This is a genomic window from Winogradskyella sp., assembly GCF_003712105.1.
In the GTDB taxonomy this organism is placed as follows: Bacteria; Bacteroidota; Bacteroidia; order Flavobacteriales; family Flavobacteriaceae; genus Winogradskyella.
Genome location: NZ_RHLG01000002.1, coordinates 346,029 through 461,371 on the forward strand (window position 1 = coordinate 346,029; position 115,343 = coordinate 461,371).

General features: G+C 33.7%; 119 protein-coding genes, 1 other RNA gene and 1 riboswitch (2 of these 121 cut by a window edge). Of the genes, 70 read left to right on the forward strand and 50 right to left on the reverse strand.

From position 1 onward, the window contains the following. Nucleotides 1-116 carry the start of an N-acetyltransferase gene (locus tag ED556_RS06020; protein WP_296320700.1) on the reverse strand. 181 nt of this gene lie to the left of the window's left edge, so the window shows 116 of its 297 coding nt (coding positions 1-116); it begins with the start codon at nt 114-116; its stop codon lies beyond the left edge, outside the window. 171 nt (nt 117-287) lie between these two features. Between ED556_RS06020 and ED556_RS06025 the strand changes: the two genes are divergently transcribed. Both ED556_RS06025 and ED556_RS06030 read left to right on the forward strand, forming a co-directional pair. Further along, nucleotides 288-956, forward strand: coding sequence for an alpha/beta hydrolase (locus tag ED556_RS06025; RefSeq protein ID WP_296320703.1), 669 nt, complete (start codon nt 288-290; stop codon nt 954-956). 43 nt (nt 957-999) lie between these two features. Beyond that, entirely contained in the window at nt 1,000-1,929 is a 930-nt protein-coding gene (locus tag ED556_RS06030; RefSeq protein WP_296320706.1) for a lytic transglycosylase domain-containing protein, read from the forward strand. Between the two features lie 36 nt (nt 1,930-1,965). Here the strand turns inward: ED556_RS06030 and ED556_RS06035 are convergent, their stop codons facing one another. Further along, nucleotides 1,966-2,544 carry a DUF2892 domain-containing protein gene (locus ED556_RS06035; protein ID WP_296320709.1) on the reverse strand — a complete coding sequence of 193 codons (579 nt, stop codon included), beginning with the start codon at nt 2,542-2,544 and terminating at the stop codon, nt 1,966-1,968. A gap of 159 nt (nt 2,545-2,703) precedes the next feature. Here ED556_RS06035 and rpmH point away from each other — a divergent pair, with 159 nt between their 5' ends. The 4 genes from rpmH to ED556_RS06055 all read left to right on the forward strand — a co-directional run bounded on the left by rpmH (nt 2,704) and on the right by ED556_RS06055 (nt 7,233). Then, nucleotides 2,704-2,865, forward strand: a complete 162-nt coding sequence (gene rpmH / locus ED556_RS06040; protein ID WP_296320712.1) for a 50S ribosomal protein L34 — start codon at nt 2,704-2,706, stop codon at nt 2,863-2,865. 101 nt (nt 2,866-2,966) lie between these two features. Then, on the forward strand, nt 2,967-5,819 hold the full coding sequence (gene carB, locus ED556_RS06045; protein ID WP_296320715.1) for a carbamoyl-phosphate synthase large subunit: 2,853 nt from the start codon (nt 2,967-2,969) through the stop codon (nt 5,817-5,819). Between the two features lie 71 nt (nt 5,820-5,890). Beyond that, on the forward strand, nt 5,891-6,424 hold the full coding sequence (locus ED556_RS06050) for an ankyrin repeat domain-containing protein (protein WP_296320717.1): 534 nt from the start codon (nt 5,891-5,893) through the stop codon (nt 6,422-6,424). Between the two features lie 5 nt (nt 6,425-6,429). Then, a complete protein-coding gene (locus ED556_RS06055) occupies nt 6,430-7,233 on the forward strand; it encodes a T9SS type A sorting domain-containing protein (RefSeq protein ID WP_296320720.1) in 804 nt (267 codons plus the stop codon). A 70-nt stretch (nt 7,234-7,303) separates the two neighbouring features. On the opposite strand, the gene ED556_RS06060 is transcribed toward ED556_RS06055, so the two are convergent. The 9 genes from ED556_RS06060 to ED556_RS06100 form a co-directional block, all read right to left on the reverse strand. Then, nucleotides 7,304-7,855: a YceI family protein gene (locus ED556_RS06060; RefSeq protein ID WP_296320723.1), complete on the reverse strand. Its 552-nt coding sequence runs from the start codon at nt 7,853-7,855 to the stop codon at nt 7,304-7,306. 39 nt (nt 7,856-7,894) lie between these two features. Then, complete coding sequence (locus ED556_RS06065; RefSeq protein WP_296320724.1) at nt 7,895-8,266, reverse strand: hypothetical protein; 372 nt, start codon at nt 8,264-8,266, stop codon at nt 7,895-7,897. Between the two features lie 13 nt (nt 8,267-8,279). Beyond that, nucleotides 8,280-9,131 carry a DUF5777 family beta-barrel protein gene (locus tag ED556_RS06070; RefSeq protein ID WP_296320727.1) on the reverse strand — a complete coding sequence of 284 codons (852 nt, stop codon included), beginning with the start codon at nt 9,129-9,131 and terminating at the stop codon, nt 8,280-8,282. Next, nucleotides 9,132-9,515, reverse strand: a complete 384-nt coding sequence (locus ED556_RS06075) for a hypothetical protein (RefSeq protein WP_296320732.1) — start codon at nt 9,513-9,515, stop codon at nt 9,132-9,134. A gap of 103 nt (nt 9,516-9,618) precedes the next feature. After that, nucleotides 9,619-9,864, reverse strand: coding sequence for a hypothetical protein (locus ED556_RS06080; RefSeq protein ID WP_296320736.1), 246 nt, complete (start codon nt 9,862-9,864; stop codon nt 9,619-9,621). Beyond that, nucleotides 9,854-11,173: a DNA recombination protein RmuC gene (gene rmuC / locus ED556_RS06085; protein WP_296320739.1), complete on the reverse strand. Its 1,320-nt coding sequence runs from the start codon at nt 11,171-11,173 to the stop codon at nt 9,854-9,856. The genes ED556_RS06080 and rmuC overlap by 11 nt, the downstream gene beginning before the upstream one ends. A 69-nt stretch (nt 11,174-11,242) precedes the next feature. Then, on the reverse strand, nt 11,243-12,037 hold the full coding sequence (locus ED556_RS06090; RefSeq protein WP_296320742.1) for an ABC transporter ATP-binding protein: 795 nt from the start codon (nt 12,035-12,037) through the stop codon (nt 11,243-11,245). A gap of 4 nt (nt 12,038-12,041) precedes the next feature. Then, nucleotides 12,042-13,070 carry an iron ABC transporter permease gene (locus ED556_RS06095; RefSeq protein ID WP_296320745.1) on the reverse strand — a complete coding sequence of 343 codons (1,029 nt, stop codon included), beginning with the start codon at nt 13,068-13,070 and terminating at the stop codon, nt 12,042-12,044. Further along, nucleotides 13,060-14,205, reverse strand: coding sequence for an ABC transporter substrate-binding protein (locus ED556_RS06100; protein WP_296320749.1), 1,146 nt, complete (start codon nt 14,203-14,205; stop codon nt 13,060-13,062). Before ED556_RS06100 ends, ED556_RS06095 begins: the two co-directional genes overlap by 11 nt. A 70-nt stretch (nt 14,206-14,275) precedes the next feature. Continuing rightward, nucleotides 14,276-14,467: riboswitch (cobalamin riboswitch) on the forward strand. Between the two features lie 62 nt (nt 14,468-14,529). Between ED556_RS06100 and ED556_RS06105 the strand changes: the two genes are divergently transcribed. Together ED556_RS06105 and ED556_RS06110 are read left to right on the forward strand one after the other, a co-directional pair. Next, on the forward strand, nt 14,530-16,404 hold the full coding sequence (locus ED556_RS06105; protein WP_296320752.1) for a TonB-dependent receptor: 1,875 nt from the start codon (nt 14,530-14,532) through the stop codon (nt 16,402-16,404). Next, nucleotides 16,404-16,970 (forward strand): PAS domain-containing protein, encoded by a 567-nt coding sequence (locus ED556_RS06110; RefSeq protein WP_296320754.1) that lies wholly within the window; start codon nt 16,404-16,406, stop codon nt 16,968-16,970. Before ED556_RS06105 ends, ED556_RS06110 begins: the two co-directional genes overlap by 1 nt. Before the next feature lie 12 nt (nt 16,971-16,982). Here ED556_RS06110 and ED556_RS06115 read toward each other — a convergent pair whose 3' ends face one another. Together ED556_RS06115 and ED556_RS06120 are read right to left on the reverse strand one after the other, a co-directional pair. Beyond that, nucleotides 16,983-17,702: an adenine nucleotide alpha hydrolase gene (locus ED556_RS06115; RefSeq protein ID WP_296320756.1), complete on the reverse strand. Its 720-nt coding sequence runs from the start codon at nt 17,700-17,702 to the stop codon at nt 16,983-16,985. Nucleotides 17,703-17,713: 11 nt separating this feature from the next. Then, nucleotides 17,714-19,204: a S41 family peptidase gene (locus ED556_RS06120; protein ID WP_296320759.1), complete on the reverse strand. Its 1,491-nt coding sequence runs from the start codon at nt 19,202-19,204 to the stop codon at nt 17,714-17,716. Between the two features lie 267 nt (nt 19,205-19,471). On the opposite strand from ED556_RS06120, the gene ED556_RS06125 reads away from it, so the two are divergent. The 4 genes from ED556_RS06125 to ED556_RS06140 are packed head-to-tail and all read left to right on the forward strand — an operon-like array spanning nt 19,472 to nt 21,623. Continuing rightward, nucleotides 19,472-19,984 carry an RNA polymerase sigma factor gene (locus ED556_RS06125; RefSeq protein WP_296320762.1) on the forward strand — a complete coding sequence of 171 codons (513 nt, stop codon included), beginning with the start codon at nt 19,472-19,474 and terminating at the stop codon, nt 19,982-19,984. Continuing rightward, nucleotides 19,971-20,468, forward strand: coding sequence for a hypothetical protein (locus ED556_RS06130; RefSeq protein ID WP_296320765.1), 498 nt, complete (start codon nt 19,971-19,973; stop codon nt 20,466-20,468). Before ED556_RS06125 ends, ED556_RS06130 begins: the two co-directional genes overlap by 14 nt. A 21-nt stretch (nt 20,469-20,489) precedes the next feature. Then, entirely contained in the window at nt 20,490-21,062 is a 573-nt protein-coding gene (locus tag ED556_RS06135; protein ID WP_296320766.1) for a DUF4252 domain-containing protein, read from the forward strand. 42 nt (nt 21,063-21,104) lie between these two features. Then, nucleotides 21,105-21,623 (forward strand): DUF4252 domain-containing protein, encoded by a 519-nt coding sequence (locus ED556_RS06140; protein WP_296320769.1) that lies wholly within the window; start codon nt 21,105-21,107, stop codon nt 21,621-21,623. A 255-nt stretch (nt 21,624-21,878) separates the two neighbouring features. Here ED556_RS06140 and purB read toward each other — a convergent pair whose 3' ends face one another. Together purB and ED556_RS06150 are read right to left on the reverse strand one after the other, a co-directional pair. Beyond that, a complete protein-coding gene (gene purB, locus ED556_RS06145; RefSeq protein WP_296320773.1) occupies nt 21,879-23,222 on the reverse strand; it encodes an adenylosuccinate lyase in 1,344 nt (447 codons plus the stop codon). A 72-nt stretch (nt 23,223-23,294) separates the two neighbouring features. Next, nucleotides 23,295-23,858 carry an adenylosuccinate lyase gene (locus ED556_RS06150; protein ID WP_296320776.1) on the reverse strand — a complete coding sequence of 188 codons (564 nt, stop codon included), beginning with the start codon at nt 23,856-23,858 and terminating at the stop codon, nt 23,295-23,297. A 52-nt stretch (nt 23,859-23,910) separates the two neighbouring features. Here ED556_RS06150 and ED556_RS06155 point away from each other — a divergent pair, with 52 nt between their 5' ends. Further along, entirely contained in the window at nt 23,911-24,390 is a 480-nt protein-coding gene (locus ED556_RS06155) for a heme-binding domain-containing protein (protein ID WP_296320779.1), read from the forward strand. Between the two features lie 4 nt (nt 24,391-24,394). After that, on the forward strand, nt 24,395-25,690 hold the full coding sequence (locus tag ED556_RS06160; protein ID WP_296320781.1) for a glycosyltransferase family 4 protein: 1,296 nt from the start codon (nt 24,395-24,397) through the stop codon (nt 25,688-25,690). Between the two features lie 41 nt (nt 25,691-25,731). Here the strand turns inward: ED556_RS06160 and ED556_RS06165 are convergent, their stop codons facing one another. The 6 genes from ED556_RS06165 to ED556_RS06190 all read right to left on the reverse strand — a co-directional run bounded on the left by ED556_RS06165 (nt 25,732) and on the right by ED556_RS06190 (nt 29,880). Continuing rightward, nucleotides 25,732-26,085, reverse strand: a complete 354-nt coding sequence (locus ED556_RS06165; protein WP_296320784.1) for a hypothetical protein — start codon at nt 26,083-26,085, stop codon at nt 25,732-25,734. Nucleotides 26,086-26,096: 11 nt separating this feature from the next. Then, entirely contained in the window at nt 26,097-26,567 is a 471-nt protein-coding gene (locus tag ED556_RS06170) for a YHS domain-containing (seleno)protein (protein ID WP_296320787.1), read from the reverse strand. A 29-nt stretch (nt 26,568-26,596) separates the two neighbouring features. Then, a complete protein-coding gene (locus ED556_RS06175) occupies nt 26,597-26,950 on the reverse strand; it encodes a nuclear transport factor 2 family protein (RefSeq protein WP_296320789.1) in 354 nt (117 codons plus the stop codon). Nucleotides 26,951-27,021: 71 nt separating this feature from the next. Continuing rightward, complete coding sequence (locus tag ED556_RS06180) at nt 27,022-28,080, reverse strand: helix-turn-helix domain-containing protein (RefSeq protein ID WP_296320792.1); 1,059 nt, start codon at nt 28,078-28,080, stop codon at nt 27,022-27,024. 89 nt (nt 28,081-28,169) lie between these two features. Beyond that, nucleotides 28,170-29,165, reverse strand: a complete 996-nt coding sequence (locus tag ED556_RS06185; RefSeq protein ID WP_296320795.1) for a hypothetical protein — start codon at nt 29,163-29,165, stop codon at nt 28,170-28,172. 124 nt (nt 29,166-29,289) lie between these two features. Then, entirely contained in the window at nt 29,290-29,880 is a 591-nt protein-coding gene (locus ED556_RS06190; RefSeq protein WP_296320799.1) for a helix-turn-helix domain-containing protein, read from the reverse strand. A gap of 102 nt (nt 29,881-29,982) precedes the next feature. On the opposite strand from ED556_RS06190, the gene ED556_RS06195 reads away from it, so the two are divergent. After that, nucleotides 29,983-30,432, forward strand: a complete 450-nt coding sequence (locus ED556_RS06195; protein WP_296320801.1) for a hypothetical protein — start codon at nt 29,983-29,985, stop codon at nt 30,430-30,432. Further along, nucleotides 30,432-30,632 (forward strand): helix-turn-helix transcriptional regulator, encoded by a 201-nt coding sequence (locus tag ED556_RS06200; RefSeq protein WP_296320804.1) that lies wholly within the window; start codon nt 30,432-30,434, stop codon nt 30,630-30,632. The genes ED556_RS06195 and ED556_RS06200 overlap by 1 nt, the downstream gene beginning before the upstream one ends. Nucleotides 30,633-30,666: 34 nt before the next feature. Here the strand turns inward: ED556_RS06200 and ED556_RS06205 are convergent, their stop codons facing one another. Beyond that, nucleotides 30,667-31,347, reverse strand: coding sequence for an NAD-dependent deacylase (locus ED556_RS06205; RefSeq protein ID WP_296320807.1), 681 nt, complete (start codon nt 31,345-31,347; stop codon nt 30,667-30,669). A gap of 53 nt (nt 31,348-31,400) precedes the next feature. Here ED556_RS06205 and ED556_RS06210 point away from each other — a divergent pair, with 53 nt between their 5' ends. The 3 genes from ED556_RS06210 to ED556_RS06220 are packed head-to-tail and all read left to right on the forward strand — an operon-like array spanning nt 31,401 to nt 32,994. Then, nucleotides 31,401-32,051 carry an RNA methyltransferase gene (locus tag ED556_RS06210; protein WP_296320810.1) on the forward strand — a complete coding sequence of 217 codons (651 nt, stop codon included), beginning with the start codon at nt 31,401-31,403 and terminating at the stop codon, nt 32,049-32,051. Between the two features lie 43 nt (nt 32,052-32,094). Beyond that, a complete protein-coding gene (locus tag ED556_RS06215) occupies nt 32,095-32,625 on the forward strand; it encodes an SRPBCC family protein (protein WP_296320813.1) in 531 nt (176 codons plus the stop codon). Nucleotides 32,626-32,631: 6 nt separating this feature from the next. Beyond that, nucleotides 32,632-32,994 (forward strand): VOC family protein, encoded by a 363-nt coding sequence (locus ED556_RS06220; protein ID WP_296320815.1) that lies wholly within the window; start codon nt 32,632-32,634, stop codon nt 32,992-32,994. Nucleotides 32,995-32,998: 4 nt separating this feature from the next. Here ED556_RS06220 and ED556_RS06225 read toward each other — a convergent pair whose 3' ends face one another. The 5 genes from ED556_RS06225 to fahA form a co-directional block, all read right to left on the reverse strand. Continuing rightward, entirely contained in the window at nt 32,999-33,808 is an 810-nt protein-coding gene (locus ED556_RS06225; protein ID WP_296320818.1) for a carboxypeptidase-like regulatory domain-containing protein, read from the reverse strand. Between the two features lie 117 nt (nt 33,809-33,925). Then, nucleotides 33,926-35,695, reverse strand: a complete 1,770-nt coding sequence (locus tag ED556_RS06230) for a DEAD/DEAH box helicase (protein ID WP_296320821.1) — start codon at nt 35,693-35,695, stop codon at nt 33,926-33,928. 163 nt (nt 35,696-35,858) lie between these two features. Continuing rightward, nucleotides 35,859-36,434, reverse strand: a complete 576-nt coding sequence (locus ED556_RS06235; protein ID WP_296320826.1) for a non-canonical purine NTP diphosphatase — start codon at nt 36,432-36,434, stop codon at nt 35,859-35,861. Between the two features lie 96 nt (nt 36,435-36,530). After that, complete coding sequence (locus ED556_RS06240; RefSeq protein ID WP_296320829.1) at nt 36,531-37,706, reverse strand: hypothetical protein; 1,176 nt, start codon at nt 37,704-37,706, stop codon at nt 36,531-36,533. Between the two features lie 117 nt (nt 37,707-37,823). Further along, nucleotides 37,824-39,116 carry a fumarylacetoacetase gene (gene fahA / locus ED556_RS06245; RefSeq protein WP_296321763.1) on the reverse strand — a complete coding sequence of 431 codons (1,293 nt, stop codon included), beginning with the start codon at nt 39,114-39,116 and terminating at the stop codon, nt 37,824-37,826. Nucleotides 39,117-39,229: 113 nt separating this feature from the next. Between fahA and glyA the strand changes: the two genes are divergently transcribed. Further along, nucleotides 39,230-40,504, forward strand: coding sequence for a serine hydroxymethyltransferase (gene glyA, locus ED556_RS06250; RefSeq protein WP_296320830.1), 1,275 nt, complete (start codon nt 39,230-39,232; stop codon nt 40,502-40,504). On the opposite strand, the gene ED556_RS06255 is transcribed toward glyA, so the two are convergent. Next, nucleotides 40,505-41,185, reverse strand: a complete 681-nt coding sequence (locus tag ED556_RS06255; protein WP_296320833.1) for a LytTR family DNA-binding domain-containing protein — start codon at nt 41,183-41,185, stop codon at nt 40,505-40,507. Next, nucleotides 41,182-42,216, reverse strand: a complete 1,035-nt coding sequence (locus ED556_RS06260; RefSeq protein ID WP_296320836.1) for a histidine kinase — start codon at nt 42,214-42,216, stop codon at nt 41,182-41,184. The genes ED556_RS06255 and ED556_RS06260 overlap by 4 nt, the downstream gene beginning before the upstream one ends. A gap of 197 nt (nt 42,217-42,413) precedes the next feature. Here ED556_RS06260 and ED556_RS06265 point away from each other — a divergent pair, with 197 nt between their 5' ends. Both ED556_RS06265 and ED556_RS06270 read left to right on the forward strand, forming a co-directional pair. Next, nucleotides 42,414-43,295 carry a DUF5694 domain-containing protein gene (locus ED556_RS06265; RefSeq protein ID WP_296320839.1) on the forward strand — a complete coding sequence of 294 codons (882 nt, stop codon included), beginning with the start codon at nt 42,414-42,416 and terminating at the stop codon, nt 43,293-43,295. 20 nt (nt 43,296-43,315) lie between these two features. Next, nucleotides 43,316-44,245, forward strand: coding sequence for a DUF5694 domain-containing protein (locus tag ED556_RS06270; protein ID WP_296320841.1), 930 nt, complete (start codon nt 43,316-43,318; stop codon nt 44,243-44,245). 4 nt (nt 44,246-44,249) lie between these two features. Here ED556_RS06270 and ED556_RS06275 read toward each other — a convergent pair whose 3' ends face one another. From ED556_RS06275 to ED556_RS06290, 4 genes are all read right to left on the reverse strand, one after another. Beyond that, nucleotides 44,250-45,827 carry a hypothetical protein gene (locus ED556_RS06275; RefSeq protein WP_296320844.1) on the reverse strand — a complete coding sequence of 526 codons (1,578 nt, stop codon included), beginning with the start codon at nt 45,825-45,827 and terminating at the stop codon, nt 44,250-44,252. Nucleotides 45,828-45,902: 75 nt separating this feature from the next. Further along, the gene (locus tag ED556_RS06280; protein ID WP_296320847.1) at nt 45,903-46,664 is read right to left on the reverse strand and encodes a hypothetical protein; all 762 of its coding nucleotides are present in this window, start codon (nt 46,662-46,664) and stop codon (nt 45,903-45,905) included. A 163-nt stretch (nt 46,665-46,827) separates the two neighbouring features. Next, on the reverse strand, nt 46,828-47,217 hold the full coding sequence (locus ED556_RS06285) for an acyl-CoA thioesterase (protein WP_296320850.1): 390 nt from the start codon (nt 47,215-47,217) through the stop codon (nt 46,828-46,830). 3 nt (nt 47,218-47,220) lie between these two features. Further along, on the reverse strand, nt 47,221-48,246 hold the full coding sequence (locus ED556_RS06290) for a glutaminyl-peptide cyclotransferase (RefSeq protein WP_296320853.1): 1,026 nt from the start codon (nt 48,244-48,246) through the stop codon (nt 47,221-47,223). Between the two features lie 88 nt (nt 48,247-48,334). On the opposite strand from ED556_RS06290, the gene ffs reads away from it, so the two are divergent. The 5 genes from ffs (at nt 48,335) to fsa (ending at nt 50,970) form a co-directional block, all read left to right on the forward strand. After that, an RNA gene (gene ffs, locus ED556_RS06295) (signal recognition particle sRNA small type) lies at nt 48,335-48,433 on the forward strand. Nucleotides 48,434-48,489: 56 nt separating this feature from the next. Then, complete coding sequence (locus ED556_RS06300) at nt 48,490-49,290, forward strand: SDR family oxidoreductase (protein ID WP_296320855.1); 801 nt, start codon at nt 48,490-48,492, stop codon at nt 49,288-49,290. A 77-nt stretch (nt 49,291-49,367) separates the two neighbouring features. Continuing rightward, nucleotides 49,368-49,775 carry a hypothetical protein gene (locus ED556_RS06305; RefSeq protein WP_296320858.1) on the forward strand — a complete coding sequence of 136 codons (408 nt, stop codon included), beginning with the start codon at nt 49,368-49,370 and terminating at the stop codon, nt 49,773-49,775. A gap of 64 nt (nt 49,776-49,839) precedes the next feature. After that, nucleotides 49,840-50,220, forward strand: coding sequence for a hypothetical protein (locus ED556_RS06310; RefSeq protein ID WP_296320861.1), 381 nt, complete (start codon nt 49,840-49,842; stop codon nt 50,218-50,220). A 96-nt stretch (nt 50,221-50,316) separates the two neighbouring features. Continuing rightward, on the forward strand, nt 50,317-50,970 hold the full coding sequence (fsa, locus tag ED556_RS06315) for a fructose-6-phosphate aldolase (protein WP_296320864.1): 654 nt from the start codon (nt 50,317-50,319) through the stop codon (nt 50,968-50,970). A 36-nt stretch (nt 50,971-51,006) separates the two neighbouring features. Here fsa and ED556_RS06320 read toward each other — a convergent pair whose 3' ends face one another. Next, entirely contained in the window at nt 51,007-52,455 is a 1,449-nt protein-coding gene (locus ED556_RS06320) for a redoxin domain-containing protein (protein ID WP_296320868.1), read from the reverse strand. Nucleotides 52,456-52,606: 151 nt separating this feature from the next. Here ED556_RS06320 and ED556_RS06325 point away from each other — a divergent pair, with 151 nt between their 5' ends. Continuing rightward, the gene (locus ED556_RS06325; protein ID WP_296320871.1) at nt 52,607-54,232 is read left to right on the forward strand and encodes an ATP-binding cassette domain-containing protein; all 1,626 of its coding nucleotides are present in this window, start codon (nt 52,607-52,609) and stop codon (nt 54,230-54,232) included. A gap of 39 nt (nt 54,233-54,271) precedes the next feature. Here the strand turns inward: ED556_RS06325 and ED556_RS06330 are convergent, their stop codons facing one another. Next, complete coding sequence (locus ED556_RS06330) at nt 54,272-54,508, reverse strand: DUF2007 domain-containing protein (RefSeq protein WP_296320874.1); 237 nt, start codon at nt 54,506-54,508, stop codon at nt 54,272-54,274. 62 nt (nt 54,509-54,570) lie between these two features. Continuing rightward, entirely contained in the window at nt 54,571-55,290 is a 720-nt protein-coding gene (locus tag ED556_RS06335) for a hypothetical protein (RefSeq protein WP_296320877.1), read from the reverse strand. 261 nt (nt 55,291-55,551) lie between these two features. Here ED556_RS06335 and katG point away from each other — a divergent pair, with 261 nt between their 5' ends. Further along, on the forward strand, nt 55,552-57,747 hold the full coding sequence (gene katG / locus ED556_RS06340) for a catalase/peroxidase HPI (RefSeq protein WP_296320880.1): 2,196 nt from the start codon (nt 55,552-55,554) through the stop codon (nt 57,745-57,747). 64 nt (nt 57,748-57,811) lie between these two features. Next, nucleotides 57,812-58,282, forward strand: coding sequence for an ankyrin repeat domain-containing protein (locus ED556_RS06345; protein ID WP_296320883.1), 471 nt, complete (start codon nt 57,812-57,814; stop codon nt 58,280-58,282). A 2-nt stretch (nt 58,283-58,284) separates the two neighbouring features. Here the strand turns inward: ED556_RS06345 and nhaC are convergent, their stop codons facing one another. Next, nucleotides 58,285-59,757, reverse strand: a complete 1,473-nt coding sequence (nhaC, locus tag ED556_RS06350; RefSeq protein WP_296320885.1) for a Na+/H+ antiporter NhaC — start codon at nt 59,755-59,757, stop codon at nt 58,285-58,287. A 177-nt stretch (nt 59,758-59,934) separates the two neighbouring features. Between nhaC and ED556_RS06355 the strand changes: the two genes are divergently transcribed. Then, nucleotides 59,935-60,237 (forward strand): hypothetical protein, encoded by a 303-nt coding sequence (locus ED556_RS06355; protein WP_296320888.1) that lies wholly within the window; start codon nt 59,935-59,937, stop codon nt 60,235-60,237. A gap of 40 nt (nt 60,238-60,277) precedes the next feature. Continuing rightward, nucleotides 60,278-61,315, forward strand: coding sequence for a metal-dependent hydrolase (locus ED556_RS06360; protein WP_296320891.1), 1,038 nt, complete (start codon nt 60,278-60,280; stop codon nt 61,313-61,315). Here ED556_RS06360 and ED556_RS06365 read toward each other — a convergent pair. Beyond that, nucleotides 61,312-62,532, reverse strand: coding sequence for an aminotransferase class I/II-fold pyridoxal phosphate-dependent enzyme (locus ED556_RS06365; RefSeq protein ID WP_296320892.1), 1,221 nt, complete (start codon nt 62,530-62,532; stop codon nt 61,312-61,314). The genes ED556_RS06360 and ED556_RS06365 overlap by 4 nt on opposite strands. Before the next feature lie 158 nt (nt 62,533-62,690). Between ED556_RS06365 and ED556_RS06370 the strand changes: the two genes are divergently transcribed. The 5 genes from ED556_RS06370 (at nt 62,691) to ED556_RS06390 (ending at nt 67,855) form a co-directional block, all read left to right on the forward strand. Then, a complete protein-coding gene (locus ED556_RS06370; RefSeq protein WP_296320895.1) occupies nt 62,691-63,149 on the forward strand; it encodes an Lrp/AsnC family transcriptional regulator in 459 nt (152 codons plus the stop codon). Between the two features lies 1 nt (nt 63,150). Continuing rightward, nucleotides 63,151-63,777 carry a CPBP family intramembrane glutamic endopeptidase gene (locus tag ED556_RS06375; protein ID WP_296320898.1) on the forward strand — a complete coding sequence of 209 codons (627 nt, stop codon included), beginning with the start codon at nt 63,151-63,153 and terminating at the stop codon, nt 63,775-63,777. A gap of 66 nt (nt 63,778-63,843) precedes the next feature. Next, nucleotides 63,844-65,448: a S41 family peptidase gene (locus ED556_RS06380; protein WP_296320901.1), complete on the forward strand. Its 1,605-nt coding sequence runs from the start codon at nt 63,844-63,846 to the stop codon at nt 65,446-65,448. Nucleotides 65,449-65,545: 97 nt separating this feature from the next. Continuing rightward, entirely contained in the window at nt 65,546-66,946 is a 1,401-nt protein-coding gene (gene lpdA, locus ED556_RS06385; protein WP_296320904.1) for a dihydrolipoyl dehydrogenase, read from the forward strand. Nucleotides 66,947-67,021: 75 nt separating this feature from the next. Further along, nucleotides 67,022-67,855: a hypothetical protein gene (locus ED556_RS06390; protein WP_296320907.1), complete on the forward strand. Its 834-nt coding sequence runs from the start codon at nt 67,022-67,024 to the stop codon at nt 67,853-67,855. Here ED556_RS06390 and ED556_RS06395 read toward each other — a convergent pair. Both ED556_RS06395 and ED556_RS06400 read right to left on the reverse strand, forming a co-directional pair. After that, nucleotides 67,852-68,589, reverse strand: coding sequence for a LytTR family DNA-binding domain-containing protein (locus tag ED556_RS06395; protein WP_296320910.1), 738 nt, complete (start codon nt 68,587-68,589; stop codon nt 67,852-67,854). The two genes, ED556_RS06390 and ED556_RS06395, sit on opposite strands and share 4 nt — an antisense overlap. Next, nucleotides 68,582-69,640 carry a histidine kinase gene (locus ED556_RS06400; protein WP_296320913.1) on the reverse strand — a complete coding sequence of 353 codons (1,059 nt, stop codon included), beginning with the start codon at nt 69,638-69,640 and terminating at the stop codon, nt 68,582-68,584. The genes ED556_RS06395 and ED556_RS06400 overlap by 8 nt, the downstream gene beginning before the upstream one ends. A 190-nt stretch (nt 69,641-69,830) precedes the next feature. Here ED556_RS06400 and ED556_RS06405 point away from each other — a divergent pair, with 190 nt between their 5' ends. The 6 genes from ED556_RS06405 to ED556_RS06430 all read left to right on the forward strand — a co-directional run bounded on the left by ED556_RS06405 (nt 69,831) and on the right by ED556_RS06430 (nt 73,116). Next, the gene (locus tag ED556_RS06405; RefSeq protein ID WP_296320916.1) at nt 69,831-70,214 is read left to right on the forward strand and encodes a MotA/TolQ/ExbB proton channel family protein; all 384 of its coding nucleotides are present in this window, start codon (nt 69,831-69,833) and stop codon (nt 70,212-70,214) included. Between the two features lie 106 nt (nt 70,215-70,320). Beyond that, nucleotides 70,321-70,722 carry a DUF2721 domain-containing protein gene (locus ED556_RS06410; RefSeq protein ID WP_296320919.1) on the forward strand — a complete coding sequence of 134 codons (402 nt, stop codon included), beginning with the start codon at nt 70,321-70,323 and terminating at the stop codon, nt 70,720-70,722. 163 nt (nt 70,723-70,885) lie between these two features. After that, nucleotides 70,886-71,431 (forward strand): sigma-70 family RNA polymerase sigma factor, encoded by a 546-nt coding sequence (locus ED556_RS06415; protein ID WP_296320921.1) that lies wholly within the window; start codon nt 70,886-70,888, stop codon nt 71,429-71,431. A gap of 82 nt (nt 71,432-71,513) precedes the next feature. Then, on the forward strand, nt 71,514-72,104 hold the full coding sequence (locus tag ED556_RS06420) for a sigma-70 family RNA polymerase sigma factor (protein WP_296320924.1): 591 nt from the start codon (nt 71,514-71,516) through the stop codon (nt 72,102-72,104). Continuing rightward, nucleotides 72,088-72,261 carry a hypothetical protein gene (locus ED556_RS06425; protein WP_296320927.1) on the forward strand — a complete coding sequence of 58 codons (174 nt, stop codon included), beginning with the start codon at nt 72,088-72,090 and terminating at the stop codon, nt 72,259-72,261. The genes ED556_RS06420 and ED556_RS06425 overlap by 17 nt, the downstream gene beginning before the upstream one ends. Nucleotides 72,262-72,288: 27 nt before the next feature. Continuing rightward, nucleotides 72,289-73,116, forward strand: a complete 828-nt coding sequence (locus ED556_RS06430; RefSeq protein ID WP_296320930.1) for a hypothetical protein — start codon at nt 72,289-72,291, stop codon at nt 73,114-73,116. Between the two features lie 99 nt (nt 73,117-73,215). On the opposite strand, the gene ED556_RS06435 is transcribed toward ED556_RS06430, so the two are convergent. Then, nucleotides 73,216-74,571 (reverse strand): DEAD/DEAH box helicase, encoded by a 1,356-nt coding sequence (locus ED556_RS06435; protein WP_296320932.1) that lies wholly within the window; start codon nt 74,569-74,571, stop codon nt 73,216-73,218. A 90-nt stretch (nt 74,572-74,661) separates the two neighbouring features. On the opposite strand from ED556_RS06435, the gene ED556_RS06440 reads away from it, so the two are divergent. The 9 genes from ED556_RS06440 (at nt 74,662) to ED556_RS06480 (ending at nt 90,744) form a co-directional block, all read left to right on the forward strand. Beyond that, nucleotides 74,662-75,957 (forward strand): anthranilate synthase component I family protein, encoded by a 1,296-nt coding sequence (locus ED556_RS06440; protein WP_296320935.1) that lies wholly within the window; start codon nt 74,662-74,664, stop codon nt 75,955-75,957. A gap of 17 nt (nt 75,958-75,974) precedes the next feature. Beyond that, complete coding sequence (tilS, locus tag ED556_RS06445; RefSeq protein ID WP_296320938.1) at nt 75,975-77,297, forward strand: tRNA lysidine(34) synthetase TilS; 1,323 nt, start codon at nt 75,975-75,977, stop codon at nt 77,295-77,297. After that, nucleotides 77,287-78,906 carry an adenine deaminase gene (gene ade / locus ED556_RS06450; protein ID WP_296320942.1) on the forward strand — a complete coding sequence of 540 codons (1,620 nt, stop codon included), beginning with the start codon at nt 77,287-77,289 and terminating at the stop codon, nt 78,904-78,906. The genes tilS and ade overlap by 11 nt, the downstream gene beginning before the upstream one ends. 115 nt (nt 78,907-79,021) lie before the next feature. After that, nucleotides 79,022-80,902: a CocE/NonD family hydrolase gene (locus ED556_RS06455; protein ID WP_296320945.1), complete on the forward strand. Its 1,881-nt coding sequence runs from the start codon at nt 79,022-79,024 to the stop codon at nt 80,900-80,902. A gap of 79 nt (nt 80,903-80,981) precedes the next feature. Next, nucleotides 80,982-81,941 (forward strand): alpha/beta fold hydrolase, encoded by a 960-nt coding sequence (locus ED556_RS06460; RefSeq protein WP_296320947.1) that lies wholly within the window; start codon nt 80,982-80,984, stop codon nt 81,939-81,941. A 246-nt stretch (nt 81,942-82,187) separates the two neighbouring features. After that, nucleotides 82,188-85,163: a T9SS type B sorting domain-containing protein gene (locus tag ED556_RS06465; RefSeq protein WP_296320949.1), complete on the forward strand. Its 2,976-nt coding sequence runs from the start codon at nt 82,188-82,190 to the stop codon at nt 85,161-85,163. A gap of 82 nt (nt 85,164-85,245) precedes the next feature. Then, nucleotides 85,246-85,413 (forward strand): hypothetical protein, encoded by a 168-nt coding sequence (locus ED556_RS06470; RefSeq protein WP_366663742.1) that lies wholly within the window; start codon nt 85,246-85,248, stop codon nt 85,411-85,413. Nucleotides 85,414-85,447: 34 nt separating this feature from the next. Then, entirely contained in the window at nt 85,448-89,011 is a 3,564-nt protein-coding gene (locus tag ED556_RS06475; RefSeq protein ID WP_296320952.1) for a T9SS type A sorting domain-containing protein, read from the forward strand. A gap of 194 nt (nt 89,012-89,205) precedes the next feature. Next, on the forward strand, nt 89,206-90,744 hold the full coding sequence (locus tag ED556_RS06480) for a YifB family Mg chelatase-like AAA ATPase (RefSeq protein ID WP_296320956.1): 1,539 nt from the start codon (nt 89,206-89,208) through the stop codon (nt 90,742-90,744). Nucleotide 90,745: 1 nt separating this feature from the next. On the opposite strand, the gene ED556_RS06485 is transcribed toward ED556_RS06480, so the two are convergent. Beyond that, the gene (locus ED556_RS06485) at nt 90,746-92,917 is read right to left on the reverse strand and encodes a tetratricopeptide repeat protein (protein ID WP_296320961.1); all 2,172 of its coding nucleotides are present in this window, start codon (nt 92,915-92,917) and stop codon (nt 90,746-90,748) included. Nucleotides 92,918-93,037: 120 nt separating this feature from the next. Here ED556_RS06485 and ED556_RS06490 point away from each other — a divergent pair, with 120 nt between their 5' ends. The 5 genes from ED556_RS06490 to ED556_RS06510 are packed head-to-tail and all read left to right on the forward strand — an operon-like array spanning nt 93,038 to nt 97,689. After that, entirely contained in the window at nt 93,038-94,141 is a 1,104-nt protein-coding gene (locus tag ED556_RS06490; protein WP_296320964.1) for a DUF2891 domain-containing protein, read from the forward strand. A 2-nt stretch (nt 94,142-94,143) separates the two neighbouring features. Then, nucleotides 94,144-95,367 (forward strand): Nramp family divalent metal transporter, encoded by a 1,224-nt coding sequence (locus tag ED556_RS06495; protein ID WP_296320966.1) that lies wholly within the window; start codon nt 94,144-94,146, stop codon nt 95,365-95,367. Continuing rightward, nucleotides 95,368-96,108, forward strand: a complete 741-nt coding sequence (pxpA, locus tag ED556_RS06500; protein WP_296320969.1) for a 5-oxoprolinase subunit PxpA — start codon at nt 95,368-95,370, stop codon at nt 96,106-96,108. It begins immediately after the preceding gene. Nucleotides 96,109-96,116: 8 nt separating this feature from the next. Beyond that, nucleotides 96,117-96,848 carry a 5-oxoprolinase subunit PxpB gene (pxpB, locus tag ED556_RS06505; RefSeq protein WP_296320972.1) on the forward strand — a complete coding sequence of 244 codons (732 nt, stop codon included), beginning with the start codon at nt 96,117-96,119 and terminating at the stop codon, nt 96,846-96,848. Next, nucleotides 96,841-97,689 carry a biotin-dependent carboxyltransferase family protein gene (locus tag ED556_RS06510; protein WP_296320974.1) on the forward strand — a complete coding sequence of 283 codons (849 nt, stop codon included), beginning with the start codon at nt 96,841-96,843 and terminating at the stop codon, nt 97,687-97,689. The genes pxpB and ED556_RS06510 overlap by 8 nt, the downstream gene beginning before the upstream one ends. On the opposite strand, the gene ED556_RS06515 is transcribed toward ED556_RS06510, so the two are convergent. The 3 genes from ED556_RS06515 to panB are packed head-to-tail and all read right to left on the reverse strand — an operon-like array spanning nt 97,690 to nt 99,721. Then, complete coding sequence (locus ED556_RS06515) at nt 97,690-98,394, reverse strand: RluA family pseudouridine synthase (RefSeq protein WP_296320976.1); 705 nt, start codon at nt 98,392-98,394, stop codon at nt 97,690-97,692. Further along, the gene (locus ED556_RS06520) at nt 98,394-98,897 is read right to left on the reverse strand and encodes a cupin domain-containing protein (RefSeq protein ID WP_296320978.1); all 504 of its coding nucleotides are present in this window, start codon (nt 98,895-98,897) and stop codon (nt 98,394-98,396) included. Before ED556_RS06520 ends, ED556_RS06515 begins: the two co-directional genes overlap by 1 nt. 5 nt (nt 98,898-98,902) lie before the next feature. Continuing rightward, nucleotides 98,903-99,721: a 3-methyl-2-oxobutanoate hydroxymethyltransferase gene (gene panB / locus ED556_RS06525; RefSeq protein ID WP_296320980.1), complete on the reverse strand. Its 819-nt coding sequence runs from the start codon at nt 99,719-99,721 to the stop codon at nt 98,903-98,905. A 108-nt stretch (nt 99,722-99,829) separates the two neighbouring features. On the opposite strand from panB, the gene ED556_RS06530 reads away from it, so the two are divergent. After that, nucleotides 99,830-100,303: a nuclear transport factor 2 family protein gene (locus ED556_RS06530; protein ID WP_296320982.1), complete on the forward strand. Its 474-nt coding sequence runs from the start codon at nt 99,830-99,832 to the stop codon at nt 100,301-100,303. On the opposite strand, the gene ED556_RS06535 is transcribed toward ED556_RS06530, so the two are convergent. Next, the gene (locus ED556_RS06535) at nt 100,300-101,724 is read right to left on the reverse strand and encodes an L-serine ammonia-lyase (RefSeq protein ID WP_296320985.1); all 1,425 of its coding nucleotides are present in this window, start codon (nt 101,722-101,724) and stop codon (nt 100,300-100,302) included. The genes ED556_RS06530 and ED556_RS06535 overlap by 4 nt on opposite strands. 117 nt (nt 101,725-101,841) lie before the next feature. Further along, nucleotides 101,842-102,345, reverse strand: a complete 504-nt coding sequence (locus tag ED556_RS06540) for a hypothetical protein (protein ID WP_296320988.1) — start codon at nt 102,343-102,345, stop codon at nt 101,842-101,844. Between the two features lie 197 nt (nt 102,346-102,542). On the opposite strand from ED556_RS06540, the gene dnaK reads away from it, so the two are divergent. The 7 genes from dnaK to ED556_RS06575 all read left to right on the forward strand — a co-directional run bounded on the left by dnaK (nt 102,543) and on the right by ED556_RS06575 (nt 109,860). After that, nucleotides 102,543-104,450 (forward strand): molecular chaperone DnaK, encoded by a 1,908-nt coding sequence (dnaK, locus tag ED556_RS06545; RefSeq protein ID WP_296320991.1) that lies wholly within the window; start codon nt 102,543-102,545, stop codon nt 104,448-104,450. 112 nt (nt 104,451-104,562) lie between these two features. Next, a complete protein-coding gene (locus ED556_RS06550; protein WP_296320995.1) occupies nt 104,563-105,786 on the forward strand; it encodes a class I SAM-dependent rRNA methyltransferase in 1,224 nt (407 codons plus the stop codon). Nucleotides 105,787-105,841: 55 nt separating this feature from the next. Beyond that, complete coding sequence (locus ED556_RS06555; RefSeq protein ID WP_296320998.1) at nt 105,842-106,789, forward strand: nitronate monooxygenase; 948 nt, start codon at nt 105,842-105,844, stop codon at nt 106,787-106,789. Nucleotides 106,790-106,904: 115 nt separating this feature from the next. After that, nucleotides 106,905-107,252: a YciI family protein gene (locus tag ED556_RS06560; protein ID WP_296321000.1), complete on the forward strand. Its 348-nt coding sequence runs from the start codon at nt 106,905-106,907 to the stop codon at nt 107,250-107,252. Next, the gene (locus ED556_RS06565; RefSeq protein WP_296321002.1) at nt 107,252-108,496 is read left to right on the forward strand and encodes a sigma-70 family RNA polymerase sigma factor; all 1,245 of its coding nucleotides are present in this window, start codon (nt 107,252-107,254) and stop codon (nt 108,494-108,496) included. Before ED556_RS06560 ends, ED556_RS06565 begins: the two co-directional genes overlap by 1 nt. Before the next feature lie 60 nt (nt 108,497-108,556). After that, complete coding sequence (locus tag ED556_RS06570) at nt 108,557-109,450, forward strand: hypothetical protein (protein ID WP_296321003.1); 894 nt, start codon at nt 108,557-108,559, stop codon at nt 109,448-109,450. A gap of 11 nt (nt 109,451-109,461) precedes the next feature. Then, nucleotides 109,462-109,860: a VOC family protein gene (locus ED556_RS06575; RefSeq protein ID WP_296321006.1), complete on the forward strand. Its 399-nt coding sequence runs from the start codon at nt 109,462-109,464 to the stop codon at nt 109,858-109,860. Nucleotides 109,861-109,913: 53 nt separating this feature from the next. Here ED556_RS06575 and ED556_RS06580 read toward each other — a convergent pair whose 3' ends face one another. Further along, a complete protein-coding gene (locus ED556_RS06580) occupies nt 109,914-110,768 on the reverse strand; it encodes a GyrI-like domain-containing protein (RefSeq protein WP_296321008.1) in 855 nt (284 codons plus the stop codon). Nucleotides 110,769-111,045: 277 nt separating this feature from the next. Between ED556_RS06580 and ED556_RS06585 the strand changes: the two genes are divergently transcribed. The 5 genes from ED556_RS06585 to ED556_RS06605 all read left to right on the forward strand — a co-directional run bounded on the left by ED556_RS06585 (nt 111,046) and on the right by ED556_RS06605 (nt 114,214). After that, entirely contained in the window at nt 111,046-111,984 is a 939-nt protein-coding gene (locus ED556_RS06585; protein ID WP_296321010.1) for an AraC family transcriptional regulator, read from the forward strand. Nucleotides 111,985-112,057: 73 nt separating this feature from the next. Continuing rightward, nucleotides 112,058-113,020, forward strand: coding sequence for an NAD(P)-dependent oxidoreductase (locus ED556_RS06590; protein WP_296321013.1), 963 nt, complete (start codon nt 112,058-112,060; stop codon nt 113,018-113,020). A gap of 6 nt (nt 113,021-113,026) precedes the next feature. Then, nucleotides 113,027-113,443 (forward strand): DUF2147 domain-containing protein, encoded by a 417-nt coding sequence (locus ED556_RS06595; RefSeq protein ID WP_296321016.1) that lies wholly within the window; start codon nt 113,027-113,029, stop codon nt 113,441-113,443. A 56-nt stretch (nt 113,444-113,499) separates the two neighbouring features. Then, the gene (locus ED556_RS06600) at nt 113,500-113,802 is read left to right on the forward strand and encodes an antibiotic biosynthesis monooxygenase (RefSeq protein WP_296321018.1); all 303 of its coding nucleotides are present in this window, start codon (nt 113,500-113,502) and stop codon (nt 113,800-113,802) included. 91 nt (nt 113,803-113,893) lie between these two features. After that, complete coding sequence (locus tag ED556_RS06605; protein ID WP_296321021.1) at nt 113,894-114,214, forward strand: YtxH domain-containing protein; 321 nt, start codon at nt 113,894-113,896, stop codon at nt 114,212-114,214. A 52-nt stretch (nt 114,215-114,266) separates the two neighbouring features. Here ED556_RS06605 and ED556_RS06610 read toward each other — a convergent pair whose 3' ends face one another. After that, entirely contained in the window at nt 114,267-114,830 is a 564-nt protein-coding gene (locus tag ED556_RS06610; RefSeq protein WP_296321024.1) for a GNAT family protein, read from the reverse strand. Nucleotides 114,831-114,903: 73 nt separating this feature from the next. Beyond that, nucleotides 114,904-115,343, reverse strand: the 3' portion of a protein-coding gene (locus tag ED556_RS06615; protein WP_296321027.1) for an esterase. The gene runs 199 nt beyond the window's last position; the window shows 440 of its 639 coding nt (coding positions 200-639); its start codon lies off the right edge, out of view; the stop codon is at nt 114,904-114,906.

A 115,343-nucleotide genomic window follows, 5' to 3' on the forward strand; every position in this document is an offset into this window, starting at 1 on the left:
GTTAAGAATATTTTTCGTTCTTGAAGTGAATATTCAACAATGGCCATTTCATTTTCAACCTTTAATTCAAATTGACGTAAAAATTCATTGTCAATTAACTCAGCAGTCTCTGTCATAATCTATTGTGTTTTTTAAATTAGCGGCTGGCTAGGGTAGATGCTATATTTTGTATAGATTTGTGCAAAGGTACAAAAAATAACTGACTTAGAGATTATCAGCTCATAAGTCTCATAATTACAGTATATTACAGAGGGTGTCACGGATAAAAAAGTGACCTTTATCATACAATGGAGAACGAAAAAATACATGTGTATTTAATGCCAGGAATGGCTGCAAGTCCAGTGATTTTTGAGTATATTAAGTTACCAGAAGATCAATTTGAAATTCATTGGTTAGAATGGAAAATTCCCCAAAAAGAAGAATCTTTAGAATCTTACGCTAAACGAATGATTACTGATATAGTGCATGAGAACGTAGTTTTACTTGGCGTTTCTTTCGGTGGTATCTTGGTGCAAGAGATGAGTAAGTATATGAAGTTTAGAAAGTTATTTGTTGTTTCTTCAGTCAAATCACACTACGAATTACCAAAACGAATTAAACTTTTAAAGTATACAAAAGCATATAAGATTCTGCCTACACGTTTGGCAAGTAATGTAGAGTTACTTTCTCGTTACTCCCTTGGTAACTCAATTAATAAGCGCGTAGAGTTGTATAAAAAATACATGTCTGTTAATGACAAAGACTATTTAGATTGGGCAATACAGCAAATTGTTTGTTGGGATCAAGAATCGCCTAATGAAGATGCGATATATATACATGGAGATAAAGATGGTGTTTTTCCTCATTCTTGTGTGGGTGATTGTATTGTTATTAAAGGTGGTACACACATTATGATTATAAATAAATATAAGTGGTTTAACGAAAATTTACCAAAGCTAATTCTAGGTGAAGCTTGAATAATACACTATAATTTAATACATTTAAAACAAAAGAAATGTTATGAAAATACTGAAAAATATACTTTCACTTATTGGATTAATAGCCCTATCAGGTCTATTTATCTTTGCCATGCAAAAAGCACCTGAAGAACCTGTAGTTGATGGGAACGAAAAACCAGTTATAAACGATTATAATATCTACGCATTAGATGTGCCAAAAGATTTAAATTTTGCAGGAGAAGCTATGCCGTTGGAAAACCCAGATATTTATGAGCGCATGGATAGAGAGCTTTTAGTAAATACCTATTGGCAATCTAACGGATTACTAATGTTTAAGCGTGCTCAAAAGTATTTCCCAATCATAGAACCAATATTAAAGGAGAATGGTATACCTGATGACTTTAAGTACCTTTCAGTTATAGAAAGTGGATTAACAAATGCGGTATCACCAGCAGGAGCAAGAGGCTTTTGGCAAATTATGAGAACTACGGGGAGAGAGAATGGATTAGAAATTAATACTAATGTAGACGAAAGATACCATCTCGAAAAAGCAACACGTGTGGCATGCAAATACTTAAAAGAAGCTAAAACTAAGTTTGGAAGTTGGACCTTAGCCGCTGCATCCTACAACGCAGGTAAGGCAGGTATTGCCAAACGTCTTAAAAGCCAAAATGTATCTGATTATTACGATTTATTATTAGGGGAAGAAACTGGTCGTTATATGTTTAGAATTGTTGCCCTTAAAGAAATATTGAATAACCCAAGTAAGTATGGGTTTAACTTTACAGAGAACGACCTATATAATAACGTACCAACATACGAAGTAGCTGTTGATACTGCAGTAACAGACTTTACAAAATTTGCTGAGCGCTTTGGAATTAATTACAAAATTTTAAAAATTCATAATCCATGGCTACGCGAACCACACCTTAATAATAAGTCAAAGAAGTTATATCAGATTAAGATTCCAAAAGAAGGTTACTATAAATAGACAAAAAAAGCTCAATTTATTCAATTGAGCTTTTTTTTATCGTCTGCTACGTCTGTATTGTCTAGATGATGTTGGCTGACCATATTGCTGCCGTGGTATTGACGCCTTTTTCATCTGCTGTTTCATGTCTTTTATTTGTTGCGCTAGCATATCTCGTTTGTCTAATTTTTGAGCTTCTGCAAGCAACTTTTGCGCTTCTTGCTTTCTACGCTTACTAAAAGCAATTCCGGCTAAGTTCAACTTTGCCATAGCTAAATCATGGTCCATTGATAAGCCAAGGGTTATGGCATTCTTAAAATATTTTTCGGCTTCATTAATATTAGTCTGTGAAACCATAATTCCGTTTAGGAAGTTTAAATAACCTTGTTGTTTTTTCACTAATGCAGATTCTGGCTTTTTAATTTTATCTAACCATTTTTTAGCACCCACAAAATCTTGCTTTCGAAGTCTAAAAAATGCAAGAAGTATCATTTCATTTTTAAAATATAGAAAGATAAATACAGTAGATAAAAGTATATACATTATACCATTACCAATATAGCCTTCTATAAATTGATAAATAGCATAACCAATTATTAATGCAGTAATGACTAGTTTTATGTTTTTATTGAACATTTTTTAGGTTTAAATTGCGGATGGCAAAGTTAAGAAAACAATTATAAATAATTTTAATTTAAGCCTTGGTAAAGTAAAAACTTGTTGTATATTTGCACGCAGTTTTGGGAAAACACCCATTTTTTAAATTTTAATAGAAGATTTTAAAGATATAAGACAATGAGCAAAAGAACGTTTCAACCGTCAAAAAGAAAGAGAAGAAACAAGCATGGTTTCAGAGAAAGAATGGCTTCTGCTAATGGTAGAAAAGTTTTAGCTCGTCGTAGAGCAAAAGGAAGAAAGAAATTGTCTGTTTCATCTGAATTAAGACATAAAAAATAATGATTAACAATTGTTAATATTTTAAAGGCGTTACTTATAGTTAACGCCTTTTTTTGTACCCAACCGATATTTATTTTTGTCAAACTATATAAATTAAACCCATGCCAAAAAACAAAGACATCAAATCCATTTTACTTATAGGTTCAGGACCAATAATTATAGGGCAAGCTTGCGAATTCGATTATTCAGGTTCTCAAGCCCTACGTTCATTACGAGAAGATGGCATAGAGACTATTCTTATAAATTCTAATCCCGCTACAATTATGACTGACCCGTCAATGGCAGACCATGTTTATCTACTGCCCTTGACCACTAAGTCTATCATTAAAATTTTAAAGGAGCATCCGCAAATAGATACAGTTTTGCCTACTATGGGTGGACAAACGGCTTTGAACTTATGTATTGAAGCAGATGAGAAAGGAATTTGGGAGGATTTTGGTGTAAATATTATTGGTGTAGATATTGATGCTATTAATATTACTGAAGATCGTGAGAAGTTTAGGGAATTAATGACTCAAATAGGTGTAGGTATGGCACCTCAAGCAACTGCTACGTCTTTCTTAAAAGGTAAAGAAATAGCACAAGAGTTTGGTTTTCCTTTATGTATTAGAGCTTCTTTTACTCTAGGAGGTGCTGGAGCATCAATAGTTTATGACGAAAATGAGTTTGATGAGGCATTAACAAGAGGTTTAGAAATTTCTCCAATCCACGAAGTAATGATCGATAAAGCGATGATGGGTTGGAAAGAGTACGAGTTAGAGCTCTTGAGAGATAAAAATGATAATGTAGTTATTATATGTACCATTGAGAATATGGATCCAATGGGGATTCATACTGGTGATTCTATAACGGTAGCACCAGCAATGACTTTATCTGATAAAACCTTCCAGAAAATGCGTGATATGGCCATTCATATGATGCGTAGTATAGGTGATTTTGCCGGTGGTTGTAATGTGCAATTTGCTGTAAGTCCAGATGAAGAAGAAGAGATAATTGCTATCGAAATTAACCCTCGTGTATCTCGTTCATCAGCATTAGCGAGTAAGGCAACTGGTTATCCAATTGCTAAAATTGCCGCAAAGTTAGCCTTAGGTTACACATTGGATGAGCTTAGTAATCAAATTACGAAATCTACTTCAGCATTATTCGAACCAACATTAGATTACGTAATTGTAAAGATTCCTCGTTGGAATTTTGATAAGTTCGAAGGCTCAGACCGTACTTTAGGTTTACAAATGAAAGCAGTAGGTGAGGTAATGGGTATTGGACGTTCGTTCCAAGAAGCGCTTCATAAAGCTACGCAATCCTTAGAAATTAAGCGAAATGGGTTAGGTGCTGACGGAAAAGGGTACAAAGATTATGACACCATTATCGAAAAATTAAAGCATGCAAGTTGGGACCGTGTTTTTGTAATTTATGATGCCATTGCAATGGGTATTCCTTTAAGTCGTATCTACGAAATTACGAAGATTGACATGTGGTATTTAAAGCAGTACGAAGAGTTATTTCAGCTTTCTAAAGAAATTTCAAAATACAATATCGATAGCATTGATAGAGACTTGTTACTCGAAGCAAAACAAAAAGGGTATGGTGATCGCCAAATAGCACATATGCTCGATTGTCTTGAAAGTCAAGTGTATAACAAGCGTCGTGAATTTAATATTAATAGAGTTTATAAATTAGTTGACACCTGCGCTGCAGAATTTAAAGCACAAACACCATATTATTACTCAACTTTCGAAAGTGAAGTAGAACGTCCAGATGGTACGGTTTTGGTCGATAATGAAAGTATTGTAACAGATAAGAAGAAAATAATTGTACTTGGTTCTGGTCCTAATAGAATTGGTCAGGGAATAGAGTTCGATTACTGTTGTGTTCATGGTGTTTTAGCGGCATCAGAATGTGGGTACGAAACCATAATGATTAACTGTAATCCAGAAACGGTTTCTACAGATTTTGATATTGCGGATAAACTCTATTTTGAACCTGTATTTTGGGAGCATATTTACGATATCATTCAACATGAAAAACCAGAAGGCGTTATTGTGCAACTTGGAGGACAAACCGCTTTAAAACTTGCAGAAAAACTTGAGCGCTATGGTGTAAAGATCATGGGCACTACATTCAATGCGCTTGATGTTGCTGAAGATAGAGGTAGTTTTTCAACATTATTAAAAGAAAACAACATTCCATATCCAGAATTTGATACTGCAGAAACCGCTGATGAAGCTCTTGCAGTTGCTGATAAACTTAATTTCCCGATTCTTGTGAGACCTTCCTATGTTTTAGGTGGTCAAGGCATGAAAATTGTAATTAATAAACAAGAATTAGAGGAACATGTTGTAGACTTATTACACAAAATACCAAATAACAAATTACTTCTAGATCATTATTTAGATGGAGCCATAGAAGCGGAAGCTGACGCAATTTGTGACGGTGAAAATGTGTACATTATTGGTATTATGGAGCATATAGAGCCATGTGGTATCCACTCTGGTGATAGTAATGCAACTTTACCAGCATTTAATTTAGGAGAATTTGTACTACAACAAATTAAAGATCATACGCATAAAATTGCTTTAGCTCTAAATACGGTTGGTTTAATTAACATTCAGTTTGCCATTAAGGACGATATGGTATACATCATTGAAGCAAACCCAAGAGCATCTCGTACGGTTCCTTTTATAGCAAAAGCTTATAAAGAACCTTATGTGAACTATGCTACAAAGGTCATGTTAGGCGAAAAGAAATTATCTGATTTTGACTTTAAGCCTCAATTAGACGGATATGCTATAAAACAGCCGGTATTCTCGTTTAATAAGTTTCCTAATGTAAATAAAAAGCTGGGTCCAGAAATGAAGAGTACTGGAGAAAGTATCTTATTTATTGATAGCTTAAAGGATGATGAGTTTTATGATTTGTACTCGCGCCGTAAAATGTATTTAAGTAAATAGGCTAATTTTTTGATAATCAAGTACTAGTGTATTGATATTTTTTATAACTTGGTGGTCGTAAACCCCAAGCTATGAAGAAATTATTACTATTTTTTCTACTTAGTTTCTTTGTTACCTCAGGCCTAAGTGCACAAGAGAATATCTTTGATGCATGTCGTTCTGGTAATTTAGAAATAGTAAAGAAACTTTACACTATTGATTCTAAAGTAATTAATCAAGAAGAATTATCGGGTTACTCTCCTATTGTATTAGCATGTTATTATGGGCATGAAGATATTGTGTCTTTTTTGGTAACAAAAGTATCTAATATTAATGCCAAAACATCATACGGATCTCCCTTAATGGCTGCAACAGTTAAAGGTTACGATACTATTGTTGACATCTTATTAGCTCATGATGCAAATCCAGATATTACTGATGAAAAAGGGGTAACTGCTGCGCATTATGCTGTACTGTTTAAAAACTATAGTATCGTGGAAAAATTAGCAAACGCTAATGCAGACTTTACCATAAAAAATAACGTCAATAAGTCCGCAATGGACTATGCTATTAGTCTTAATGACGAAAAAATAAATAAAATCCTTAACCTCCTCCATAAATCTTAAATACTATGAAAAAAATTACTTTGTTATGTTTTTTAATTACTTCCTGTTTTGGGTTTTCGCAAAATTGGACAACTGGAGATGTTACTCTAACTACAGGGTACACCGTTAAGTTTGATGTAACGTCCTCAACTGTTACAATGACTATGGTTGGGCCATCCAATGAATGGTTAGGTGTTGGTATATCAAATGTTGTGTATTCTATAGGCAGCCAAATGGGACAATTTAATGATACAGATGGTAGTGGAGATGTTGTTATCTACACTAATAACAGCATTCAAGACCGAAGAATGCCTGGTTCTAATGGAACTCCACCAGCGGATTCTTCATCAGATTGGTCATTGAGTTCTAATGATATAAGTGGTTCAACGAGAACTGTAGTAGCTACAAGAGATAGAGATACTGGAGACGCAAATGATTATGATTTCCCTACTTCTCCACCAGCATCATTTACCTTGGTTTGGGCTAAAGGCGGTGCTGGAACTAATAATTCATTTGGATTTCATTCTGGAGGTAGAGGTGCTGTTTTAGCAAATAATAATGTATTAAGTAATGATGACTTTCAGTTAAACCCTGTACGTTTCACGATATCACCGAATCCAAGTAGTAGAAATCTAAATATAGGTATTAGCTATAATGCAAGTAGAGAGTATAATATTGAGGCTTACGATGTACTTGGTAAGCAAATTTATCGTGGTCAATTATTTAACAATGATACTACAATTGATGTGTCGAACTGGAGAAGTGGTGTTTACTTGGTAAAATTAACTAGTGATGAAGCTACGCAAACCAAGCGGTTTGTAAAACAATAAATTTATATTTTAAAGCATAGAAAAAGACCAACTGAAACGTTGGTCTTTTTTATTACTATTACGTTTTCTTTTATTTTTTATTCAATTGAAATTCATAAATCACACTAACTTCTCTAGAGAGTTTATTACTTACAATTTTTGGAATTTCAATATCAAAATCGGCTACATTCAATTTTAATTCTCCAGATATAATAAGATTGTTATCACTTCCTTTAGAGACATTTAGTGTTTCTCCGTTAAGTGCTTTTGTCTTACCATGAAAGGTTAATGAACCATTGTATGTCATCTTAGTATTTGAATTTGAAACTTTATCTAACGAAAACCCAGAAATATCACCTTTAAAAGTTGCTTTAGGGTATTGGTCAGATTCTGCATAATTCTCGTTAAAGTGCTCTTCCATTAGAGCATTTTTAAACCTAAAACCTTTAACTAATACTAAGGCTGCAAATTCACCATTTTTAGTATTAATAATAGCTGTAGTGTTATTATTAGTGGCTTTTACTTCTTCAAATGAAGGTACAGATGCCTCAAACGTCACGGTTCCGGTTTTGGTAAGATACTTTCCTTGTGCACCAATACTAACTGTAAAAAACAGGAGTATTATGGGTATTAATCTGTTCATTTTAAAGTGTTTTAAAATTAAGTTTCAACAATTATACCATTATGGACTTTCTAAAAAACCTTCTTCTTCCCAAAGGATGATTAAATCAATAAGGTTTTGTGGAAGTCTAACTCCAGTTAAAGGCATTGCACCAGGTTCTCCTGGCTGTAATGAAATTCGACCAATTACGTTATTGTTTTCTATTCCAAAAACAACTTCGTCATAGAAGACTAGAGACGTTTGAGCGCCAAATTGCGGTGTAGTTCCGTGGCATTGCCAACAGTTGTTTTCGAATATGACTCTAATGTCTTCTTCAAAATTCACAAAATCTGGCGGTGGTGTATTATCAATTAAATCTTCTTCGCTAACGCTAGTACAATTGTAACTTAATGTCACTAAAGCTATTCCTATGATATATTTAAATGTTTTCATCTTTCACTAATTTTTAAAATACACGACTTAAATTAAATCCAAAAAAGATATCTCCATCACCCCAATCTCCTGTGCCTTGCCCGAGGAATGTGTTTGTATTCATACCTTGGGCATTTGTAAAATGCATTTGGAATACGTGTCCACCAGTTTCTAAATCAAACCCTATGGATAGAGGGTTTTTAAAAGGTGAAGCGCTAGATCTGTTAAGGTGCCATCCGTAATCTATATTCACAGACCAACGTTTAGTCAGCTTGTGCCTTCCACCAATTCCTATAGCATATTGCGTATTATCCTGCGTATTGTCAGCAACATAATTATCATGAAATAGTGTAGGTGCTAATTGCAAGGACAGATTTTTATTAAACTTTCGCGCAATAAGTATCTGAGTAGCATACCCTAACCGGTTTTCGAATTCTAATCTAGGTAAATTATTTTCATCTAAGGCCGTATTTATAAGTATAGAATTATAGCCTACAATTGTAAATGGAGAACCACCTTTTTTCTGCTTTACTAATCGGTATTTAAGTGCACCTTCATATATTTTTTGAAAAGAACTTCTAGATACACTTACATTAAGCCAATCATTAACACCGTAGATAAAGTTTAAACGTGTTACAGCATCATCGAGTCCAAAAAAACTGTCGAAGCCATTTTTAACGGTGCCAAATCTATGCGCTACAACGAAGGTGAATTCCTTTTTTGCAGTAAGTTTAGTAGATTCAAAATTTACAATTTTTAAGCCTTTGAATGTAGCGGTGGCATAATTGTCTTCGGGTGATTCTTGGTCAATTTCGTCAAGTAAATCGTCCTGACAAAAGACCGGCATTGCTAGTAATAGCAATGCGAGCATGATTATTTTTTTCATTTAGTTTGGGATTATGGAACATTGATCGAGTTTAATTTCTTCAAGTAAATCGTCGTAGCCAATGCAACGACCTTTTACTTTAATATTCTGACTTTCACTAACTGGGTTAGTTTCAAGTAAACTACAGAAAATGGAATTATTTAGCGTAATACTATTGTTTGTTTGTGTTGTAATTTCTCCTTCTATTACAATAGTCTTATTTAAGTATTTTGTTTGTGCTGTTTCAGAATCTGAAGTGAATTCTGTAATAAAATCTGATGCTTTAACTGAATAGTCTGCTACTTCTGCTTGTATGTCTCTGTGATCTTGATAGAGATAGTTATAACCAAAATATGCACCAATAAGTAAAAGTGCAAAAACAAGTAAGATTATTTTCTTTTTCATAAAGAAACTATTCAATAGCTCTTTAAAGATATAAAAAAAATGTAACTACTTAGAATTAAATACTATACATACTTATAAGATGTTTTTATAGAAAAAAGACCTATTATAAGTCACTCCGGTTTATCTTATCTTCAAATTCTTTTCGAATATTGATACCAACATATGTTATAGCTGCCCCAACAATAATTGCAATAACAGAAGCAAAATATTTAAATTCCACTTTTTCAAAATTTGAATTACCAAAAAGTATATATACTCCACTTGATAATGTAAATATTCCAATAATGATTATTGCTATATAATTAATTCTACCAATATATCTCAAGAAATTACTTCTTTCAATCTTCATCGGATGCTCGTTTTATAATATTTTCTGGTAGAGATTTTTTGGCTTTTGCACCCATCTTTTTAATGTTTTCAACTCGAGAAATCAAATTACCTTTTCCTTCAACCAACTTATTCATGGCGGCAGAATAATCGTTTTTAGCAGCATCAATCTTTTTACCAACACCAGTTAAATCTGTAACCAAACCTTCAAACTTATCATAAAGTGCGCCCGCTTGTCTTGCAATTTCTATAGCATTTTGTTGCTGTTTTTCATTGTTCCACATCGTATCAATGGTGCGCAATGTTGCCAATAGAGTAGATGGCGTTACGATTACTATGTTTTGCTCAAAAGCTTTATTGTAAAGCGTATTATCTTCATTAATAGCAACAGCAAATGCAGGTTCTATTGGTATAAACATGAGCACAAAATCAGGCGATTCTATATCGTATAAATCTTGATAATTTTTAGCCGATAATTGGTCAACATGCTTTTTAATAGAATTGACATGAGATTTAAGATAGATGCTTCGTTCGTCATCATCAGCATTGACCAAACGTTCGTAATCTGTTAAAGATACCTTGGAGTCAATAATCATCTTCTTCGAATCTGGAAGATGTAAAACCACATCGGGCATAACTCTTGAGCCATCTTCAAGTTGAAAACTTTGCTGGACAAAATACTCACGATCTTTTTCTAAGCCGGACTTTTCAAGAACACGCTCTAAAACCAATTCGCCCCAATTACCTTGAGTTTTACTATCGCCTTTAAGTGCTTTGGTCAAGTTTGTTGCTTCTTTAGCCATTTGTTGGTTAAGGTCTTTAAGACCAAGCAATTGTTCTTTTAAGGCTGAGTGCATACTGATGCTTTCCTTTTGAGAGTCTTCAACCTTTTTCTCAAAGGTTTTTATTTTTTCTTCAAGTGGATTAAGGATGTTCTTTATGTTTTCTTTATTCTGAAGTGTAAATTTCTCTGATTTTTCATCTAATATTTTTTGAGCCATTAACTCAAAATCCTTACGTAATTGCTCTTGTTGTTTAGCAAGTTCTTCGTCACGTTTTAGATTTAATTGCTGAAGGTTTTCAAATTCGGTATTACGTCTTGATAACTCCGTATTCAAAAACTCTTTTTCACGACGTATCTCTTCTCTTTCAGACTCAATCTTGTCAATATTTTGCTTTAACTCCGAAATGGAATTATTAAGCTGCAATTGGCGTTCTTCCAGAGTACTACGGTCACTTTTGCTTTTTAACTGAGCAAATTTTAACCCTATAAATGCGCCAACAGCACCAGAGACAATAATTGTTAGTAATAGAATGAGAGTATCGTTCATAGAAATGATAAGTGTCAAATACCAAAGATAAATTTTTTGCTTTTTAGAGCGAAGCTTAGACGAGTTTAATTATTTCGAAATTTTAAAACTTCCAGATTTCTCATCAAAAGCAATCATGTCTTTAGGAAAAAGTGAGTTAAAAACACCATTTTTAATAAGTTGTGAAGGTTGGTCACAGATAATATTGTTACCTGTCATCACAAGCATTGTGTCACATAACTGAATGGCTAAATCAATCTCATGAGACGAAAAAAGGATAGTCTTATGAGTCTCTTTTGCTAATCTTTGCAAGAGCTTAAGAATATAGGCCTTATGATACATGTCAAGGTGTGTCGTTGGCTCATCTAACACAATTATATCTGTATCCTGAGACAATGCACGTGCAATCATAACTTTTTGTAATTGCCCATCGCTGAGTTCAAAACATCTTTGATCTTTAAGCTCGGTTATATTTACCAACTCTAATGCCTCATTTACTTTTATAATATCATCTTCAGTTAGATTTCCAACCCAATTGGTATATGGGTTACGACCTAGCGATACCAATTCAAAAACAGATAAATTTTTAGATGTTAATTGCTCCGTAAGTACAATGCTTAGTTGCGTGGCAAGAGATGTATTAGAAGTCTGCTGTAAGTTGTTGTTATTAATGAATATATCACCAGACAAGCTTGGTTGTACTTTAATAAGTGTTCTAAGTAATGTAGATTTACCAATTCCATTGGCACCAACCAATCCAATAAGCTGACCTTGTAATAATTTGAAGTTTATGTCTGAGGCCACAACAATATCTTTCTTCTTGGTTTTGTAACCAATTGAGAGCTGTTTCGCTTCGAGGATGATATTGTTATTGTTTGTTTTCAAAAATCTAGAATATTAGTTTTCGTTGTCTAATTAAAAGCCAAATTACAACTGGTGCTCCTACAAGCGCTGTTATAGCATTAATAGGTAAGATATAATCACTGCCAGGAATTTGAGCTATACTGTCGCAAACAAGCATAACTATTGCGCCAAATATCGCCACTGCAGGTATCAGGACTTTATGATTTGAACTCGTAAAAATCTGCCGCGTTAAATGCGGAATAGCCAAGCCAATAAACGCAATTGGACCTGCAAAGGCAGTAACAGTGCCTGCTATTAAACTTGTAGCTAAGATTATTAGTAATCTATTTTTTTTAAGATTAAGTCCAAGACTTTGCGCATAATTATCACCTAATAGCAAGCTGTTTAAGGCTTTAATTGAGAAAATACTAATTACCATTCCAACACTATAAATTATAGTAAATATGAGCAACTCAGTCCACGTTAAATTGCTTAAGCTTCCAAAACCCCAAAAAATGTACTGTTGTAATTGCTCTGCTGAGCTAAAATAGGAGAGCACACTAACAACCGCAGCAGTTATACTGCCAAACATTAGTCCTATAATGAGTATGGCCATAGTATCCCTTACACGACTAGACACAGACAAAACAGCCAATAACACTAAAAAGCTTCCAATACTTGCAGCAATAACGATGCTCCATTTAGTAGTTAATAATCCTGCAAAAACGCCTCCGAACAATCCAGAGCCCAAAATAACTAACGCAACTCCCAAACTGGCACCAGAGCTTATACCTAATACAAATGGTCCAGCAAGGGGATTGCGAAATAAGGTTTGCATTAATAGACCAGAGATACCCAATCCGGACCCAACTAATATGGCTGTTATGGCTTTTGGTAGTCTAAAGTCTCTTATTATAATATTCCATGTTTCATTATCAATAGAACCAAACAGGCTGCTAAATATACTTTTGGTAGGTATGCTAACAGATCCAAGGCTAATGTTAACAAAGAATAATATTGCTAAAATAATTAGCAGTAACACAAATTGATATCTGTATGTTTTGCTAGTCTTCAAGAGGTTTAAAAAAATAAGGTGTATACTCCTCAAGTAGTTCTGGATGACAAATTTTAATAATGTCCTTAAGTACTAAATCTGGCCTTGCAATTCCTAGTTCGTAATAGAGTACACCGCCAGTTTTGCCAGTAGTATTAGAAAACGTATAAACAGATTTGTTTTTAAAAGCACTAAAATTTGTGTAAAGCGCATTGACTTTTTCTAATTGACTAAAACTAGTGTAATAAGAAGGACTTAGCCATATATCAGCATTTTTTGCTTTATTAAAAACGGCTTCAAAACTTAACGATAGACTTCCATTTCCACTACTGTCTTTCCAAAGGTAATCAACATTGGCATCTACCATAAATTGAGCTTCTGGACTATTGCCATTGGGCAAATGCCAGATATCTTTAGTCATAGCGCCACTTAATATTTTAGGTTTAGATATGGCATTTTTTGCAATGGCTTTAGCCTCGAAATAATTTTTTTCAATAGTGTTGAAAATAGAATCTGCTTCTTTTTCTTTATTAAAAAGCACACCAAAAAACTTTATCCATTCGGCTTTTCCAAGTGCGGAGTCTTCAACCCAACCACCATGATAAATGACAGGTATATTCGCTTTTTTTATGGTTTCAAAGGTTTTGTTAACACCATCAACACCAAATCCAATGACCACGTCTGGGTTAACTTCTAATAAAACTTCAGTATTTATACCTTCATTTTTACCCAATTCTCGTATTTCTCCATTGTCTATTCGAGTTCTTGTTTTTTCTGAAGAAATGTAATCAGTACCAGGAAAACCAACTAAAGATTGTTCAACACCTAAAAGTTCTATAGCAGGAATATGTGTAGTTGAAGTGACAACAATATTTTTTATGTTATCAGAAATAACTCCATCATAGAAGTCACTAGGAAAGGTCATTTTAGATAAAGTTTCGTTAGAAGCAATTATATATTTGTAGGTTTTATTGCTTTTAGGCCATGGTTTTGATATTGTCAGCACTTTATAACCGCCGTTGTCAATCACACTAAAACCTGTTGCATATTTTAAGCGTAATGCATTGCTTTGATTAGTCTGTGGTATCTCTAATTTCGATTCATTTTTACATGAAACCAAAACCACCAGAAAAAGAAGTATAACCGAAAGTCTCATTTAAGTTTTCGTTAGGTGCTCAAAGCTAAGAATTATTTAAGTTATAGGTTCTACATCAGAGTAATTGTTTATTTTCGCGGAGAAATTAGGTTCAATATTCGTTAGAACTATTGATTAAAAGGGAATCTGGTGCAAATCCAGAGCTGTTCCCGCAACTGTAAGCTATAAAGCTTGTTATTACCTTCAATGTCACTGGGTTTTACCTGGGAAGACCAATAACAAGACGCAAGTCAGGAGACCTGCCAATTTCAACATAGAAGTCAAACTTTCGGGATAAAAGTTTACGTATAGTTCGCTGTATGTTCTCGAGCAATTAAAATTAAAATGCAAAAAACAAAATGGTTGAGCATGCTTTGTATTGGTATGCTTAGTGTTGGGTTTGGACAAACACAACAAGATTCTGTAAAAGTTGAAATACTTGATGAGGTCGTTATTTCAGATTCGCGATTTGAATTAAAACGTGAAAACTCTGGTAAAACGGTAATTAAAATTTCTAGAAAAGAGATTGAAAACAACCAAGGTAGAACTTTAGCACAGCTTATTAATACCAAAAGTGGTGTTGAAATTAATGGTACTAGAAGTGTGGCCGGGCAAAATTTAGGTTATTTTATTCGAGGTGGAAATAACCGCCAAGTACTAGTCCTTATTGACGGTGTTCAGGTAAATGATCCATCGTTAGTTAGTAATGAATTTGATTTACGTCTTCTAGATGTAAACACTATCGAATCTATCGAAGTTGTAAAAGGCGCAGCAAGTACACTTTACGGTAATGCTGCTGCCACTGCGGTGATTAATATCACAACTAAAAAAGCGTCTAAAAAATCGATCTCTGCTAACTTTTTAAGTGTTGTCGGTACCAATCAATCGCAAGATGAAGACGACTATCGGATTGAATCATTCACCAATAATGTTAGTATTAATGGTACGCTAGACAAGTTTAATTATGTTGCTAGTTTTGGTAATCAGTTTGCTGAAGGATTATCTGCAGCTGCTTCTGCTAATCCTGAAGCTGACCCATTTTCTAGATATAATGTTAATCTTAAAGTAGGTTATGAAATAAATGATAACTTCACTATTACTGCATACGGCAGTATTGACCGTTTTAAAACTGATATCGATGGTTTTCCGCCACCAAACTTCACATTTGCTGATACTAATGATGAGTTTTTATCTAAACAGAAACGTGTTGGTATTTCGCCAAAATACACCTATAAAAATGGTAGTGTACAAATAAATGCTGCATACACAGATATTGAACGTGAAACTGTTTCTGCGTTTGGCTCAGTAAATGAAGCTGAAAGCTATGTCTTTGATGCTTTTAATAAATATACATTCAATGAGAATATTTATACCATAGTAGGTCTTAATTATGGAGATTACAGAACATTGTTTGTTGCAGATGAAAGTTTCACAACCACTGACCCATATGCTAATGTAGTGTATGTTACAGATATTGGAGTAACAGTCAATGCTGGTGGCCGATTAAACAATCATAGCGAGTATGGTTCTCAGTTTGTATATAGTTTAAACCCATCATACAAAATAGACGTAAAACAAGGTTATGCAAAAGTTTTTGGCTCGTATGCAACATCTTTTATAGCACCTAATTTGTCACAGTTATTTGGTTTTTTTGGACCTAATCCAGATTTAGAACCTGAAGAGAATCTTACTATTGAAGGAGGAATTGAGTATAATACTAAAAAAGGGTTTAGAGTTAGTGGTGTTTACTTTAATAGAGATGAAGAGAATACAATAATATTTGGCGCTAATGGTTATGAAAACGCTACTGGAGAGGCAACAATTCAGGGTGTTGAATTAGAAACTGAAGTTGATATTATTAAAGATTTGTCGATAAGCGCAAACTATACTTTTACAGAACTTAAAGACGGTACACGTATACGATTACCAAAACACCGTGCAAATGCTAATTTAGGATATGATGTTTCTAGTAAGACTTTTGCGTCGTTAGATGTTCAATATGTAGGAGAAAGAGAAGATACCGATTTTGGTACGTTCTCTAATGTAGATTTAGATGCTTATACTTTAATTAACCTTTATTTTAGTCATAAGTTATTGGCAAATAATAAGTTAAAGGTGTTTGCAAGTATTAATAACCTTTTTAATGAAGATTACTTAGAGATTTTGGGCTATACGACCCAGGGAAGAAATGTTAATCTTGGTTTCAATTTAAAGTTATAATGAAAAATAATTTGTCTAAAATGATGTCTTTAGATATCTACTTGTCTTCATTAAGTAATGAGGAATATGATAGTGTATCTTCTAAATTAGATTACAATTTTAAGTCTTTACCACTTTTAAGTTGGGATATATATAGTCAAAATAGGCAAGTTAATTTGTTAGAATCTCAACAAGAACAGGATATCTTGAAAGTTAAAGCGCTAGCTTCAACATTTAATTGGAATAATGATATTGATTCAATATTTAGTGACTCTGATTATGAAGCACTTATCGTTACAGATGTCACCCAGAACATACTTTGGGTAAACAATGGTTTTCCTAAGATGACAGGTTATTCAAAAGGTGATGCTTTAAATAAAACGCCACGTTTTCTTCAAGGTGAAAAGACAACCGAAAAGAAACGAGACATTATTAGAAAAAAGCTATCAAGCAATTTACCATTTCAAGAAGTTATTATTAACCATAAAAAAGATGGGACACCTTATACGTGTGAAGTAAAAATTATTCCATTGTTTACAAATAATATTAAGACACATTACATTGCACTCGAAAAGCAAGTAGTATAATGGATGTATTTTTTAAGACCGAATTAAATCACAGTACCAAAATCCAGTTTTGCCCTCAGCATTGCTGGATTTTTCACTTTTAGGAGTCTTATATTCACGATAGACTTTCTCACCAATTTTAAATGGAATAGGATCTCTAAAAATTGGACCATCATAACAAAATGTGTGAAACTCACCATTTTCACCACAAGGATCAACATCTTTAGGTAAATGTTTAATGAAGTATTCATCTATATCTGTGCCTACAAAATCTTCATTAAAATATTTTGAATTGGCACAAACAACGATTGCTTTAAAGCCAATTTCAAGAAAACGATGAATCAAACTAGTAGTGTCTTCTTTCCATAAAGGATAAATGGATTTAAGCTTTTGATTTTGAAGCTGTTTATCTCGATAGGCACGCAAATCTTCCAAAAAGATATCTCCAAATGCTGCATGAGTTAATCCTTTTGACTTAAGCCTATTTGTGGCGTCACGCATTTTGTCTTCATAAATAGCCATTGTAGGTTGTTCAGGTAGTTCTATGATACTGGCAGGTAAACCAATAGCATCTGTTTGCGCTATTAATAGTTCTTTTCTTAAGCCATGCATGCTTACGCGATTGTAGCCCGTATTAATTGTAGTTACCAATTCTTTAATGGAATAGTCACTATCATTCAATAGTTTATATAAGGCAAATGCAGAATCCTTACCAGAACTCCAGTTAAAATAGGTTTTATATGGCTTAGTCAAATTAAGAAAGATTATCTCTCGTACATATAACCATCAAGAGGGTTTTCAGATTTTGAACTTTCAAGCTCACTCATATCTGAAAACGCTGTATTTGGTAATGCCATACGAGTACTCCCAGTAATATCGGCTATTGCAGCTGCTAGAAGTGGTTCTTCAGGGTCACCTAATGTTCCTAGGTTAACACTTGATTCTGCCAATTGAATATCTGGAACTAATCCAGTTGAAGGTACTAATGTATTGTCTCTGTTTGAAGAATCACCTATTAGTGGAAATAGTGCATAAGTATGCTCTGTTGTCACCTGCTGTGGACCAAAATCTGGAGAGTCAAATAATAACCTATTTATGGTTGTTTTGCCCGTAGTTGTTGTGCCTATTTGAACGACTTCAATGTAAGGTTTTAAGCTATTAATAATTAGTTCACTCGCTGATGCAGAGGCATTCGTAGTTAAAACATATACTTTATCAAGACCTAAACTATTTATAGCACCACCACCAGAAATAGTATTTGTGAAATTAAATGTTGTATTATCTTCTTGACGGTTAGGTCCAAAAACGGCATTAGAAAACACCTCACCATTAAATTGCCCTGTGATCATACTAGCCAGTCTTGCAGAGGTAACAATTGCGCCACCACCATTGTATCTTAAATCTAAAACTAAGTGCTCTACATTTGCTGCTGCTAATTGCCCAAATGCCTGATTTAATTCCGATTCAAAATTATCTCTAAAGCTATTGTACATAATATACCCAATAGTTTCGTTCGAGTCTGTAATAACTTCAGTTCTATGTACAGGATTATCGGTAAATTCTTGCCTACTCACAGTTGCACTTTCTCCATTAGGAGTTACAGTATCATCACTTATATCTTCAGTGCCATTGTCATCATAATCTGCAAAATTTAGAGTAATTGTATTACCTGCTAATAAGTTATTTGCATTTTCTTCGGTAAGCGTTATGCCATCTATGCCAGAAATTACCATATTACGACGAACACCTGCTAAATCAGCACTACTACCATTAAGCACTAAACCAATTCTAATATAAAATGAGCCATTTCGTTCAAATCCAAAAAGACGTCTTAAACCATTAGTTTGGGATGTACCATTAAAAAGGTCAATTGCTGCAAACAAATCAGGGAATATGGTACTGAATCTATCTGTATTGCCTGGGTCAAATACCAAAGCATCGAAAATAGCTTCAGGTGAAGCAAACCCATTTAAGAATTCTAAATATTCAGGTGTAGTTTCAAATCTATTATCAAGTCCATTGAGGCCAAATCTTTCATTTCTTAAGTCAGGAACATCATCACCATATACATAAAATTCGTTCATACCTTTCCATACAAAATCTTTGACGTCCGATGTCAACACTAAATTGTCATCTCTGTCTTCAAAACAGCTTGAAACAGAAATCGTAAGTAATAATAAAACTAATAGAAACGATAACCTTCGTCTTGAAATCGCTGAATTGATTGTTTTTAGTATGTAAAATTTAGATTTCATTTTTCTTTTCTTATTTGGGATAGCAATAGTATTTAAGTTGTAAAACTCTAAATTTACTTACAATATTGTAGAATTAAAAAGAAAATTGCTTTTGGCTCTTTCATTTATACATTACATCACATTAAAAGATACTGATATTCAGTGATTTAAAAATAATTTTGTAATTGTTGTAACAAAAAACAGGGTGCTTCGTCGTAAGTATGAAAGCAAATTAAAATTGTTTTTTTACCCTGAGCAAGTCGAAGGGTCAACCAATCAAACCAAGTAATGACACAGGCAGATTTTGTAAGCTTAGTGATGCCATTTAAGGATAAAGTGTTTCGTTTAGCAAAACGCTTACTTGTTTCTCGCGAAGAGGCTGAGGATGCAACGCAAGAAATACTTTTGAAATTGTGGAAGAATAAAGAGAAAATTAGTGACTACAAAAATGTAGAGGCGTTTTCTATGACCATGACTAAGAACTTTTGTTTAGATCGGTTAAAATCTAAGCAAGCACAAAACCTTAAGATAGTTCACAGTAATTATCAAGATAATGGCCACTCATCGTTACAAAAACAAGTGGAAGCTAGAGATAGTGTTGACTGGGTCTCGAGCATCATAGAAAAATTACCAGAACAACAAAAAATTATAATTCAGCTTAGAGATATTGAGCAGTACGAATTTGCAGAGATTTCTAAAATGTTAGATATGAACGAAACAGCAATTCGTGTAGCATTATCAAGAGCTAGAAAAACGATAAGAGAACAATTAACTAATACACATAGTTATGGTATTAAATAGTATCGAAAAATTATTAGAAAAGTACGACAATGCAGAAACGTCGCTTAAGGAAGAAGCTAAATTAAGAGCTTATTTTAACGGTGATGATGTGGCCCCACATTTGGAGCACTACAAACCATTGTTTGTTTATTTTTCTAATACACAACAAGAAGCCTTTACTAAAGACGTTCCATTAACCACTAAAAAGAAAAGAAATTTCTATCAATGGATTTCAGTCGCAGCAGTAGCGGTATTGATGCTAGGTATTTCGGTACCACAATTATGGAAAACAGGTCCAAAGACCTTGGCAGATTACTCGCCAGAAGAACAAGAATTATATAACAAAACCAAAAATGCTTTAGCGTTTATGTCGTCAAACTTTAATGAAGGAATATCTAGTATGAATGTTCTAGAAATGGCTTCTGATAATTTTAATGCTGGCATATACAAAGCAAGCTTTGTTACAGAATTCGGAAACTCAACAAATAAACTTTTAAAACAATAACAAAAACACAAATTAAAAATCATGAAAAAATTAGTATTAATATTAGCGTTAGTCTTTACTTCTGCAATTTCTTTCGGACAAGGAGTATTCGATAAGTTCGAAGACCTTGAAGGTGTAACATCGGTTGTAGTAAACCAAAAAATGTTTAAAATGTTGGCTACAATGGGTATTGACCTTGAAGATAAAGAAGCTCAGGAGTATGTAAATATGGCTAAGAAGATTACAGGTTTTAAAGTATTTACTACTGGAGATGAAAAAATATCTGCAGATATGAATTCTACTGTGAAGTCTTACTTAAAGAAATCTAGTCTTGAAGAATTAATGAGAATAAAAGATGGTGACCAGACAGTATTCTTTTATGTTAAAGAGGGTAAAGACGAAAACCATGTGAAAGAATTATTAATGTTTGTAAATGGTCTTAAAGAAATGACTAATGGTCAAGAGATTACCATCAATGGTAAAAAGAGAGAAATAGAGACCGTGGTTTTATCACTAACTGGTGATATCGATTTAAGACAAATTTCGAAGCTTACCAATCAGATGAATATGCCTGGTGGTGATCAGCTTAAAAAAGCGAATAAGGAGAAAAATTAATATTCAGTAAAAATGAAAATTCAATCAATCAAAAAACTAGTAATGTTAGCCCTTATTGTTACAACTTTAGTAAGTTGTAACAATGGGCCAACGTTACAAACGTATTATGTCGACAATGAGTTAAAACCAGGTTTTACAACTTTTGATGTCCCAACAAGTTTTATAGATGTTGATAAAGTTGAGCTCACTGATAAGCAGAAAAAAGCTTATGAATCTGTAGATAAACTTAATGTTTTAGCCTTTAAAGTTGATGCTAACAATATCGATACTTATAACACCGAATTAATAAAAATTAAAGATATTCTTAAAGATGTTAAGTACGAAGAATTAATGCGAGGTGGTAATACTACCGATGGTAAATTCGTAGTTAAATTTATTGGAGAGGTAGATAGTATTGATGAATTAATTGTGTTGGGTAATGCCAACGATAAAGGCTTTTTAGTCGCAAGAATTCTTGGAGATAACATGAATGCAAATGATTTAATATCTCTCAGAACAGTATTGGATAAAGCAAATTTTGAAAATGCTGACCTAAATGGTTTAACAGATTTTTTTAAATAGACTGACCTCTATTTAAAAGATTAAGATGTTAATTATAATCGTCTTGAGATTTATTCTCGAGACGATTTTTTTTAAGGCTTTTTTTGAACAGAATAACTGATACAATTAACGCTAATGTACCAGTTAATCCAATAAGTAAAACTTTAAAAATAATATAATCCAGAACGTCGAAAAGTCCAGCAATAAAAAATATTAATGTAATTATTGCAACAAAACACAAAGAAATTGTGTTGTTATTTAGGGGGAAAGGTAACTTCATATACCTGTATAGTTGCTAGGCGTTATTAATTTTAGTTCTGTTTTTATGGTATCAGATACATCAAGTGTATCGATAAAATTAGAAATCGAATCTTTAGTTATAGCTTCATTAGTTCGCGTTAATCCTTTAAGTGCTTCATAAGGATTAGGGTAGTTTTCACGTCGTAATATAGTTTGTATAGCTTCTGCAACAACAGCCCAATTATGTTCTAAATCTTGATTAAATTTATCTGTATTCAGTAACAATTTACCTAATCCTTTAAGCGTAGATTTAAATGCAATTAAAGTATGCGAAAAAGGCACACCTACATTGCGTAGCACTGTACTATCTGTCAAGTCTCGCTGTAGTCTTGATACAGGAAGCTTAGAGGATAAGTACTCAAAAATAGCATTAGCAATACCTAGATTTCCTTCACTATTTTCAAAATCAATTGGATTTACTTTATGTGGCATTGCAGAGCTACCCACTTCCCCTTTTTTAATCTTCTGTTTAAAATAATCCATTGACACATAACTCCAAATATCTCTGTCTAAATCTATGATGATGGTATTAATACGTTTCAAAGCATCAAAAAGCGCAGCCATATGGTCGTAATGTTCTATTTGTGTCGTTGGGAACGAATGCTGAAGACCTAACTTTTCTTGAACAAATTGGGTTCCAAATGCTTTCCAATCAATGTTTGGGTAGGCAACTTTATGTGCATTAAAATTACCAGTTGCACCACCAAACTTCGCAGCACTCGGGATGTCATTAAGCAAGTTAAACTGCTCTTTCAATCTTACAGCAAATACTTGTATTTCTTTACCTAATCGGGTAGGCGATGCTGGTTGTCCGTGAGTTCTTGCAAGCATTGGTATGGATTTCCATTCTTCGGCAAGCTCTTCAATTTTGTTAAGAACATTGAAGTATTCTGGTACATAAACATCATTCATCGCATCTTTAATACTTAATGGAATTGCAGTATTATTTATGTCTTGTGATGTTAACCCAAAATGTATAAACTCTTTATATTCTGATAAACCTAAAGCATCAAACTGCTGTTTTATAAAATATTCAACAGCCTTTACGTCGTGGTTTGTAACACTTTCAATATCTTTTATCGCTGTGGCGTCCTCAGACGAAAATTCTAGGTAAATAGCTCTGAGTTTTTCAAATACCGAAGCCGGTACATGTTCAAGTTGAGGTAAAGGAATTTCGCATAAAGCAATAAAATATTCTACCTCTACTAAAACCCGGTATTTTATAAGTGCTTCTTCAGAAAAATAGTTACCAAGAGCATCTACTTTTGAACGATATCTTCCGTCAACAGGTGAGATTGCATTTAATGATGAAAGTGCCATTAAGCTTTAAATTTTTGAAAGCCCTAAAGATAACAAAGTAGAATCGAACATTGAAGCTTTTTCAACTTAAAACTATTTGTCGATTTTCTTTAAAATATGTCGAGCTCTAGCTTTAAAACCAGAGCTTTGCATTTGGTAGTCGCGTTTAAGGATTATTGCTAATTCCGGATGAATCCAATCAAAATCTTGACCAAGTAGATAAAGCGAATTCATGGCATATGCTTTGGGTGCAATTTTTTCATCATTTATCATCCAATCAAAGCAAGCCTCCACTATTTTTTCTTTATGAGCAGTAGATAAGTGTTTTTTTAAGGCATTATTATCTTTGGCATAATACGCTTTAACTAGATATTCGCATACTTTTGCCACAGGTCTAACCGCCGGGTCTAAGTGTACTTTAGACATATTTTCTGTGAACATGTCAAGATGTGGAATAATAGCTTCTAATTTTTCGCCACACATAAACTCAAAAACCCAAGCTGCTCTGCATGAAATTTTATCATCAACTGTGAACAATATTTCTAACAATGGCGGAATTAAATCTGGATTATCTATAACCAAGTTAGCATAATAGAGACGTTTTTCTCGTGAATGATTAACATAATTTAATTCCTTATAAAGTTGGTCTTTTGTCAAAACGTTTTTTATTTTTATCGTTTCTAAATAATAAATAATTTTTTACTTTGAAATGAAAAATATATTGAAAAAAATCGGGATAGTACTCGTAATAATATTTGTAATTGCACAATTTTTTGGTCCAGATAAAAATAATGGAGATTTGGCTACTGTTGAAGCCTTTTTAACCGAGACACAACCTTCAGAAGAAGTTACAATAATTTTAAAGAACGCTTGTTTTGATTGTCATAGCGATCATACGCGTTATCCATGGTATAACTCCATTACACCAGTAAATTATTGGCTTAATGATCATGTCAATCATGGAAAAGAACATTTTAATGTTTCTAAATGGAACGACTATTCTTTGAAGAAAAAAGACCATAAGTTCGATGAGCTTATAGAAGAAGTCGAAGAAAAAGAAATGCCATTGAATAGTTATACTTGGACACATGGTGATGCAAGGCTAACAGATACTCAGATAGAAGCAATTATTAATTGGGCTAAGCAAGTACGAACGCAATATGCATTTCAGATAAAACAACCCGAATAATAGTTTGTCTTCAAAGCTTCTTATAATAGGATTCGTTTGGCCTGAACCAAAGAGTTCAGCCGCCGGAATCCGAATACTTCAGCTTATTGAGCAATTTAAGAAGCAGAATTACACTATTACTTTTGTCACTACTGCAAATCACAGTGTAAATGCTTTTGATTTAGCTAGTATTGGTGTGTCTTCAATAAATATTGAGTTAAACAATTCCTCTTTTGATGTTTTTGTTAAAGATTTAAATCCCGATGTGGTGTTGTTCGATCGATTTATGACCGAAGAACAATTTGGTTGGCGTGTTGCCGAGCAATGCCCAAATGCATTACGAGTATTAGATACTGAAGATTTTCATGGTTTACGAAAAGGTAGAGCTTTAGCTATTAAACAAGATGAAATGTTCTCAATAAAGCATCTTCAGAATGATGTGACTAAGCGAGAAGTCGCCAGCATTTACAGATGCGATGTAAGTCTAATGATTTCTGAAGTTGAAATTGATATTCTTACAATATACCTTGGAGTAGATAAGAAGCTATTGTATTATTTACCGTTTTTGCTCCAGCCTATTTCAAATGAAGCAATAGATAAATTTCCAAGTTTTGATGACAGGGTACATTTTGTAACTATTGGTAATTTTTTACATCCACCAAATTACGATGCTGTTTTATATTTAAAACAAGAGATTTGGCCATTGATCCGTAAAGAATTACCAAAAGCTGAATTGCATATTTATGGCGCTTACGAATCTCCAAAAATAACGCAATTGCATAATGAAGCTGAGGGCTTTTTAGTTAAGGGCTTTACTGAAGATGTTAATACAGTAATGCAAAATGCTAAAGTGTGTTTAGCGCCATTACGTTTTGGGGCTGGACTTAAAGGAAAACTCATTGACGCTATGCAAAATGGTACGCCTTCAGTAATGAGTACTATTGCTGCTGAAGGTATATTTGGCACTTCGACTCCGCTCAGTGACCAAAATTCAGATAAACAATCGCTGAATGAGATTGAAGCGAGTGGATATATCACTAATATTCCGGAGGAGTTTGCAGAACAAGCCATAGCACTTTACACTAATGCAGAACAATGGAAAGTGAAACAACAGAATGGTTTTAAGGTTTTAAAGGAACGATTTAATGCAGCAAATTTTGAAGATGATTTTGCAAAAAAGATTGAAAACTTAAGACAGAATTTGCAACAGCACCGTCAAGATAATTTTACTGGTCAACTATTAATGCACCATACTTTACAGAGTACAAAGTATATGAGCAAGTGGATTGAGGAAAAAAACAATAGCGATTTAAAATCTTAATCAAACCGCTATTACTTTAGCACGTTATAAGTAAACGTTGTTTAGACAGCCATTTCTGGTTTATGTAAACTCACCACAATTAAAACTGCAATTCCGTTAGCCCAATAATAATAGGCATCTATACCTTCGAAATTGAGCGCAAATGGCGCAATAATAAATACTATTGCAACTATAAAATCTACAATTAAATGCATTCGGTACGAGATCACTTTAAATACACCTAATTGGTGGTCGGTTAGCAACGTTAAGATAAAAGCTGCCACACCTGTAGCTACTGAAAGTTGAAGCGCTAAGGAATTAGAGCTACCTAATCCAAGCAAAAAAGGAAGCGTTATTAATGCAAGAGCTACTGGATAATCCAAGAAAGCGTGTATTTTTTTAGTTACAAACTTCATGATTCAAATTTTTAGTTGTGAGTTTTACTAAGCGTTGCCCAATTCTTGTCTGCTACACTTTTTAGTTTAGCGTGATTATTTTCTGCTAACCAGAGTTGTTTTGCATCAAGTTCGACATTGTTTAGGTATAGATAGTATTTTCCATCTTCTACAATAAACTTATTTGGGTCAACTCTAAACTTCGCTCCTGCATAACAACCAAAGGCGCAAAAACCACCGTATTGTGGAAGGTATTTCTTAGGGTTTTTGTCGAAGGTTGCTTTTTGTTCTGCGGATGTAAAGTAGTATACTACTTTTTTATATTCGGACTTAAAGCTTTTATTTCCTTTTTGAGCTAAGCCTAAGTCTAAATAAGATACTGGGCTATAGCCTTGAAGGGCTATATTACTGTTGTCAATGTTATTTGCTTTGTTATCTTGAGCAGATAATAATATAGTAAACATGAATGCTACTAATGTGATTGTTGTTTTTATTGTTTTCATTTTTTTAAAGTTTTAGGTTATTAAATTTTTTATTCAGCGTTAAAGTATTCTTCTTGAATTACCTTTCCTTGATCATTCCATATTCTACGAATGATTTCATGCCAGTATATTTTACTGCCATCCTTCATATTAAAATCGAATGTAAATTCTGATGCGGAAACATTACCATCGACTATTGAATGATGGTGAGTTATACCATTTACTGTTGCTATAGCTCCAGCAAAACCTTCCATTTTTTCAATCATTTCAGACTTTCCGTTTGTACTACCATTTCCATAATCTGAGGTAGTTGCATTATCTGCAAAGAATTCTTTTACAGCGTCTACAATAGCTCCTTGAGAAACTATTGCGTCCATTTTTTGTACTTGCTCTTTAATATTCATCTTTATTGTGTTTTAAAAATTACACTGCAAAGATGCGATGGTATTAAAGCTGTGTTGCTACAAAAAAAAGACTAAGAATTGTACTTTTTTGATTTAAATTCAGTTGGAGTAACTTTAGAGTAGTGCTTAAAGAATCTCGAAAAATGGTTAGGTTCTTCAAATCCTAATTGACGAGATATTGTAGTAATGGATATATCATCGAGCAGCATCAATTTAGCAGTATTGATTAGCTCTAAACGTATAAGTTGCCCTAAGGAGATATTCATTTTTGTTCTAACTTTATGAGATAGAGCCTTTATAGAAAGATTCATTTTATCAGCGTAAAACTCTAATGATCTTTCTTGCGTATGGTATTTTTGAAGAAGCTCTAAAATGTCTTGTGCAAATAAATCTCGTTTTTCAAAATCAAAATTTTCTCTAAACTGTTTGGGAGTTTGGCCAGTTGAGTTTTTAAATACTCTATTGAAATATGCGTCATCTTTATAGCCTAATTCATAGGAGATTTCTTGAATATTTTTATTAGTAAAGGCTACTTCTTTAAGACTTTCTTGAAGTTTTTTGGATGCCATTAAATTTTTCACAGACAAGCCTATTTTATTTTTAATTAAGGCTTGCGCATTATAACCTCTATCATTAATTAGGCTTACTAAATCATTACTGGTTAAATTGTTAGAATATTCTACATCAATAATATCTTTTGCATCAAAAATTACCTGGTATTCTTCTTTGCTAGCATTAAATGGATTTTGCCAATACCATTGTTTAGAAGACACATCAATAATATCAGCAGAATTATCAGTCAAAGCTGTTTCAGATAAAAACGCACCACATTCTTCACACTCTAACAAATCAATATAACCTAGCGAAATAAGGTGTTTAAACAAAACTCTGACGTCATTATCGTAAAACTTACTTTCGTTTGAAAATTCTATTCTTCTAATAGTGAAATCATCAGACAAGAACTTAATATATTGCCCTTTTTCTAGGAATATTGCTTTTTCTTGCCAATCAAAATAATTTTTAAAATCTACCTGAATACTACCTTTTCCTGATAGAATATGAATAAGGGTATGACACTCTATAAAGTATACTTTATTAATCTCGGGTGAGAATTTTTCGACTTTATGCATTCAGTTAGCTTAAGACTTAACGAAATTAGCTTAAAATTTTAATTAAGTCAACTTTCAAAATGCCTGCTTAGTGATTTAAAAAAGATATATTATTCAGACTCTACTACTATAAACTCTTCCTTTTGTGTGTCGAGAATTAAGGTACTTTCATTAAAGGGTTGGTTACCAAGCCAACCACCAATTCGGGTAAAAGGGGTTGCAATTGGCTGCATCGCTGTATACATATCTATATAGCTTACGCGTTTTAGGCTTAATTCAGTATTACCAAGTGTTATAGGTTCACTACTAGCTGCGCTGGTTATTGGTATACTGCTATTCCAGCTTTTGGCGTTATAAGTTATCACAGCTGCATTTTCATCTACATAATCATCAAACCTACTTTTTATGGTTATTATACCAAACGCACTGCAGCCTGAATCGTAAAACAGCTCGTATTCTTTGTCTTTTATTTTTGTTGGTAACATAATTCGCCTACCAGTAAAGTCGAATGGCTTAAACTCTGGTAGTGTTTGCATCCAATTAGGTCGTTGGTTATATAACTCTAATGTTTGATTTTTAAAGTCTATGGACGAGATTTTATTTGTAATAAAGTCACTGCCGATAGTGCCAATTCCTATTTTTGATATGGTATCGTTTTTATCAAAGGAGTGTCCATAATTTGGTAATATTTTTACCATTGAGGCTTTTATATTATTGCTGTCTAATTGAAATTCTATTTGCTCTACGAAACGATCACCATTCTTTTCAACTTCTTTGATATCAATACCTAGTGCCCGTAAAGATTTTAAATCATTCTCGTAGATGTATGAGTGTGGTGCACCTGTATCGAACTGCAAATGGAACCGATGTGAAAGTCCATTAATTTTTACAGGAAATATAATTGCGGCTTGAGGTTCAATATATCCACCAGAACCTTTTGAATTAATAACCCAATCAAAATGAATTGGTTTAGACTCGTAACTATAAGTTAAGTAGTTAGTTTTCTCTGCAAAAAATGCATTATTAAACTTTCTGATATAATAATAACCAACAGAAATGATTACGACTAAAATAATAAGTAAGGCATAGCCAATTTTTTTCTTCATGATGATTTTGATTTGATGAAATGTTGGTAGATAGTGAAATCTACAAGAACAAAATAATATCAAAATCACTTATAAACTGACGGTTTTTTACCGCCAATTTTACGTCAATTTCAGTTTTTAATATTTAAATGAGGCGAAGTTTAAAGTTTAAGAAATTAAAATCCTTGTGTTGTAATTTTCTAGCAATTACAAAAACCAGAACAATATTGAATAGGTATGAAAAGAATAGAACATATAAAATAACCGATGTGTTAGAAAACAATTTTCGGCTAATAAATGGTGAAAGGCTTAAAAGTATTGAAAGTACTACAGTAAATAGGATTTGAAAATTAATGATTCGCCTACCTATTTCATCTACATGTTTAGACTTACGATTTCTCCACCACAGTATAAATGGTACTAAAATGTTGCCAAATGGGATACCAATAAAAGAAAGCACCGATAGATTAATAAATCGAATCTTAGTAATATCATCATTGTTGCTAAGTTTAGCAGCTTTAAACTCATCCTGAATCGCTTCTGGAGCTATATTAAATACCTTTGCTAATGCTTGAAGCGTATAACCTTTAGGCATATTATTACTAGACTCTAATCGTTGTATTGTGCGCAATGATAATGAAGATTGCTTAGCAAGTTCTGATTGTGTAAGACCAGAAGTTTTTCTTAAATTTTTAATGATACTCATACTGTTTACAAGTTCGCCTAAAAATTTCATTTTGTCAAAAATTTGTTAAGGGTTTTGAAAATTTTAAAATGTAAAGTATATTTGTCATATGGTAAAAATAATTTTACTAATTATAAAATATATTTGTCAATTATGAAAACAGAATGTTATATGCAGAAAGAGCAACGTGCGCTACAAAAATTAATCAATTTTAGACTTCCACGTCAGTTTATGACAGTTGGTATAGTATTAGCTTTAATTGCCATCGTGTTTATGTTTTTACGTAAACCGTTATTTGGCGAAGACTCCGAAACTATTCGATTTGCTCTGCAAAAAGTACTTTTGGTTGGAATGCTAATTATGTCCATAACCAGAGATAAAGAAGAAGATGAAATGATTGTTCAGTTGCGCATGCAATCTTATGCTTGGGCATTTGTTACTGGCGTTATCTATGCCTTAATTATGCCGTATGTTGAGTTTGGTGTTTCTAGTGTTGTTAATGAAGGCAATGAAACCTTTAAAAACTTAGGGGATTTTCAGGTATTATTATTTATGCTTTTGGTGCAACTTATGTGTTACCATGTTTTAAAGCGCTACAGATAATGGAGAATACTATAAAAGTAGAACGTGCCATTTTAAACCTTACGCAAGGCGATTTGGCAGCAAAAATAGGAGTGTCACGTCAGACTATAAATTCTATTGAGGCTAATAGATATGTGCCATCAACAGTATTAGCACTTAAACTATCACGGATATTTAATAAACCAGTAAACGAATTTTTTAAACTTACTGATGATGATTAAACTAGTAATGTTAATTGTAGTCGTGGTAATAACATTACTCTTTAAGTAATCCTATAGCATCAAGTAAACCAGTTGTTGCTGGTTTGGCAATTGTGGTCACTCGCAAGTTGTGTATTGTAGCAGGATTAGGGTCAATATAATATATAGGTACATCAGAATTAACAAAATTAACTAGACTAGCAGCAGGATAAACTTGCATACTTGTACCAATAATGAATAGAATATCAGCCGTTTCACAAATTGAAATGGCATTTTCAATCATTGGTACATCTTCACCAAACCATACAATATGCGGACGCAATTGATATCCGTTTTTGCATAAGTCACCAAGATTAATATCGTCTTCCCAATGGGTAATATCTTTTGGGTTACCAGAGCTTCTTATTTTTCGTAATTCGCCATGAAGATGTAGTACATTAGTACTCCCAGCACGTTCGTGCAAATCATCAACATTTTGAGTTACTATTGAGACCTTATATTTGCTTTCTAGTTCGGCGAGTTTATAATGGGCAGCATTAGGCTTTACGGCTTTTAATTGACGTCTTCTCTGATTATAAAAATCTAAGACTAAAGCAGGATTTGCTTTAAAACCTTGAGGTGAAGCGACTTCCATAACATCATGACCTTCCCAAAGTCCATCAGCATCTCTAAAGGTCTTGATTCCGCTTTCGGCGCTCATACCTGCGCCAGTTAATACAACAATGTGTTTCTTCATATTATAAAAGTAATCATTATATAGTGATGCGCATTATTTTATATTTTTGGTTTATGCCAGACATTGAACTTCTAAAATATCTTGAATCTTATCTCACTGAAAACAGACGACAGCGGTTTGCTAAAGTCTTATCTCAAAGAACCAAGCACTTTACCGTAGCTACAGAAGATGTATATCAGTTGCACAATACTAGTGCTGTGATTCGCTCTTGCGATGTTTTTGGCATACAAGAGGTTAATGTAATAGAAGAAGTCAACTCAAAACGTGTTGACCGAGAAATTGCTATGGGCGCACAAAAGTGGGTAGACCTTAATCGATACAATAGTGCCAAAACTTGTATTGAGGATTTAAAATCGAAAGGTTACCAAATTGTGGCTACTACACCACATAAAGATGATTGCGAACTTATAGATTTTAATATAACTAAAAAATCGTGCTTTGTTTTCGGAAGAGAAACAGAAGGCTTATCGGATTATGTTTTGGAAAATGCAGATTGTTTTTTAAAAATCCCGATGGTAGGCTTTACAGAGAGTTTAAATATCTCCGTATCTGCAGCTATAATTTTACAACACGTTACTTCAAAATTAAGAACGTCAGCTATTGATTGGAAACTCACTGATGAAGAATTAATAACAAAACGATTCGATTGGATTAAAAAGACGATTAAAAATTATGACGCAATCGTGGAACGGTATAATGCATAATTGTATTTTTTGTACTTTTAAATACTAACTAAATCAAACTATAATGATGATTATCCTATACATAATTCTGGCCTTAATTGCTATAGTAATACTCTTAGCAATGATAGCGCCAAAATCTTATCATGTGAGTAGAAGTATTACGGTAAATAAACCTGTAAATGAGGTGTTTGATTACATGCGGTATATTAAAAATCAGAATGATTGGTCACCATGGAAAAAGAAAGATCCAAACATGAAACAAGAGTTTACTGGCACAGATGGAGAAATAGGTTTTATATCAAAATGGGAAGGTAATAAAGACGTAGGCACAGGAGAACAGGAGATTGTCTCGATAACTGAAAACAAGTCTATTAATAGCCAATTGCGTTTTTTTAAACCATGGAAATCACAATCCGATGCGTATTTAACAACCCGGAGTGTTGATGATAATTCAACTGAAGTTATTTGGGGATTTTCGGGCGTGAATAAACCACCTTCAAATATTTTCTTTTTGTTTTTTAATATGGATAAATCGGTAGGAAAAGATTTTGAAGAAGGCTTGAGTGAATTGAAAAGAATACTAGAATCTAAATAATATTTTATGGTAGGTTGGTTTGAAATTCCTGTTAATAATATGGCAAGAGCCAAAGCCTTCTACGAATCGGTTTTTGACATTGAAATACAAGAAGTTGATTTTGGAGGTTTAAAAATGGGTTGGTTTCCAAATAATAATGGCGCCTATGGCGCTACAGGGACACTTATAAAACAAGATACTTATGTACCTAGTAAAGAAGGTACATTAGTATATTTTATGAGTAACAACGTTACAAATGAATTGAGCAGAGTATCAGCAGCTGGAGGAGAGATCTATCAAGAGAAAACCAAAATATCGGATGAGCATGGTTTTATGGGTGTATTTATAGATTCTGAAGGTAATAGAGTAGCCTTGCACTCAAAAGAGTAATTGTTTATGGAGATACTTTCTTTTTACCACGCTTACGATCACTATTACGATTTAAAACTTTGTATTCTTCGTAACATTCACTAATTGCATCTAGAACCTGAAGGTCGTTTGCTGTTCTGATAAAATCTCTAGAGTAATTGCATTGGTTTACAATTTCATCCAAATCATATTTGTCAACCTGAAGCAACACAGTAAGCATCTCACGGTCATAACGCTTTGCAAGTTGGTTTCGAATCTCATCATCCTTTTTCATTTCCTTTAGCTTACGCATCTGAGTTTGTTTTTTACCAAACATCTTATACATAAAATCTGCAGGATTGAAAATAGCACCTAATACCTTATTAACTACATTGGTAGTTCCACCTTCATAACCCTGATTAGGTATTCCAGAAATTCTAAAGCGGTTATTTGAGCGTATAGGAATTTGCTTAATATCAACTTCAAGATAACCTGTAAGTTTTAACTGATTGACCACAACTTCTTCAAGAGCAAGTGCTAAGTCTGTCATTTCAATTTCAGTATTACCATATTTAATCCAGTCGTTGGTAACACGAACTTTTATAGACTTATAACCAATATAAGATAAGTGTAATGTGTCATTGACTTTAGCTCTGATGTCGAATACACCATCTTCATTAGTCGTTGTTCCTATAACTTGATTTAAATTAACAATATTGGCATCTGCAAGCGGTTCTCTGGTAGTACTGCTAATAATTGTAGCTTGTACTCTTGTAGGTTCGCCATTGTCATTAGAATCTTGGGAAAAGGATAAAAATCCAAAACAACATAATATGGTACAAAGGTATATTCTCATCTGCATCGTTACTCGGTAAAGGTACTAAACAAAACGCATTTTGTTGGTTGCCTTCAGTAGATTTGACTAAATATTAACAACATGCTTACAAAAAGTATGCAGAAATTAATTCAAACCTTATTTTCTTCTAGACCGTCTTGGTCTGTTCGAAACTGAAGAACGCCTACGTTTATTAGTTGTTCTTTCACCAGTATCTTTAGAACGACGTGAACGTCTTTCACCCTTTGGCTTATCGTGATTACGACGTCTTCCACGATCTCTATCACGGCGTTTTCCTCCACTACGACCTTTATTTTCGCTAATTTCTACATTAACAAAACGCCCGTTATATTTAAAATCTGTAAAGAAATCAAGCACTTTTTGCTCGTTTTCCTTTTCAGTATTGAAGAATGAAAAACTATCCTTTACATCAACTTTAAAGACATCATCACGACCTAATTCAAGGACTTCTTTCAAGAAATCCTTTAAGCTCATCCAATCATAACCATCTTTCCGACCTACATTAATAAAATAGCGCGTATCGTTAGACGACTTACTGTAATCTCTGCCATCACCGCCAGAATCAGATACATTTAAGTCTTTGGATTTCTGATAGTAGTTAAAGAATCTAGTGAACTCAACTGAGAAGAATTTTTTAATGAGTTCATCTTTATCAGTATTGTTAAACAATTCGTTAATACTAGGTAAGTAACTGTCTATTTCATGATTTGCTTCAGTATTATGCACCTTATTGGCTAAACTCATTAACTGTACTTTGCAGATTTCCATTCCGGATGGAATATTCTTTTTCTCAAACTGCTTTTTTATAATGCGCTCAATACTTTTAATTTTTCGTACTTCACTCTTAGATACTATAACCATCGACACACCTGTTTTACCGGCGCGACCTGTACGCCCAGAACGGTGCGTATAAGTTTCAATCTCGTCTGGTAGTTGATAATTGATAACATGTGTTATATCATCTACATCAATACCACGAGCAGCTACATCTGTAGCCACAAGCATTTGTATCTGTTTATTACGGAATGCCTTCATGACCAGATCACGTTGATTTTGACTTAAATCACCATGAAGTGCGCCAGCACTATAACCATCTTCAACTAATTTTTCAGCTACTTTTTGAGTATCTCGTTTTGTTCTACAAAAAATCACTGAGAATATATCTGGATTAGCATCCGCTAAACGTTTTAATGCCAAATAACGATCACGTGCATTAACCAAATAGTACTCATGCGATACATTTTTAGTGCTTTCATTTTTATTGCCAACCGTAATTTCTATTGGGTCGTACATAAACTTTTTTGCAATAGAAGCTACTTCACGAGGCATGGTCGCTGAAAACAACCACGTACTTTTATCATCTGGAGTATGTGATAAAATACTTGTAATATCCTCGTAAAAGCCCATGTTTAACATCTCATCGGCCTCATCAAGCACACTGTATTGTATTTTAGAAATATCAACGAGTTTTCTACTAATCATATCTTTCATACGTCCAGGTGTCGCTACAATAATTTGTGCGCCTTTTTTGACCTGCTTAGCTTGTTCTGTAATACTTGCACCACCGTAAATAGCAGCCACATTAAGTCCTTTGCAGTATTTGCCATAAAGCTTTAATTCAGCTGTTATCTGAAGGCAAAGCTCACGAGTAGGAGATAAGATAAGACCTTGAGTTGTGCGGCTGTTGATATCAATTTTTTCTAACATCGGAAACCCAAACGCTGCAGTTTTTCCTGTACCGGTTTGAGCTAATGCTACTAAATCGCGTTCTTCAGCTAGTAAAGTCGGTATGGCTTTTTGTTGTACATCACTTGGTTTTGTAAACCCTAAATCTGTGATTGCTTGTAATAGGTCGTCATTAAGACCTAAATCTTGGAATGTGCTCATTCGTAATTTTGTATTCAATTATGTTATGTGTGTTACTTTTTGAAGCGTATCGACATAACATTAACCTAAATACTTCATGTAACACATTCTCACCCTGAGAATTAAAGAAAGTCATTCCTATTGACTTTCAGCGTGCAAATATACGCTTTTATTTGAGTTTGAATTATATAGAGTCTAAATGGGAAATTAAACCCCTTACAGCTTTCCCACGATGTCCAATCTTATTTTTCTGTTCTAATGAAATTTCTGCAAAGGTTTCGTTGTAGCCTTCGGCTTTAAAAATAGGATCGTATCCAAAGCCTTTATCACCATGTTTTTCGTGTGTGATTTCACCTCGGCAAATACCGGTAAATGTTTTTAATTCGCCATTGAGATGTAATGCAATAACAGTTTTAAATTGTGCACCGCGATTGGTTTTGTCTTCAAGATTGTCTAATAACTTATTCATATTATCATTAGCATTTCGTTGTAACCCTGCATATCTAGCAGAATATACGCCAGGTTCACCATGTAATGCATCGACTTCCAACCCGGTATCATCTGCAAAGCAATCGTAACCATAATTAGTTTTAAGGTATTCTGCTTTTTGGATGGCATTACCTTCAATTGTAGGTTGTGTTTCGGGGATATCTTCTTTACAACCAATATCTTCTAGACTTAATAGTTCTATGTGTTTAGGTACTAATGTTTGTACTTCTTTAAGCTTATTACGGTTGTTAGTTGCAAATACGAGTTTCATTATTGGGTGCGCAGTTATCTGTTGTCATTTCGAGCGCAGTCGAGAAATTTTAAAAAGACATTTCGACTGTGCTCAATATGACACTAATTTAAATCATTAAAATTTATAATCGGCAATAATATCCTTAAGCCTTACTTTTAAATCTTCACCTGAGTCAAATACCATTTGCTCATTACTAGGGAATGGTACAGGACGATTTCTTAGCAAATCTCTATCATCTGGGGTCAAAGCTCTTCTATCACCTCTAAATGTGGCATAAAAGTTCTCAAATACAAAACCACTATCAATATTAAATTGTTCGATGGTTTCGTTAGATTTTAAATCTGTAAATACCACATTAGCCAATATTTCTGATTGCTTAAATTGTTCAAACTGAAATAATCTAGCACGAGCTGTGATAAACTTATCTTCTTTAATATCATTACCAAGGCTATCTTTTGCAACATTACCATTAGCATCATAGACATATTGCCAACCGTCTCTAACACGTTGTTGACGTAGAACTTCTCGTTCTCTAACTTGTTCAGGAGATATGTTTATCCTAGCCAATTGTAACTGCATAGCATAATCGTAATCCAAACTGTCATTTGCAAAAGCATGGTATTGTGTCCAGAACTGATCTAAACCATAAGTGTTAAAATCAAGTAAAGCATCTTCGAGACGTCTTGGAATAACCTGATTTGTCTGATTTTCTATTGCAACAATCACATGTGCTGTACCACGAACATGAGCTTCTTCCATAAATGCACGTGTACTTTGGTAATTTGGGTTTATATCTTCAATATATGATAATGTATTGTATGCATCACGAATTTGAAACTTATCATTGGTGTCTAAGAGTTGAATTCCTTTTTGATAATAATGTCCAGATACATTATCTCTAGCTTCAACGATATCACTTGTGTAATCATTATAGCCAAAATAAACTTCTCTTCCTTTAATACTTAATGGCAATAAAGGCCTTACAGCATTCTGGCGTTTTTCTAAAGCATTATATGTCTCGTAAATACGCTTGTAATATTCAGGATTATTACTAGCCTTAAGTCTCGCTATAGAATTTTCATCTCGCTCATTGGCCTTATCATAAGCATCCTTAAGCAATAAAATGTAATCTTGCTTGCGCTTAGCATCTTTGTTTGTTCTCAATTTTTTAATGGCCTTGTAAATGGCCTCATTGTAGTTGCCAGAGGTTAAAGCGCGTTCCACCTTTTTTTTAGATCCACAGGATACTAAAAACGCAACTATTACGAACATTAGAGTAGTTCTTTTCATAATCGTAAGTTTTAAGGTTTCACTCGATAGTCGAGATTAATTGGTATAATTCAATTGGTGTGCCAAAACTAAAAAAGTCCAGTAAAAAACTGGACTTTTAAATTATACGTATTATAACTACTTGGATTTCTTTGAGTTAAATACTGGTAATAATTGCGTTTTTACAGAGCCAAACCCAATGCGTACATCATCATTTTTACAATAACCACGCATAATTACGGTATCGTAATCATTTATAAATTTACGCTCAGAACCATCTTTCATTTTTATAGGTTTTGTACCACGCCATGTAAGTTCTAGCATAGAGCCATAGGAGTCTTCAGTAGCTCCAGAAATAGTTCCACTACCCATCATATCACCAGAATTTACCGGACAACCATTAACTGTATGATGTGCTAATTGCTGTGCCATATTCCAATACATGTACTTAAAATTAGACTTGCACACCGTAGTTTCCTTCGCACCTTTAGGCATAATTGCAGCTTCAAGATTAATATCAAAACTCTTTTTTCCTGAAGTTTGAAGATATTCGAGTGGTTTTGGGTCTTGCTTAGGACTTTCAACTCTAAAAGGCTCTAGAGCATCAAGCGTCACAATCCAAGGTGACATTGAAGATGCAAAATTCTTTCCCAAGAATGGCCCTAGCGGTACATATTCCCATTTTTGGATATCACGAGCAGACCAATCATTAAATAATACTAATCCAAAGATGTACTCTTCGGCTTCTTCAATAGGAATAGGTTCTCCCAAATCGTTTGCATCAGTAGTAATAAATGCCATTTCTAATTCAAAATCAACAAGTTTTGATGGTCCAAATATTGGCTGGTCACTATCTGCAGGTATGGTTTGACCCTGAGGTCTATGTATAGGAATACCTGAAGGAATAATCGAAGAGCTTCTTCCGTGATAACCAACTGGCAAGTGTAACCAATTTGGCATTAAGGCATTTTCTGGACCTCTAAACATCGTACCAACATTTGTAGCATGTTCTTTACTAGCATAAAAATCTGTATAATCACCAATATATATTGGTAACTGCATTTCAATCTCATCTAAGCGGAATAAAATAGTCTCTTTATGCGCCTTATTATGTTTTAGTGTTGTGTTTTCAGCATCAAAAATCTCAGCAATTCGATTTCTTACCAAGCGCCATGTTTTGCGGCCATCAGCAATAAAATCATTGAGTGTATCTTGTAAAAAGATATCGTCCGTAAGCGGAATACCATCAAAATAACCCAATTGATGTAAGGCACCAAGGTCAATGGCAGTATCACCAATACGAGTACCAATAGTAATAATATCTTCTTTTGTTAAGAATACACCAAAAGGAATATTTTGTATCGGAAAATCAGAATCTTTATTAACGTGTAACCACGAAATTCGGTCTGGATTATTTGCTGATAGAGGCATAAGATATTTGTTGATTAGATGTTGATTATTTCTATCCAAATCTACATGATTTTTCATATTAAAACTAATGTAATTTGTATTTTTGGTCTTCATTTAACATCCTAACATAGACTATGCAACGCGACGAACAAATTTTTGAATTAATACAAGCTGAAAAAGACCGACAAACTGAAGGAATTGAGTTAATCGCTTCTGAGAATTTTACTAGCCCGCAAGTAATGGAAGCATCTGGTTCTGTATTGACTAATAAGTATGCTGAAGGTTATCCAGGTAAGCGTTACTATGGTGGGTGCGAAGTTGTAGATGAAGTTGAAACTATTGCAATAGAACGTGCAAAAACATTATTTGGTGCTGCATATGCTAATGTGCAACCGCATTCTGGAAGTCAGGCAAATACAGCAGTTTACCACGCTTGCTTAAAACCAGGTGATACTATTTTAGGGTTTGATTTGTCTCACGGAGGTCACTTAACACATGGCTCGCCGGTAAATTTTTCTGGTAAATTATATAGACCAACCTTTTATGGTGTAAAAAAAGACACTGGCCGTATTGATTATGATATGTTATCTGATGTCGCTGAGAAAGAACGACCAAAATTAATCATCGCCGGTGCTTCCGCATATTCAAGGGATATTGATTTTGCCAAGTTCAGAGAAGTTGCAGATAACGTTGGAGCAATTTTATTAGCAGATATATCACACCCAGCTGGATTAATAGCTAAAGGCATTTTAAATGATCCTATGCCGCATTGCCATATTGTTACGACTACTACTCACAAGACATTACGTGGACCGCGTGGTGGTATGATACTAATGGGAGAGAATTTTGAAAACCCATTTGGATTGCGACTTAAGAACGGCAACTTACGTAAGATGTCAGGTCTTTTAGATTCAGGAGTATTTCCAGGGAATCAAGGTGGTCCATTAGAGCATATTATAGCTGCTAAGGCTATAGCATTTGGTGAAGCTTTAGAAGACGATTTCTTGCACTACATGCTTCAGGTAAAGAAAAATGCAGATGCAATGGCTCAAGCTTTTGTTGCAAAAGATTATCATTTAATTTCTGGAGGTACAGACAACCACATGATGTTAATTGATTTAAGAAATAAAAACATCACAGGAAAAGCTGCTGAGCAGGCATTAGTTAAGGCCGATATTACTGTAAATAAGAATATGGTACCTTTTGATACCGAATCACCTTTTGTAACGTCAGGAATTAGAGTTGGTACACCAGCAATTACAACACGAGGTCTTAAAGAAGATGATATGGCTTATGTGGTTGATTTAATTGACGAGGTGTTAATGAATTACGAAGATGAAACGGTTCTTGAAGCTGTGGCTGAAAAGGTTAATGCGTTAATGTCTCAAAGACCCTTATTTAATGTTTAACTATCCGTTTATTTTATCCCAAAATGCATCTTTGTATGTTGCGCCAATGGGTAAATGTTCGCCGTTAATAATTATCCGATTACGTTCTATATATTCTATATGTTCTAAGCTTACGATGTAGGATTTATGAACACGAATAAACTTATTATTAGGTAAAATTTGTTCAAAATCTTTCATGTTTTGTAAAGTCAGTACTTTGCCATCATTGGTCTGAATGGCTACATAATCGCTAAGCCCTTTAAGATATAAGATATCTGAGAATAATAGTTTTTGATGGCGATATTCAGTTTTTACAAATATATAGTCGTTACTCTCATTAGTAATTGCATTTGCACTTTTGCTTTGAACTTTTTCTACTGCTTTTAAAAAACGTTGAAATGTGATAGGTTTTAGTAAATAATCAACGGCATTTAGGTCATAACTTTCAAGAGCATATTCTGAGTATGCCGTTGTAAAAATGACTTTAATATCGGGGTTAATAATCTTCTTGAATTCTACTCCAGTAATCTCTGGCATTTGAATATCAAGGAATACTAAATCTATAGCAGTTTCTCTTAATAGTTTTAGAGCATCAATAGGATTATTAAAACTACCAATGACTTCTAAGTCTTCAATCTTAGAAGCATAGGATGTTAATAAGTCAACTGCTAAAGGTTCATCATCTATTATAATACAAGTCATTCGATTGGTATTTCTAGTTGTGCAGTATATAATTTATGTTCTGCTTTACAAGAAAATTTATGTTTGTTCAAGTATAAAAGCTCAAGTCGTTTTTTTAAGTTGTCTAATCCTAAACCACCGACTTTATCTTTTTTCTTGTCTTCGATTTCGTTAATAACAGAATAACGTAATATCGAGTTAGAGATATTTAAGCTGATGGCTATTGGATTTTCATTACTATGCAATTTACCATGTTTAAATGCATTTTCAACAAATGGTAGTAGAATAAATTGTGGTATTCGTACAGACTTGGTTAACCCTTCAATATTTAGCTTAACATTTGGTTGGTTTTTATGTCTTATACTTTCTAAATCTATAAAATTTCTAATTTGAGCTATTTCATCCTCTAATGATACATCCGTTTTGGTCTTGTATAATGAATATCTTAAAAGTGATGATAACTTTTCGATTGCACCTAATGCCTTGTCAGAATTTGTATGTACCAAAGCATAGATGTTATTTAGCGTATTAAATAAAAAATGAGGATTTGTTTGAGATCGTAATAAATCTAATTCCATTTGCTGCTTTTCTAAAAGCAATTGATTTGTTCGTTCATCCTTAAATTTTGAATACTGCCAGAAGTAATAGATGATTCCTAGAGAACAATACTGAAACGCATAGTAAAAATTATCAACGAGATAGTAGGTTAAAGATACACCTTGCTTATAATTGCCAAAACCAAATAAGTATCTGAAGGCAACTTCTTCTATAATATATCTTAAACAAATAATAATAGCTGCTGCTAAAAGCGTAGTTAATATATTATTCAAAAAAGGGTTTTTATTATGTCTCTTATAAAAAATTAAATAAGCAGAAAGCGTAAATAAGAAGAATATAAGCCCTACAGAAATGGTTAATAAAATAATTCTAGGCTGAAGCTGATATGCAATGACTTTACTTATAGAGCCAGAATTAATAATCTCTCTAACAACATCTGTTATAATGTAATAGAGAAAAAACCAAACCGCTAATTTTTTAAAATTGATTTTCATAAGTGCGAAACTAATTAAATATAAACTTAATTGAATTAGTTATCGGTGAACTAAAAAATTCTATCTGTAAACTTAATCTTGAGGAAATGATATAAAGTTAGCTAAAAATTGACCGAGGTGTTTACTTGGTTTACAGATTGTCTTTCTTTTTATCAGCTAAGTATCAGAATTTTGTTTCAACATTAAAACCGTCATTTATGTTAAATCGAATTCAAAACGTAATCGTATTAGTAATACTTTCAGTCTTAAGTTGTGAAAGCAATTTGGAATCTAAATCAGAAATCAAGCAAACTTCAAAAACCAATCCAGTTAAAGTATATCTATTAGGAACTTTTCATTTTGCTCAGACAGACTCAACTTATAATGTACTTGATGCTAAGCATCAGACTAGTATTGAAGAGCTCTGTAAAATAATTAGTAATCAGAAACCTGATAAGGTGTTTTTAGAGCGCCAACCTGAATATGAGTTTCAAAATAAAATAAACACATTGTACGATAAGTATAAGCAAATGAATAAGCCACTTAAAGTGAAGAATGAAATTTTTCAAGTTGGTTTTAGAGTTGCAAAACAGCTTAAGCACGATAGTGTTTACTTGTGTGATCATCCTGGTAGATATGGGTCTTTAAATAAAGTAGCTTATGAATATGCACAGGAAAATAACCAGAACGATGTCTTAGAACGAAAACGTTTTGGGACCATAAGACGTCAAGAAGATTTTATTGATGAAGACTCTTTAATGCAAAGCCAAAGCTTACTAGATTATATACGTTGGTTGAATAGTGATAAGGTTATGGATACCTCTCATGCAAGTTACATTACCAATTGGCCTTTATTAGGTAGTACGGATTATTATAATTACGACGATGAAAATACATTACTTGGCGCAGAAGTCATTGCAGATTGGTATAGACGTAACATACTTATTTATACTAAGATGATAAACCAAGTTGATTATGCAAATGACGACGCTATAGTTTTAATAATGGGTGGCGATCATATACCAATTATTAAAAACCTCTTTGACACTAACCCTTATTTTGAAGTAATACCAACAGATGAATGGTTGGCTAAACACTAATTTAAATGCATCAAAAACTTATGAAAACAATACATATACTTAAATCAATACTTGTTTTATTAATCGTCTCTAATGTTTCATTTTCACAGGAACAGCAAGAAATTTTAATTGTAGGTGATATGCATCAATTACCTGGAATTGTAAAGCGTGCTTATAAACCTATGGTAAAAAAAATAATGAAGTATAACCCAGAGCTAATAATGGCAGAATATTCTAAGACTGGTGATACAGCAGCCATGGGTGAGTGGAATTCAAAATTTAAGGACGCGTATATTAAAAAGAGTCAAAATTACACATATGATGAAAATGAAATCTCAAGCTTATTAAACACATCCAATACTAAGCTTGATAGTCTTCAATATAGAAAATTGCAGGCTTACTATTTGAGTATTGGTGATCAAGGTAATCATAGAATGTACGGTTATTTTGCTCGTCATGGTGCCACTAAAAAGTTTAAACCATATGGGAACCAAAATCCAGACTTAACGTTTCAGCTAATGCGCCAACTAAATTTAAAATCTGTTTATGGTGTAGATAGTCATGAAGGATATAATGGTTATTGGCCAGCTTGGCAACGTGCATTGAAACAAGGAACTGAAGAAGGAAAAAAAACCTTTAAAAAGACCATGCGTAAAGATACATGGGGAACAGCATTTGCAGGCGCGTCTTGGTCTTTGGGTAGATATACCAATAAGCCTTCTACACTTGATGCGTATTACCGAGTTAACTCATTAAGATTTAAAGGCTTCAGTGGAGAAGATTATGACTTACAACAAAAAAAGTGGGATGACAGAAATGTAAATATGGCTAAAAATATACTAGAAGTACTAAGCAAAAATGATGTACAACGTAGTGTGCTTATAGTTGGTGCTGGCCATGCAAAAGCAGTAAGCCAAGAGTTAAAAAAACTAGACGCTAATTTAAAAGTGGTAATGTATAATGATTTGTAGAAAATTAATCCTCCAAAATAGTACTTTGATATGCACCTGCATCCGGAGATGCTGTTCTAGATTCGTTTAATAAATCGAATGGTACTTGTGTTGCAAATAGCAAACTGCCAATACCATTTGCACCAGAGTCCTCACCAATACGCATTAAGTTTTCAAAAGGTGCTTCAAAATCCGGATCTTCATTAAAGATGTTGTTTTCGTAGAAGGTAACATCTGTGAAATCATAGTTTGGAGTGCCTTCTAGGTTATTATTGTCAAAACGAAGCAGGCAGTTAGAGAATTTAAAATTAAAATCATCACCCAGTTGATCCAGTATAAATTCTGGATTATCATTTCCATAGATGATGCAATTATTAAAGTTGGCTTCAGCTAAAGGATTTGTACCAATCGTATTTTCATCAATTTGAGCAAAATCATTTAATAATACTGCGGGGAATTGTCTAAAGCTATTGTTCCAGTAGTTAGCAATTGTACAATGTGTAAAATTGTATTTTCCTCCAACAGTTCCTCCAAAAGAAGATTGTCCAGAGTTATTAATGACTACATTTTCAGCAGTAATTGAAGTCGCTCTTCCTAAAATTCCAAATGAACTTGTATTATAGATTTGCGAGTTGGTAATTGTTAATTTATCTGTCGGTAAATCGTCATCCCCTTCTGCTAATATCCCTATAGTAGCATTTTTTATAGTTGCGTGATTAATGGTGTTATTGACACTACCGTTAAATAAATAAATTGTGCCCCATTGTCCAGGAACATCCGAGAAAATGGGTTCTAATCTATCACCTTCAAAAATGACTTCATTTTCTAAAAGTTCTGGGTCACTACTCGTGCTACCATTAACATTAAGCGTAGCATTATTAGTTATCAAAATCCCAGAATCTGCATGAAAATGAACTCGCGCACCTGCCTCAACAGTTAAAGTTTCACCTTCATCTACAGCAGCATAACCGTATATGACATAGGGTCTTTCATTGGTAAAGGTAAGTTCTGAAGTTGTTAAAAATCGTCCGGGTAAGGCCGTTTCATCAACAATGCCATCACCATCGACATCAAAATTTAAATTTTCGAACATGGTACTATTACCTTGAAAATCCGGGTATATAAACACCGCATCTCGGACTAAGGTCACTAAATCCACATCTTGCTGATTGCTTCCGCCATCAAATAAAATACGATCAGTATATAAAAATTCAGTATCAGATGTTGGCAGTGTGCTAATATCAATTGTAGTTTCTATAAAGATGAATAAACTATCGTTAGCCAATAATTCAACATTTTCGAAAATTTTTCCTTCTTCAGGTGTACCTTCGTTTCCTGTGCTACCATCAACATTTAATCTATAAAATGAGCCTATTCCACGCTCTAACTGAATTGTTGGGATTACAATATCATCATCACTTCTGTTATACACTTTTAGGTTGTAGGTACTAGAGCCAATGTTATTAAAAACAGTATCCAAGTAAACCGTGTCTCTTGCAAATTCTAGATTTCCTGTACTTGGAGAAAATTCAAAATCGTTACGACAAGAACTCCAAAACATTAAAACTCCAAAACAAATAAAGAAGTATAGTAATCGCTTCATATAGTCGAAAAATTATTTCAGGCTAAAAATATAACTTTTCAATTGATGTTTTAGTATAGAGTAGAAAAAGAATAGCTAATTCTTTTTTGTGTCCTTGGCCTGTTCTTCGGCCATTTCTACAATCACCATAAACTCGCTGGCGTATAATGTAAAATCATCAAGCAATATTAGTCTTGTGTTGTAGTTGAGTTTGCTTTCAAGAATATTTTTTGTTTCGCAAAACTCATAGTAAAGTGAATGGTATTGTTCAGGTACCTTCAGTTCATTGGTTAAAAGTGCTTGGGTAAAAAACGGATTTGTTTCAAATAAGCGCTTTAACTGATCGTACTTTAAAGTATTTGGGATGTCTTGAGTCTTCTTTTTAAATAGCTTCCCAATCATTTTAGCTATTCTAATAAAATCCACACCGTATTTTGATGCACCATTAGCAGTAACACCACGTAGTTCTTTATCTTTTGTGATAATGTCGTTAAGACTTTGATTGTATTTATCTTTTGCAAAAACTACAGGTTTTGGTTTGCTAGCTATATTAACTTCTTCTAATTCATTAATTATTTTCTGAAGTTCAAAGACATAAGTGCCTTCAAAATAATCTTCTTTTACAATAACAAATATAGGTTTATAAAAAACAGATTGAAATGATAATGTATCTCTAGGATTTGCTTTAATTGTAAATTCACCTTGCTCATTAGTTACTGTTAGCACTTTTTGAGTAATATTTAGAACTTTTACACCTTTTACACGCTCTTCAGAATCGTAAACAATTGCATTTATCGCTTGGGCATTAGTAATTGAATATGAAACTGTAAATAAAACAAAAAGTAGTTTTCGTAGCATTTAGATGGCGTGTTTAAAATTAGAAATCTCTTACAATAACGAGGATATTTGTAAGTCTAAAAACTATTTTTAAAAATTTTAACTCGATTATCGAGACTTGTACATTTCTGTTGGCTTTTTAGAATTTCAGGGCTTATTTGAACTAACAGATTTTTGAAGTATACTAGTCAAAAAGGGTTGCAATGCCTTCGGTAATTCGAGTTGGACGATGCGTCTTTGCATCTATAAGACACCATTTTGTTTCTGAACTAATTATGAGTTTATTGGTTTTTTGATGATACATCTCAACTTTTCTAACAGATGAAACACCTTCGGAAGACACTACAAAAGTTTTAATTAATATGGTATCACCCAGAAAAGCTTGACCTTTATAGTCTATAGTATGCTTTATCAATACCCAATAGAAATTATTTAGAATAGACGTTGAAGCACTTTTAAGCCAGTGTTCTTCAGCAATATCTTGAACCCATTGTACGTAGCGTACATTATTAACATGATTGAGTTGATCAAGGTCAGAATCTGATACGACTATTTCTTTTTGAAAGATTTGCAAGACTTACTTCTTAGCTATTGTAATCTCAAAAAGTTTATCCCAACGTTTCCCAGTCACAAAAATAGTTTCGGTTTCAGGATTATAAGCAATACCATTGAGTACATTATCATCTTTGGTAAAGCTAGGAATTTGCTTGGTAAGCTCAGTTAGGTCAATAATACCTTCAATAGAACCATTTTTAGGGTTTACAATAATGATAAAGTTTGTCGTATAAAGATTAGCATAAATCTTACCATTAATCCACTCAAGCTCGTTCAAACGACCAACTTTGGCTTTTTGAGTATACGCTTCTATTTTATCATCTTCTGTATAAGTAGATGTGTTTAGTGTCCAAATTCGCTCCGTGCCATCAGATTTATATAAAGATGTACCATCATTACACAAGCCCCAACCTTCAGCACTTTGGTTGTATCTAAAGATGCCTAGCTTTTCAAATGTGTTTAGGTCGTATATAATACCTGTATCTGCTTTCCATGTTAATTGATAAATTTTGCCATCTAAAATGGTTAATCCTTCAGCAAAATAACCACCGTTAAGGTCAAGGTTTTTTAGAACTTCACCAGTTTTGTAATCTACTTTTCGAAGTTTAGACTCGCCAAATTGCCCAGTACTCTCGTATAACACACCATCATGAAACTCTAAACCTTGTGTATAAGATGTATTGTCATGCGGATAGGTGTTTATAATTTCGAATGTGTATAAGTCAGGTTGTTTATTATCTAATACTTTAAGATTACTTTCGGCTATAATGGTATCATTACCTGAAATAACTCTTGCCACTAAATCTTGTTTGCCAAGTTTTACTCCATCAAGGCTTAAATTTTCGGTTACCTTTTTTCCTTCTAATACATATTCAATAGCATTAATTGAGACACCGTCAGGATTTTTTAATGAAAGCTTCACAGTTTGTCCAAGCTTAGCGGTATTATTTTTTGCTGAAGTCTTAACGGTTAAAACTGGTTTTTCACTACTACAAGCTAACACCAAACCTCCTAAAATTATGACAATGAAATATTTAAATCTTAACATATAACGCATTGAATTTTTGGCAAGATATCTATAAAAAATAGGATTAAAAAAATATTGTGAAAGTATTAAAAGGTTGTATCTTTGCAGCCGGCAAGTCCTACACAACCAGCTCCTGCTCAATCCTCCAGGTCGGGAACGAAGCAAAGGTACGCGGTCGTAGCGGTGTGATGTAGGTAGCTTGCCTTTTTTTGTACCATAAAATGAATGTTTGTACTTTTAACTTTCAACTTCTAACTCAAAAGTATGTCTAAAGTTGTTTTAATTACTGGCGGTTCTTCTGGAATAGGTAAGTCGATAGGCGAATATTTACAGACCAAAAATTTTGTGGTTTATGGTACGAGTAGAAACCCTGATAGATATCCTGGCACTTCATTTCCATTAATAGCTTTAGATGTTACTAAAAATGATACTATTAATGCTTGTATCGATGAGGTTTTAAAGCTCGAAGGTAAAATAGATGTTTTGGTTAATAATGCGGGCGCTGGTATTACTGGCCCAATGGAAGAAATTCCTGAAACTGAAATGAAACGAAATTTCGAAACCAACTTTTTTGGACCTATTAATGTTATAAAAGCGGTTTTGCCTAGTATGAGAACTCAGAACAGTGGTCTTATCATTAATATTACCTCAATAGCTGGTTATATGGGTTTACCGTTTAGAGGCATTTATAGTACAAGTAAAGGTGCGCTTGAATTAGCTACAGAAGCTTTTCGTATGGAGCTTAAAGCGTTTAATGTAAATATGTGTAATCTGGCACCTGGTGATTTTGCAACAAATATTGCAGCTGGTCGCTATCATGCACCAGCTACAGAAGATTCTCCTTATAAAGATTATGCTAGAGTTTTAAAAGATATTGACGATGATGTCGATAGTAGTAGTTCTCCAATATTGGTTGCACAAAAGGTGTATAAAATAATTGAAACCAAAAACCCAAAAATACACTATAAGGTTGGAGCTTTTATGCAGAAATTTTCTATTGTACTTAAACGTGTTCTACCAGATAAAGTTTATGAGAAACTTTTAATGAATCACTATAAACTATAATTAGTTTTTTTGGTACGTTTTTTGTGATTGATAATTAAAAAAATATTAATCTCGATTATCGAGTAAAATCATCGATCATGAAGTCAAAAACTACGCTCTTTTTCTTACTTACTTTTTTTACGCTTTCGTCTTGTGATGAAGCATTAGAATGTGTATTTGGTGTTAATCCAGAAATTAATGAATCTGTAATTTCTAGCGGGTTTTTAGATGAACCTTATCAACAGCGTATCACAGCAGAAGTAGATAATGATGCCAATGATAATTCTTATGATTATTTCTTTGAAGTATTTGGGGATTTACCAGCAGGTATTGAAGTTTTATTCTTCCCAAGAGAAATTAGACTTATTGGTCGTCCTGAGGAAGCAGGTTCTTTCGATTTTACAGTATATTTATCTGTTGAAAGCTTTCAGGATGGCTTTTTCGATGCAAGTCCTACGTGCGATGATGTAGTCAGCAAAGACTTTACATTATTTGTAAACGAATAAATCCAGATTTATAGTACTGTAATTTTATCTTTAATATAGCGTTTTTGGAATATAATTCCTCCTAATGCAGAAAAGGTCATGTATTTTATTAATAGTCGTAAGTGTAATGCTTTATGCCTGTCCTTTGATGACACCAGCACCTCATTATCATACTTACAGTCCAATTAATAATTCAGAAATAAATGAGGTTGAGGTATTCTGTACACCAAGAGTTAAGGTCTATCATATGTTTTATCATAAAGATTCGAAAATAGAAGTATGCTCAAAAGTTTTTGAAGACCAAAGTTGTACTACGATAGAGAAAGACACTTTTTTTGATAAAGTAAAATACACCAAGACTATCAGAATTAACGATGGTCGTTTTCATAGACTATTTGTTAATGATACACTATCAATCAGGATAAACGATTCAAGTAAAATACATCTGTTTATTCCTGTTGACTAAAAGTTAATTTCTTTTTATTTTTTTTAATAATCAAAGTATGCAATTGTTGTAAATTCGTGGCATCTTTAACATAACAATTCAAAACTAAAACCGTACATGAAATTTTTTATTGATACTGCCAATTTAGAACAGATAAAAGAGGCTCAAGACATGGGTATTTTAGATGGTGTAACAACAAATCCATCTTTAATGGCTAAAGAAGGTATTACTGGGCATGATAATATTATGAAACATTATGTAGACATCTGCAATATTGTTGATGGAGATGTTTCTGCCGAGGTTATTTCAACAGATTTTGATGGTATGGTCAGAGAAGGTGAGGCTTTGGCCGAATTACATGAGCAGATTGTAATTAAACTACCTATGATTAAAGATGGTGTTAAAGCTTGTAAATATTTTTCAGATAGAGGTATTAAAACTAATGTGACATTAGTATTTTCTCCTGGACAAGCACTTTTAGCTGCTAAGGCTGGTGCCACATATGTATCTCCTTTTATTGGGCGATTAGATGACATTTCTACTGATGGTTTAAACCTCATATCAGAGATTCGTCATATCTATGATAACTACGGATTTGATACTCAAATATTAGCAGCTTCTGTAAGACATACGATGCATGTAATAGATTGTGCAAAAATAGGAGCTGATGTGATGACCGGACCTTTAAAATCTATTGTTGGGTTGTTAAATCATCCTTTAACAGATATAGGTTTAGAAAAGTTCTTGGCTGATTATAAAAAAGGAAATTAAAACGAAGAAGATAAATTATTCAATTTTAAGGAGCTTCTAATTTAACACGAGCTCCTTTTTTTGTATCATATCTTTTAGCAAAGCTTCAAAGTCTTCATTAAAAATATTTACATTAGGATGTATAATATGCGCATCCTTATCTACAATCATTACTTTATACAAATAATTAACTGCAAGTGTTTTTAGAGCATCTTTTGGGTCTTTAAAACGATACTCGTTGGTAATGTCAAATTTGTACTGATATATTGTTTCTTTCCAAAATTTATCTGGGTTGTCATTAATGTTTATAGACATAAAGCCCATTTTTGGAAATTCAGTTTTAAGCTCTTTCACTCTATAGTGACTGTTCTTATAATGCTTTTTCTTGTTGGTAGACCAGAAGTAGATAAGTGTAGGCTTCTTTACAACTTGCGCAATGGTCATCTCTTGGTTATTTGTATTGATGACTTTTAAGTCAGGAAGACCTTTACCCGGTTTTAAATTATCTAAAGAAGCAATTAATCCGTTAAGGTATTTTATATCTTCTTCGCTTGTAGTCTTGGATAAATAAGATGCCATTAAATCATTAATTTCCTCTTTACTATCACAATTATTTATAAACTCTCTGGTCTTGTATTTAAGTATACTATTTTTTATAATCTCGTCATCAACATAGAGATCAACAAGATTAAGTTTGGATTTGTTGTAGTCAAGTTCATGTCGGTCAAATTTACTATGAAACTCATGATTTTCATAAAACGATCCTACAGCCAAGTTATCGAAATGGAAAAACAAATACCTATTATATGCAAAAAGCTCACTAAAGTCTTTTGCATTGTAATCAGTAGCATTTCTAAAGTCGTAAAAATTTTCAGGTAGATCCTTAATGTGTACCATTTTATTTTCGCCAAAATACACAAAAGGGTATATTTCCTTGGCGGCATAATAGTGGTAATCAATATTAGCTTTAATAATTGAACTCGCTAAAGGAGAAATGGTTTTATTAGACTTAAACTTTTCAAAACTTGCAATTTCCTTTTCATGTAAGTCATCAATGAAAACTCTATAATCTTCTGGTTCTTTCTTTTGACCATATTTTACAAGCTTTCTAGACTCTTTTTCATTATGCAGAAAGGACTTTATAAGAAAGTTATTTTTCTTAGACCCTTTACCTGTAAATACTAACGATTCGTCAAAGTCATAGGTATTAAGTCTAATCATTACACTATCATTTGGCTCTATAATTACAAATTGAATTTCACCACCATGCCAAAATGAATACAAACCAGACTTTAGATTAGAGATATTGTGTTTAAATCTGTTGTTTGCATCGAGGTATAGCGTATCACTTACATTTTCCCTTCTATTGTAGAAAATAACACTTTCTCCTTTTGGGTTAATTATCTCACCGCCAAAGAATGCTGTGTCAGTATCAGATACAGACGTATTTTTGCAGCCCAAGACGCAAAAAAGTAATAGGTTAGAGAGAAGTGCTAGTCGTTTCATCAAATGCAGCTTTACGCTTACGTTAGAAGCAAAAATATGGGTTGCTATGGTTAGGTCTTGTTAATGCGGCGTTAAATATTGCTATAATCGTCATAAATTTCCTCTAATCACTTAATTTTTCTACTTTTGCCGCCAATTAAAACAAGCAAAAATGTTATCAGTTTCTAACCTTTCGGTTCAGTTTGGAAAACGTATTCTTTTTGATGAGGTAAATACCACATTTAATAATGGTAATTGCTATGGAATTATAGGTGCTAATGGTGCCGGAAAATCTACGTTTTTAAAGATTTTAGCAGGTAATATGGAACCAACTTCAGGGCATGTTCATCTTGAAGCCGGAAAACGTATGTCTGTTTTAGAACAAAATCACAACAAGCATGATGAGGATACAGTTTTAGATACCGTCTTAAAGGGTAATAAGCCACTTTATAAATTAAAGTCTGAAATTGATGCACTTTATGCAGATTATACAGATGAAAATGCCGAAAAGATAGGAGAGCTTCAAGTACAGTTCGAAGAAATGAATGGTTGGAATGCCGATAGTGATGCTGCAGCAATGCTTTCTAACCTTGGTATAAAAGAAGATTTGCATTATACCTTAATGCAAGACCTTGATGGTAAACAAAAGGTAAGAGTCTTATTAGCACAGGCTTTATTTGGTAATCCAGATGTGTTAATTATGGATGAGCCTACAAATGACTTGGATTATGAAACGATTTCTTGGTTAGAAAACTTTATTGCAAACTATGATAACTGTGTCATAGTAGTTTCTCACGACCGTCACTTTTTGGATGCCGTTTGTACACATATTTCGGATATAGACTTCGGGAAAATAAATCACTACTCAGGTAATTATACCTTCTGGTATGAGTCTTCGCAATTAGCAGCAAGACAACGCGCACAGCAAAATAAAAAGGCTGAAGAAAAGAAAAAGGAACTAGAAGAGTTTATCCGTCGTTTTTCTGCAAATGTTGCTAAATCTAAACAAGCAACCAGCCGTAAGAAGATGATAGATAAATTAAATATATCAGATATCAAACCATCCAGTCGTCGTTACCCAGCTATTATTTTTGAGCGTGACCGTGAAGCAGGAGATCAAATTTTGAATATTGAAGGTCTATCTGCAAGTATTGATGGAGAATTGTTATTTAAAGGTGTAGATATCAATCTGGCAAAAGGAGATAAGGTTGTTATTTATTCTAAAGATTCTAGAGCTTCAACAGCCTTTTATCAGATTATAAACGGAAAGGAAAAAGCAGATTCAGGCAAATATGCTTGGGGTGTTACTACCAATCAATCGTACTTACCATTAGATAATAGTGAGTATTTTGATAATAAACTAACATTGGTAGACTGGTTACGTCAATGGGCTACAACCGAAGAAGAACGTGAAGAAGTTTACATTAGAGGATTCTTAGGTAAAATGATCTTTAGTGGAGAAGAAGCATTAAAGACCTCTGACGTATTGTCTGGTGGAGAAAAGGTAAGATGTATGCTAAGCCGAATGATGATGATGCGTGCTAATGTAGTTATGGTCGATGAGCCAACCAACCACTTAGACTTAGAAAGTATCACGGCTTTTAATAACGCTTTAAAGAATTTTAAAGGTACAGTATTGTTAACCACTCATGATCATGAGTTTGCACAGACTGTTGGTAACAGAATTATTGAGCTTACTCCAAATGGTGTTATTGACCGTTACATGACGTTTGATGAGTATATGAGCGATAAAAAGATAAAAGAACAGCGCGAAAAGATGTATGCTGTTAATGCTTAGTAAATAACTTAAAAAGCAATCTTAAAAGATTGCTTTTTTTTATGAAGATATCTCGTCATTAATTCTATTAATAATTTCCATAGTCTTTTCTAGTTCTTCATTATTGACATATACATCCTGATAGCCTTGATTCATGGATGCATAGCCAGCTAAGCGTTGCGACTCGCCTTCGTCTTTAATTACAGGTACAATGCCAATAGCTTCTAACTCTGCTTTTATTCTAGTGACCAAAAAGATGTTGCCACTAAACACTTTTGTATATTCAGAAACACTCATAACTTAAAGGTTTTGGTTATACCTATAAGTTACAAAAAATAGTGGGATGTTACAACTTTCAGCTAAGCGTTATAGTACTTACTATCCCAAATAGCATGATTAAAATTCTTGCCAGCAGCAAAACCATAATAGATTACCATTGCGGCTATAGACTTAAACATGAAGAAGAAAATCATACCAGCTTGAGAGGAATTCGGTTTATTTGAGAATACGCCTTCAGGGAATAGAGCTGTTGCGAAAATACTGACCAAGAAAGTCGTAAAAATCAGATTGCCAAAGTTTTTATAAGGCCACATCAGTAACTTACGAAATGGATTCAAATCATTTCCCCATTTGTGAATGAGGTAAAAATAACCGTTACCTATGGGAGCAAATAATAATGGGTCGTCAGCATTTTCTAGTTTAAACATTTTTGAAGGAGCAATGATTTTAAAGCCTTTTAATTCTGTATTATGCTGTTTTTCAATATGTTTTATTTTAGTTATAGCTTCATATGGTAGTTTGCCCTTAAAGTATTTTGAATCTAAAAAACGCAATCTGTAGTCTATACAGATTTTTTTAATTTGGTCTATGTGGTAGATATTTTTAGATTCTAGTAAATCGAATTCAAAATTGTTACCACCATATGATTTTCCATTATCGAGGGTTTTTAAAATTCTATCTTCGATTTTGGCGTCATCTTCCAAAATAGATTTTACTTCATTTAAGATATCATCTTCTCTAGTTTCTTTTTTCTTAAGTCGCTTTAGTTTTTCCTCGATATTGGTCTTTTTCAGTAACATAGCGTTTTTGTTTTAAAAATAATAATCAAATCACTCTTCTACAAGTCTTTAACAAGACTGTTTAATGATTACTCCTAATTAAATCAAGATTGATTGGTTTTGTTAGACAATAATTTTAAAATGTCATTATTTGAAACTATTCTAAATAAATTTCTCATAGACAAAAACTATTGAAAAATAAAAATATAATATCTTTTAGCTATAAGCTGCCAAACTTTATTCTTTAATTTTATAGCTAGATAAACAATTAAAAAATAAATAATGAATCATAACAACAATGGTGACGCAAGTCAATGTCCTTATTTAAGTGGCGCACAGAAACTTACAGCTGGTAGAGGAACGAGTAATAGAGATTGGTGGCCTAATGAACTTAAATTGAATATTTTAAGACAGCATGCTGAAAAATCTAACCCAATGGGAGAGGATTTTGATTATGCCAAGGCCTTTAATAGTATTAATTATGATGAATTAAAGAAAGACTTAATTGATTTAATGACCGATTCTCAAGATTGGTGGCCGGCTGATTATGGACACTATGGTGGGTTTATGATCCGTATGGCGTGGCATAGCGCAGGTACGTATCGTGTTGGTGATGGTCGTGGTGGCGCGGGTACTGGAACTCATCGTTTTGCACCGTTAAATAGTTGGCCAGATAATGGAAATTTAGATAAAGCACGCTTATTGTTATGGCCAGTAAAAAAGAAATACGGTAAGAAGATCTCTTGGGCAGATTTGATGATTTTAGCAGGTAACTGTGCTCTAGAATCAATGGGCTTTAAAACTTTTGGATTTGCAGGAGGAAGAGAAGATGTATGGGAACCAGAACAAGATATTTACTGGGGAAATGAAACAGGCTGGTTAGATAATGACGATAGATACGACACTAAAGATGGCTTATTAGAAGGTGATTTAGGTGCGGTACACATGGGATTAATCTATGTTAATCCTGAAGGGCCAAATGGAAATCCAGATCCATTAAAATCAGCTCATGACATCCGCATTACCTTTGGCCGTATGGCAATGAATGATGAAGAAACTGTAGCGTTAGTTGCTGGTGGACACACATTTGGAAAAGCCCACGGTGCTGCTAATCCTGACGAGTTTGTTGGAGTAGAGCCTCACGGTGCTTCTATTGAAGAGATGAGTACTGGATGGAAAAACACCTATAAGTCAGGTGTTTTGGATGATGCCATTACTAGCGGTCTGGAAGGTGCTTGGACACCAAATCCAACACAATGGGATGCTGATTACTTCGATGTATTATTAAATTACGATTGGGAATTAACAAAAAGTCCTGCCGGTGCACATCAATGGACACCAACAGCGGCTTCAAATGCAAAAATGGCACCAGCTGCAGGTGGAAATGGTACACAAGCACTTATGATGTCTACTGCTGATATGGCTTTAAAAATGGATCCTGGATTTAGAGAAATTTCAGAACGTTTCCATAAAGATCATGCTGCTTTTGAAGATGCTTTTGCTCGTGCTTGGTTTAAACTAACACATAGAGATATGGGACCAGTTGATCGTTATTTAGGTCCAGAAGTACCGAGCGAAGAATTAATTTGGCAAGACCCGATTCCAAAAGTAGATTATACATTAAACGATGAAGACATTGCTTCATTAAAGAAAATGGTTTTTGCATCAGGATTATCAATTTCTGAATTGATAAAAACAGCTTGGGCTTCGGCTTCAACGTTTAGAGGCTCGGACATGCGTGGTGGTGCAAATGGTTCTCGAATTCGTTTGGAGCCACAACGTAGTTGGGAAGTGAATAATCCAGATGAATTACATAAAGTATTGAATGTTTTAGAAGGCATCCAAAATGAATTTAGTGGTACTATCTCAATGGCAGACTTAATTGTTTTAGCAGGTAACGCTGCGGTAGAAGAAGCTGCTAGCAATGCTGGACATTCAGTAAATGTACCATTTAGTCAAGGTAGAGGTGATGCTTCGCAAGAGCTAACAGATGAAATTTCTTTTGGACATCTTGAGCCTGTTGCAGATGGTTTTAGAAACTATATGAAAACTAAATTAGATGTTCCGGCCGAAGATTTATTAATCGATAAAGCCAATTTATTAACGCTTTCAATCCCAGAGATGACGGCTTTAGTTGGTGGATTACGTGTCTTGGGGGCAAATCATGATGGTTCTAATCATGGTGTTTTTACAGACAATGTTGGCCATTTAACTAACGATTTCTTTACTAACATTCTTGATTTTACGTATACTTGGAGTGCGACTTCGGAAGACGAAACACTTTTTGAAGGTCGTGACCGAAGAACTGGTGCTGTTAAGTTCACAGGAACAAGAGCAGATTTAATTTTTGGTTCTAATACTGAGCTAAGAGCAGTTTGTGAAGTTTATGGAGCTGATGACGGCGAATCTCGTTTTGTAAATGATTTTGTTGCTGCTTGGGCTAAAGTGATGGATTTAGACAGATACGATTTAAAATAGATTATAATTGTTACTAGAAAAAGGAATGTGCAATTATGTACATTCCTTTTTTTATCTTTAAAATATGGATGCAACAGAATTGTTTTTTGATACCATACGAAAAGGCCTAAATGATCGCTTAGAACTTCAAATCGCAAATAATGCCTCTGTAGTAAATGCAAAAGATATGCGCGGTTTTACACCGTTAATTTTTGCAACTTATTTTAATAATTCAGAAGCCACTGAAATACTTCTGAAGCATAATGCAGAGGTAAATATAAAAGATGCTTCTGGTAATACAGCATTATTAGGAGTAAGCTTTAAAGGGAATGTACCTTTGGCTAAATTATTAATCGATAATAACGCCGATGTTAATGCTCAAAACAATAGTGGTATTACACCTTTGATCTATGCCGTACAATACAATCAAATTGAAGTGGTAAAATTACTTTTAAAGCATAGTGCAGATATGTCTGTAAAAGACAATACTGGTAAAACGGCATTAGATTATGCCAAAGAAAAAGGACTTTCTGAAATTAAAGCACTTCTAAATTAGTTTTATTTATCCTTTAGCATTTTAATCTTTATTCTTAGTGCAGCGAATAGTAGTGTTGTAAAAGGGCTCAACCAGTTGAACATTGCATATACAAAATATTCGCCTACGCCTACATTGAGCACACCACTTTGATAAGCACCACAGGTGTTCCAAGGTATTAATACTGAAGTCACAGTACCAGAATCTTCAAGTGTACGACTTAAGTTTTGGGGCGCTAAGCCTTTATCTTCATATGCTTTTTTAAACATTTTACCAGGGATAACTATTGCTAGATATTGGTCTGATGCTATTGCATTTAAACCTAAACAGCTTATAACTGTGCTGGCAAATAATCCAAAAACACTTGATGCTACAGAAAGCAGAGCTTTTGTGATACGAGATAAAGCTCCAATTCCATCCATTATTCCACCAAAAACCATAGCACACATAATAAGATAGATTGTCCATAACATTCCATTCATTCCACCAGAAGAGAATAATTCATTAAGTGCATCATTATCAGTTGCAATATTTGTATCTGTTAAAATTGAAGTAGTAATAGCAGAAAAATTTGAACTTGACAAGCTTGATAATACATCAGTTTGAAAAATAAGTGCAAAAATTATAGCCAGAATTACTCCAGAAGCTAAAGCAATTAGCGGTTTAGTTTTTACTAGGATAAGACCAATTACTGCAGCGGGTACTAAAAATAACCAAGGTGAAATATTAAAAGTATTATCAATAGATGTTAAAAGGTTACTTATATCGGCATTACCAGTTGGTTCTATAGAAAAACTTATTATTCCAAAAAATATTAAGGTTATAATAATTGTAGGCACGGTAGTAAATGTCATATACTTTATATGTGTAAACAAATCTGTACCAGCCATTGCAGGCGCAAGATTAGTAGTGTCACTAAGTGGTGACATTTTATCACCAAAATACGCACCAGAAATCACAGCACCAGCAATCATCCCTGGTGAAATGCCTAATGCAGACCCAATTCCAACTAATGCAATTCCGACAGTGGCTGATGTTGTCCAACTACTTCCAGTAGCGATAGAGATAACGGCAGCAATAATAACAGAAGCTGGTAGAAAAATTTCTGGACTCAAAACCTGTAAACCATAATATACCATAGCAGGAATTACACCACTTATAAGCCAAGTTCCAGCTAATGCACCTACTAAAAATAGTATCATGATAGGAACAAAAACACTTTTAAGATTCTCCCAGATTTCAGCGAGCATGGTTTGTACGTTCACCTTATTCAAGAACCCAACAATTGCAGCAACTCCACCACCAATTAATAGTATAATTTGATTAGTATATCCTCCAAACCATTCTTGGTCTTCTACAAAAAAAATGTTATAAGCTAAAAGCCCCATAAGAATTACAACAGGTACCATAGCTTCGAGAAAACTTAATTCTTTGTTGTCTTTTATGCTTTGCTTATCTATATCAATATCCGAGAGATTGTTATTGTCTTCTTGCATTATTTTAAATTTAGTTCTGTAATGTTACAATAATCTCAACCGTATCGCAAATTATCGGATTTTAAATTCAGTTTGTCCTATAAATATATCATTTATCGAAAAAGTGTGACTATTGTAACTGTTTGTGCGTCATATAATTAGTTAAAATGCAGATGCTTTATGAATGTAGCTAATATTATGAAAACTAAAATTTGTTCCAGATTACACGGACAAAGAAAAAATGCACTTGAGAGATATTCTAATCAATTATCTTCACTAGAGGTTAGGAATGAATTAGAGAAAAGTAACAGAGAGCTTTGTCGAAATTTACAAACACTTGATTATTTAGCTAAATTAGAATTTCATCCAGAAGCATTTAGCAAGGCATCTCAACGAAGCGAAATGCTAAGTCTAAAGCAAGAACTAAAGTCAAAAGTTGTTAAAAATATCAGTAAAATTAAATATTACAACACTTTAGTTTTAAATACTTCACAGGAATAACTAATTTCCCATTCTGAATTTTTATAGTTAAAAACCTAGAATGGATTCTCTTACTCAATTAGTTCTTGGTGCTGCCTGTGGTGAGGCTGTGCTTGGTAAAAAAATAGGAAATAAAGCACTTTTATTTGGAGCCATTGGTGGTACAATTCCAGATTTGGATGTATTTGTCGGTTCTAAACTTTACAGCAATGAAATACAAGCAATGATGTTTCATCGCGGTTTTATGCACTCAATATTTTTTGCTGTCTTGGGCGCATTTGCCTTTGGTTGGCTTGTTTTTAAACTCTATAATACTGGTAAACGAACAGATACTACTACACTAAGAGATTGGATATTATTGTTCTTTTGGGCACTATTTACACATCCAATTCTCGATGCTTTTACACCCTATGGTACACAATTATTTGCACCATTCAGTAATTATAGAGTAGCGTTTAATAATATATCTGTTGCAGACCCAGCTTATACATTACCTTTTCTGATTTGTTTAATTGTTTTAATGTTTTTTAGACGAACAAATAAAAAGCGTAAACTTTGGTTAAAATTAGGAATAGGAATAAGTTCAGCTTACATGATTTTTACATTATTGAACAAATCATCAGTTGATACTATTTTTGAAAACTCACTAAAGGATAATCGTGTTTTGTATCAGCGTTTTCAGACGCAGCCAAGTATTTTAAATAACATACTATGGTATGGTGTTGCCGAAACGCGATCGTTTTACTACTTAGGGTATTATTCGCTCTTGGATAAAGAAAAAACATTTAAAAATTGGGTGCGTATTGAAAAACGACATGACCTTTTACCGATGGATGATGAGGATTTGTCACAGCTCGCTTGGTTCAGCAAAAATTACTATAACGTCCAACAATCTAAAGATAGTATTAACGAATTTATTTACAGTGATTTAAGATACCCGTTAATGAACCCTAGTAACTCAAATTCGTCGGTATTTAAGTTTACGGTTTATAAAAAAGGTAAACGTTGGGATATCAAAACTGCGCGACCAGATTTTGATGAGAGTGCAACGTTAAGTTCTATTTTCGCACCTATGATTGAACGTTTAAAAGGTATTTAAGCCAAAGTCATTTCTGGTTCTAAAACGCCTATTTCAGTCATACACTGATACATCATTGTAAATGTACGTTCAATATCAGCATCTAAACCAATCGAAAAACGGATTAAACCATCACTAAGACCCATTTGTTGTTGTTCTTCATCTGGTATTTCTGAGGAAGTAGAACTACCAGGTGCTGAAAATAGTGTTTTATAGAACCCCAAGCTTACTGCTAGATAACCAAGATTTCGCTCCTGCATTAGCTCCATAAGTGCATTGGCTTTATCTAAACTTCCAACATCTATTGTCAACATACCCCCAAAGCCATATTCAGCATTCATCATAGACTTAAATAATTCATGTGAGGAATGAGATGCTAAACCTGGATAAACAGTTTTTAGCCCTAAGTTTTCAAACTTTTTAGCTAAATAACAAGCATTTTTGCTGTGCTGTTGCATTCTAATATGTAGCGTTCTAAGATTTTTCAATACTGATGCTGATCGTAAGCTATCCATAGTTGAGCCTAATAACATGGCAGCACCATCATTAACATTGCGCAATTGGTCAATAAACTCTTGAGTGCCACAAACAACACCACCAACTGTATCAGATGACCCATTGATAAACTTTGTTAAACTATGAATAACAACATCAGCACCTAATTTTTTTGGAGAGATAGATAAGGGTGAAAATGTATTATCTACGACGAGTTTTAAATTGTACTTTTTTGCTAGTTGCGCTAAGCTTTGGACATCTGCAACTTCTAAAAGTGGATTGCTTACAGATTCGCAATAAATTACTCTGGTTTTGTCTGTAATTGCGGCTTCGACACGCTCTAAATTTGTAATATCTACAAAAGAAGTATCGATACCTAATCTTGGGGCAAAATTCTTTAAAAATGCATATGTACCACCATAAATAGTTCTACTACTTATAATTTGTTCTCCAGCTTCGCATAATTGCAATAATACCGGAGTAATTGCACCCATACCAGAAGCAGTTACGGTCGCAGTTTCTGTGCCTTCCATAGCAGCAAGGGCTTCACCTAAGTAAAGGTTTGAAGGTGAAGAATGTCTTGAGTATAAATAACAACCATCAGCATTACCTTCAAAGGTGTCGAACATCGTTTTTGCTGATAAAAATGTATATGTAGATGAATCTGAAATTGACGGATTTACACCGCCAAATTCTCCAAAATATTGTAAATCTTGAATATTGTTTGCAGGTTTAAAGGACATAATTTGTGGTTAAAAATTTGATTCAAAATTCAGTATTAAATGAATAAAAATCAATTAAAAATTATAATATTAGAAAATAAAACTATTATTAATTAAAAATTTAGATTATTATTTTATACTTTTAATTCAAGTAATTAAAATTTAGAAAAAACAACGCTATGCAATTTGATGAGATAGATAAGAAGCTATTACACTTACTTCAAAACGATAGTAAACAAACAAATAAAGCACTATCAAATATCTTAGGATTATCTGTTACGGCAGTTTACGAACGTATACGAAAATTAGAAAACCAAGGTGTAATTATTAGCTATGTAGCACTAATTGATAAATCTAAAGTAGAAAAAGACTTCATAGCATTTTGCCATATAAAATTAACACAACATTCACAGGATTACGTTATGAAGTTTGAGCGTGAAGTTGCTAAATTGCAAGAAGTTTTAGAATGCTACCATATAAGTGGTGATTACGATTATATCTTAAAAGTGTTAGTAAAAGATATGAAAGCCTTTAGAGAGTTTATGGTTAATAAACTCACTAGCATAGATCACATTGGCAGCACTCACAGTATGTTTATGATTAATGAAGTAAAACATACCACTGAAATCGTATTGTAGCATGCAGACAACCCAATATAAACTAGTAGAGTTTTTCCTGATTTTTGTAATTACACCTGTAAGTTTTGCTTTGTCTTTTCCTATTTGGATAAAGATGGCAATTGGGATTATAGGTTTTGCCTACATCGTTTTTGTACTTTTAAAAATTGAAGGTAATAAGTTCAAGGTAAATGAAAACTTAAATTGGAGAGCATTCTGGAAACGTACCTTATTACAGTTGGCCATAATAATTGTTATCACAAGTATTTATGTGCAATTATTCGATGCTAAAAATCTGTTTTTTATGCCGCTTAAAAAACCAAATGTTTGGACGGTTATCCTTTTTATCTACTCCTTTTTTTCAGTATACCCTCAAGAGCTTATATACCGTACATTTTTCTTTCAACGTTATGAAATTTTGTTTAAAAGCGGTACACTCTTCTTGATTGTAAATGCGGCATTATTTTCATTGGCACATATCTTCTTTAGGAATACTTTGGTGATGTTTTTAACCTTTATAGGTGGTATTCTATTTGCATTGACGTTTAAGCGTACCAAATCTACCTTATTAGTTTCGATAGAACATGCTATTTACGGCTGCTGGTTATTTACTGTTGGAATGGGAGAGATGCTCGGATTTCCTACCTAGGACAATCACAGGCAACCATTAATTGAAAATTAGCGTCATTAAAAATAAAAACTTATCTAAAACTAAATGAAAAGACTACTCTTACTTGCTAGCATTATACTATTAACATCTTGTGGAAGTATCGCCACTTATAATGAAGCTGTTACTAAAATGCATCCAGTTGAAGATTTACACGAAGACGTAGATAAAGTATATCGACAATTACAAAAACTTCATCCAAGATTATATCAATACACACCAAGGGAAACATTAGATTTTAAGTTCGATAGTTTAAAAACAGCGCTCAATAAACCAATGACGAGTCGTGATTTCCATAAGGAATTATCGAAAGTTACGAAGTATGTAGGTCAAGGGCATATGTCACTTTCTTCACCAAATACTCGCTTTACAAGAAAGGAACGCAAGGCAAGACTTAAAACAAAATTCGATATTAGCAATTTAAGTTTTGAGTATGTTGATGAGCGGTTAATTATAAGAGAAGCTCGCGGAAAAGATTCGCTTTTATTGCATGCTGAAGTTTTAAAGGTTAACGACGATGATGCCATAAAGTTATTTAACACGTATAAAGAGATAGTTGCTTCTGATGGTTACAATACAACGTTTCATGATCGAGTAGTAGGTTATCGGTTTTTAGGCTATTATGCAATTCATAATGGGCGTTTTGATAGTATAAGTTTAACACTTCGAAACTCTGATTCAACATTTGTGAAGTCTTATAAACGAGAACTGAAAAACAAAAAGAAAACTGAAACAGACTCTTCAAAACAAGATTCTCTAAAACTTAAGAAACCTAAGAAGCTTTCAAAAGCACAAAGAAAGCTAAAACGTAAAGAGGACAAGATTAAATCAAAACTAAGAAGGAAAAAGAATAAGAAATATGGCTACAATTATTCAACTAAAAAATATAACAGAAATCTGAGCTTTATTGGTAAAGACAGTACAGTAGCACTATTAAAAATACGAAGTTTTACAAGAGGCAAGTACAAGGATTTTTATGAGGAAACCTTTACTCGAATCGATTCTGCACAATCTAAACATCTTATTATCGATTTAAGAAACAATTTTGGTGGTCGATTAAATGAAATCCAAAATCTATACTCTTATTTAACAGATAAAAATTTCACTTTGATTAATAGAAGTGAAACCAACACAAGATTGCCATTACTTAAGACTGCCATGAGCAATTCTAGTTCAACTGGAACCAAACTCTTTTACGGTATTTTATCTCCTGTAATAATTGCTCACAATTTAATTGCGACAAGTAAAAAAGATGGTCAGTTGTATTACAAGTTTAAAGCGTCCAAAGCGCATGAACCAAATCCGCTAAATTTTAAAGGTAAAATCTTTGTCTTAATCAATGGTAATTCTTTCTCTGCATCTTCAGTTTTATCCACACAATTAGATGGTGATAACAGAGCAACATTTGTAGGTGAAGAAACAGGCGGTGCGTACAATGGCACAGTTGCTGGGTATTACAAAAACTACACATTGCCAAACACTAAAGTTAGAGCTAGGATTGGTTTAATGCATATAGATTCAAAACACAAGACTGATCCTGATGGATACGGAATTAAGCCAGATGTAGAAATTTTGCCAACCTATCAAGATCGATTAGATAACATTGACCCGGAAATTGATTGGGTTTTAACCAAAATTGGTCAGAAAAATTAATACCATTTTACTACTATCTTATAAGGTTGTTAAAATTCGTAATTAATTAATCTAAATCGTACTTTTGTATCCGTTTTTAATCAGATAAAGTCATTTTATGAAATCATACGATGTAGCAGTAATAGGTTCAGGACCTGGTGGATATGTAGCAGCAATTCGTTGTGCACAACTAGGCATGAAAACTGCAATTATTGAAAAATATGCTACACTTGGTGGTACCTGTCTTAATGTAGGTTGTATTCCTAGTAAAGCATTGTTAAGTTCTTCACATCATTATGAAGAAGCCACAAAACATTTTGAAGAACACGGCATCGAAATTCCGGGAGAAATCAAAGTGAATTTAGAAAAAATGATTGCTCGTAAGCAGGCAGTTGTTGATCAAACTACAGGTGGAATCGATTTCTTAATGAAGAAAAATAATATCGATGTATATGAAGGTTTAGGGGCTTTTAAAGATGCTACCCATATTACAATCGAGGGCAAAGATGCTGGAGAAATTGAGGCAAAACACACCATAATTGCAACAGGTAGTAAACCAAGTAATTTACCTTTTATTAACCTAGATAAAGAACGTGTTATTACATCGACTGAAGCTTTAAAGCTTAAAGAGATTCCAAAACACCTAATAATAATTGGTGGCGGAGTTATCGGTTTAGAGTTAGGTCAGGTATATAGAAGATTGGGCGCAGAGGTTACAGTTATTGAATACATGGATCGCATTTTACCAACAATGGATGCTGGTTTATCAAAGGAACTTAACAAAGTCTTCAAGAAGGCAAAATGCAAGATGATGATGTCTCACAAAGTACAATCTGTGGAGCGTAAAGGTGATGAGGTTATCGTTAAGGCCGAAAATAAAAAAGGCGAAGTCGTTGAGTTTAAAGGAGACTATTGTCTTGTTTCAGTAGGAAGAAGACCTTATACAGATGGACTAAATGCTGAAGCAGCTGGTGTAAAGATTAACGATAGAGGACAAGTCGAGGTTAATGAGCATTTACAAACAACGACATCTAATATTTATGCTATTGGCGATGTTATTAAAGGTGCAATGTTAGCTCATAAAGCCGAAGAAGAAGGTGTTTTTGTTGCTGAAACCTTAGCAGGACAAAAACCGCATATAGATTATAATTTAATTCCGGGTGTTGTATATACATGGCCAGAAGTAGCGGCTGTTGGCAAAACTGAAGAAGAATTAAAAGAAGCTGGAACAGCTTATAAAGTAGGGCAGTTTCCGTTTAGAGCTTTAGGAAGAGCAAGAGCAAGTGGTGATATTGATGGTTTTGTAAAAATCTTAGCAGATAAATCTACTGATGAAGTTTTAGGTGTACATATGATTGGTGCACGTTGTGCAGATCTAATCGCTGAAGCAGTGACTGCAATGGAGTTTAGAGCATCTGCTGAAGATATTTCGAGATACTCTCATGCGCATCCTACATTTGCCGAAGCAGTAAAAGAAGCAGCTTTGGCGGCTACAGATGATAGACCATTACATATTTAATTCTGATTATTACGTATTAAAGAAAACTTATAGTACTTAGCGAGCTTTTTAGCTCGCTTTTTTTATTTTAGACTTATGAAAAAAATAGTTTGCCACATATCTCTTTTAAGTCTATTAGCTTGTGGTCCTAAACTTAAAACTACAGTTAAAACAACATATGAAGCTTTACCAAATGATGCTTTAGTGGTTGTTTTGGCTTTAAAAGATAACCCAGACATAAACGGAATACAAATTGGTGAACTAAAAGCCACAGATGGTGGATTAACATCAGAGTGTTCCTACTATGAAAATATTCAAAATTTTAAAGCCATAGCTCGAAAGTCTGGCGCAAATCTTATTAAAATTACACAACATAAAACACCTGATAAATGGAGTACTTGCCATCGTATTTGGGCTACAATGTATAAAGTTGATTTAGCCAATAATTATGAAACTAGTATACGATGGAGCGAAAATAGAAAACTCACTTGGGATGATTTTAAAGGAACACCAGATACAGAAAAGCACCCTAATACTTTAGCACTTACCAATTCAGGTTTTGGTTTTGAACCTAGTGCCTTCAATATTTTTAAAGATGGTCAATTATTTATAGAGGCTACAATGAATACCTACAAAAGTTGGGTATTACCAAGTGCTAAAAATAATTATGTATTACGCCATGAGCAAATACATTTTGATATTACTGAAATCTTCTCACGAAAACTGCGTAAAACATTTCAAGAAAACAATCTAAAATCAAGTGATTATTTAAGGGCAAAAGAAGTCTTCGAGGCCATTTTTGAAGAATGTCGGCAATTTCAAGAGCGTTATGACGAGGATACTAAAAAAGGAGAGAGAAGAGAAACCCAAGAAAAATGGGAAGCTATTGTTGAGATTGAATTAGCTAAATATGATGCTTATAAAAATTAAGCTTTAGAGACATCTTCTAGGCGTTTCAGAACATTACTTTTATAACTTCTACTGATAGTCAAAGATTTTTCATTTATAGTTATAAACTCATTAGTAAATGCAGAAATTTCAGAAATGGCAATAATATACGAGCGGTGAATACGTAAAAAATGAGTCTTAGGTAATTTAGCTTCAATACTACTTATAGTCTCACGGGTTACTATAGTTTTGCCTGAGCTAGATGAGGAATCCCTAGTATGAATTTTTATATAATCGCTATAACTTTCAATATAGATAATGCTTTTAAAATCTACCTTTTGCATCTGGCGGTCAGCACGGACAAAAATAAAATCTTGATTTTCTGATCGTAGTTTGGTATCTGTACTTTGAGAATCAGAGACTTCAAAGTATCTGTTTACGGCTTTTAATAAACGCTCAAAAGAAATAGGCTTTAAAATATAATCTACTGCTTGCAAATCAAATCCTTCAACTGCATAATCACGATAAGCCGTAGTAAAAATTACCTTGATATTTTTATTTATAGATTTTGCAAAAGCTATCCCAGTAATCTCTGGCATATTAATATCTAAAAACACCAAATCGATATCATATTTACTTATAGCATTAAAAGCCTCTATTGCATTACTACATTGTGCAACAATATTGATGCGTTCAATTTTAGAAAGGTGCATGGCTATAATATCTCTAGCTATTGCTTCGTCATCTACTATAAGGCAAGAAATAGATTTACTCATGCTTCAGTTTTAGTTTAAGTTGCACTTCAAAATTTGTTTCAGTTTCAAAAATTTGTAAATCGTATTGGTCTTTATAAAGTAGCTCTAAACGTTTTTTAATGTTTTCTAATCCAATACCTGTTTTATTAGTGTCAGTGTTCTCATGAGTATTTGTAATACCAAAATTGACACTGTTTTCTGTACATTCAAAATTAATAGTTATATCTAAAATACCATCTCTAATTTTTCCATGTTTAAAACTGTTTTCTACAAAAGGCAAGAATAGCATTGGTGCTAGAGTAATGGTTTTAGTACATGAATCGGCATTAAACGCTACATTCAACGTCTTATTAAATCGCATTTTCTCTAAAGCAATATAGTCTTTAATATGATGGATTTCATCGGTAAGTAATACTGAAGGTTTATCGACTTGGTAGAGTAAGTAATCTAATAAATTACTAAGCTTAAGAATCATTTCTGGAGTAGATTCGGATTTTTTTAGAGCAAAACCATAAAGTGTATTTAATGTATTAAACAAAAAATGCGGATGAATCTGCATCTTTAAATAGCTCAACTCTTGCTCTTTGAGTTTTAATTGTGCCTCTAGTATTTTGGCTTCAAGTTGAGCATTGGTTTTGGATTGTTTTAAATTCAATTTTAAAAGCTTAAAAGCACTTACAATAATAACTACTAGATATATACAAATCATTATATACAAAGCACTTCGGCTGATACTTTGTAATTTACCAAAGGTGAAATTAGTAAGGTAAGCCATCGCAAAAAAACCAGACAAGAACACAGCAAAAACAGATATAATAAGTGTGTAAACACTGTATACTGTGAATTGAATATAGCGTTTAGGGATCAAATAATCGGGTATAAGTTTGTAGATAGATACGTAGGTTGTTGCTACAGTTACGGGCATCATAAATAGTGAGAAGAGTAGAACATTACTGTCTAGAGTATTGTCAGCTCCGAACATAAACCAAAAGAACAGCAAAACTAAAACCCAAAAAAAGCTATGTAGTAGCACTTGTCTAACTCTTTGGTATGTGGATTTGTAATTAGCCATTTGTACTTTAATCTACAATAATAAACTATTTACTAATGTATTTTTTTATTTATAGACGAATAACAGATTTAAATGGGGATTTGACACTTGTGTTAAAACAGAGCTAGAATTGGTAGTTTGTCGCAAATAAAATTTTAGATCGAATATGGGGTTTATGTTTGTGGTATCACTAATCTAAAAATTTCGAATAATGAAAAATTTAACTCTTGTATCAAATCCATTTGCAGACCGATTGGCAGAAGGAGGACCAATGATGTATGTTATCCTTATTGCTTTTATATTGTCATTAGTATTTATTGTTATGGCATTTGTTAAACGAAAATCAAATACTGAACAATCTCTAAAAATGATGAATCTCTCCGCAGAGGCAAGTATATTATCACTTGTTTTAGGATGTTTAGGTTCGGTTGCCGGGATTATTCAGTTATTTGATATGGTTGAAGCACTAGGTAACGTAAGTCCAGAATTGTTCTCAGGTGGTTTAAAGGTATCACTACTGACCATTATATTTGGTTTGTTTTCATTTACAGTTGCACGGATTGCAATTTTAGCATACAAGTGGAGTTCTAAATAACTCAGGAATAGTGTTGTAAGGTTATTTTGTTTGAAGAAGCGAACTTTTTAGTTCGCTTTTTTTGTGCTTTGAGTATTATGCCTAATTTTGATAAAAATCTTTACAATTGCAACAACTTACTCTTACAACACCGGCACTTTTATTTTCTGCGATATCTTTAATAATGTTAGCCTATACCAATCGTTTTTTGGCTTATGCAGCTGTTATAAGAAACCTGAAGGATAAGTATTTGCAACAACCTGAAGCGTCAATAATTCGCCAAATAAATAACCTAAAGCTTAGACTTAGTCTTACACGGTATATGCAGATTTTAGGGATTTCAAGTTTATTGCTTTGTGTATTGACGATGTTTTTAATCTATGTAGATTACAATATTGCTGCTGCTTGGATCTTTGGTATTGCTTTAATTCTATTAATCTTATCACTCACGTTTTTAATCTGGGAAATACAAATTTCCTCAAAAGCATTAAAGCATCATTTAAGTGACATAGAAGATAGTTTATCGTAAATTTTCACTTTTTCTACTTTTTTAGTATTCACTTTGTTTTTTCGACACTACAACGTTAAAAAACGCACTTAGTCGTCTTTTGTTCATCGGCGTGTATTTTCCTTGATGCTAAAAATCTTGTGCGCGTATAGTTTTGAGTATCAATAATCCCTTACAGATAATCATGCTAACAGACAAATCCCTCATTAATGATATTATTACCAACAAAAGCTCTTTAGGGTTTGAAAGACTCTATGATCGTTATGCTTCAAAGACATATTCAACCTGTTTTTATTATGTAAAGAATGAAGCCGAAGCCCAAGATTTAACCCAAGAGATATTTATTAAGCTATATATTCAATTAGAAAGATTTAATGGTGATTCAAAATTTTCCACATGGTTTTATTCGTTTTGTAGAAACTTCTGCTTAAACTACCTAAGATCTAAAAGAGTTATGGCCAATCTTGATGATTCTATTTTCTTTTTAGAGGATGAGTCAGATACTATTGATTTATACATTGATGGTTATTCAACCAATAGAAGTGAAATGGTATATGAGGCTATGAAATCACTTTCAGAAAAAGACATTAGCATCCTAAACCTTAAATACAAACAAAACTATTCTGTAAAAGAAATTGCATCGATAGTCAATATTGGAGAAAGTGCTGTAAAAATGCGCTTGAAACGTGCAAAATCAAGATTAGCTTCTCAATTACCAATTGCGGTTTAAGTGCTTTTTCTAATTTTTTTTAGAAAAGAGTGACTTCCTGTTCTGTTCTGTGTCTTAATAGATATAATACCTAACCTGCGGAATGACCCAAGAAGTGTCTGTCCATAAATTATCTGATGAAGAATTAGTAGCCGAAATCGTTAAGACTAACGATACGCTACTGTTCGAGATTTTATATGATAGGTTTTCTTCTATGGTTTATAACAAGTGTTATGGATTTGCAAATGGTAAAGAAGAAGCAAAAGACTTAACACAAGATATTTTTTTGAGAGTATTTGTTAAGCTGGCAAGTTTCAAAGGAAAATCTAAATTTTCGACATGGTTATATACGTTTACATATAACCACTGTGTCAATTATGTAACTCGTAACACTGCAAAGAAGATTGAAAAACAATCTGTAAGTTCTGATAGTATTGAAAATATTGGTGAAAATATTGATTCTACCGAAGATTTCAAGAGTATGAAAGTGAAACAGCTCAAAAAAGTAATGGAGCTGATTTCACCTGAAGAGAAGATGATATTATTACTAAAATATCAAGATAATTTGTCTATCAAAGAATTGTCTGATGCTTTAGATATTGGAGAGAGTGCAGTTAAAATGCGCCTAAAAAGAGCAAAACATAAACTCGTACAGAAGTACGATAATTATATGAAGAATGGAGAATCCATTTGAAAGTTTAAATAAACCTCTAAAGGAGGTGCCAAAAGAGCTTAAAAGTAAAGTTATGCATGACATTGCTGTGGCAAAGCTTCTTATGGAAATCGCTGAGCTTTTTTCATATAATGTTGGTCATATTATTGACACCGTAACTAGTAAAAGAAAAAATTAATACTTAATTAACCCTAACAAAATAAGTATGGATAAGGTAACTGAATTTAAAGATGTTTTAACGCAATCATTAACCTCAATGTGGTTTGAGATAACTAAGATATTCCCAAACATCATTGGGGCTTTAATTGTCCTAATTATAGGATGGTTATTTACTAAGCTTATTGTAGGTCTTATAAAGCGCGTGCTTCGATTGGCTAAAGCGAATAAGTTAGATGATAAGCTGAATGATATAGAAATTATAGAAGGAAAAAAACTCAATTTTGATACTATTAAAATTGTATCAAAATTTGTTAAATGGGTAATGTATGTCATGCTTTTAATAATGGCTTCAGATATACTTGGCCTCGAAATTATATCTACTCAGATTAGTAATTTATTAGGCTATTTACCACAACTATTTTCGGCATTGGTAATTTTTATCCTTGGGTTATTGTTTGCTAATTTCATCAAAAAAGGATTAAAATCATTTTTTGAATCTATGGATTTGTCTGGCGGAAAATTAATAAGCCAAGCAGTATTCTTTCTACTACTCATATTTATTTCGATTACGACACTAAACCAAGCCGGTGTTAATACAGATATTATTACCAGTAATGTAACCATGATACTTGCAACTTTTCTTGTTGCATTTGCATTAGCTTTTGGATTAGGCGCTAGAGAAGTTGTAGGTAAATTATTGAATACTTTTTATGCTAGAAAGACCTATGAGGTTGGACAAAAAATAATATTTAATGGTGAGGAATATTCAATAGATGCGTTAGAAAATATATCTGTAATACTTAGAAACAAAGATGGAAAAATTATAATCCCTATCAATAACTTAACCGAAAATCAAGTACAAATGCAGGATTAACTATGAGGTTAGGGTTATAGATTTTATTTTCATAATAAAATGCGATCCTGCAGTACTTGATTGTTTTAAGGGTCTCTTTCCCCCAAAGAGGCTTTTTTATTATTTACGCTTCTTATTTCTTTTATTAAAGTTTTTATCTCCTCGAGTTTTTGGTTTCTTATATTTTTTTGCCATTTCTCGTCTATAAGAACCACCAAGATTTACCTTTTGGTTTTTAGCTTTCTTTTCATGAAATGCAGGTCCAGGTTCATCTTCTTTATTGCGTTTAGTTGGGTTGTAACGTTCTCTTATTTGTGGGCGTTCTTCTTCGATGAGTTCAGTTGAAATTTCTACATCTTCAGGTAAATCGAGAACTTCAATTTTCATTTTCATTAAAGACTCAATCCGTTCTTTAGCTTCCATTTCTTTTGGTGTAGAGAATAATAAGGCATTACCTTCTTTTTCAGCTCGACCAGTTCTTCCAATTCTATGCATATAGTTTTCTGGATAGTCTGGAGTATCAAAATTGATCACATGCGTTATATTGTCAATATCCAGTCCTCTTGCCATTACATCTGTGGCAACGAGAATTCGATGTTCACCGTTACGAAATGCTTCGATGCTTCTTAGCCGATAGTTTTGTGTTTTATTAGAGTGAATAACACAACTTTGACCGTAAAATAACGCTTCAAGTTTATCAAAAAGACGGTCAGCCATTCGTTTATAAGCTACAAATATTAAAACTCGAGAATAGCTTTCAGTATCCTGAAGTAGATGTTCTAGTAAATTGACTTTGGTGTAAAAGTTGGGTACGCTGTAAAAAGATTGTTTTATATTTTCTAATGGAGTTCCAGAAACGGCAATCTGAATTTTTTTAGGATTGATAAAAAAATCGGTAATTAAATCATCTACATCTTTGGTCATAGTGGCAGAAAACATAATATTTTGCCTACGTTCAGGTAAGATGTCAAAAATATTCATAAGCTGATGTCTAAAACCTAAATCGAGCATCACATCGACTTCATCAATCACTAATTTCTGTATGGATTTTAACTGTAAAACACGACTTACAGCTAAGTCGTAAAGCCTTCCTGGTGTCGCTACAATGATATCTAATCCCTGAGCTACAGCTTGTTTTTGGGTATTAATATTCGTGCCACCATATACACCTAGTACTCGATTGTTAATGTACTTAGAAAGCTTTTCAATTTCATCAACCACTTGAACAACTAACTCTCGTGTAGGAACCAAGACCAATACTCTTGGGTTATCTTGTCGTGAATACTTGAGATGTTTTAATATTGGTAGCATATAGGCAAAAGTCTTACCAGTACCAGTTTGTGCAATACCAACTACATCTTTACCAGAGGCTACCACATTAAATGCTTCAGCCTGAATAGGTGTAGGATTTACAAACCCTAAATCATCTAAGGCATTATATAAAGGCGTATTTAAATTTAAATCTTGAAAAGTCACACCGAAATTTTATGTGGCAAATATAATGCATATGCAATCCAGTTTATCTAAAAACTAAAATTTCGGTAAATTGCGGTAATTATTTTTCTATTGAGAACAAGTATATTTTACCCCTTAAAAAATCCCAATACATTCAAACAACAATTATTAAGTTGGGCTCAACAATTTGATGATATTGTTTGGTTAGATTCAAATAATCATAAGGATAGATACTACAATTATGATGCGGTTTTGGCAGTAGACGCTTTTACATCTATAAAAACGGATTACTTTGAAGCATTTGACAAATTAACCGAATATCAAGAGACTACTAGAGATTGGATATTTGGCTATCTCACTTATGATTTAAAAAACGCGATAGAAGAGCTGTCTTCTGACAATCCTGACCAATTATTTTTTCCAGATTTGTATTTTTTTCAACCAAAAAAACTGTTTTTAATTAAGGACAATACACTTGAGATTCAGTATTTAAAGATGGTAGATGACGAAATTGAAAATGACTTTAAGGCTATAACTCAAGTAGAAATTCCAAATCCGGATGATAAATTTCAGAAACCTATAAAAATAAAACTTAGAATTCATAAAGACGAGTATTTTGAAAAGGTAGAGCACATGTTAGCTCATATTCAACGTGGCGATATATATGAAGCTAATTTTTGCCAGGAATTCTATTCAGAAAATCACAAAATACATCCGCTTCAGACTTTCAATAAATTAAATAAAATCTCAAAGCCACCATTTGCTACATTTCTAAAAACAGATAGTAAATACTTACTGTCAGCTTCACCAGAACGCTATATTAAAAAGGAAAAAGATGTAGTGATTTCACAACCTATAAAAGGTACTGCCAAACGTTCAGAAATAGAAGAAGAAGATCGGCAATTAGCTATAGATTTGGCAAATGATGAAAAGGAGCGAAGTGAAAATATTATGATTGTAGACCTAGTGCGAAATGATTTATCACATACTGCTAAAAAAGGAAGTGTGCAGGTCGAAGAATTATGTAAAGTCTATTCATTTCTACAAGTACATCAGATGATTTCTACGATTTCGGCTAGCTTAGAGGACAATATTAAACCAGTAGACGTTTTAAAAACAACCTTTCCGATGGGTAGCATGACAGGTGCTCCTAAGATATCAGCGATGAAAATTATAGAGAATTTAGAAGAAACTAAACGTGGTTTGTATTCTGGTTCTGTAGGTTATTTTACGCCAAATGGAGATTTTGACTTTAATGTAATTATCAGGACCATTTTATACAATGAAAAGACTAAATATGTGTCTTACTCTGTTGGTAGTGCAATTACCGCCAAAAGTAGTCCTTTGAGAGAATACGAAGAGTGTTTGGTAAAAGCGAAAGCAATGCGTGAGGTGTTGGAGAATTAATTCTATACATTTGAACTGTGCAAAACCAATTTGACAACTATATCGAATCAAAACTTCCATTTCTAAAAAAAGGCAAGTCTGTTATTGCCATTTCTGGAGGAATTGATAGTGTAGTTTTAGCGCATTTATGTCATAAATTGGATTTAGATTTTGCGTTAGCGCACTGCAATTTCAATTTGCGTGATGAAGAAAGTAATGAAGATGAAGACTTTGTTTTAGAGTTAGGTGAGCAATTAGATGTAGAGACATTTGTCCAAAATTTTGATACTCAAGCTTACGCTCAAGAACATAAACTCTCAATACAAATGGCAGCGCGTGAGTTGCGCTATAATTGGTTTGAAGAATTAGCAGAGCAATTACAGTTCAATTATGTTTTAACGGCCCATCATGCCGATGATAATTTGGAAACCTTTTTAATCAATTTTACTCGTGGAACAGGTTTAAATGGCTTAACAGGAATTCCTGAAGTTAACGGTACTGTTATACGGCCATTGCTCCAATTTTCAAGATTAGAGATTGAAGATTATGCAAGAGCAAACAACATTATTTGGCGAGAAGATAGTAGTAATTCGTCCAGAAAATATTTACGAAATAAATTGCGTCATGAGGTTATTCCTATTTTAAAGGAAATAAATCCTCGATTACTCGAAAGTTTTCAAAATACCTTATCTCATCTTAATGATACAACAGATATTGTAACCGAAAGTCTAAAAGCGGTATCTAAAAGAGCTATTATTTCTAAAAACGAAAAAGAAGTCACTTATAACGTTTCAGAGTTTAAAAAAGTAAATAATTCTAAGGCATATTTGTTTGAGATGTTTAAGGATTATGGCTTTACAGAATGGAATGATGTTGAAAATTTATTAGATGCAGAAACAGGCAAATATGTAATCTCTAATACACATAAGCTGACCAAACACAGAGAGTTCTTAATCTTAACTGCATTACATCAAGAGAAACAAAATAACGATGCTATTGTCATTTCTGATCTTGAAACCAATATTCAATTACCTATTGGAGAAGTTAACTTTTCCAAAGTCACGCTGGGAAATACTAACAGCGTACAAGAAATTTATGTAGATGCTAATCAGCTCGAATTTCCTCTGCAAATACGTCAATGGAAAACAGGTGATGAATTTTATCCTTTTGGAATGAAAGGCAAAAAGAAGATTAGTAAATATTTAAAAGACGAAAAGTTAACACCATTAGAAAAAGATAATGTTTGGCTTTTAATGAGTGGTGAAAAAGTAGTTTGGGTCATGGGAAAAAGAGCAGATGAACGATTTAAAATTAATAACTCTACAACTAGCATTCTTAAAATTAAATTAATTGAAGCTTAAAGGTCATATAGTAGATATACTTAATCGCAGAGTATTTAAGGGTGAAATCACCTTCCAAGATGGTAAAATTTCTAGCATTATTGAAAAAAATTGTGCCGAAAATCATTATATCTTACCAGGATTTATAGATGCGCACATTCATATCGAAAGCTCAATGTTGGTGCCTTCAGAATTTGCAAAGGTAGCAGTAAAGCACGGCACTGTAGCAACTGTATCTGACCCACACGAAATAGCAAATGTTCTTGGTGTAAAAGGTGTTGAGTTTATGATAGAAAATGGGAAACAGACTCCTTTTAAGTTCAATTTTGGCGCACCATCTTGCGTGCCAGCAACACCTTTCGAATCTGCAGGTGCAATTATCGATTCAGAAAATATTAAAGCTTTAATGGCTAACCCAGATATAAAGTATATGGCGGAGATGATGAATTATCCAGGTGTAATTTACGATGATGCCGAAGTCCATAAAAAAATCGATTGGGCAAAGCATTATAATAAGCCTATTGATGGGCATGCACCAGGATTGCGAGGTGAAGACTTGAACAAATACATTTCGGCTGGAATATCTACCGATCATGAGTGCTTTACCTATGAAGAAGGTCTTGAGAAGTTACAAAAAGGAATGAAAGTCATTATCCGAGAAGGCAGTGCTGCAAAAAACTTTGATGCGCTGATTGATTTGCTAGATGCACACTACAAGAATATGATGTTTTGTAGCGATGACAAACATCCTGATGATTTATTGCTAGGTCATATTAATCAACTGTGTGCTAGAGCAGTTAAAAAAGGTATTGATGTGTTTAAAGTATTACAAGTGGCTTGTATTAATCCTGTACGACATTACAATCTAGATGTTGGATTGCTTAAAGTTGGTGATACTGCAGATTGCACAATTGTTGAAGATCTAGAAAATTTTAAAACCATTCAGACTTATATAGATGGTGAATTGGTTTTTGATAATGGCAACTCAAAGATTAAAACTATTGACTTTAAAAACCTGAATAACTTCAATACAAATAAAAAAGAAGTATCTGACTTTAGATTCGAATCTAATTCACCAAATATTAGAGTAATTGAATGCTTAGATGGAGAATTGATTACAAATGAAGGTATTGATTCCTCAACAATTAGCAATGGTAACCTTGTTTCAAATACTAAAACTGATGTGCTAAAAATGGCAGTTGTTAATCGCTATAAAAACGAAAAACCTGCTATTGCATTCATCAAGAATTTTGGACTTCAAGAGGGTGCAATTGCATCGTCTGTAGGTCACGATTCACATAATATTATTGCTGTAGGCGTTTCAGATGAAGCTATTTGTGAGGCCGTAAATCTTATAATTGAAAATCGAGGCGGAATATGTGCAGTTTCAGATTCTAAGGAAAAAGTAGTACCGCTTCCTGTTGCGGGTATAATGAGTGATAAAAATGCCGAAACTATTGGTGCAGCGTATTCACATTTAGATAAAATGGCAAAAGATTTAGGCAGTAAGTTACATGCACCATACATGAGCTTATCTTTTATGGCATTATTGGTAATTCCTTCTTTAAAATTGAGCGACAAAGGACTGTTTAATGGAAATTCATTTCAATTTACCAGTGTAGAAGTCTAAAATTAAAATTGGTCACTGTGCTTGCTTGTGCTGAGCGAAGTCGAAGCATTAACATTTCTTTCTCAAATCATTCTCTAGAATGAACTATCTTTAGGCGTCAAAAAAACTAACCCATATGTCAAAAAGAATTTTACTCCTAGCACTTTTTTCAATTCTACTTATAAATTGTAAAGAAACAGAGCATCAAGCCATTGATATTAACGAAACTTCTGAAGCCGATACGTATGTAAAGGATAACTACACCAAAAAGGAAGTTACTATTGCAATGCGAGACGGAATTAAACTCCATACTACAATATACACACCGAAAGACACGTCTAAAACCTATCCTATTTTATTAAAACGTACACCATATAGTTGTCGTCCTTATGGCGAAAATGAATTTCCTTCTAAAGTTGGACCAAACAAATATTTAATGGAAGAAGGTAACATTATGGTCTATCAAGATGTTCGTGGAAGATGGAATAGTGAAGGTGTTTACGATAACATGCGCGCTTACATTCCAAATAAAACCGGTGATCAAACAGATGAAGCTAGTGATACTTACGATACGATAGAATGGTTAGTAAACAATGTAGCACACAATAATGGTAAAGTTGGCACTTACGGTATTTCGTACCCAGGGTTTTATACAACTTATTCGTTATTAGATTCGCATCCAGCATTAAAAGCCGCATCACCGCAAGCATGTATTGGTGATTTCTTCTTTGATGATTTTATCCATAACGGTGCTTATTTATTGAGCTATTGGAGAGCAACTTCGGTTTTTGGGTATATGAAAGACACACCAACAACAGAATCATGGTACGAGTTCCCAGATTTAGGAACTGAAGATCAACATCAATTTTTCCTTGATAACATGCCTTTGAGTAAGCTAGATAAATTCTACGGTGAAGACAATGTGTTTATGGAACAGTTAAAGACGCACGTTACTTACGATGAATTTTGGAAGAGCAGAGGTATTATTCAGCATTTAAAAGATATTAAGCCGGCAACCATGATTGTTGGTGGACAATTTGATGCTGAAGACTTATATGGGCCATATAATACTTATGAAAGCATTGAGCAAAATAGTGATAACTACAATACGGTTGTATTTGGACCTTGGAGTCATGGCGATTGGGCAAGAAACAAAGAGCGTCAAGTCATTGGGAATATTCATTTTGGTGATGGGATATCGGACTATTTCCAGAAAGAAATTGAAACTAAATTCTTTAATCATTTCCTAAAAGGAGAAGCAGATGGTAATACAGGTTTACCAGAGGCGCATATGTTTGATACTGGTAAAAAAGTATGGCAGTCTTTTGAAACGTGGCCACCACAAAATGTATCGACTGAAAGTTACTTTTTACAGCCAGACGAACGTTTAACACAACAGGCAACACGTAATATTGCAACTTCGGATTTTGTGAGTGATCCAAAAAAACCAGTACCATATACTGAAGACATTAAGGTTGGCTTTACACCTCGAAAATTTATGACTGACGACCAGCGTTTTGCATCTCGCCGTCCAGATGTGTTGACCTTTGAAACACAAGTATTAGAAAATGATGTTACACTCGCTGGCGATATTATGGCTAAATTAAATGTATCTACTACTGGTACAGCAGCCGACTGGATTGTAAAAGTGGTAGATGTATTTCCTGGAGAAACTGAAAACACAGATGATATTCAAGACCATTTAAAACTAAGCAATTATCATATGATGGTGCGCAGTGAAGTATTGCGTGGACGTTTTAGAAATAGTATGAGTGACCCAGAACCATTTGTACCAAACCAAAAAACTGCGGTTAATTTAAAGCTACAAGATGTGTTTCATACATTTAAGAAAGGGCATAAAATTCAAGTACAAGTTCAGAGTACATTTTTCCCTTATATAGATGCAAATCCACAGACATACGTCGATAATATTTTTCTAGCCAAGGAAGAAGATTTTAAAGCGCAAACGCATAAAGTTTATAATGATTCTTCTATTGAGTTTACAGTTCTAAAATAAAAGTTTATCTGTTGTCACCTTGAGCGTGGTCACTGAGCGAAGTCGAAGTGCAGTCGAAAGGTCTTACTTTTGAGAGTAAATGCCAATAATCCAACCAACATATAAGGCGCCCATTTGGGCGAGAACTAGTTTTGTGTCAACTGTTTATTCAGGTCTAGTGCGCCGTGTTAATGGCGTAGTTCAAACAAGAGAACGTATGACCCTACCAGACGGTGATTTTCTGGATTTAGACTGGAGTTATACACAACAAAAAACGGATAAGGTTATTATTCTTTTACATGGATTAGAAGGTAATGGCCAACGCCCTTATATGACAGCACCTGCTAAGCTATTCAATGCAAATGGTATTGATGCATGTGCCGTAAACTTTAGGAGTTGTAGTGGTGAACCTAACACCTTGTATCGTAGTTATCATTCTGGTGCAACTGAAGATTTAGAGGCTGTTGTAAATCATGTTCTGTCAAAAAATCAGTATAGTGAAGTTTATATAAAAGGTATAAGCTTAGGTGCAAATATGGCATTGAAGTATGTCGGTGAGCGAGATAATGTACCTAGTGAAGTTAAGGCTGTTATTGCTGTATCGGTACCTTGTTATCTTAAAGGATCTTGTGATGAGTTATTAAGCTGGAAGAACAAACATTATGCTATTCGATTCTTGAAGCATTTAAAAGCAAAATTAAAACCTAAGCTAGAGCACTACCCAGATAAGATTACTAAAGCAGATTATGATGCTATTACGAACCTTATTGAGTTCGATCATATCTACACCTCAAAAGCGCATGGTTTTAAAGATGCATACGACTATTATGATAAGTGTAGCTCACTTCAGTTCTTACCCAATATTAAAGTACCGTCGTTAATTATTAATGCAAAAAATGATTCGTTTTTATCAGATAGTTGTTACCCAATAAAAGAAGCAGAAGAAAATCCAAATGTATACTTAGAAATGCCAAATCATGGCGGGCATGTGGGGTTTATCGATAAGAAGAATTTATACTATAATGAGTGGAGAGCCATAGAATTTATTGATAAGCATTGATATAGAGGTATAGTAAATCTAAGTTCATCATCAAAAAATCTATACATAGTAATTTTAGAGTTGATGTTTAAACTAAAACTTTTTGGGTTGGTTTAAATGAAGAGTTAACAGCATGTATGTGAAATTGGTAATTTCATTTATAATTTAGAGGTTAGTAAAAGAAAATGAACCATTTTTGCATAATATCAAGTTATTTAATTTGTTGAGTCTAAAGCAAAACTTAAAATCACCTAACATTATAAAAAAATGTTGAAGAACTTATTACTATTAATATTAATTATTTTTTTAAATACCTCTGTTTTTTCTCAAGGTGAACATAATGTTTGGTATTTTGGTGAAAATGCTGGTATAGATTTTAATACAAATGTTCCAGTTGCTTTATTAAATGGTCAGATAGATACAGTAGAAGGTTCTTCAATAATTTCTGACGCTAATGGTAGCCTATTATTCTATACTGATGGTGTAACTGTTTGGAATAAAAATCATCAAGTTATGCTAAATGGCAATGACTTGAACGGTAATGAGAGCAGCACACATTCAGCACTTATAGTTAGTAAACCAAATGACCCTGATATTTATTATATTTTTACAGTTGATGATTTAGTTGGACCTGACGGTTTACAATATTCTGAAGTAGATATGTCATTAGATTTTGGTTTAGGAGGTGTTACTGCAAATAAGAATATTATGCTTCATACACCTACAACTGAAAAACTTGTTGCGGTCAAAAATGCGAATAATGATGGGTTATGGGTTATAAGTCATAAATCAAATAGTAATGAGTTTATTGCTTATAGTGTTTCCAGTTCAGGTATAAATACAACACCCGTAATAAGTGCAGTTGGTACTTTAGTTTTTAGCTCAAATTGGGATAATTATCCAATCGGACAAATAAAGATATCTCCAGATGGTACTAAGTTGGCGGTCGCAAGAGCTACTGGATTATCCGAAGTTCAATTATTCGATTTTAACACTTCAACAGGAATTGTTTCTAACCCTGTTACATTATTTGATACTCCAGATGCTAATGAAACATTTTCGACATCAGTTTATGGAGTAGAATTTTCACCTAATAGTCAAGTATTATATGTAAGTATTCGAGGGATTTCAGTTTTTCAATACAATTTGCTGGCAGGTTCATCAACGGATATAATTGATTCTCAACTCCCTGTTAGTATTGGAACAACACAAAATGCAGCTCTACAATTAGGTCCTGATGGCAAAATTTATGTAGCAAAATTCCAAAGCCTTTATCTTGATGCGATAAATAATCCAAACATAGTTGGAACGGGATGCGATTATCAAAGTAATGACTTGTATTTGGAGGGACGCAGATGTTTGTTGGGTTTACCGTCTTTTTCCCCTGTTCTATTTGAAATAAGTTTTCAAACACAAAGTAATTGCTTAGGAGAACCAACACAATTTAATGCTGCTATTTCCCAAAACTATGATAGTTTAACTTGGGATTTTGGTGATGGTACTACTTCTGAAGATGAAAACCCTACTCATACCTATACATCTGCAGGTATATACACTATAGAGCTAACTGTTATTTCTAATGGGCAATCTTTTAATTACTCTGAAGATATATTAATATCTAATATAGATGCTTCAATTTCATTTACTGATACTAGTTTTTGTGGGCTATCTGATGGTAGTATTGTTATATCCGAATTATTGTCAAATACAAACTATGTAATAACATATGATTATCAGGGTACACCTTCGAGTTTAAATTTACAATCAGATGCTAGTGGTAATGTAGAGATTACAGGTTTACCATTTGGTAGTTATGATAATATTGTTGTTACAGAAGATGCGACAGGTTGTGAAGATACTTTGGGACAGATCATTATTGATGAACCAGATTTCATTTTATCTTTCACTGCATCCGATCCTTCATCATGTAGTTCTGAAGATGGAGAAATAGTAATCTCAGATTTAGTTCCAAATCAATCTTATGTTGTGGATTATTTTTATAATTCTGTACTGGTTCAAGATATTTATACCGCTGATTCAAATGGAGAGATTCTAATAATAGGATTGAGTTCAGGCCAGTATGAAAATATTATGGTTGTAGATACTGTCTTGTCATGTACGGATGGGATAGGTTTATTGGAATTAGAATCAACACAGCTAGATGCATCAATTTCATTTACTGATGCTAGTTTTTGTGGGCTATCTGATGGTAGTATTGTTATATCCGAATTATTGTCAAATACAAACTATGTAATAACATATGATTATCAGGGTACACCTGTGAGTTTAAATTTACAATCAGATGCTAGTGGTAATGTAGAGATTACAGGTTTACCATTTGGTAGTTATGATAATATTGTTGTTACAGAAGATGCGACAGGTTGTGAAGATACTTTGGGACAGATCATTATTGATGAACCAGATTTCATTTTATCTTTCACTGCTTCCGATCCTTCATCATGTAGTTCTGAAGATGGAGAAATAGTAATCTCAGATTTAGTTCCAAATCAATCTTATGTTGTGGATTATTTTTATAATTCTGTACTGGTTCAAGATATTTATACCGCTGATTCAAATGGAGAGATTCTAATAATAGGATTGAGTTCAGGCCAGTATGAAAATATTATGGTTGTAGATACTGTCTTGTCATGTACGGATGGGATAGGTTTATTGGAATTAGAATCAACACAGCTAGATGCATCAATTTCATTTACTGATGCTAGTTTTTGTGGGCTATCTGATGGTAGTATTGTTATATCCGAATTATTGTCAAATACAAACTATGTAATAACATATGATTATCAGGGTACACCTGTGAGTTTAAATTTACAATCAGATGCTAGTGGTAATGCAGAGATTACAGGTTTACCATTTGGTAGTTATGATAATATTGTTGTTACAGAAGATGCGACAGGTTGTGAAGATACTTTGGGACAGGTTATTATTGATTGCCTTCAGAATGTTGAGGAGGATTGTTTTAGAATTAAAAAGTTTTTTACACCTAATAACGATGGATATAATGATTTTTGGTACTTAGACACTCTAAGTGATTGTAGTTATATCGTTTTTATTTATGATAGATATGGCAAATTATTAACATCTTTGAATCCTTCTAAACCATATTGGAATGGTACTTATAATGGGGTTAATATGCCAACAAACGATTATTGGTTTCTAGTTAATTATAAAACAATAGATGGCCTTCTTAAATCATATAGTTCTCATTTTACTTTAAAAAGATAATTAATGCTTTAAAAAAGTATTTGCCATGCTATTTTTTATGTTGAAGTAACAATCATAACTTTTGAATTTAATTTAGATAAAGGTGTGGTTACCATTTAAGGGTTTGACAGATAGTTGTTACCCAATAAAAGAAGCAGAAGAAAATCCAAATGTATACTTAGAAATGCCTAATCATGGCGGGCATGTGGGGTTTATAAACAAGAGAGAATTTTATTACAACGAAAAACGAGCTTTGGAGTTTGTATTGTAGAATATAATTATTTAATTAGTCGAAAATAAATTAAATGAAGAAGTTTTACTTACAACTTGCGTTACTATTTTTCTTTCAATTTGGTTTTAGTCAGATTAGTTTTGAAGATAGACTAATTTTTCACGAAGATAGTCATGCATTATCAGCTTCATGTATTAGGGTAGTAGATATTAACGGTGATGGTAATCAGGATATATTATCTTCAAGTATAGGGCAAATAGTTTGGTTTGATAATAAAGATGGAGATGGAATTTTTCATTCTACGGAAGTCGAATCAACTTTTCAAATATATTCTGTATACGGCGCAGATATAGATGGTGATAGTGATATTGATATTGTTGCAGCTATCGATTCAAATACTGCAAATGAACGAAGAATAGTCTGGTATGAAAATTTAGATGGGTTGGGTAATTTTGGTCCGCAAAATTTAATTACCTCTAGTGTTAACAGGCCAAGAGATGTCTACATTGCAGATATTGACAGTGATGGATATCCTGATGTTGTTTCGGTATCTCTTAACGATGGTAAAATAGCGTGGTATAAAAATACTAATGGATTAGGTAGTTTTGGTAGTCAAAATATAATTGGGATCCAAGGAGGTGCTACATCAGTTGTTGTTGCAGATATGGATAATGATAACGATAATGATATTGTTTTTGCGACCGATGGTAATGGAGGTGGTGTATATTGGATTGAGAATTTAAATAGTCAAACCGCTGATTTTGGAACAATCCAATTAATAGCTAGTTATCCTTTTGATGGTTATGATCAAGTAGTTGTTGCAGATATAGATAATGATTCTGATTTAGATATATTAGCTGTTTATAGTAGTAATGTCTCTTGGTATGAGAATTTAGATGGTAATGGAAATTTTAGTGGAGCTATTATAACTACTGAAGCTACTTTATCTGCATCTGTATATGCTGAAGACTTAGATGGTGATAATGATATTGATGTAATGTCAGCCTCTTTTGGTTCGGGTATAAATAAAATTTCTTGGTATGAGAATTTAGATGGTATGGGTAGCTTTGGTTCACAACAAAATTTAACTACCAGTGCTAGTTCTGCCAATTATGTTTCTGCTGGAGATTTTGATGGCGATGGTGATTTTGACATTGTTTCATCAGAATTAGTTTGGTATGAAAATTTAGATGGATTGGGTGACTTTTCAATGTTAGAAAAATCTGTTTCAAATTACTTTAGCAACCCTAAATCTATTGATTTATGCGATTTGGATAATGATGGCGATTTGGATATCCTTGCAAATACTAGGAATGTAATTAATTGGTATCCAAATGATGATGGAGAGTATAGAACCCGTTACTTACTTGACTTTCCTTCTGCTGGAATAGGTGATAAAGTTTATCCTGTCGATATTGATGGTGATTTAGATATTGATGTTCTTGGTTATGAAACGTCTTCCAGAGATATTTTTTGGTATGAAAATTTAGATGGAAACGGTAATTTTGACGAACCAACGATTGTTGAAAATCAAACTTTTAATTTTGCTAATTTCACTCATGCTGATATTGATGGTGACAATGATCAGGATATTATAATATGTACTGGAGGTCTTGCTGGCGGTGAAATATTTGTACATGAAAATATTAATGGTCGTTTTGAAGATGAGGTACTAGTTTTTGATCAAAATGGAGTCGAGGATGTTATTTCTATAATAGCCTCTGATATCGATTCAGATGGAGATGTTGATTTAATTCTTGGTGTAGATTGGGGCTCATCATATGGGGTATTTTGGACTGAGAATTTGGACGGGAATGGAACTTTTGGTCCTCGAAATCAAATATCTTCTTCTTCAGATTTTGACGAGTTAAAACATATGTCATTGGCAGATGTAGACGGTGATTCTGATTTAGATATTTTAATTGCTCATGAAGAATTTTTCAGTTCGGAAGTTTCTTTGTACAGAAACAGTGATGGGCTTGGTGATTTTAGTTCTAGTGAGTTAATTATTAGTCAAAATTCTAACAGTATTTCAACTGCCCAAGGATTTGATGTAGACTTAGATGGTAATATAGATATTATAACCGGAGGCTCAAAAATTACCTGGTACAGAAATATGGATGGCGATGGTGATTTTGGTTTACCCTTAACTATCACTGATAATTTTGGATCTAAAGATTTCTCTGTTGCTGATGTTGATGGTGATAATGATTTTGATATAGTATCTGCGACAGGATTGCTTCAAACAGGTACTCTATACTGGTGTGAGAATTTTCTTTATGATATAGGTAATGAAATTTCTGGTACGATTACATATTCTGCTAATGGCCAAGATTGTCAATCATCAGAATTTATTAACCAAGTTATGGTTGTTGCCGATAATGGAGATGATAGTTTTTCAACATTTTCAAGTGAAAATGGTAGTTATTCATTAGGAGTAAATGAAGGGGATTTTGAAACTACTATGATTAACAATCTTCCATCATATTATACTGTAGATCCAGTTTCAGAAATATCTAGCTTTACTGGAGTGAATAATACAGACATAATCGATTTCTGTATAACACCAATATCTACGGTTAATGATGTTAATATTGTTACATATCCTAATATAGATGACCCACGCCCAGGTTTTGATACAAGCTATCAGTTGGTCTTTAACAATAATGGTACAACACAATTGAGTGGAGATATTACATTTGAGTTTGATGATAGTAAGCTCCAATTTTTGTCAGCAAGCGAAACTGTAACATCTCAAACATCGAATAGTCTTACCTTTAATTATGCAGATTTAAATCCATTTGAGACAAGAACTATAGATTTGGAGTTTAATGTATTTGCACCACCTATAACCAATATTAATGACATCTTAGTCTCAACAGCCTCCATAACACCAATTTCAGGTGATGCAACAGAAAATGACAATACATTTGAGCTAAACCAAACTGTTATTGGCTCTTATGACCCTAATGATATTAGGGTTTTAGAAGGTGATGAGGTGTTAATTGATGATGCGGATAAGTACTTACATTATATTATCCGTTTTCAAAATACTGGAACCGCTAGTGCTATTAATGTAAGAGTAGACCATATATTAGATGATCAATTAGATTGGACTACTATGCAATTACAGAGCTTGAGTCATAATGGTCGCGTAGAAATTACAGATGGTAATAGCATAGAATTTATTTTCAATAATATCAATCTACCTGATAGTTCTACAGATGAGGCCAATTCACACGGCTATATTACTTTTAAAATTAAACCTAAGAATGATGTCGTAGTCGGTGATATCGTAAATGGCGTTGCAGATATTTATTTCGATTTTAATCCTGCAATTGTAACTAATACAGTTTCGACAGAATTTGTTAATGCTGCATTATCAATAGATGATTTTGAGACTAATAAAATTAGTATTTATCCAAACCCAACTAATAACACGCTTTATATCACATCCAAATTGTCTGTTAATCAAATTTCTGTTTATGATATGAATGGTAGGTTACTAAGAATGGTATCTCTAAATTCAAATACCTTCGAATATGCCTTAGATGTTAAAAATTTAATTGAGGGTATATATTTCTTAAAACTAGAATCAGATAATGCTTTACAGACTCTTAAGTTTGTTAAAAACTAGATTATCACCAGTTATTTTTTCTTGTAATCAAAATTTAACACCGAATTTTACCGAAAATCGCCGATAACATCCGCTTAACAAATAGTAACCACCGATAAAACGATTGCACAATTTATTAGCTACATATTGACTTAGTTTTGCAAGTTTAATAAGGAAACTCTTAAAGCTTAATAACTTAGATTCCTATTTAACACATGCTCAAAAAAGTTTTTGCAAGTGCCGTATTTGGTGTTGAGGCTTCTACCATAACAGTTGAGGTCAATATTGATAAAGGTGTTGGTTACCATTTAGTGGGGTTGCCAGATAACGCCATAAAAGAAAGTAATTACCGTATAGCAGCTGCTTTGAATAATAATGGGTTTAGAATTCCTGGTAAAAAAATCACCATTAACATGGCGCCTGCAGACTTGCGTAAAGAAGGCTCAGCGTACGATGTAACACTTGCTATTGGGATTTTAGCAGCCTCTAATCAAATAAAAGCAGATAATTTAGAAGATTACCTTATAATGGGTGAGTTGTCATTAGATGGTTCTCTTCAGCCCATAAAAGGAGCTTTACCAATTGCGGTAAAAGCAAGAGAAGAAGGATTTAAACATTTTATTTTACCAAACCAAAATGCCAAAGAAGCAGCCATAGTTAGCGACTTAAACGTTTATGGCGTTAACAATATCACCCAAGTGATTAATCATTTTAATAAAGGTGAAGTATTAGAACACACACATATAGATACACGTGAGGAATTTTATAAAAATCTTGATGTTCCTGAGTTTGATTTTGCTGATGTTAAAGGGCAAGAAAGTATAAAACGTTGTATGGAAATTGCTGCTGCAGGTGGACATAATATTATTCTTATTGGTCCGCCAGGTTCTGGTAAAACCATGTTGGCAAAGCGACTACCGAGTATATTACCACCAATGACTTTACATGAAGCATTAGAGACTACTAAGATTCATTCTGTGGTTGGAAGAGTTAAGGCACATACTGGATTAATGTCGCAACGTCCATTTCGAAGTCCACACCATACTATATCTAATGTAGCATTAGTTGGTGGTGGCAGTTATCCGCAACCCGGCGAAATTTCGTTATCGCATAACGGTGTTTTGTTTTTAGATGAATTACCAGAGTTTAAACGGGAAGTTCTTGAGGTCATGCGGCAACCATTAGAAGATAGAGAAGTCACTATTTCAAGGGCTAAGTTTACAGTAACATACCCTTCATCGTTTATGTTGGTGGCTAGTATGAATCCGAGTCCTAGTGGATATTTTAATGACCCTGATGCACCTGTAACCTCAAGTCCTGCAGAAATGCAACGGTATATGGGGAAAATTTCAGGACCACTTTTAGACCGAATAGATATACATATTGAAGTTACTCCAGTACCTTTTGAAAAACTTTCAGATCACACAAAGGCAGAATCTTCAGTAGATATCCGCAACCGAGTTACGAAAGCACGAGAAGTTCAGTCAGCTAGATTTAAAGCTTTAGATGCTGTGCATTACAATGCACAGATGAATACCAAGCACATACGAGAATACTGTAAGCTTGAGAACGGTTCTTTACAATTATTAAAATCTGCTATGGAACGTTTAAATCTCTCAGCAAGAGCTTACGATAGAATATTAAAAGTATCACGAACTATTGCTGATTTGGAGGATTCAGAGCAGGTTTTAGGACATCATATCAGTGAGGCTATTCAATACAGAAGCTTAGATAGAGAAGGTTGGTTGGGTTAGTTTACTCATCCTTCAAAAAGTAATTACTCGTAGTTTGGTTGCCAATATCGTGCTTCCACTCAAAGGCTAGTTCTTTTCCAATGATATAACTATAACTTTTTGAAGCCATTTTACCAGAATCATCTTCTTCAAATGCCATAATAGTGCCTAGTCTGGTTAAATCCATATATCTGTTTTTAGAAATTGGTAGTAATTCAACCTTAGCCAATTCCGAATTATCGTCTTTACGTTTGTAGAAAAATTTACCGTCCTCAATCCAAAATTTTCTTGGGCCATAATCACCAGCAAATGACTTATTCTGTTCTAGTATCAGTGCTTCATCATTTTCCTTGATGTAGTTTAAATACGCTATCATATTTTGTAAATAGGCGTGTTTTGGGTTTGCTTCACTGGCAATCTCATATAATGTAACGGCGTCCTCATAATTGCCATTATCATAAGCATCATGGGCTTTTATAATAGCTTCGTCTTCTTTCCAGAACCAAAATGAATTAGTACTTCTGTAATTCACCTCATTAAAGTTCATGCCAATTGGTTTGCCTGCCTCATTAAGGATTAAATCATATTTGTAAGTCTCATTATTCATAAAACCAGACACCATCGAATTTTTTCCACCTGGCAATAGGGCATGCATGGTCTGATTCTTCACATATTGAATTAGTCTGTTATGTTGTATCCAATAGGTATGGATTTGCTCATTAAATCCAGAACGAAATTGACCTTCAAAATTTTTAAATTTCGAAATGTCATATCCATTTTCTTTTATATATGCTACCGCAGAATCGTAAACACTTGCTCTTCTTTTATTGTTTGGATACATAACTTCCATTTCCTTTAAAATGGCTTCAGCCTTTTCAACTTCCCCTTTAAATAAAAGCGGTTGAATTCTAAACAACTTTAAGTTTGGACTTATTAGTTCATATTTTTTAATCTCATCAATCAGCATATCGTCATCACCATTTACCATGGCTGCAATAGCTAAGTTTGTACCAGTGTCTGGGCTTTGTGTAATATCAAAAAGTTTACCCGAAGATTCAAGATACTTATCCGTTTGGCGAGTTTCACCATAAATACTGAATAATACCTCATTGTAGAAATCATTTAAAGGATCTACTTCTAATTGCAATTTTACTTGTTCTGCGGCTTCGTCAAAATTCTCATAAGCTAAATTTCGTTGTATGTGTACCTCTAGTTGTTTTTGAAGTGGTAATCGTCCTCTATTTTCAAAAGCCTTGTCTGCTAAATCCTGAACTTCTAGCTTTCCTCGACTAATTCGCATAGATTTTTTGGCGTATGCTAAATAGGCTAAGGCAAATCTGTTATCTATTGCTACTGCTTTATTGTAGTTGCCATTAATATATTCTTTAATGGCATCTATAGAATTGCTCATAAACTCATTAATAGGATAATCTAGATATCGAAGTTTTTTTGTTTCTAAGAATCCAGAGTTTTCAGTAACAAAAACTGTTATCTCATCAATAAGCGGTAACAAATCTTCGCCGGAAAAAGTGTTTTGAGCTAAAATTTTCCCATTGGTAGATTTCCTTTTGTAGGCATTAATGGTATAAACACCATCTTCGTTTTTATAATCACCATCTATGTAGAAATCATTAAAAAGCGATGATTCTTCAATCTTTGTGGATGTATCGGTAAAAAAAGAAAAATCAGGACTAAGACTCTTATTCTGGAAGAGGTCTTCTTCTAATAATTGTCCTATACCGTAACGTAACCAATCTTCGGACTTGTTTTCATTTAAATTCTTAAATCCGTAAATAGGTACACCGATTCTAAATTCTTCCTTAGTGATAAGTTGTGTTGCTAAAACACCATCATCATTAGTATAACTTATCTCTTTGGTTGTTGCACCTAAATCAGAATTACCAAAACCAAAATAAGTGACCACAGCCAAGAGAATAAAATTAAGAGGGAAAATAATTTTTTCTCTTAATTTGAGTATACCACTATTAATGCGGTCTTGATTGTAGAAATAAATAAGTACAGAAGGTATAACACCAATAAAAACCCATAATAATAAGTCTACCCAATTAGGCGAAATATCATACCGGTTCAAAATCCAATCAATAAATTGTAAAAAAGTCCACGCGGCAACAAGATACGCGGCTAAGAACTGCAAAGTTCTAATCCATTTTTTTTTACGCTTAGGGTCTTTCATTCAGAAATATAACGTCTTCTAATTAATGATAGTGCTAATATAATGAGAAAGATAAACTAATATAAATTAAAAGTGATGAATTGTAAATCGTATTTTTGAAGGTGTTATCTAATAAAAATCATGAAACATCTTAGCATTCTTATACTAGCATTAATTGTCTTTGGTTGTAATACCAATAAAGAAAAAGAAGAGACCAAAAGTACTAATGAAGCGCAAGTCAGTATTCCTAAATTAGATTTAGAACAAGCAAATCGTTTGGCAGAACTGCCACTAGCTTGTGTAAGTACTGAATATCCTAACCGTTTAGGCCAAACACTTGGAGGAGATGAAGATTTACAATCACCTCAAGAATTACATCCTACATTCTATGGTTGTTTCGATTGGCATTCTGCTGTACATGGGCATTGGAGTATGGTGAGCTTAATGCGTCAATTTAAAGGGTTAGAAAAGGATGCTGAAATCAATCATTGGTTATTAGAGAGTATTTCTAAGGACAACATACTTAAGGAAATAGAATATTTTGAAGGAAAACATAATAAATCCTATGAGCGTACTTATGGTTGGGCTTGGTTATTAAAATTAGCCGAAGAATTACATAAATGGGATCATTTAGTAGCAAGGAAAGCAGAAATAAATTTGCAGCCTTTAACAGATTTGATTGTAGAACGTTACTTAGAGTTTCTGCCTAAACTAAATTACCCTATTAGAGTAGGAGAACACCCTAACACTGCATTTGGGTTGAGTTTTGCTTACGATTATGCCATTACTGTTGGCCGTGAAGACTTAAAAACACTCATAGAACAACGTGCAAAAGACTTTTACTCCAATGATAATGGTTGTCCAATAACTTGGGAACCAAGTGGTTTTGACTTTTTGTCTCCTTGCTTAGAGGAAGCGGCATTAATGAAACGTGTATTGTCTAAAGAAGAATTTACAATATGGATTAGTAAATTTCTTCCACAACTTAAAGACAAAACATTTAAACTCGAAACCGGAAAAGTATCAGATAGAAAAGATGGTAAACTCGTTCATCTTGATGGTGTTAACTTTTCTCGAGCTTGGAGTCTTAACTATATCGCTAAAGACTTACCAGAGTTTCAACATCTTAAAACCATTGCAAATCAGCATATTAATTATTCACTGCCAAGTATTGTTGGTGATAGCTACGAAGGTGGTCATTGGCTTGGTAGTTTTGCAATTTATGCACTGAATTCAATAGAGTAGTCATGAAGAGTTTCTTCAAGAATATTGGTCCTGGACCATTGGTAGCTGCCGCATTTATTGGTCCCGGAACTGTAACCATATGTACATTAGCTGGTGTTAAGTTTGGTTATGTTTTGCTTTGGGCTATGCTGCTATCTATTGTGGCAACTATCGTATTACAAGAAATGGCGGCACGTCTTGGAGTTGTAACGCAAAAAGGATTATCAGAAATTATAAGGCAAGAGCTGAAAAGTCCATTTGTTAAAGGTTTTGCTTTATTCTTAATTCTTAGTGCTATTGTGGTTGGCAATGCAGCTTACGAAGCAGGAAATATTAGTGGCGGAGCATTAGGGATAGAAACAGTTTTTGGTAATTTGGAATTTGCAATAGGTGATCTAAGTATCAAATTGACGCCAATAATTATTGGTCTTGTAGCATTTGTTTTACTTTATATCGGTAATTATAAAATTCTAGAACGCTTTTTAGTTGGGTTGGTCATTCTGATGAGTTTAGCCTTTTTAACCACAGCTATTATTACAAAGCCGAATTTCTCAGAAATATTAAGTGGACTTTTTATTCCTAAATTCCCAAAAGATAGTATCCTCATTATTATTGGTTTAATAGGCACTACAGTTGTTCCTTACAATCTCTTTTTGCACGCCTCATTGGCAAAAACAAAATGGAAAAATAAATCTGATTTAAGCTTTGCAAAAAAGGATACAGTTATTGCAGTGATACTTGGTGGTATAGTCTCAATGTGTATTATTGTGTCTGCTTCAGTCATTCAATCGCAAGATATTTCTAATGCGTCAGACTTAGCAAAAGGTCTTGAACCTTTGTTTGGTATCAATGCCAAGTACTTCCTATCATTGGGCTTGTTTGCTGCCGGTATTACTAGTGCTATAACAGCGCCTTTAGCAGCTGCTTTTGTGGCTAATGGCTGTCTAGGTTGGAATGCTAACTTAAAATCCTTTAGGTTCAGAACTGTATGGATATTTATTTTAGTTTTAGGTGTATTGTTCTCAAGTATTGGTTTTAAATCTATTGAAATTATAAAATTTGCTCAAGTTGCAAATGGATTGTTACTGCCTGTAATTGCTGGATTTCTGCTTTGGGTTGTAAACAAATCGTCAGTTTTAGGAAGTTATAAAAATTCTAAACTTCAAAATATACTTGGAGTTATTATTGTCTTAGTTACAATAGGTTTGGGGGTAAAAGGATTATTAAGTGTTTTTAATATTATTTAGATGCCAAACTATCAAATAGATATTAACGCAGATGTTGGTGAAGGTATAGGCAATGAAGAGTTACTGATGCCTTATCTATCATCATGTAATATTGCTTGTGGTGGCCATGCAGGTACTATTAGCACTATGGTGCATGTTGTTAAGCTTGCTAAAAGCCATAATGTGAAAATAGGTGCGCATCCTTCATTTCCTGATAAGGAGAGCTTTGGCAGAGTAGAAATGGTGATTGCTCAAGATGTGTTATTTGAAAGTTTAAAATCCCAAATAAGGAGTTTACAATCAGTTTTAGAAGCTGAAAGTTTAAAAATGCATCATGTAAAACCTCATGGCGCGCTTTATAATTTGGCAACTAAAGATGAAAAGTTAGCTAAACTAGTTTTGGATGTCATTATTGATGTTGATAAAAGATTGAAACTTTACGCACCTTACAATTCGGTGATAGCGAACTTAGCTGGAGAACAACAAGTCGATGTTGTTTATGAAGCTTTTGCCGATAGAAATTATAATGAAAATTTAAGTCTGGTTTCTAGGCAGAATTCTAATGCATTAATCACTGAAAAAGAAGCTGTTTTTGAACATGTTTTTAATATTATTTCTAAACGAAAAGTTGGTACAATTAGTGGAGTGGAAGTAGACCTTTTTGCAGATACAATTTGTGTACATGGAGACACCAATAATTCAGATGCAATTTTGAAATATCTACACCAAAAACTTCAAGAAAATAATGTGAAAATTTTATAGCGTTTTTTATGAAGTATCAGCTAAAATATAGACGCTTTGGACCTCACTCAATTTTAATAGAATGGCCATCAATTATTGATAGGAATGTCTTGAATGACGTCCTAAACTATAAAAATTCCATCATTGATTTATATATTAAAGAAAAAGTTGAAATAATCAATACATATAATTCAATATTAGTTGATTATGACAATACTATTGATAAAATCAATGATGAAATTTTTAAGCTAAAACAGATATATTCGTCTTTAAATTCAGAAGATAAACAACAAAAAACACTTTGGGAGATTCCTACATGTTATGACGATGAATTCGGAATAGATTTAGAAGATATTTCTATAGCCAAAAAAATGTCAAAATCTGAAATTATTGAGCTACATTCTAACACAATTTATGATGTTTATTTCATCGGATTTTTACCTGGCTTTTTGTATTTAGGAGGCTTAGATGAACGATTGTATTTTAATCGAAAATCAATACCAAATCTTAACGTGAAAAGAGGATCTGTTGCCATCGGTGGACAACAGACCGGAATCTATCCTCAAAATAGTCCAGGTGGATGGCATATTTTAGGGAATTCTCCAGTCAATTTTTTTAATTCTGAAGACCCAAAACCTTGTTTTGTTAAAGCTGGAGATATGATAAAATTTGTACCTATATCCAAACACGATTATATGGATATTTTAAAATTGAGTAGAGAGAATTTATATCAACCTAAATCAACTTTGGTGTATGATTAAGGTTATTAAATCAGGATTTTATTCCACAATTCAGGATGAAGGCCGTCTTGGCTATCGTAACACGGGCGTACCCTTATGTGGTGCAATGGATAAATCTTCTTATCATATGAGCAATCACCTTTTAGGTAATAGTATTGATGACGCCACTCTAGAGATCACAATGTTGGGACCAGAACTTTTATTTGATGTTGATACTTTTATTGTAATAGCTGGCGCTGATATCTCTCCAGTTTTGAACGATATGCCAATTGTAAACAATAGAATTATTGCCGTAAATAAAGGGGATACATTAAAATTTAGAAATTTAAAATCTGGTTTTAGAGCCTATTTGGCAGTGAAAGGTGGTTTTAAAACTGAAACTAAACTAGGAAGCAGAAGTTCTTACCAGACTATTACCAATCAAAATGTTATCGCCAAAGGTGATGAGTTATTAATAGAGGAATATAAAGAACATGCCACTGAGCCATCATATTCAAAATTGAAAACATTGGATTTTAAATCTAAAGTATTAGAGGTTTACGAAGGTCCAGAATTTCAATTTCTTTCAGAATTACAAAGAGAACAACTATTTTCAGAAGATTTTATTATTGGTCAGCTTTATAGTCGTATGGCATACCAAGTTAAGCCGTTAATTAAAAACGATTTACCATCTATTCTTACTGGACCTGTATTACCTGGAACAGTGCAACTAACGTCTTCAGGACAATTAATTATACTCATGCGCGATTGCCAAACCACTGGCGGTTATCCAAGAGTATTACAACTTTCAGAAAACGCTATCAATCTACTAAGTCAAAAAAAGGAAAGAGATTCAGTTAGGTTTCAATTAATCCACTATTAATCAAAGACATACGCTCCAAAGCTTGTCGTTTGGTAAAGGTGCTTCAATCTTAATAAGTTCTTTTTTTACAGGATGAATAAATTCAAGATATCTTGCATGTAAACTAATACTTCCGTCTTTGTTACTGCGTTCGTAACCATACTTTAAGTCGCCTTTAATTGGGCAACCAATAGCAGATAATTGTGATCTAATCTGGTGATGTCTTCCGGTTTCAAGATTAATCTCGAGTAAAAAGAAATTATCTAGACGCTTTTTAATTTCATAATGAAGTATAGCTTTTTTGCTGTTTTCTACTTCTTTAATGTATGCTCTAGACTTGTTGTTTTTTGGATTCTTTTTTAGCCAATTTATTAGCGTATCTTTTTGTTTTGATGGCTCATTTTTTACTAATGCCCAATATGTTTTTTTAGCTTGTTTTTCAGCAAATAGCTTGTTTAATCGTGGTAGTGCTTTACTAGTTTTAGAAAAAAGAACAATTCCTGTTGTTGGCCTATCTAATCGGTGTACAACACCTAGGTATACATTTCCAGGCTTGTTGTATTTTTCCTTGATATACGCTTTAACCACATCACTTAATGGTTTATCACCTGTCTTATCTCCTTGTACAATGTCGCCAGAACGTTTATTTATTACAATAATGTGATTATCCTCGTAAATCACCTGAAGATTATCTTTATTCGATAATAGTTTATTACCCCTTTGCATTAGTGTCTGGTAAATGCTTTTATTAAAGCTTTATGCTCAGGATATTTTTCAACAAGCATGTCATGCGATGCTAATTCAAAATCTCTAAAATCAAACCCTGGAGATACTGTACAACCCACCAAAGCAAAAGTGTCAGGATTTTTAACTTTTGCAGCAAACCAATCGTGTTTTTGTACTGTAAATTGAGGAATTTCTCCATTACTTATATCATTACCAATTTTAATGGTACTGAGGCTTCCATTTTCAGAGATAACATGTAGTTCTATAGCATCTCCTATGTAAAAATGCCAAGTCTCGTCTTGATTAATCTTATGAAACGCAGAAAAGTCACCTGACTCCAATAAATAGTATATGCTTGTTGCATAATTTCTATCGCCTTGAAAATTATCTGTTAGGTTTGAATTTGGAATTACACCTTCGCTTCTATAAACTTCTCTGAAGTAACCACCTTCTGGATGTGGCTGCAAATCAAGGGTTTTAATAATCTCTTTTACCGAAATCATTTAGTTTAATACTGTTCTTTATCGTTAGGAAAATCTTGAGATTTTACATCTTCAACATACTGACCAATAGCTTTGGTCATGTCTTCGTAAAGATTCATGTAACGTCTTAAAAAACGCGGATTAAACTCATGTGTCATTCCAATCATGTCGTGTAGTACAAGAACTTGACCATCTACACCATCGCCAGCACCAATACCAATTATAGGAATCGAAACACTTTCAGCAACTTCTTTTGCTAGTGCAGCTGGTATTTTTTCTAAAACAATAGCAAAGCAACCTATTCTTTCTAGCATTTTTGCATCTTCTTTAAGCTGCAAAGCTTCTTGTTCTTCTTTGGCTCTAACTGTGTAAGTCCCAAATTTGTATATCGATTGCGGTGTTAATCCTAAATGTCCCATAACAGGTATACCAGCGTTCAGGATTCGTTTTATTGAATCTTTTATTTCTTTGCCACCTTCAAGTTTTACGGCATGTCCGCCAGACTCTTTCATGATTCGTATAGCAGAACGCAAAGCTTCTTTTGGATCGCTTTGGTAAGTTCCAAAAGGTAAATCCACCACAACTAATGCTCTGTCAATTGCTCTAATCACAGATGATGCATGATAAATCATTTGGTCTAATGTGATTGGTAATGTTGTTTCGTGACCCGCCATAACATTACTAGCAGAGTCACCAACTAGTATAACATCAACTCCAGCACCATCAACAATTTTTGCCATGGTATAATCGTATGCCGTAAGCATAGATATTTTTTCATCATTAGACTTCATGTCTACTAATGATTTCACGGTAACGCGTTTGTATTCCTTTTTTGCTACAGACATAGATTAGGTGAATTAGTGAACGGTAAAAATAATGAGTTTTGTTAAACTTTTGTTTAACTTTAATATGAAATGCATTTTTGACGGTATTTTGAAAGAAATTAACTCATCATGAAAAAATATACGCTATTCGCCATTACACTATTATTCGTAAGTTTTGGTTTTTCTCAAAATTCTGAAGAAGAAAACGTGAAAGAAACTATTATTGAATTCTTTGATGCATTCCATAAGCAAGATACTGTTAAGCTTAAGAGCATGGCAAAAGGAAATGTTCAATTACAGTCTATCTCTAAGAATAAAGAAGGCAAAACCAGATTAAGCGAAAATGATTACAATCAGTTTGTAAGAAGTATTGCCGGTATTCCTAAAGACAAAACTTTTGAGGAAAAATTACTTGGATTTGATATTAAAATTGATGGTAACATGGCCAATGCTTGGACACCATACGAGTTTTGGTTTGATGGAAACTTTAGCCATTGTGGTGTAAACTCTTTTCAACTTGTAAAGGTAGAGGAAGACTGGAAAATTATCTATTTGGTGGATACCAGAAGACGACAAGGCTGTAAAGCTATGACTAAGAACTAACAGTCGCTTAAGTTTACTTGTACTGCTAAGCCACCTTCACTTGTTTCTTTATATTTGGAAGCCATATCCTTGGCTGTTTCCCACATTGTTGCAATTACCTTATCCAGAGGTATTTTGGTATCTTTTGGATTTCTATCTAAAGCCATTTCGCAGGCGTTAATAGCTTTAATAGCGCCCATAGCATTGCGCTCAATACAAGGAATTTGAACCAATCCACCAATTGGGTCACAGGTTAACCCTAAGTGATGCTCCATAGCTATTTCGGCAGCGATAAGAACTTGTTCAGGAGAGCCACCCATAAGTTCTGTTAATGCACCAGCAGCCATTGCAGAAGATACACCAATCTCAGCCTGACAGCCACCCATAGCCGCAGATATGGTTGCTCCTTTTTTAAATAAACTTCCGATTTCTCCTGCTACTAAAAGAAACTTTTTAATATCATCAAAATTCCCATCATGATTTTCGATAACCAAGTAATACATCAAAACGGAAGGAATAACACCAGCACTACCATTTGTTGGTGCCGTGACTACACGTCCCAAAGAGGCGTTTACTTCATTTACAGCCAAAGCAAAGCAGGATACCCATTTTAAAATCTGCCTAAACTTTACTTCGGTATTTCTAATAGCGTATATCCATTCGACAGCATTATTGTATGGTGTATCTCCTTTAAGTTTTTTGTGCGTCTCGTATGCTCTACGAATTACATTAAGTCCACCAGGTAAAATACCTTCAGTATGGCAGCCGACATACATACTATCGAGCATTACATCCCAAATAGCTTTTAATTTATCGTCTATTCTATCAGGGTCACGTAATGACAATTCATTTTTTAAAACCAGTTCGCTAATAGATACACCTTGTGTATTGCAATAGGCTAAGAGTTCTGTAGCTTTCTCAATAGGGAAAGGAAGTGTGTTGAATTTCTCAATTTGTCGCTTAGCACGTTTACGTTCTTCTTGTACCACAAATCCACCACCAATAGAATAATAGGTGTCTGTAACTTCTTTACCGTTGCGTAAAATGGCTTTAAAAGTCAACCCATTAGGATGAAAATCTAAGAATGCTCTATTAAAAACAATACTTTCATTAAAATTAAAGGGAATCAGTTTTTCTGAATTTAATTTTAAGGTATTACTGTCTTTTAAATCGTCAATTGCATTGGTAATATTTTCTATGGGATAAGTTACTGGGTCAGTACCTAATAATCCCATAACTACAGCAATATCCGTGGCATGACCTTTACCAGTTAAAGCAAGAGAACCATACAATTCCACCGAAACACTTGCAACCATGGTAAACTCTTCTTCTCGCTGCAATTTTTCAATCCAAGATTTTGCAGCTCTCCAAGGTCCAAGCGTATGCGAACTTGAAGGTCCAACACCAATACTCAGCATGTCAAAAACAGAAATACTTTCCATTTATAAGATTGATTTTGTTAGTGCAAATATAGATGTTGTTTAAGTAAGGTTTTGAATAATGCCAAATAAAAAAGCCTGAAAATAGTTTCAGGCTTTGTAATATATTTTATTTGATAATTATCGTCTTGGAAAGCTATCTATATTATATAGTTCCATTACATTATTAATATCTGAATAGTCTACTCGTCCAACATTATCTGCTGGTACTACTACCACTCTAAATACTTGGTCTTGCGTCCATACATCATCAAGGTTATCAAGATCAGAACCTTCAAGGAAGAAGCGTACATCTAACTGTGTGAAATCAAAATTATATACAAGATCATTTCCATCTTGGAAGATTATAGTTTGTGGCATTAATCGCCATACATCTTGTCCATTGATGGTATCCCAAAGAATATAAACTAAGGTAACGTCAGTAGGAAATACATCAAATCCGTAAGGTTCTATAAATTCAAAATTGTTCGCAGCATTAAAGTCAACTACAATTTCAAACGCTGAAGAAGCTATAATAGCGCCATCTTGTCCATCAAAGCCATCAAATCCCGGAGGTCCTTGTGGGCCTTCACAAGCAGTAAATAGTAATCCAAAAACAGTAATTAGGGTAAGTATGCGTTTCATAATAAAGAGAGTTTTTCTTTTATCGTATCAAATGTCATACCATAAATCTCATAGGATTTTTTTGTTTTAAATTTTTTATGTGACATGATGTCATATTTTTTCTACTGGCATAATCATTGACATAAACAAATCGAATTAAAATTGAATCATATTATAATTTCTGCGTAAGCGGAAACTTTTAAAACTATAAACAAACTATGAGTAAGATTATTGGAATCGATTTAGGTACAACAAACTCTTGTGTTTCAGTAATGGAAGGTAATGAGCCTGTTGTAATCCCTAATGCAGAAGGTAAAAGAACAACACCTTCAGTTATTGCTTTTGTTGAAGGTGGCGAAATTAAAGTTGGTGACCCAGCTAAGCGTCAGGCAGTAACAAACCCTACAAAAACAGTTTATTCTATTAAACGTTTTATGGGTAATAAATATTCAGAATCTAAAAACGAAGCAGAACGTGTACCATATAAAGTGGTAAAAGGTGATAACGATACGCCTCGTGTGGATATCGATGGTCGTCTATACACACCACAAGAATTATCAGCGATGATTCTTCAAAAAATGAAGAAAACTGCTGAAGATTATTTAGGAGCAGATGTTAGTAGAGCTGTAATTACTGTACCGGCTTACTTTAACGATGCGCAACGTCAAGCGACAAAAGAAGCTGGTGAAATAGCAGGACTTAAAGTAGAGCGTATTATTAATGAGCCTACAGCTGCGGCATTAGCTTACGGTATGGATAAAAAAGGTACTGACCAAAAAATCGTAGTATTCGATTTTGGTGGTGGTACGCATGATGTATCTATCCTTGAACTAGGTGACGGTGTATTCGAAGTATTATCAACTGATGGTGATACACATTTAGGTGGTGATGATGTTGATGAAAGAATTATAGACTGGTTAGCTGAAGAATTCATTGCTGACGAAGATATGGACTTACGTAAAGACCCAATGGCTTTACAACGTCTTAAAGAAGCTGCTGAAAAAGCTAAGATAGAATTATCATCGTCTTCACAAACAGAGATTAATTTACCATATGTAACGGCTACAGCTAGTGGTCCTAAGCACTTAGTACGTACATTATCTCGTGCTAAATTTGAGCAATTAATTGACGATTTAATCAAAAGAACAATAGAGCCATGTGAAACTGCATTAAAATCTGCAGGATTATCAAAATCTGATATTGATGAGGTCATTCTAGTAGGTGGTTCTACACGTATTCCTGCGGTACAAAAAGCAGTTGAAGATTTCTTCGGTAAGGCACCAAGCAAAGGTGTTAATCCAGACGAAGTTGTATCTCTTGGTGCTGGTATTCAAGGTGGTGTATTAACAGGTGATGTTAAAGACGTATTACTATTAGACGTAACACCATTATCTCTTGGTATCGAAACTATGGGTAACGTAATGACTAAGCTTATTGATGCTAACACTACGATTCCTACTAAGAAGTCGCAAGTGTTCTCAACAGCAGCGGACAATCAGCCATCGGTAGAGATTCACGTATTACAGGGTGAGCGTCCAATGGCAGCAGATAACAAAACTATTGGTCGTTTCCACTTAGATGGAATTCCACCAGCAAAACGTGGTGTACCACAGATCGAGGTAACTTTCGATATTGATGCTAATGGTATTATTAAAGTATCTGCAGAAGACAAAGCTACTGGTAAAAAACAAGATATCCGTATCGAAGCCTCTTCTGGATTAACAGAAGAAGAAATCGAAAAGATGAAAGCGGAGGCTGAGGCAAATGCAGAAGCAGATGCTAAAGCAAAAGAAACTGCTGAAAAGTTAAATCAAGCTGATGCTATGATTTTCCAAACTGAAAATCAATTATCTGAGTTTGGTGATAAATTATCTGACGATAAGAAAAAGCCAATCGAAGATGCTCTTGAAGAACTTAAGAAAGCATACGAGACTAAAGATTTAGCAGTTATAGAACCGGCTTTAGAAAAAATCAACGAAGCTTGGAAAGTAGCTAGCGAGGAAATGTATAAAGCACAAGCAGAGGCTCAAGGAGGTGCTGCTGGTCCTGATGCAGGAGCTGCACAAGGTCAAGCAGAAGCCGAAGGCGATAACGTTGAAGACGTAGACTTCGAAGAAGTGAAATAAGTTTGTCATACTGAACTTGATTCAGCATCTCAAAATACACAAAGCGCAATCCTAAACTGGGTTGCGCTTTTTATTATAATAAACTGTTATTTTGCAATTAGATAATTAATGCATGTCATTTTTAGAAAAAATTAGCACCACGTACCAACCTAAACGACTCGCGGTAAAACTTAATGCTAAAGGAGAACAGTCTGTTGTAAAAGGCCATCCGTGGGTGTTTTCGAATAGCATCGTTAAGATTAATGATGCCGCTAAAACAGGTGATTTAGCAATTGTTTTCAGTAAAAACAAAAATAAAGTCATTGGATTAGGACTATACGATGCTGCTTCACCAATACGGATTAAAATGCTCATTAATAGTCCTGCAAACATCAATTCAGAATTCTTTCAAGAGCAAATCAAAAACGCATATCAAAAACGAGAAGAACTTTTAAAAACCAATACCAACAGTTACCGTTTGTTATTCGGTGAGAATGATGGTTTTCCTGGGTTAATAGCTGATGTGTATGCAGAGGTTTTAGTTGTTAAATTGTATTCTGAAATATGGTTACCGTATTTAGAAACAATATTACACAGCCTGCAGCAAGTCTCTAATTCAAAAACTGTTGTTGTCCGTTTAAGTCGTGGGTTACAAAATAGCTCAAATCATAATTTAAATGATGGTGATGTTGTTTATGGAACACTAGAAAACGAAACTATACAGTTCGTTGAGCATGGTGTCAACTTTTCTGCTAATGTTATTAAAGGGCATAAAACGGGCTATTTCCTAGACCATCGTGAAAATAGGAGACGTGTTGGTGAGCTAAGCAAAGGAAAAACAGTATTGGATGTTTTCTCGTATGCAGGCGGATTTTCGGTACATGCTTTGGCAAATGGAGCGGATGAGGTGACAAGTTTGGATATAAGTAAGCAAGCTTTAGATATTGCTCGAGAAAATGGAAAATTAAATTCGTATTCGGGCATTCATAAGACCATTTCAGGAGATGCATTTCAAGAACTAAAAAGTTTAATCAATAAAGGCAAACGCTACGATGTTGTGGTTATAGACCCACCAAGTTTTGCCAAGCAGCAATCAGAAGTAGAACTGGCAAAGAAGAAATATGCACAACTTGCTGAATTAGGAGCAAAGCTTACTGCTAAAAAAGGACTTTTGGTTTTAGCATCATGTTCATCAAGAGTATTAGCGCAATCTTTTTTTGATATTAATATCCAAACATTAAGACATTACGGGCGCATGTTTAATACGGTCTTAAAAACCCATCATGATAGTGATCATCCAGTGACGTATCCAGAAGGTGCTTATCTTAAATGTGGCTATTATCAGTTTTTAGATTAAAGTGTTATGCACGCATAATATATTTCTGTATATTTGAAAAAACAATTTACTGGCAATGCAAACCAAATTAACAGAACTACTCGGAATTAAATATCCAATTATACAAGCACCAATGTTTTTGGTATCTAATGTAGCAATGGTTACTGAAGCAATGAAAGCTGGAATTGCTGGTTGTATACCTGCACTTAATTACAGAACATTAGATGAACTCAGAGCTGCAATTAGAGAATTAAAAGCCAATAAAGTTGAAGGTGGTTCTTTTGGTTTTAATCTCATCGTTAATAAATCTAACATTAAATACAAAGGGCAATTAGAAGTGATTTGTGAAGAAGGTTGTGATTTTATTATTACATCACTTGGAAGTCCAGAAGAAACAATAAAGCAAGCTCATAAAGTCGGTATTAAGGTGTTTTGTGATGTGGTTGATTTGAAGTTTGCTAAAAAAGTAGAAGGTTTAGGTGCAGATGCTGCTATTGCTGTTAATAATGAAGCTGGTGGACACCGTGGTAATTTATCACCAGAAGAACTCACCGGGTTATTAAACAAGGAATTATCAATTCCGGTGATATCTGCTGGAGGTGTTGGTAAACGAGATGATATTGATAAGATGTTGAGTTACGGTGCAGCAGGTGTTTCTGTTGGAAGTCCGTTTATTGCTTCAACTGAAGCCAATGTTACAGATGAATATAAGCAGGCTTGTGTAGATTACGGCGCTGAAGATATTGTAATGACCGAGCGTATTTCTGGCACACCATGTACAGTGATTAATACGCCTTATGTTCAAAAGATAGGTACGAAACAAACAGCTATAGAACGAATTTTAAACAAAAACCGTAAGCTCAAAAAATGGGTGAAGATGATACGTTTTTCTATTGGTATGAAAGCCACAGAGAAAGCAGCTAAAAAAGCAACATACAAAACGGTTTGGGTTGCTGGTCCTAGCATAGAACATACTACAGCTATACTTCCAGTGAAGGATATTGTGGCTAAACTTATCGGATAATTTCTCTTTTTATTTACTCACAAAAGTTTATATCTTCATAAAGTTTTTTAAAAAGTTGTCCCCTTTATTTTTCTCTTAAACGTCATAAGGGTATAAACACTAAATTTTAGAACATATGAAAAATTTTATGATGATTTTTATCGGTGCAGATTATGCTGATTTAGGTCTTTCACCAGAGGAATTACAAAACAGAATGGGAAAATGGTTTGCTTGGGGACACAAAATGGAACAAGCAGGAATCCTTAGAGGCGGAGAAGCTTTAACGCCACAAATACGAAGAATAGTTGGCGAAAACAGAACAGTCACAGATTTAACCTCTGCTGAGGTTAAGGAAATCGTTGGTGGTTACTACACCGTTGAAGCCAAAGATTTTGATGCTGTACAAGACATAGCACGAGACTTTCCAGATTATGATTTAGGCGGAACAGTAGAGATTCGTGAAATTATGGTCTTTGATAAATAATGGAACATAAAGACATAGACCATCTATTTCGCCATCATAGTGGAAAGATGGTCTCTGTTTTAACTCGAATTTTCGGTTTAGCACATCTTGATATTATTGAAGATGCTGTACAAGATACCTTTCTTAAAGCTAGCGTAAGTTGGCGTAAACAACAACCAGACTATCCCGAAGCTTGGCTGACTAAAGCGGCTAAAAATAGGGTTCTAGATATCTTCAGAACTTTAAAAACACAACAGAAACATATTGGTCAATTATCTACTGGTACAGATGCTATTGCCATTAATGAGCTTTTTCTAGATAAAGAAATTGAAGATGCACAATTGCGGATGATTTTTACGGCATGTCATCCAAAACTCGATCCCCGAGATCGAATTTCTTTTTCACTAAAAACGGTTTCAGGATTTAGTACTAAAGAAATTGCCTCTGCATTGCTCACCAAAGACGAAACGATTAAGAAGCGTCTGATGCGTGCGAGAAAATCAATTCAAAAAGCAGATTTAAAATTTTCTATTCCTCAGGGAAAAGCACTCAAAGAACGTTTAGAAACTGTTATGGAAGTGCTCTACTTGATCTTTAATGAAGGTTTTCATTCAAACAAAAAAGAACAATTAATCAGAGAAGATTTGTGTGGTGAAGCCATGCGTTTATGTCAATTATTACTGAAGCATGAAACCACACGACAGCCTAAAGTTTATGCGCTATTTGCGCTGATGTGCTTTCATTCAGCACGATTAGCTTCAAAAACCAATATCAATAATGAAGTTTTAGATTTAAAACATCAAGACAGAACGCAGTGGCATTTTCCTTTGGTACAATTAGGTAATACTATGATGAATAAAGCTGTAGACACTGAAGAGTTTTCATCATATCACTACGAAGCCGCGATTGCTGCTGAGCATTTAAAAGCACATTCTTTTGAAGACACTGATTGGGATAAGATTTTACAATGGTATCTATCGCTTTACGAGCTGCAACCCATGCCATCGCATGTATTGACTATGGCAGTAATATGCCTTCAGAATAACGATTATAAAAGTGCCGAATCGTACTTCAAAAAATTAGATCCAGACACTTTAGAGCAACGAAAATATTTATACTACGGCGCAAAAGCAGATTATTACAAGGCTACAAACAATCTTAAATCTGCACTCGAACATATCGGTAAAGCCATCAACTATGTTAATAACGACTTGGAAAAGCAGTATCTCTTAAAAAAACAAGCGGCTTGGTTAAAAGAAACTTAATGCGCTCATCCATAATCGTATTTTGGTGTATATTAAAGTGATTAATTTACCAAACACATCATGATTCGGAATATTACACTCGTTTTTATAGCCTTAGCTGTATTAAGTTGCTCAGAACAAAAAGAACCCTTAGCCAAAATAGGGTATGTCTCATACGCTTCAGGTAGTGCAGACATTTATCTTATGGATATGGATGGCAGTAATGTTGAGCAAATCACAAATTCTAGTGAGAATAATAGTTTTCCGTTTCAGATAGATGCTAAAACAATTGGGTTTACTAAGATGGATAAAGACCGAAATCAAACGGCTTACCAAGTAAATATTTACACCAAAGAAGAAAAACCTTATCAAGAACAGCTCATAGTCGAAGACGGCAAATGGCAAGAAAAAAGTAATAATGGCCGATATGTAGCCTTTGTAAAATCTAACGATTATAGAGATAGAGAGTTGTATGTCTACGATTCAGAAATGAGTACTGAAAAGCAAATCACCTCGCATAAAGATTCCATAACTATGGCATATTCTATTAACCATAGTTGGTCATCGGACGATAAAAAATTGCTCTTTATGAGCGGACCAGACTGGTACAACCAATACATTCGCTATTATGATATGGACAAGGATACCATTATTACGGTTACAGATAGAGGCTATATGAATTCTGGATTGCTGTGGGCAAATGATGATATGTTGGTGGCCAATCTTAAGATAAGAGACAAAACATTGTACGAGTTATATAGTGTAGAGCTCGAAACTGGTAAAGTAAAGCAATTAACCGATAGTATTAATTTGCACCCTAATATTTCGCCTAATAAGAAGACCATTGTTTTTGAATCGCAACGTAATGACGACGGCGATATTTATACCATGAATCCTGATGGGTCTAATCTTAAACGAGTGACTACAACCAAAGGTTACGAAGGAAGAGCATTTTGGTTTCAAACAGAAGAGTAAAATAGAACGATATGAAAAGAATTGCACCACAATGGATCGTTGAAAACGTAGCAGCTTCTGTAGAGTTCTATTCGCAGAAGTTAGGGTTTACTATCGATTTTTTAGGTAAAAAACCTTTGTTTGCTATCATTTCTCGAGGCGATGTATCGTTGATGTTGCGTCAATTGAAACAACCTAATTTTTCTCGTCCAAACCGAAAACCATTTGTAGAAGCTGGTTGGCATACGGATGGCGCAGAAGCTTGGGATGCCTATGTTTGGGTTGATGAGGTTGATGCTTTATATAATGAGTTCAAGTCGAAAAATGTTTCCATCGTAAAGGAGATTCAGAATACAGAATATGGTAACCGAGATTTTGAGATTGAAGATTTAGACGGTTACATCTTGTGTTTTGGTGAATCTATAGACTAACTCTTCAATAAAAACATCAGAGCCTAAACTTAATTAAGCTCTGATACTTCATTTTATTTAATAGGAATATAAAACTCTGTTTTCAGTTTTTCTTCGGCAACACGATCTGGATTGCTTATGTAGCGTTCACGTACTGGTGCATCCCGTAACTCGTAATCGGTGTCTAGCAACCAATCGTTAAACATATAGTCGTATACCTCTGCAAAGTATTTGTAGCTGCCTTGATATAAGAATACGGCAAATTTTCCGCCTTTAAGTGTTTTTACACCAACGTCGCCATTTGGTTTGGCATCTTTATGTATTATTAGGCAGGCATCATAGCGTGTTTTATCTATCTCAGTCACATTTGGATCATCATGAGGTAAGCCTAGCATTTGTATGCCCTTGGTAAATAGTTTTTGGGCTTTGATTTCGCCCCAAAGTTTTTGCCATGCCATTGGATAATCTAGCGTTCTATAATCGCCTTGCATACTGTAGTACAAACATGTGTTGTCTTCTAAATCTTGGATTTTTGGTTTCTTAATGTTGAGTTTTGTTTTCATACTGTTCGTTGTTTTGATGACTAATTGTTTTTTCAAGCGATGTTCACTTGGTGAAATACCAAAGTGATTTTTAAAAGCTTTAGACAACGACGACGGTGTTTCAAAACCCACATTATAAGCAATGGCTTCAATAGAAGTTGTAGAATAGCGCAACATTTTAGCTGCAGTTTCTAAGCGCGTCTTGGTAATATAGGCACCAATAGGTTCACCAAGTAACGCTCTTGTAATTCTATGAAAATGAAATGGAGAAAAATGCGAAAGCTCAGCCAAATGCTTAATATCTATTTTAGAATCTAAGTGATTATGGATGTAATCCACAACGGTGTTTAGCTGCTCTTGATAGATGTGTTTGGATGCTTTTTTCATCGTTTTCTAATACTTTGAAAACAAAACTATAAGCAAATGTACATAACTACTTTTCCAATCTTGCTAAACTGAAAAATTTCTATTTTTTATGTAGGTGATTTGTTGATAACGGTTTATAAGTCAGTGTTTTTGCTGTTGAAATTTTAAATGTAAAAATATAACTTCGTTTTTCAAACGATATAAACCATTACTAACAATTCATATCTTAATGATAAGCGCACTTTCAATTCTCCACCAATTCCTTACCTTAGCTTAAGTTGCGATTACTTGCGTAATAATGAACTTCAAAATAGACATCAGGCATAATATTATACATCAATTTTCAGATCAAATGGGTGCTAAGGTTATTGATTATACATTGACCTTACCAGCAAATTTTGGTACTGGCCAAATGGAATTGTCTGTGTTTCCAAATCAAATAGAATTATACCATTTAAAGTGCAATGTTCATGAGGTTGTAGAAATGCAATCAACCAATCCAAAGCATAGTGAGTGGTTACTATTTAATATTAACCTTTCTAATTCTGCGGTAAAGAAAACTGTAAACAATCAGGAAATTAATTTTCAGAAGTTTCTGCCGTCTGGTATATTGTTTTATACGCCAGATACTAATGTATTTAGCTCTAATCCCAAAAATCTTGATTTTGAGATAGTTCTTATAAGAATCCACAAAGACTTTTTTAAACAATTTGATAGTGATACTATTTTCAATCTGAGACATTCTGAAAACGCAATTATTTATGAGGATCTAGATTATAATCTGGAAAGTGTTTTATCTAGTGTACTGCAGCATAAGGCTAATAAAATCAGAGCTAATGCCTTTTTAATGCAATTTTTAGCAGATATCATTGATAAACTAAAGAGTAGAGAATTACCTTCAAATTACGAGCATTTGCATCCTCTAGATTTAAAAGGATTGTTTATGGCGTCTGCGCATTTAAGAAATCCATTGGCACCTAACATTCCTTCCGTGAAACAACTAGCTGAAATTGCTGGTATGGGCACAACAAAGTTTAAAACTACCTTTAAACAAGTATTCGGGAAAGCACCAATACAATACCACAAAAAAATTAAGTTCGATTATGCCAAAAGAGAATTAGAGAGTAAGCGTAAATCTGCAAGCGAACTTAGCTATGAATTAGGGTATTCTCATCCTTCAAAATTTACAAGTGCTTTCAAAAAAATCTTTGGCAACGTTCCTTCTGCGTATAACTAAAAACGTCTTATTGGTATAACAGAACGACTTTTTAAGCTAACCTCCTGGATTTTATTCTCTATAGTTTTATGCTATGAAAATATTTATAACAGGAGGCTCTGGTTTTGTAGGGCAAAGTATTATACCGATACTTATTAAAAATGGGTTTGAAATTTTTGCTCTAGCAAGAAGTGTAGAATCTGCTGAGAAAGTAAAATCGCTGGGAGCAACACCAGTACGAGACGATTTAACATCGCTGTCTAAATCCACAGAAAATGCCCTAAAGGAATGTGATTATGTGATCCATTCGGCAGCTCATATGGATCTAACTTACGATAAAGCATTGTTTTACAAAATCAATGTAGAGGCTACCAAAGACTTACTCATCAAATCAAAAACGAACGGAATTAAAAAGTTTATTTACATCAGCGCAGCACCTGTAGTACCGGGCTCGCCGATAATAAACTTAGCTGAAAAAGATGCAGGTAAAGGGCTACCAAAGGCATTGTATCCAAAAACTAAAGCCATTGCAGAACAACTCGTTTTAAAGGCAAACGATGCTACGTTTATGACACTATCGCTTCGTCCACCGGCTATTTGGGGTCCAGATAATCATCATTACGATGATTTGTTAGACAACGTAAAGAATGGTAAATGGCGATGGATTGGTGGAGGTCACCAGATTTTATCTACTATCCATGTGAAAAATTTAGCGAGTGCCATAATCGCTGCTTTTAAATCTGAGAAAGGCGGACAAGCTTACTTTATAACAGACGGCGATAGGAGATCTGTAAGAGAGACGTTTACGGCGATTTTAAATGCTGAAGGACTTGATGCAGGCGACAAGGAACTTCCACGAAGCGTGGCATTATTTTTTGCGCATGTATTTGGAGGCCTATGGAAAATTTTAGGACTAAAATCAAGACCACCAGTTATGCCATTGATGATTAGGTTAATGGGAACGGAATTTTCAGTATCTGACCAAAAAGCAAGAACCGAGTTAGGATATGAAAATGTCATTGATTTTCAACAAGGTATTAAAGAATTAAAATCATAGCATAACATGAAAAAAATAGCAGTCTACTTAGTATTAAGCGCTTTTGTTTCAGTTTTATTTCCTCAAACAAAGGCTGATAAAATAATTGGAGAATATTGGACAGAAACCAAAGAAGGAAAAATTGAAATCTTTAAAAAAGACAATAAATATTTTGGTAAAATTATGTGGCGGAAAGATGCGCGTTTAGATACCGAGAATCCTGATGAAAATCTTAGAGACAGAAGTGTTATAGGAGTTGTATTTATGAAAGACTTTGTGTTTAAAAAAGACAAATGGGTAGGTGGTGAAGTGTATTCCATAGAAAATGGCGGTACGTATTCCGGTAAAATGTGGCTTGAAAATAACGACGACACACTTAAAATGAGAGGTTATTTGGGTCTGTCTCTATTTGGAAAAACCGCAACCTTTACAAGAGTAGAATAATAATTTCCGCCAATTGCGTAACTTAGCTTTAGCTGTAATTAATTTAAATAGAGATTATGATTGCTAGAGTATGGCAAGGAAAAACGAGGTTAGAACATTCGGACATCTACACGAAGATTATTGAGGAACGCGATATGCCTAATTACCGAAAAACTCATGGATTTGTAAAACTTTCGTTTTTGAAACGCTCAGACGATGAATTCACCTATTTTAAGCTATTAACCTATTGGAGTGATTTGGATGCCATAACAAATTTTACTGGACCAAATTATGATGAGCCTAAATTTTATGATGACGATGCACAGTATTTGGTAGACTTTCCCGGAAGCGTATCTCATTACGAGGTTTTTGCATCATAAGCCTATTAAAACCTGATTACGAATTAGTTTGTAACAATTTGTTACTTGGCGCTACATATAAGTTAGTTACATTAATCAAAAACAAAAAATCATGGTACAATTTAAAGGTGCACTGATATTAGGTGCTTTAATAGGAACAGGAATAGGTGTGTTGATTGCACCAGAAAAAGGAAGCAAAACAAGATCTAAGCTTAAGACAGAAGGCATTGCAGTAAAAGACCAAATCGTAGCCGATTTTAAAGAAGTTAAAGAAGACGTGTCTAAAGCAGCTACTTCTGGCAAAGAAAAGTTTAAAGAAGAGGCAAAAGACTTTAAGATAAGAGCAAGCAAGCAAGCTGAAAAAGCCATTACCTTTTTAGAAAAGCAATTGGCAGCACTTAAAGAAAAGAACAAAACATTACAGACTAATTAAAAAATGGATGTCTGAACGAGCGAATTTCATTTTATGAAATTTATATCGAGAACTAAAAAATGGTCGACCTTATGGTTGGCCATTCTTCTTTTAGGATACCATAGCAACAGGTGCTTCTCCTGTAACCATCTTTCATTACCGTGTCTTTGCGTAAAATACCTTCAAGCGTAGCACCCAATTTTTCAACAGCGCGTCTCGATTTTACATTACGATCATCTATTCTGAATTCTACTTTTTCAAACTCAAGAGTTTCAAACGCATATTGAAGCATTAAAAACTTCATATTTCCATTTAAGCCAGTGCCTTGAAACTCATGTCCAATCCAGGTCCAACCTATATGTAGCAACTTATTTTTCCAATTAATAAGTCCAAATCGGGTAGAACCGGCATATTTCTGGTATTGCTTATCATACACAATAAAAGGAATTATGGTTTTGTCGTGATAACCATCAACGGCTAATTGCACATAGCTTTTCAAATTTTCAGGTGTAGAAATATTTGATGGCGAATAGTATATAAGATCTTTCTCCTGCGCAATATCAAGGAGATTCTGATAATTATCCATTGTCAATACGGACAATTTTACGCGGTTATTTTCTAAGATTGGTACTTCCATATGTTGTCATTCCTGCGAAAGCAGGTATCTGTTTTTTATTGTTGTGGATTCCTGTCTACACAGGAATGAAATATTATACCAGTTTATTAACGTAATCTACATTTACGATATGTTTGCCTTCAAACGGAAGAATTTCAAGTCTTTCGCCAAAAAGTGCTTTAGCTCTTTCCTCTTCATACGCTACACGCTCGGCATTTAAAAATTCGTCTTGAGTTCCGTAAATCAACTTAACGTTACAGTCTGTGTTTAGATATTCAAAATCTTCGGCATTTAATTCCTTTGGTATTCCACCAGAATGTAATACCAATTGGTTGCATTGTAATTGTCGTTTTACCGCAAATCTCGTAGCGATGCTAACACCTTGTGAATACCCAAAAACAATAAGGTTTTTATCTTCTGGTATAGATTCAGCATCAAAAAGTACATCTAAGTAACTTAGGATAGATGCCATACCCATTGCCGTATTATCACGTGTTAGCCAATTAGCACCCACATGCATTTTAGGTTGTATGT

Bases quoted from the DNA above. Each gene is read 5' to 3' on its own strand.
- ED556_RS06320 (WP_296320868.1), bottom strand. From the start codon at position 52,455: ATGAAACGACTAGCACTTCTCTCTAACCTATTACTTTTTTGCGTCTTG.
- pxpA (WP_296320969.1), top strand. From the start codon at position 95,368: ATGCCAAACTATCAAATAGATATTAACGCAGATGTTGGTGAAGGTATA.
- ED556_RS06275 (WP_296320844.1), bottom strand. From the start codon at position 45,827: ATGAAGCGATTACTATACTTCTTTATTTGTTTTGGAGTTTTAATGTTT.
- fsa (WP_296320864.1), top strand. From the start codon at position 50,317: ATGAAATTTTTTATTGATACTGCCAATTTAGAACAGATAAAAGAGGCT.
- ED556_RS06465 (WP_296320949.1), top strand. From the start codon at position 82,188: ATGTTGAAGAACTTATTACTATTAATATTAATTATTTTTTTAAATACC.
- ED556_RS06355 (WP_296320888.1), top strand. From the start codon at position 59,935: ATGAAAACTAAAATTTGTTCCAGATTACACGGACAAAGAAAAAATGCA.
- ED556_RS06225 (WP_296320818.1), bottom strand. From the start codon at position 33,808: ATGAGAATATACCTTTGTACCATATTATGTTGTTTTGGATTTTTATCC.
- ED556_RS06520 (WP_296320978.1), bottom strand. From the start codon at position 98,897: ATGATTTCGGTAAAAGAGATTATTAAAACCCTTGATTTGCAGCCACAT.
- ED556_RS06575 (WP_296321006.1), top strand. From the start codon at position 109,462: ATGAAAAGAATTGCACCACAATGGATCGTTGAAAACGTAGCAGCTTCT.
- ED556_RS06135 (WP_296320766.1), top strand. From the start codon at position 20,490: ATGAAAAAATTAGTATTAATATTAGCGTTAGTCTTTACTTCTGCAATT.
- ED556_RS06310 (WP_296320861.1), top strand. From the start codon at position 49,840: ATGCAGAAAAGGTCATGTATTTTATTAATAGTCGTAAGTGTAATGCTT.
- ED556_RS06495 (WP_296320966.1), top strand. From the start codon at position 94,144: ATGAAGAGTTTCTTCAAGAATATTGGTCCTGGACCATTGGTAGCTGCC.
- ED556_RS06280 (WP_296320847.1), bottom strand. From the start codon at position 46,664: ATGCTACGAAAACTACTTTTTGTTTTATTTACAGTTTCATATTCAATT.
- ED556_RS06430 (WP_296320930.1), top strand. From the start codon at position 72,289: ATGGATAAGGTAACTGAATTTAAAGATGTTTTAACGCAATCATTAACC.
- ED556_RS06060 (WP_296320723.1), bottom strand. From the start codon at position 7,855: ATGAACAGATTAATACCCATAATACTCCTGTTTTTTACAGTTAGTATT.
- ED556_RS06360 (WP_296320891.1), top strand. From the start codon at position 60,278: ATGGATTCTCTTACTCAATTAGTTCTTGGTGCTGCCTGTGGTGAGGCT.
- ED556_RS06110 (WP_296320754.1), top strand. From the start codon at position 16,404: ATGAAAAATAATTTGTCTAAAATGATGTCTTTAGATATCTACTTGTCT.
- ED556_RS06075 (WP_296320732.1), bottom strand. From the start codon at position 9,515: ATGAAAAAGAAAATAATCTTACTTGTTTTTGCACTTTTACTTATTGGT.
- ED556_RS06290 (WP_296320853.1), bottom strand. From the start codon at position 48,246: ATGTTAAGATTTAAATATTTCATTGTCATAATTTTAGGAGGTTTGGTG.
- ED556_RS06610 (WP_296321024.1), bottom strand. From the start codon at position 114,830: ATGGAAGTACCAATCTTAGAAAATAACCGCGTAAAATTGTCCGTATTG.
- ED556_RS06230 (WP_296320821.1), bottom strand. From the start codon at position 35,695: ATGAGCACATTCCAAGATTTAGGTCTTAATGACGACCTATTACAAGCA.
- ED556_RS06535 (WP_296320985.1), bottom strand. From the start codon at position 101,724: ATGGAAAGTATTTCTGTTTTTGACATGCTGAGTATTGGTGTTGGACCT.
- ED556_RS06200 (WP_296320804.1), top strand. From the start codon at position 30,432: ATGGAGAATACTATAAAAGTAGAACGTGCCATTTTAAACCTTACGCAA.
- ED556_RS06305 (WP_296320858.1), top strand. From the start codon at position 49,368: ATGAAGTCAAAAACTACGCTCTTTTTCTTACTTACTTTTTTTACGCTT.
- lpdA (WP_296320904.1), top strand. From the start codon at position 65,546: ATGAAATCATACGATGTAGCAGTAATAGGTTCAGGACCTGGTGGATAT.
- ED556_RS06425 (WP_296320927.1), top strand. From the start codon at position 72,088: ATGGAGAATCCATTTGAAAGTTTAAATAAACCTCTAAAGGAGGTGCCA.
- purB (WP_296320773.1), bottom strand. From the start codon at position 23,222: ATGGCACTTTCATCATTAAATGCAATCTCACCTGTTGACGGAAGATAT.
- ED556_RS06485 (WP_296320961.1), bottom strand. From the start codon at position 92,917: ATGAAAGACCCTAAGCGTAAAAAAAAATGGATTAGAACTTTGCAGTTC.
- ED556_RS06480 (WP_296320956.1), top strand. From the start codon at position 89,206: ATGCTCAAAAAAGTTTTTGCAAGTGCCGTATTTGGTGTTGAGGCTTCT.
- panB (WP_296320980.1), bottom strand. From the start codon at position 99,721: ATGTCTGTAGCAAAAAAGGAATACAAACGCGTTACCGTGAAATCATTA.
- ED556_RS06070 (WP_296320727.1), bottom strand. From the start codon at position 9,131: ATGAAAAAAATAATCATGCTCGCATTGCTATTACTAGCAATGCCGGTC.
- ED556_RS06515 (WP_296320976.1), bottom strand. From the start codon at position 98,394: ATGCAAAGGGGTAATAAACTATTATCGAATAAAGATAATCTTCAGGTG.
- ED556_RS06030 (WP_296320706.1), top strand. From the start codon at position 1,000: ATGAAAATACTGAAAAATATACTTTCACTTATTGGATTAATAGCCCTA.
- ED556_RS06100 (WP_296320749.1), bottom strand. From the start codon at position 14,205: ATGAGACTTTCGGTTATACTTCTTTTTCTGGTGGTTTTGGTTTCATGT.
- ED556_RS06035 (WP_296320709.1), bottom strand. From the start codon at position 2,544: ATGTTCAATAAAAACATAAAACTAGTCATTACTGCATTAATAATTGGT.
- ED556_RS06055 (WP_296320720.1), top strand. From the start codon at position 6,430: ATGAAAAAAATTACTTTGTTATGTTTTTTAATTACTTCCTGTTTTGGG.
- glyA (WP_296320830.1), top strand. From the start codon at position 39,230: ATGCAACGCGACGAACAAATTTTTGAATTAATACAAGCTGAAAAAGAC.
- ED556_RS06365 (WP_296320892.1), bottom strand. From the start codon at position 62,532: ATGTCCTTTAAACCTGCAAACAATATTCAAGATTTACAATATTTTGGA.
- ED556_RS06585 (WP_296321010.1), top strand. From the start codon at position 111,046: ATGAACTTCAAAATAGACATCAGGCATAATATTATACATCAATTTTCA.
- ED556_RS06560 (WP_296321000.1), top strand. From the start codon at position 106,905: ATGAAAAATTTTATGATGATTTTTATCGGTGCAGATTATGCTGATTTA.
- ED556_RS06380 (WP_296320901.1), top strand. From the start codon at position 63,844: ATGAAAAGACTACTCTTACTTGCTAGCATTATACTATTAACATCTTGT.
- fahA (WP_296321763.1), bottom strand. From the start codon at position 39,116: ATGCCTCTATCAGCAAATAATCCAGACCGAATTTCGTGGTTACACGTT.
- ED556_RS06300 (WP_296320855.1), top strand. From the start codon at position 48,490: ATGTCTAAAGTTGTTTTAATTACTGGCGGTTCTTCTGGAATAGGTAAG.
- ED556_RS06335 (WP_296320877.1), bottom strand. From the start codon at position 55,290: ATGTTACTGAAAAAGACCAATATCGAGGAAAAACTAAAGCGACTTAAG.
- ED556_RS06120 (WP_296320759.1), bottom strand. From the start codon at position 19,204: ATGAAATCTAAATTTTACATACTAAAAACAATCAATTCAGCGATTTCA.
- ED556_RS06190 (WP_296320799.1), bottom strand. From the start codon at position 29,880: ATGAAATTTTTAGGCGAACTTGTAAACAGTATGAGTATCATTAAAAAT.
- ED556_RS06395 (WP_296320910.1), bottom strand. From the start codon at position 68,589: ATGAGTAAATCTATTTCTTGCCTTATAGTAGATGACGAAGCAATAGCT.
- ED556_RS06235 (WP_296320826.1), bottom strand. From the start codon at position 36,434: ATGAAACTCGTATTTGCAACTAACAACCGTAATAAGCTTAAAGAAGTA.
- ED556_RS06265 (WP_296320839.1), top strand. From the start codon at position 42,414: ATGTTAAATCGAATTCAAAACGTAATCGTATTAGTAATACTTTCAGTC.
- ED556_RS06405 (WP_296320916.1), top strand. From the start codon at position 69,831: ATGAAAAATTTAACTCTTGTATCAAATCCATTTGCAGACCGATTGGCA.
- rpmH (WP_296320712.1), top strand. From the start codon at position 2,704: ATGAGCAAAAGAACGTTTCAACCGTCAAAAAGAAAGAGAAGAAACAAG.
- ED556_RS06270 (WP_296320841.1), top strand. From the start codon at position 43,316: ATGAAAACAATACATATACTTAAATCAATACTTGTTTTATTAATCGTC.
- ED556_RS06595 (WP_296321016.1), top strand. From the start codon at position 113,027: ATGAAAAAAATAGCAGTCTACTTAGTATTAAGCGCTTTTGTTTCAGTT.
- ED556_RS06565 (WP_296321002.1), top strand. From the start codon at position 107,252: ATGGAACATAAAGACATAGACCATCTATTTCGCCATCATAGTGGAAAG.
- pxpB (WP_296320972.1), top strand. From the start codon at position 96,117: ATGAAGTATCAGCTAAAATATAGACGCTTTGGACCTCACTCAATTTTA.
- ED556_RS06165 (WP_296320784.1), bottom strand. From the start codon at position 26,085: ATGAAGTTTGTAACTAAAAAAATACACGCTTTCTTGGATTATCCAGTA.
- ED556_RS06375 (WP_296320898.1), top strand. From the start codon at position 63,151: ATGCAGACAACCCAATATAAACTAGTAGAGTTTTTCCTGATTTTTGTA.
- ED556_RS06125 (WP_296320762.1), top strand. From the start codon at position 19,472: ATGACACAGGCAGATTTTGTAAGCTTAGTGATGCCATTTAAGGATAAA.
- ED556_RS06400 (WP_296320913.1), bottom strand. From the start codon at position 69,640: ATGGCTAATTACAAATCCACATACCAAAGAGTTAGACAAGTGCTACTA.
- ED556_RS06080 (WP_296320736.1), bottom strand. From the start codon at position 9,864: ATGAAGATTGAAAGAAGTAATTTCTTGAGATATATTGGTAGAATTAAT.
- nhaC (WP_296320885.1), bottom strand. From the start codon at position 59,757: ATGCAAGAAGACAATAACAATCTCTCGGATATTGATATAGATAAGCAA.
- ED556_RS06155 (WP_296320779.1), top strand. From the start codon at position 23,911: ATGAAAAATATATTGAAAAAAATCGGGATAGTACTCGTAATAATATTT.
- ED556_RS06175 (WP_296320789.1), bottom strand. From the start codon at position 26,950: ATGAATATTAAAGAGCAAGTACAAAAAATGGACGCAATAGTTTCTCAA.
- ED556_RS06025 (WP_296320703.1), top strand. From the start codon at position 288: ATGGAGAACGAAAAAATACATGTGTATTTAATGCCAGGAATGGCTGCA.
- ED556_RS06330 (WP_296320874.1), bottom strand. From the start codon at position 54,508: ATGAGTGTTTCTGAATATACAAAAGTGTTTAGTGGCAACATCTTTTTG.
- dnaK (WP_296320991.1), top strand. From the start codon at position 102,543: ATGAGTAAGATTATTGGAATCGATTTAGGTACAACAAACTCTTGTGTT.
- ED556_RS06370 (WP_296320895.1), top strand. From the start codon at position 62,691: ATGCAATTTGATGAGATAGATAAGAAGCTATTACACTTACTTCAAAAC.
- ED556_RS06490 (WP_296320964.1), top strand. From the start codon at position 93,038: ATGAAACATCTTAGCATTCTTATACTAGCATTAATTGTCTTTGGTTGT.
- ED556_RS06550 (WP_296320995.1), top strand. From the start codon at position 104,563: ATGTCATTTTTAGAAAAAATTAGCACCACGTACCAACCTAAACGACTC.
- ED556_RS06455 (WP_296320945.1), top strand. From the start codon at position 79,022: ATGTCAAAAAGAATTTTACTCCTAGCACTTTTTTCAATTCTACTTATA.
- rmuC (WP_296320739.1), bottom strand. From the start codon at position 11,173: ATGAACGATACTCTCATTCTATTACTAACAATTATTGTCTCTGGTGCT.
- ED556_RS06605 (WP_296321021.1), top strand. From the start codon at position 113,894: ATGGTACAATTTAAAGGTGCACTGATATTAGGTGCTTTAATAGGAACA.
- ED556_RS06555 (WP_296320998.1), top strand. From the start codon at position 105,842: ATGCAAACCAAATTAACAGAACTACTCGGAATTAAATATCCAATTATA.
- ED556_RS06215 (WP_296320813.1), top strand. From the start codon at position 32,095: ATGATGATTATCCTATACATAATTCTGGCCTTAATTGCTATAGTAATA.
- ED556_RS06260 (WP_296320836.1), bottom strand. From the start codon at position 42,216: ATGAAAATCAATTTTAAAAAATTAGCGGTTTGGTTTTTTCTCTATTAC.
- ED556_RS06390 (WP_296320907.1), top strand. From the start codon at position 67,022: ATGAAAAAAATAGTTTGCCACATATCTCTTTTAAGTCTATTAGCTTGT.
- ED556_RS06050 (WP_296320717.1), top strand. From the start codon at position 5,891: ATGAAGAAATTATTACTATTTTTTCTACTTAGTTTCTTTGTTACCTCA.
- ED556_RS06105 (WP_296320752.1), top strand. From the start codon at position 14,530: ATGCAAAAAACAAAATGGTTGAGCATGCTTTGTATTGGTATGCTTAGT.
- ED556_RS06140 (WP_296320769.1), top strand. From the start codon at position 21,105: ATGTTAGCCCTTATTGTTACAACTTTAGTAAGTTGTAACAATGGGCCA.
- ED556_RS06220 (WP_296320815.1), top strand. From the start codon at position 32,632: ATGGTAGGTTGGTTTGAAATTCCTGTTAATAATATGGCAAGAGCCAAA.
- ED556_RS06580 (WP_296321008.1), bottom strand. From the start codon at position 110,768: ATGAAAAAAGCATCCAAACACATCTATCAAGAGCAGCTAAACACCGTT.
- ED556_RS06255 (WP_296320833.1), bottom strand. From the start codon at position 41,185: ATGACTTGTATTATAATAGATGATGAACCTTTAGCAGTTGACTTATTA.
- katG (WP_296320880.1), top strand. From the start codon at position 55,552: ATGAATCATAACAACAATGGTGACGCAAGTCAATGTCCTTATTTAAGT.
- ED556_RS06195 (WP_296320801.1), top strand. From the start codon at position 29,983: ATGAAAACAGAATGTTATATGCAGAAAGAGCAACGTGCGCTACAAAAA.
- ED556_RS06240 (WP_296320829.1), bottom strand. From the start codon at position 37,706: ATGAAAAGAACTACTCTAATGTTCGTAATAGTTGCGTTTTTAGTATCC.
- ED556_RS06130 (WP_296320765.1), top strand. From the start codon at position 19,971: ATGGTATTAAATAGTATCGAAAAATTATTAGAAAAGTACGACAATGCA.
- ED556_RS06590 (WP_296321013.1), top strand. From the start codon at position 112,058: ATGAAAATATTTATAACAGGAGGCTCTGGTTTTGTAGGGCAAAGTATT.
- ED556_RS06415 (WP_296320921.1), top strand. From the start codon at position 70,886: ATGCTAACAGACAAATCCCTCATTAATGATATTATTACCAACAAAAGC.
- ED556_RS06210 (WP_296320810.1), top strand. From the start codon at position 31,401: ATGCCAGACATTGAACTTCTAAAATATCTTGAATCTTATCTCACTGAA.
- ED556_RS06600 (WP_296321018.1), top strand. From the start codon at position 113,500: ATGATTGCTAGAGTATGGCAAGGAAAAACGAGGTTAGAACATTCGGAC.
- ED556_RS06180 (WP_296320792.1), bottom strand. From the start codon at position 28,080: ATGCATAAAGTCGAAAAATTCTCACCCGAGATTAATAAAGTATACTTT.
- ED556_RS06185 (WP_296320795.1), bottom strand. From the start codon at position 29,165: ATGAAGAAAAAAATTGGCTATGCCTTACTTATTATTTTAGTCGTAATC.
- ED556_RS06345 (WP_296320883.1), top strand. From the start codon at position 57,812: ATGGATGCAACAGAATTGTTTTTTGATACCATACGAAAAGGCCTAAAT.
- ED556_RS06570 (WP_296321003.1), top strand. From the start codon at position 108,557: ATGATTCGGAATATTACACTCGTTTTTATAGCCTTAGCTGTATTAAGT.
- ED556_RS06530 (WP_296320982.1), top strand. From the start codon at position 99,830: ATGAAAAAATATACGCTATTCGCCATTACACTATTATTCGTAAGTTTT.
- ED556_RS06420 (WP_296320924.1), top strand. From the start codon at position 71,514: ATGACCCAAGAAGTGTCTGTCCATAAATTATCTGATGAAGAATTAGTA.
- ED556_RS06475 (WP_296320952.1), top strand. From the start codon at position 85,448: ATGAAGAAGTTTTACTTACAACTTGCGTTACTATTTTTCTTTCAATTT.
- carB (WP_296320715.1), top strand. From the start codon at position 2,967: ATGCCAAAAAACAAAGACATCAAATCCATTTTACTTATAGGTTCAGGA.
- ED556_RS06510 (WP_296320974.1), top strand. From the start codon at position 96,841: ATGATTAAGGTTATTAAATCAGGATTTTATTCCACAATTCAGGATGAA.
- ED556_RS06460 (WP_296320947.1), top strand. From the start codon at position 80,982: ATGCCAATAATCCAACCAACATATAAGGCGCCCATTTGGGCGAGAACT.
- ED556_RS06540 (WP_296320988.1), bottom strand. From the start codon at position 102,345: ATGAAACGCATACTTACCCTAATTACTGTTTTTGGATTACTATTTACT.
- ED556_RS06325 (WP_296320871.1), top strand. From the start codon at position 52,607: ATGTTATCAGTTTCTAACCTTTCGGTTCAGTTTGGAAAACGTATTCTT.
- ED556_RS06065 (WP_296320724.1), bottom strand. From the start codon at position 8,266: ATGAAAACATTTAAATATATCATAGGAATAGCTTTAGTGACATTAAGT.
- ED556_RS06205 (WP_296320807.1), bottom strand. From the start codon at position 31,347: ATGAAGAAACACATTGTTGTATTAACTGGCGCAGGTATGAGCGCCGAA.
- ED556_RS06170 (WP_296320787.1), bottom strand. From the start codon at position 26,567: ATGAAAACAATAAAAACAACAATCACATTAGTAGCATTCATGTTTACT.